This is a genomic window from Nocardioides sp. NPDC127503 (genome assembly GCF_040302165.1).
GTDB lineage: Bacteria > Actinomycetota > Actinomycetes > Propionibacteriales > Nocardioidaceae > Nocardioides.
On the sequence record NZ_JBEORH010000012.1, the window covers coordinates 1 to 112,630 of the forward strand.

At 69.5% G+C, this 112,630-nt stretch carries 105 protein-coding genes and 1 tRNA gene (1 of these 106 cut by a window edge); 51 read left to right on the top strand and 55 right to left on the bottom strand.

The window, feature by feature from the left end:
- Positions 1-167: 167 nt before the first annotated feature.
- From ABTW65_RS24180 to ABTW65_RS24200, 5 genes are all read right to left on the bottom strand, one after another.
- Entirely contained in the window at positions 168-1,157 is a 990-nt protein-coding gene (locus ABTW65_RS24180; RefSeq protein ID WP_350664896.1) for an ABC transporter substrate-binding protein, read from the bottom strand.
- 36 nt (positions 1,158-1,193) lie between these two features.
- Positions 1,194-2,051 carry an ABC transporter permease gene (locus ABTW65_RS24185; protein WP_350664898.1) on the bottom strand — a complete coding sequence of 286 codons (858 nt, stop codon included), beginning with the start codon at positions 2,049-2,051 and terminating at the stop codon, positions 1,194-1,196.
- Complete coding sequence (locus tag ABTW65_RS24190) at positions 2,048-2,821, bottom strand: ABC transporter ATP-binding protein (protein ID WP_350665246.1); 774 nt, start codon at positions 2,819-2,821, stop codon at positions 2,048-2,050. Before ABTW65_RS24190 ends, ABTW65_RS24185 begins: the two co-directional genes overlap by 4 nt.
- A 195-nt stretch (positions 2,822-3,016) precedes the next feature.
- Complete coding sequence (locus ABTW65_RS24195; RefSeq protein ID WP_350664900.1) at positions 3,017-3,505, bottom strand: DUF456 domain-containing protein; 489 nt, start codon at positions 3,503-3,505, stop codon at positions 3,017-3,019.
- Positions 3,506-3,593: 88 nt separating this feature from the next.
- The gene (locus tag ABTW65_RS24200) at positions 3,594-3,800 is read right to left on the bottom strand and encodes a DUF7455 domain-containing protein (protein WP_040756289.1); all 207 of its coding nucleotides are present in this window, start codon (positions 3,798-3,800) and stop codon (positions 3,594-3,596) included.
- Positions 3,801-4,191: 391 nt separating this feature from the next.
- On the opposite strand from ABTW65_RS24200, the gene ABTW65_RS24205 reads away from it, so the two are divergent.
- Together ABTW65_RS24205 and ABTW65_RS24210 are read left to right on the top strand one after the other, a co-directional pair.
- The gene (locus ABTW65_RS24205; RefSeq protein ID WP_502890667.1) at positions 4,192-6,255 is read left to right on the top strand and encodes a DNA gyrase/topoisomerase IV subunit B; all 2,064 of its coding nucleotides are present in this window, start codon (positions 4,192-4,194) and stop codon (positions 6,253-6,255) included.
- A 4-nt stretch (positions 6,256-6,259) separates the two neighbouring features.
- Positions 6,260-6,682: a hypothetical protein gene (locus ABTW65_RS24210; protein ID WP_350664902.1), complete on the top strand. Its 423-nt coding sequence runs from the start codon at positions 6,260-6,262 to the stop codon at positions 6,680-6,682.
- Positions 6,683-6,735: 53 nt separating this feature from the next.
- On the opposite strand, the gene ABTW65_RS24215 is transcribed toward ABTW65_RS24210, so the two are convergent.
- Together ABTW65_RS24215 and ABTW65_RS24220 are read right to left on the bottom strand one after the other, a co-directional pair.
- Positions 6,736-7,377, bottom strand: a complete 642-nt coding sequence (locus ABTW65_RS24215) for a response regulator (protein ID WP_350664904.1) — start codon at positions 7,375-7,377, stop codon at positions 6,736-6,738.
- Entirely contained in the window at positions 7,365-9,329 is a 1,965-nt protein-coding gene (locus ABTW65_RS24220; protein WP_350664906.1) for a sensor histidine kinase, read from the bottom strand. The genes ABTW65_RS24215 and ABTW65_RS24220 overlap by 13 nt, the downstream gene beginning before the upstream one ends.
- Before the next feature lie 135 nt (positions 9,330-9,464).
- Here ABTW65_RS24220 and ABTW65_RS24225 point away from each other — a divergent pair, with 135 nt between their 5' ends.
- The gene (locus tag ABTW65_RS24225; protein ID WP_350664908.1) at positions 9,465-10,670 is read left to right on the top strand and encodes a hypothetical protein; all 1,206 of its coding nucleotides are present in this window, start codon (positions 9,465-9,467) and stop codon (positions 10,668-10,670) included.
- Positions 10,667-11,329 (top strand): hypothetical protein, encoded by a 663-nt coding sequence (locus tag ABTW65_RS24230; RefSeq protein WP_350664910.1) that lies wholly within the window; start codon positions 10,667-10,669, stop codon positions 11,327-11,329. Before ABTW65_RS24225 ends, ABTW65_RS24230 begins: the two co-directional genes overlap by 4 nt.
- Positions 11,330-11,349: 20 nt before the next feature.
- On the opposite strand, the gene ABTW65_RS24235 is transcribed toward ABTW65_RS24230, so the two are convergent.
- Entirely contained in the window at positions 11,350-12,246 is an 897-nt protein-coding gene (locus ABTW65_RS24235) for an RNA polymerase sigma-70 factor (protein ID WP_350664912.1), read from the bottom strand.
- Between the two features lie 82 nt (positions 12,247-12,328).
- On the opposite strand from ABTW65_RS24235, the gene ABTW65_RS24240 reads away from it, so the two are divergent.
- Both ABTW65_RS24240 and ABTW65_RS24245 read left to right on the top strand, forming a co-directional pair.
- On the top strand, positions 12,329-13,276 hold the full coding sequence (locus ABTW65_RS24240) for an NAD-dependent epimerase/dehydratase family protein (protein WP_350664914.1): 948 nt from the start codon (positions 12,329-12,331) through the stop codon (positions 13,274-13,276).
- Between the two features lie 25 nt (positions 13,277-13,301).
- On the top strand, positions 13,302-13,754 hold the full coding sequence (locus ABTW65_RS24245) for a PaaI family thioesterase (RefSeq protein WP_350665251.1): 453 nt from the start codon (positions 13,302-13,304) through the stop codon (positions 13,752-13,754).
- 52 nt (positions 13,755-13,806) lie between these two features.
- Here ABTW65_RS24245 and tuf read toward each other — a convergent pair whose 3' ends face one another.
- The 5 genes from tuf to ABTW65_RS24270 form a co-directional block, all read right to left on the bottom strand.
- The gene (gene tuf / locus ABTW65_RS24250; protein WP_350664916.1) at positions 13,807-14,994 is read right to left on the bottom strand and encodes an elongation factor Tu; all 1,188 of its coding nucleotides are present in this window, start codon (positions 14,992-14,994) and stop codon (positions 13,807-13,809) included.
- A 281-nt stretch (positions 14,995-15,275) separates the two neighbouring features.
- Positions 15,276-17,537: an FdhF/YdeP family oxidoreductase gene (locus ABTW65_RS24255; protein WP_350664918.1), complete on the bottom strand. Its 2,262-nt coding sequence runs from the start codon at positions 17,535-17,537 to the stop codon at positions 15,276-15,278.
- A gap of 10 nt (positions 17,538-17,547) precedes the next feature.
- Positions 17,548-20,157, bottom strand: coding sequence for an ABC transporter permease (locus tag ABTW65_RS24260; protein ID WP_350664920.1), 2,610 nt, complete (start codon positions 20,155-20,157; stop codon positions 17,548-17,550).
- Between the two features lie 241 nt (positions 20,158-20,398).
- Complete coding sequence (locus ABTW65_RS24265; protein ID WP_350664923.1) at positions 20,399-21,184, bottom strand: ABC transporter ATP-binding protein; 786 nt, start codon at positions 21,182-21,184, stop codon at positions 20,399-20,401.
- 82 nt (positions 21,185-21,266) lie between these two features.
- Positions 21,267-21,761 (bottom strand): beta-class carbonic anhydrase, encoded by a 495-nt coding sequence (locus ABTW65_RS24270; RefSeq protein WP_350664925.1) that lies wholly within the window; start codon positions 21,759-21,761, stop codon positions 21,267-21,269.
- Positions 21,762-21,822: 61 nt separating this feature from the next.
- Here ABTW65_RS24270 and ABTW65_RS24275 point away from each other — a divergent pair, with 61 nt between their 5' ends.
- Positions 21,823-23,844: a M3 family metallopeptidase gene (locus ABTW65_RS24275; RefSeq protein ID WP_350664926.1), complete on the top strand. Its 2,022-nt coding sequence runs from the start codon at positions 21,823-21,825 to the stop codon at positions 23,842-23,844.
- A gap of 117 nt (positions 23,845-23,961) precedes the next feature.
- Positions 23,962-24,564, top strand: coding sequence for a dihydrofolate reductase family protein (locus ABTW65_RS24280; RefSeq protein WP_350664928.1), 603 nt, complete (start codon positions 23,962-23,964; stop codon positions 24,562-24,564).
- 3 nt (positions 24,565-24,567) lie between these two features.
- Here the strand turns inward: ABTW65_RS24280 and ABTW65_RS24285 are convergent, their stop codons facing one another.
- On the bottom strand, positions 24,568-24,765 hold the full coding sequence (locus tag ABTW65_RS24285) for a hypothetical protein (protein ID WP_141804014.1): 198 nt from the start codon (positions 24,763-24,765) through the stop codon (positions 24,568-24,570).
- A gap of 66 nt (positions 24,766-24,831) precedes the next feature.
- Positions 24,832-25,404: a hemerythrin domain-containing protein gene (locus ABTW65_RS24290; protein WP_350664930.1), complete on the bottom strand. Its 573-nt coding sequence runs from the start codon at positions 25,402-25,404 to the stop codon at positions 24,832-24,834.
- A 106-nt stretch (positions 25,405-25,510) separates the two neighbouring features.
- Here ABTW65_RS24290 and ABTW65_RS24295 point away from each other — a divergent pair, with 106 nt between their 5' ends.
- The 4 genes from ABTW65_RS24295 to ABTW65_RS24310 all read left to right on the top strand — a co-directional run bounded on the left by ABTW65_RS24295 (position 25,511) and on the right by ABTW65_RS24310 (position 27,404).
- Positions 25,511-26,182 carry a helix-turn-helix transcriptional regulator gene (locus tag ABTW65_RS24295; protein WP_350664933.1) on the top strand — a complete coding sequence of 224 codons (672 nt, stop codon included), beginning with the start codon at positions 25,511-25,513 and terminating at the stop codon, positions 26,180-26,182.
- Between the two features lie 188 nt (positions 26,183-26,370).
- A complete protein-coding gene (locus ABTW65_RS24300; RefSeq protein WP_350664935.1) occupies positions 26,371-26,901 on the top strand; it encodes a sigma-70 family RNA polymerase sigma factor in 531 nt (176 codons plus the stop codon).
- Between the two features lie 28 nt (positions 26,902-26,929).
- Positions 26,930-27,076 (top strand): hypothetical protein, encoded by a 147-nt coding sequence (locus ABTW65_RS24305; RefSeq protein ID WP_350664937.1) that lies wholly within the window; start codon positions 26,930-26,932, stop codon positions 27,074-27,076.
- 1 nt (position 27,077) lies between these two features.
- Positions 27,078-27,404, top strand: a complete 327-nt coding sequence (locus ABTW65_RS24310; protein WP_350664939.1) for a plasmid stabilization protein — start codon at positions 27,078-27,080, stop codon at positions 27,402-27,404.
- Between the two features lie 717 nt (positions 27,405-28,121).
- Here the strand turns inward: ABTW65_RS24310 and ABTW65_RS24315 are convergent.
- Genes ABTW65_RS24315 through ABTW65_RS24325 form a run of 3 tightly spaced genes read right to left on the bottom strand, consistent with a single transcriptional unit; the run spans position 28,122 to position 29,462 of the window.
- Positions 28,122-28,388 (bottom strand): hypothetical protein, encoded by a 267-nt coding sequence (locus ABTW65_RS24315; protein WP_350664941.1) that lies wholly within the window; start codon positions 28,386-28,388, stop codon positions 28,122-28,124.
- On the bottom strand, positions 28,385-28,609 hold the full coding sequence (locus ABTW65_RS24320; protein ID WP_350664943.1) for a hypothetical protein: 225 nt from the start codon (positions 28,607-28,609) through the stop codon (positions 28,385-28,387). Before ABTW65_RS24320 ends, ABTW65_RS24315 begins: the two co-directional genes overlap by 4 nt.
- 58 nt (positions 28,610-28,667) lie before the next feature.
- Complete coding sequence (locus ABTW65_RS24325; RefSeq protein ID WP_350664945.1) at positions 28,668-29,462, bottom strand: sigma-70 family RNA polymerase sigma factor; 795 nt, start codon at positions 29,460-29,462, stop codon at positions 28,668-28,670.
- Between the two features lie 179 nt (positions 29,463-29,641).
- On the opposite strand from ABTW65_RS24325, the gene ABTW65_RS24330 reads away from it, so the two are divergent.
- Positions 29,642-30,412: an SDR family oxidoreductase gene (locus ABTW65_RS24330; RefSeq protein WP_350664948.1), complete on the top strand. Its 771-nt coding sequence runs from the start codon at positions 29,642-29,644 to the stop codon at positions 30,410-30,412.
- A complete protein-coding gene (locus ABTW65_RS24335) occupies positions 30,409-31,401 on the top strand; it encodes a UDP-glucuronic acid decarboxylase family protein (protein ID WP_350664950.1) in 993 nt (330 codons plus the stop codon). Before ABTW65_RS24330 ends, ABTW65_RS24335 begins: the two co-directional genes overlap by 4 nt.
- On the opposite strand, the gene ABTW65_RS24340 is transcribed toward ABTW65_RS24335, so the two are convergent.
- From ABTW65_RS24340 to ABTW65_RS24370, 7 genes are read right to left on the bottom strand one after another with little or no spacing between them, the layout of a single operon-like run.
- Positions 31,331-32,278 (bottom strand): glycosyltransferase family 9 protein, encoded by a 948-nt coding sequence (locus ABTW65_RS24340; protein WP_350664952.1) that lies wholly within the window; start codon positions 32,276-32,278, stop codon positions 31,331-31,333. The two genes, ABTW65_RS24335 and ABTW65_RS24340, sit on opposite strands and share 71 nt — an antisense overlap.
- The gene (gene rfaE2, locus ABTW65_RS24345; protein WP_350664954.1) at positions 32,278-33,597 is read right to left on the bottom strand and encodes a D-glycero-beta-D-manno-heptose 1-phosphate adenylyltransferase; all 1,320 of its coding nucleotides are present in this window, start codon (positions 33,595-33,597) and stop codon (positions 32,278-32,280) included. Before rfaE2 ends, ABTW65_RS24340 begins: the two co-directional genes overlap by 1 nt.
- Positions 33,594-34,211 carry a D-sedoheptulose-7-phosphate isomerase gene (locus tag ABTW65_RS24350; RefSeq protein ID WP_350664956.1) on the bottom strand — a complete coding sequence of 206 codons (618 nt, stop codon included), beginning with the start codon at positions 34,209-34,211 and terminating at the stop codon, positions 33,594-33,596. The genes rfaE2 and ABTW65_RS24350 overlap by 4 nt, the downstream gene beginning before the upstream one ends.
- Complete coding sequence (locus tag ABTW65_RS24355; RefSeq protein WP_350664958.1) at positions 34,208-35,449, bottom strand: glycosyltransferase; 1,242 nt, start codon at positions 35,447-35,449, stop codon at positions 34,208-34,210. Before ABTW65_RS24355 ends, ABTW65_RS24350 begins: the two co-directional genes overlap by 4 nt.
- Positions 35,449-36,474 carry a glycosyltransferase family 9 protein gene (locus ABTW65_RS24360; protein WP_350664960.1) on the bottom strand — a complete coding sequence of 342 codons (1,026 nt, stop codon included), beginning with the start codon at positions 36,472-36,474 and terminating at the stop codon, positions 35,449-35,451. Before ABTW65_RS24360 ends, ABTW65_RS24355 begins: the two co-directional genes overlap by 1 nt.
- Positions 36,471-37,970 (bottom strand): HAD-IIIA family hydrolase, encoded by a 1,500-nt coding sequence (locus tag ABTW65_RS24365; protein WP_350664963.1) that lies wholly within the window; start codon positions 37,968-37,970, stop codon positions 36,471-36,473. The genes ABTW65_RS24360 and ABTW65_RS24365 overlap by 4 nt, the downstream gene beginning before the upstream one ends.
- A complete protein-coding gene (locus ABTW65_RS24370) occupies positions 37,967-39,631 on the bottom strand; it encodes a carbamoyltransferase family protein (RefSeq protein ID WP_350664965.1) in 1,665 nt (554 codons plus the stop codon). The genes ABTW65_RS24365 and ABTW65_RS24370 overlap by 4 nt, the downstream gene beginning before the upstream one ends.
- 136 nt (positions 39,632-39,767) lie before the next feature.
- On the opposite strand from ABTW65_RS24370, the gene ABTW65_RS24375 reads away from it, so the two are divergent.
- The 6 genes from ABTW65_RS24375 (at position 39,768) to ABTW65_RS24400 (ending at position 44,871) form a co-directional block, all read left to right on the top strand.
- On the top strand, positions 39,768-40,730 hold the full coding sequence (locus tag ABTW65_RS24375; RefSeq protein ID WP_350664967.1) for a glycosyltransferase: 963 nt from the start codon (positions 39,768-39,770) through the stop codon (positions 40,728-40,730).
- Between the two features lie 79 nt (positions 40,731-40,809).
- Complete coding sequence (locus tag ABTW65_RS24380) at positions 40,810-42,819, top strand: catalase (protein ID WP_350664968.1); 2,010 nt, start codon at positions 40,810-40,812, stop codon at positions 42,817-42,819.
- Between the two features lie 90 nt (positions 42,820-42,909).
- Positions 42,910-43,152, top strand: coding sequence for a hypothetical protein (locus ABTW65_RS24385; protein WP_350664970.1), 243 nt, complete (start codon positions 42,910-42,912; stop codon positions 43,150-43,152).
- Positions 43,153-43,191: 39 nt separating this feature from the next.
- A complete protein-coding gene (locus ABTW65_RS24390; RefSeq protein WP_328531433.1) occupies positions 43,192-43,335 on the top strand; it encodes a GPGG-motif small membrane protein in 144 nt (47 codons plus the stop codon).
- Between the two features lie 84 nt (positions 43,336-43,419).
- A complete protein-coding gene (locus ABTW65_RS24395; RefSeq protein WP_350664972.1) occupies positions 43,420-43,668 on the top strand; it encodes a metallothionein in 249 nt (82 codons plus the stop codon).
- Between the two features lie 15 nt (positions 43,669-43,683).
- Positions 43,684-44,871, top strand: coding sequence for a cytochrome P450 (locus ABTW65_RS24400; RefSeq protein WP_350664974.1), 1,188 nt, complete (start codon positions 43,684-43,686; stop codon positions 44,869-44,871).
- 22 nt (positions 44,872-44,893) lie between these two features.
- On the opposite strand, the gene ABTW65_RS24405 is transcribed toward ABTW65_RS24400, so the two are convergent.
- The 6 genes from ABTW65_RS24405 to ABTW65_RS24430 all read right to left on the bottom strand — a co-directional run bounded on the left by ABTW65_RS24405 (position 44,894) and on the right by ABTW65_RS24430 (position 52,085).
- Complete coding sequence (locus tag ABTW65_RS24405; protein ID WP_350664976.1) at positions 44,894-46,612, bottom strand: MFS transporter; 1,719 nt, start codon at positions 46,610-46,612, stop codon at positions 44,894-44,896.
- Positions 46,609-47,316, bottom strand: coding sequence for an LppX_LprAFG lipoprotein (locus tag ABTW65_RS24410; RefSeq protein WP_350664979.1), 708 nt, complete (start codon positions 47,314-47,316; stop codon positions 46,609-46,611). The genes ABTW65_RS24405 and ABTW65_RS24410 overlap by 4 nt, the downstream gene beginning before the upstream one ends.
- Positions 47,317-47,372: 56 nt before the next feature.
- Positions 47,373-48,431, bottom strand: coding sequence for an FUSC family protein (locus ABTW65_RS24415; RefSeq protein WP_350664981.1), 1,059 nt, complete (start codon positions 48,429-48,431; stop codon positions 47,373-47,375).
- Between the two features lie 196 nt (positions 48,432-48,627).
- Complete coding sequence (locus ABTW65_RS24420) at positions 48,628-49,827, bottom strand: MBL fold metallo-hydrolase (RefSeq protein ID WP_350664984.1); 1,200 nt, start codon at positions 49,825-49,827, stop codon at positions 48,628-48,630.
- An 18-nt stretch (positions 49,828-49,845) separates the two neighbouring features.
- Positions 49,846-51,036 (bottom strand): MFS transporter, encoded by a 1,191-nt coding sequence (locus tag ABTW65_RS24425; RefSeq protein WP_350664986.1) that lies wholly within the window; start codon positions 51,034-51,036, stop codon positions 49,846-49,848.
- Positions 51,037-51,158: 122 nt separating this feature from the next.
- Positions 51,159-52,085 (bottom strand): LysR family transcriptional regulator, encoded by a 927-nt coding sequence (locus ABTW65_RS24430; RefSeq protein ID WP_350664988.1) that lies wholly within the window; start codon positions 52,083-52,085, stop codon positions 51,159-51,161.
- 117 nt (positions 52,086-52,202) lie between these two features.
- Here ABTW65_RS24430 and ABTW65_RS24435 point away from each other — a divergent pair, with 117 nt between their 5' ends.
- The 5 genes from ABTW65_RS24435 to ABTW65_RS24455 are packed head-to-tail and all read left to right on the top strand — an operon-like array spanning position 52,203 to position 57,511.
- Positions 52,203-53,330: an FAD-dependent monooxygenase gene (locus ABTW65_RS24435; protein ID WP_350664990.1), complete on the top strand. Its 1,128-nt coding sequence runs from the start codon at positions 52,203-52,205 to the stop codon at positions 53,328-53,330.
- Positions 53,331-53,356: 26 nt separating this feature from the next.
- On the top strand, positions 53,357-54,334 hold the full coding sequence (locus tag ABTW65_RS24440) for a VOC family protein (RefSeq protein WP_350664993.1): 978 nt from the start codon (positions 53,357-53,359) through the stop codon (positions 54,332-54,334).
- A gap of 25 nt (positions 54,335-54,359) precedes the next feature.
- Complete coding sequence (locus ABTW65_RS24445) at positions 54,360-55,331, top strand: fumarylacetoacetate hydrolase family protein (RefSeq protein WP_350664995.1); 972 nt, start codon at positions 54,360-54,362, stop codon at positions 55,329-55,331.
- A 24-nt stretch (positions 55,332-55,355) separates the two neighbouring features.
- Positions 55,356-56,528, top strand: coding sequence for an alpha/beta hydrolase family protein (locus ABTW65_RS24450; protein ID WP_350664997.1), 1,173 nt, complete (start codon positions 55,356-55,358; stop codon positions 56,526-56,528).
- Entirely contained in the window at positions 56,525-57,511 is a 987-nt protein-coding gene (locus tag ABTW65_RS24455) for a cyclase family protein (RefSeq protein ID WP_350664999.1), read from the top strand. Before ABTW65_RS24450 ends, ABTW65_RS24455 begins: the two co-directional genes overlap by 4 nt.
- 105 nt (positions 57,512-57,616) lie before the next feature.
- Here ABTW65_RS24455 and ABTW65_RS24460 read toward each other — a convergent pair whose 3' ends face one another.
- Positions 57,617-60,097 carry a DNA gyrase/topoisomerase IV subunit A gene (locus tag ABTW65_RS24460; RefSeq protein ID WP_350665001.1) on the bottom strand — a complete coding sequence of 827 codons (2,481 nt, stop codon included), beginning with the start codon at positions 60,095-60,097 and terminating at the stop codon, positions 57,617-57,619.
- Positions 60,098-60,274: 177 nt separating this feature from the next.
- On the opposite strand from ABTW65_RS24460, the gene ABTW65_RS24465 reads away from it, so the two are divergent.
- Together ABTW65_RS24465 and ABTW65_RS24470 are read left to right on the top strand one after the other, a co-directional pair.
- Positions 60,275-60,502, top strand: a complete 228-nt coding sequence (locus ABTW65_RS24465; protein ID WP_160024211.1) for a type II toxin-antitoxin system VapB family antitoxin — start codon at positions 60,275-60,277, stop codon at positions 60,500-60,502.
- 49 nt (positions 60,503-60,551) lie between these two features.
- Positions 60,552-63,254 (top strand): bifunctional acetate--CoA ligase family protein/GNAT family N-acetyltransferase, encoded by a 2,703-nt coding sequence (locus ABTW65_RS24470; protein WP_350665005.1) that lies wholly within the window; start codon positions 60,552-60,554, stop codon positions 63,252-63,254.
- Between the two features lie 24 nt (positions 63,255-63,278).
- Here ABTW65_RS24470 and ABTW65_RS24475 read toward each other — a convergent pair whose 3' ends face one another.
- Genes ABTW65_RS24475 through ABTW65_RS24485 form a run of 3 tightly spaced genes read right to left on the bottom strand, consistent with a single transcriptional unit; the run spans position 63,279 to position 67,765 of the window.
- Complete coding sequence (locus ABTW65_RS24475) at positions 63,279-63,746, bottom strand: DUF4913 domain-containing protein (protein WP_350665007.1); 468 nt, start codon at positions 63,744-63,746, stop codon at positions 63,279-63,281.
- 13 nt (positions 63,747-63,759) lie between these two features.
- Entirely contained in the window at positions 63,760-67,386 is a 3,627-nt protein-coding gene (locus tag ABTW65_RS24480; protein ID WP_350665009.1) for a trypsin-like serine protease, read from the bottom strand.
- 7 nt (positions 67,387-67,393) lie between these two features.
- Positions 67,394-67,765 carry a trypco2 family protein gene (locus tag ABTW65_RS24485; RefSeq protein WP_350665011.1) on the bottom strand — a complete coding sequence of 124 codons (372 nt, stop codon included), beginning with the start codon at positions 67,763-67,765 and terminating at the stop codon, positions 67,394-67,396.
- Between the two features lie 135 nt (positions 67,766-67,900).
- On the opposite strand from ABTW65_RS24485, the gene ABTW65_RS24490 reads away from it, so the two are divergent.
- From ABTW65_RS24490 to ABTW65_RS24500, 3 genes are read left to right on the top strand one after another with little or no spacing between them, the layout of a single operon-like run.
- On the top strand, positions 67,901-68,485 hold the full coding sequence (locus ABTW65_RS24490; RefSeq protein WP_141804060.1) for a DUF5998 family protein: 585 nt from the start codon (positions 67,901-67,903) through the stop codon (positions 68,483-68,485).
- A gap of 7 nt (positions 68,486-68,492) precedes the next feature.
- Complete coding sequence (locus ABTW65_RS24495; RefSeq protein WP_350665013.1) at positions 68,493-69,647, top strand: alkaline phosphatase family protein; 1,155 nt, start codon at positions 68,493-68,495, stop codon at positions 69,645-69,647.
- Positions 69,648-69,665: 18 nt separating this feature from the next.
- Complete coding sequence (locus tag ABTW65_RS24500) at positions 69,666-70,310, top strand: thymidine kinase (protein WP_350665016.1); 645 nt, start codon at positions 69,666-69,668, stop codon at positions 70,308-70,310.
- On the opposite strand, the gene ABTW65_RS24505 is transcribed toward ABTW65_RS24500, so the two are convergent.
- Positions 70,307-71,989 (bottom strand): alkaline phosphatase D family protein, encoded by a 1,683-nt coding sequence (locus ABTW65_RS24505; protein ID WP_350665018.1) that lies wholly within the window; start codon positions 71,987-71,989, stop codon positions 70,307-70,309. The genes ABTW65_RS24500 and ABTW65_RS24505 overlap by 4 nt on opposite strands.
- A gap of 158 nt (positions 71,990-72,147) precedes the next feature.
- Positions 72,148-73,476, bottom strand: coding sequence for a septation protein SepH (gene sepH / locus ABTW65_RS24510; RefSeq protein ID WP_350665020.1), 1,329 nt, complete (start codon positions 73,474-73,476; stop codon positions 72,148-72,150).
- On the opposite strand from sepH, the gene ABTW65_RS24515 reads away from it, so the two are divergent.
- Positions 73,379-74,008, top strand: coding sequence for a trimeric intracellular cation channel family protein (locus ABTW65_RS24515; RefSeq protein WP_350665022.1), 630 nt, complete (start codon positions 73,379-73,381; stop codon positions 74,006-74,008). The genes sepH and ABTW65_RS24515 overlap by 98 nt on opposite strands.
- A gap of 3 nt (positions 74,009-74,011) precedes the next feature.
- On the opposite strand, the gene ABTW65_RS24520 is transcribed toward ABTW65_RS24515, so the two are convergent.
- Both ABTW65_RS24520 and ABTW65_RS24525 read right to left on the bottom strand, forming a co-directional pair.
- Positions 74,012-74,554 (bottom strand): hypothetical protein, encoded by a 543-nt coding sequence (locus ABTW65_RS24520; protein WP_350665024.1) that lies wholly within the window; start codon positions 74,552-74,554, stop codon positions 74,012-74,014.
- Positions 74,551-76,317, bottom strand: a complete 1,767-nt coding sequence (locus tag ABTW65_RS24525; RefSeq protein WP_350665026.1) for a CehA/McbA family metallohydrolase domain-containing protein — start codon at positions 76,315-76,317, stop codon at positions 74,551-74,553. The genes ABTW65_RS24520 and ABTW65_RS24525 overlap by 4 nt, the downstream gene beginning before the upstream one ends.
- Before the next feature lie 223 nt (positions 76,318-76,540).
- On the opposite strand from ABTW65_RS24525, the gene ABTW65_RS24530 reads away from it, so the two are divergent.
- A complete protein-coding gene (locus ABTW65_RS24530) occupies positions 76,541-77,194 on the top strand; it encodes a DUF3159 domain-containing protein (RefSeq protein WP_350665028.1) in 654 nt (217 codons plus the stop codon).
- Here the strand turns inward: ABTW65_RS24530 and ABTW65_RS24535 are convergent.
- Positions 77,176-78,045 carry a LysR family transcriptional regulator gene (locus ABTW65_RS24535; protein ID WP_350665029.1) on the bottom strand — a complete coding sequence of 290 codons (870 nt, stop codon included), beginning with the start codon at positions 78,043-78,045 and terminating at the stop codon, positions 77,176-77,178. The two genes, ABTW65_RS24530 and ABTW65_RS24535, sit on opposite strands and share 19 nt — an antisense overlap.
- A 99-nt stretch (positions 78,046-78,144) precedes the next feature.
- Here ABTW65_RS24535 and ABTW65_RS24540 point away from each other — a divergent pair, with 99 nt between their 5' ends.
- Positions 78,145-78,498, top strand: a complete 354-nt coding sequence (locus tag ABTW65_RS24540; protein ID WP_350665032.1) for a nuclear transport factor 2 family protein — start codon at positions 78,145-78,147, stop codon at positions 78,496-78,498.
- Here ABTW65_RS24540 and ABTW65_RS24545 read toward each other — a convergent pair.
- On the bottom strand, positions 78,495-79,304 hold the full coding sequence (locus tag ABTW65_RS24545) for an alpha/beta fold hydrolase (RefSeq protein WP_350665034.1): 810 nt from the start codon (positions 79,302-79,304) through the stop codon (positions 78,495-78,497). The two genes, ABTW65_RS24540 and ABTW65_RS24545, sit on opposite strands and share 4 nt — an antisense overlap.
- Positions 79,305-79,415: 111 nt before the next feature.
- Here ABTW65_RS24545 and ABTW65_RS24550 point away from each other — a divergent pair.
- Together ABTW65_RS24550 and ABTW65_RS24555 are read left to right on the top strand one after the other, a co-directional pair.
- A tRNA-Val gene (locus ABTW65_RS24550) sits at positions 79,416-79,490 on the top strand.
- 112 nt (positions 79,491-79,602) lie between these two features.
- Positions 79,603-80,208 (top strand): dihydrofolate reductase family protein, encoded by a 606-nt coding sequence (locus tag ABTW65_RS24555; RefSeq protein WP_350665036.1) that lies wholly within the window; start codon positions 79,603-79,605, stop codon positions 80,206-80,208.
- Between the two features lie 20 nt (positions 80,209-80,228).
- On the opposite strand, the gene kilB is transcribed toward ABTW65_RS24555, so the two are convergent.
- Together kilB and ABTW65_RS24565 are read right to left on the bottom strand one after the other, a co-directional pair.
- Positions 80,229-80,681 carry a plasmid transfer protein KilB gene (gene kilB / locus ABTW65_RS24560; RefSeq protein ID WP_350665038.1) on the bottom strand — a complete coding sequence of 151 codons (453 nt, stop codon included), beginning with the start codon at positions 80,679-80,681 and terminating at the stop codon, positions 80,229-80,231.
- Between the two features lie 24 nt (positions 80,682-80,705).
- Entirely contained in the window at positions 80,706-81,878 is a 1,173-nt protein-coding gene (locus ABTW65_RS24565; RefSeq protein WP_350665040.1) for a PucR family transcriptional regulator, read from the bottom strand.
- A 218-nt stretch (positions 81,879-82,096) separates the two neighbouring features.
- Between ABTW65_RS24565 and putP the strand changes: the two genes are divergently transcribed.
- Together putP and ABTW65_RS24575 are read left to right on the top strand one after the other, a co-directional pair.
- Complete coding sequence (gene putP / locus ABTW65_RS24570) at positions 82,097-83,605, top strand: sodium/proline symporter PutP (RefSeq protein WP_350665042.1); 1,509 nt, start codon at positions 82,097-82,099, stop codon at positions 83,603-83,605.
- A gap of 216 nt (positions 83,606-83,821) precedes the next feature.
- Positions 83,822-84,025 (top strand): cold-shock protein, encoded by a 204-nt coding sequence (locus ABTW65_RS24575; protein WP_141804077.1) that lies wholly within the window; start codon positions 83,822-83,824, stop codon positions 84,023-84,025.
- Positions 84,026-84,086: 61 nt separating this feature from the next.
- Here ABTW65_RS24575 and ABTW65_RS24580 read toward each other — a convergent pair whose 3' ends face one another.
- Positions 84,087-84,635, bottom strand: coding sequence for a YciI family protein (locus ABTW65_RS24580; protein ID WP_350665045.1), 549 nt, complete (start codon positions 84,633-84,635; stop codon positions 84,087-84,089).
- 81 nt (positions 84,636-84,716) lie between these two features.
- Between ABTW65_RS24580 and ABTW65_RS24585 the strand changes: the two genes are divergently transcribed.
- Positions 84,717-85,145: a DUF309 domain-containing protein gene (locus ABTW65_RS24585; protein WP_350665047.1), complete on the top strand. Its 429-nt coding sequence runs from the start codon at positions 84,717-84,719 to the stop codon at positions 85,143-85,145.
- Between the two features lie 15 nt (positions 85,146-85,160).
- Here ABTW65_RS24585 and ABTW65_RS24590 read toward each other — a convergent pair whose 3' ends face one another.
- The 4 genes from ABTW65_RS24590 to ABTW65_RS24605 are packed head-to-tail and all read right to left on the bottom strand — an operon-like array spanning position 85,161 to position 90,037.
- Entirely contained in the window at positions 85,161-86,039 is an 879-nt protein-coding gene (locus tag ABTW65_RS24590; RefSeq protein ID WP_350665050.1) for an alpha/beta hydrolase fold domain-containing protein, read from the bottom strand.
- A gap of 8 nt (positions 86,040-86,047) precedes the next feature.
- Positions 86,048-87,463 carry an amidase gene (locus ABTW65_RS24595; RefSeq protein WP_350665052.1) on the bottom strand — a complete coding sequence of 472 codons (1,416 nt, stop codon included), beginning with the start codon at positions 87,461-87,463 and terminating at the stop codon, positions 86,048-86,050.
- Positions 87,460-88,752, bottom strand: coding sequence for an amidohydrolase (locus tag ABTW65_RS24600; protein ID WP_350665053.1), 1,293 nt, complete (start codon positions 88,750-88,752; stop codon positions 87,460-87,462). Before ABTW65_RS24600 ends, ABTW65_RS24595 begins: the two co-directional genes overlap by 4 nt.
- Positions 88,742-90,037 carry an MFS transporter gene (locus tag ABTW65_RS24605; protein ID WP_350665055.1) on the bottom strand — a complete coding sequence of 432 codons (1,296 nt, stop codon included), beginning with the start codon at positions 90,035-90,037 and terminating at the stop codon, positions 88,742-88,744. The genes ABTW65_RS24600 and ABTW65_RS24605 overlap by 11 nt, the downstream gene beginning before the upstream one ends.
- 150 nt (positions 90,038-90,187) lie before the next feature.
- On the opposite strand from ABTW65_RS24605, the gene ABTW65_RS24610 reads away from it, so the two are divergent.
- Positions 90,188-91,237 carry an Lrp/AsnC family transcriptional regulator gene (locus tag ABTW65_RS24610; protein WP_350665057.1) on the top strand — a complete coding sequence of 350 codons (1,050 nt, stop codon included), beginning with the start codon at positions 90,188-90,190 and terminating at the stop codon, positions 91,235-91,237.
- An 11-nt stretch (positions 91,238-91,248) separates the two neighbouring features.
- On the opposite strand, the gene ABTW65_RS24615 is transcribed toward ABTW65_RS24610, so the two are convergent.
- A complete protein-coding gene (locus ABTW65_RS24615) occupies positions 91,249-92,838 on the bottom strand; it encodes a PucR family transcriptional regulator (RefSeq protein WP_350665060.1) in 1,590 nt (529 codons plus the stop codon).
- Positions 92,839-92,954: 116 nt separating this feature from the next.
- Here ABTW65_RS24615 and ABTW65_RS24620 point away from each other — a divergent pair, with 116 nt between their 5' ends.
- From ABTW65_RS24620 to ABTW65_RS24640, 5 genes are all read left to right on the top strand, one after another.
- Positions 92,955-94,472, top strand: a complete 1,518-nt coding sequence (locus ABTW65_RS24620; protein ID WP_350665062.1) for a CoA-acylating methylmalonate-semialdehyde dehydrogenase — start codon at positions 92,955-92,957, stop codon at positions 94,470-94,472.
- Complete coding sequence (locus ABTW65_RS24625) at positions 94,465-95,853, top strand: aspartate aminotransferase family protein (protein ID WP_350665064.1); 1,389 nt, start codon at positions 94,465-94,467, stop codon at positions 95,851-95,853. Before ABTW65_RS24620 ends, ABTW65_RS24625 begins: the two co-directional genes overlap by 8 nt.
- Positions 95,854-95,926: 73 nt before the next feature.
- Positions 95,927-97,291 carry an NAD(P)-binding protein gene (locus ABTW65_RS24630; protein WP_350665066.1) on the top strand — a complete coding sequence of 455 codons (1,365 nt, stop codon included), beginning with the start codon at positions 95,927-95,929 and terminating at the stop codon, positions 97,289-97,291.
- Positions 97,292-97,387: 96 nt separating this feature from the next.
- The gene (locus ABTW65_RS24635) at positions 97,388-98,023 is read left to right on the top strand and encodes a hypothetical protein (protein WP_350665068.1); all 636 of its coding nucleotides are present in this window, start codon (positions 97,388-97,390) and stop codon (positions 98,021-98,023) included.
- A gap of 3 nt (positions 98,024-98,026) precedes the next feature.
- Entirely contained in the window at positions 98,027-98,872 is an 846-nt protein-coding gene (locus ABTW65_RS24640) for a hypothetical protein (protein WP_350665070.1), read from the top strand.
- Positions 98,873-98,909: 37 nt separating this feature from the next.
- Here ABTW65_RS24640 and ABTW65_RS24645 read toward each other — a convergent pair whose 3' ends face one another.
- Together ABTW65_RS24645 and ABTW65_RS24650 are read right to left on the bottom strand one after the other, a co-directional pair.
- Entirely contained in the window at positions 98,910-99,878 is a 969-nt protein-coding gene (locus tag ABTW65_RS24645; RefSeq protein ID WP_350665072.1) for a hypothetical protein, read from the bottom strand.
- A 53-nt stretch (positions 99,879-99,931) separates the two neighbouring features.
- Complete coding sequence (locus ABTW65_RS24650; protein WP_350665075.1) at positions 99,932-100,381, bottom strand: hypothetical protein; 450 nt, start codon at positions 100,379-100,381, stop codon at positions 99,932-99,934.
- A gap of 158 nt (positions 100,382-100,539) precedes the next feature.
- On the opposite strand from ABTW65_RS24650, the gene ABTW65_RS24655 reads away from it, so the two are divergent.
- Complete coding sequence (locus ABTW65_RS24655; RefSeq protein WP_350665077.1) at positions 100,540-101,130, top strand: hypothetical protein; 591 nt, start codon at positions 100,540-100,542, stop codon at positions 101,128-101,130.
- Positions 101,127-102,650 carry an FAD-dependent monooxygenase gene (locus ABTW65_RS24660; RefSeq protein WP_350665079.1) on the top strand — a complete coding sequence of 508 codons (1,524 nt, stop codon included), beginning with the start codon at positions 101,127-101,129 and terminating at the stop codon, positions 102,648-102,650. The genes ABTW65_RS24655 and ABTW65_RS24660 overlap by 4 nt, the downstream gene beginning before the upstream one ends.
- Before the next feature lie 25 nt (positions 102,651-102,675).
- On the opposite strand, the gene ABTW65_RS24665 is transcribed toward ABTW65_RS24660, so the two are convergent.
- Complete coding sequence (locus ABTW65_RS24665) at positions 102,676-103,005, bottom strand: hypothetical protein (RefSeq protein WP_350665080.1); 330 nt, start codon at positions 103,003-103,005, stop codon at positions 102,676-102,678.
- 204 nt (positions 103,006-103,209) lie between these two features.
- Here ABTW65_RS24665 and ABTW65_RS24670 point away from each other — a divergent pair, with 204 nt between their 5' ends.
- Positions 103,210-103,719: a GNAT family N-acetyltransferase gene (locus tag ABTW65_RS24670; RefSeq protein ID WP_350665082.1), complete on the top strand. Its 510-nt coding sequence runs from the start codon at positions 103,210-103,212 to the stop codon at positions 103,717-103,719.
- 81 nt (positions 103,720-103,800) lie between these two features.
- On the opposite strand, the gene ABTW65_RS24675 is transcribed toward ABTW65_RS24670, so the two are convergent.
- Positions 103,801-104,451, bottom strand: coding sequence for a GNAT family N-acetyltransferase (locus tag ABTW65_RS24675; protein ID WP_350665085.1), 651 nt, complete (start codon positions 104,449-104,451; stop codon positions 103,801-103,803).
- A gap of 115 nt (positions 104,452-104,566) precedes the next feature.
- Positions 104,567-106,690: an MMPL family transporter gene (locus ABTW65_RS24680; RefSeq protein WP_350665087.1), complete on the bottom strand. Its 2,124-nt coding sequence runs from the start codon at positions 106,688-106,690 to the stop codon at positions 104,567-104,569.
- A gap of 132 nt (positions 106,691-106,822) precedes the next feature.
- Between ABTW65_RS24680 and ABTW65_RS24685 the strand changes: the two genes are divergently transcribed.
- From ABTW65_RS24685 to ABTW65_RS24700, 4 genes are all read left to right on the top strand, one after another.
- On the top strand, positions 106,823-107,959 hold the full coding sequence (locus ABTW65_RS24685; protein WP_350665089.1) for a sensor histidine kinase: 1,137 nt from the start codon (positions 106,823-106,825) through the stop codon (positions 107,957-107,959).
- Positions 107,956-108,624, top strand: a complete 669-nt coding sequence (locus ABTW65_RS24690) for a response regulator (protein ID WP_350665091.1) — start codon at positions 107,956-107,958, stop codon at positions 108,622-108,624. The genes ABTW65_RS24685 and ABTW65_RS24690 overlap by 4 nt, the downstream gene beginning before the upstream one ends.
- Before the next feature lie 124 nt (positions 108,625-108,748).
- Entirely contained in the window at positions 108,749-111,604 is a 2,856-nt protein-coding gene (locus tag ABTW65_RS24695) for a metallophosphoesterase (protein ID WP_350665093.1), read from the top strand.
- A 115-nt stretch (positions 111,605-111,719) separates the two neighbouring features.
- Positions 111,720-112,055 carry a RidA family protein gene (locus ABTW65_RS24700; protein ID WP_350665096.1) on the top strand — a complete coding sequence of 112 codons (336 nt, stop codon included), beginning with the start codon at positions 111,720-111,722 and terminating at the stop codon, positions 112,053-112,055.
- A 22-nt stretch (positions 112,056-112,077) separates the two neighbouring features.
- Here the strand turns inward: ABTW65_RS24700 and ABTW65_RS24705 are convergent, their stop codons facing one another.
- Positions 112,078-112,630, bottom strand: partial view of a caspase family protein gene (locus ABTW65_RS24705; RefSeq protein ID WP_350665097.1) — the 3' end only. Its footprint extends 1,367 nt past the window's final position; only the last 553 of its 1,920 coding nucleotides appear in the window; its start codon lies beyond the right edge, outside the window — the gene reads right to left on this strand; the stop codon is at positions 112,078-112,080.

Here is a 112,630-nt window from a genome sequence, read left to right on the forward strand (position 1 = left end):
TTTCTGAAAATCGTAATTGCTAAGAGGTAAATAATGAATATATAAACAATAGTAATAGAGCTCATTATTGATAAGTTGAAAATAAAACTTGCTGAAGAAAGACATCAATTTATGATTCAATATCTCAAACAATTTATGTCAGAGTGGAATTTTAATAAAGAGTAAATTCAAATACCGTTGAACTCGTTGTCGACGTAGATGTCCTCTGAGGCCGGGGCCTTCTTGATCATCTCGACCGACTCCATGAAGTCGGCGAACTCGCCGAAGCCGGTGGGGGTCAGGGACCAGGTGACGTCGGGATCGGTGATCTGGGTCTTGACCTCGGCGGCGGTGAGCTCGCCATCGGATTCGGCGGAGAGGAGCTCGGCGGCTTGGGCCGGGTCGTCGGTGAGGAGGGTGTTGGATTCTTTCAGGGCGGCGTAGAAGGCCTTCGTGAAGTCGGGGTTGGCGTCGAGGAAGTCGGGCTTGGCGTAGATCGCGTTGAAGGTGGTGCGACCGAAGAGGTCGTAGCTCTTCAGGATCGGGTGGGCGCCGGCCTCGGCCTCCTGCGCGACGAACGGCGGGGCGGTGAGGTGGCCGGCGATCTGGCCGGAGACGAGTGCCTGGAGGCCATCGGGGTGGCCCATGCCGACGATGTTCTTGTCGAGCGCATGCGGGTCGCCGAGCTGCTCGCCGGCGGCCTTCCGCAGCGGCAGCGACTGGATCGAGTCGGGCGCAGGCATCGCGATCTTGGCGTCCTTCGGCAGGTCCTTCAGTGACTTGATCGCGGGGTCGGTGACCATGAGCTGGAGATTCATCTGGTTCATCGCGGCGACTGTCTTCCAGCCGACGCCGGCATCGACGCCGACCAGGAACGGCGAGGCACCCATCGAGGCGACCTGGACGTCGCCGGCGATGACCGCGTCGCGCAGCGCCCCACCGGAGTCGAGCTCCTGCCACTTGATCTCGGTGTCGGGCAGCGCCTTCTCCAGCGTCTTCTGCTCCTTGATGAGCAGCAGGGTCGCGTACCCCAGGCCCGGCTGGTAGCCGATCGTGATCGTCTCGGCCGGGCCGTCGTCCGCTCCGGCGCCACAGGCGGCGAGTACGCCGGTGAGCAGGGTGGCGGCGAAGACGGCGGCCAGGCTGCGTACGCCTCGACGGGAACCTCGATGGGACATGGTGGAGCTCCTTGACGTGGGGTTGGCGGAGAGTGGTCAGGCGGTCTTCATGCCCCAGCGCACGACGGTGCGGCGCTCGAGCCAGCTGAAGACGAGGTCGAAGAGGATCCCGATCAGCGCGATGGTGACCAGACCGGCGAAGGCGTCGGCGATGTGCAGGTAGGTCTTGGCGTTGTTGATGAAGTACCCCAGCCCGCCGCCCTCACCGGCGACGCCGAAGACCAGCTCGGCGGCGATGATGGTGCGCCAGCCGAAGGCCCAGGCGCTCTTCAGGCCGGAGACGGTGTGGGGGAGAGCGGCGGGGACGAGGACGTACCAGACCAGGCGTACGCCGCGGAGCCCGATGTTGCGCCCGACCGCAACCACGGTGGGGTTGGCGGTGCGGAAGCCCTGGCTGACGTTGATCGCGATCGGCCAGATCACCGCGTTGGCGATCACCACGATCAGGGCCGTGGTGTTGATGCCGAACCACAGCATCGCCAGCGGCAGGATCGCAACCGCCGGGAGCGGATTGAGCATCGAGGTGAGCAGGACCAGAAGGTCCTCGCCGATCGTCGTCCAGGTGGCGAGCGTGGTCAGCACCACGGCGGCCACGATCCCGATGGCAAGCGCCTGGCCGAGGATGCGCAGGGTGAGCAAGGTCGAGTCGACCAGCGCTCCGCTGCGTACGCCCTCGACCATCGCCTGCGCGACGTCGATCGGCCCGACGAGCACGAGCGGGCTGACTTGGCCGAACCGGACACCGAGATCCCAGGCGAGCAGCAGGATGAGGAGCAGGAGGCCGCGACGTACGGCGGTGGGGATGTGGCCCCAGCGGGGCAGTCTCCTGGGCAGGTCACCGGGGAGGTCGGCAGCCGTCTGGGAAGCGGAGGGCGGGCGAGCGGTCTGGGTCATGCCGCCTCGCTCTGGTCGGGCCTGGCGGACCCGTCGCCTGCGAGTAGGGCGCGCAGGCGGGTCTGGGCGGCGACGAAGGCCGGATCTGTGGGGTCGTCGAGACCGCGTACGTCGAGGGTGTCCACGACGTGTGACGGTGGCGTCGAGAGGACGACGACCTGGTCGCCGACGTAGACCGCCTCGGCGATGCTGTGGGTGACGAAGAGGACGGTGATACCGGTCTCGGCGGCGACCTGCTTGAGCTCGCGCTGGAGCCGGTCACGGGTCTGGGCGTCGAGGGCGCCGAACGGCTCGTCCATGAGGAGTACGTCGGGTTCGAGCGCCAGCGCGCGGGCGATCGCGACCCGCTGCTTCATCCCGCCCGAGAGTTGGTGGGGATAGCGCGCCCCGGCCTGGTCGAGCCCCATCGTGGTCAGCCAGCGGTCGGCCCGCTCCCGGGCCTGATCGCGGGTGCGTCCGTTGGCGCGCAACGGGAATTCCAGGTTGCCCCGCACGGTGCGCCAGGGGAAGAGTTGGTCGAACTCCTGGAAGACGACCGCCCGGTCGGGCCCCGGCGTCGTGACCGAGGTGCGGCCGGAGACGGTGATCGTGCCCGACCAGGGGCGAAGGAACCCGGCCGCGGCCTTCAGGATGGTCGACTTCCCGCAGCCTGACGGACCGAGCAGCATCGTCGTCGATCCACGCGGGACGGAGAACGAGACCCCGCCGACGGCGGGGTGCGGCTCGCCGTCGACGAGATAGCCGAGGCGTACGTCGCTGACCTCGAGCATGGACACGGAGGGCCTCCAGGGATGTCGTCGTCAGAGTCAACTTAGAAAACTAAGTAACTCGACTATAGCGACCTGGAGAGGTGCTGACCGCAGCGGCCCAGGGGTCGGACTTCTCAGGTGTTTCCTGCACTTCTCGGGCATTGCAACACCTGAGAAGTGCAGGGATACCCGGTTAACCGGGTATCCCGCCCGCGGCTACGGCGTGATGACGAGCCCGACCACCCAGGTGATGGTGGCGAGGGTGGAAGCGGTGGCGTCGATCAGGATGAACAGGCCCATCGCCTTCAGCGCGGTCCAGGTGGAGGCCCAGGCGACGCGCGCGTCGCCGCCGTGGCGACGGAGCTCGGCGAGGAAGACGCCGAGGGGGAAGCCGACGAAGAGACCGACGACGGGGATCACGAAGAAGCCGATGATGGCCAGGATCGCGCCGACGATCTGGGTGGACAGCGGCATGCCGGAGTTCTTGAGGTGCTTGCCGGGGATGGCGTACTTGGTGATCAGTCCGATGGCGATGAAGGCGGCCGAGATGCCGAAGATCACCCAGCCGGTGGACTCGCCCAGCCAGATGGCCCAGCCGAGGATCGCGGCGGCGACCAGCAGCGCACCGCCGGGGAGGACAGGGACGATGATGCCGGCGATGCCGAAGGCGATGACCAGCGCGACGAGAACTTCGACGAGACTCACGGAGCGAACCCTAGCCCCGTGGCGCCGCACAAGACGCCGAAGGCCCGGACCGTCGTGGTCCGGGCCTTCGGGGAGTCGGTGGGTGGGGTCAGTTCTTCTCGGTGAGCTTGTGCGTCTCGTCGGTGATCGAGCTTGCGATCTCCTTGAGCTTCTCACCGTGCTCGCGGGCGTGGTGGGCGCAGAACAGCAGTTCGCCGCCGGAGTGGAGCTCCGCGCGTACGTAGGCCTGCGCTCCGCACCGGTCGCAACGGTCCTCGGACGTGAGCGGCGAGCTGGTGGCAACGGCAGTGGTCACATCGGCCTCATTTCTGAATCATGATTGCGCCGGGATAACGTACGTGAGTCTTGGAAGATTCCCTAGATCGCTAGCGTTTCCTCGCGGACTCTTACCTCCGTCGCACCTCTAATCCTTGCAGTTGTCGCTCCGGGTTGGGGATCCGGGTCGGACCTACCCCGCGGGACATCGCTGTCCGTGACAGACATTCTTACCTGTCGACCGACCATTTCGTGCATCGAAACCCGCAAGTTCCACGTAACGGACCGATCACGACGTACGTGTGCCGCCCGATGGCGCGTGAGTCGGTTGCCGCGTGCCTGCGTGAGACCCGGGCGTGTCGCACGGTAGATTTCGTCTGAAGAACACCCCCACGCAGTACCCCGGGAACAACGCAGTTACGCAGGAGCCGATCATCTCTGACAACACCTACAACGCCGCGCACCTCCTCGTCCTCGAGGGCTTGGAGGCGGTGCGCAAGCGTCCCGGTATGTACATCGGCTCGACCGATACCCGCGGCCTCATGCACTGCCTGTGGGAGATCATCGACAACGGCGTCGACGAGGCGCTGGCAGGTGTCGCTGGTCACGTCGAGGTGACCATGCACCCCGACGGCTCGGTGGAGGTCTACGACGACGGCCGCGGCATCCCGACCGACAAGGAGCCCCGCACCGGGCTTCCGGGCGTCGAGGTGGTCGCGACCAAGCTGCACGCGGGCGGCAAGTTCGGCGGCGGCTCCTACAACGCGACCGGCGGTCTGCATGGTGTCGGCCTCTCGGTCGTCAACGCGCTCTCGAGCCGCATGGACATCGACGTGGACCGCTCGCCGGCCCAGCAGGGGATGTCGTTCCGCCGTGGTGTGCCCGGTGTGTTCGACGGCGATGGCCCGTCGGCCGCCTTCACGCCGCAGAGTGGCCTGACCCGCAAGGGCAAGCGGGTCGCCAAGGGCAAGACCGGCACCAGGGTCAGGTTCTGGCCGGACCGGCAGATCTTCACCAAGGACGCTCGCTTCGAGCTCGAGGGGCTGCTCGGCCGCGCCCGGCAGACGAGCTTCATCGTTCCCGGGCTCGAGCTGGTCATCCGCGACCTGTCCGGCGAGGACCCGGTCGAGGAGAAGTTCCGCCACGACGGCGGCATCGCCGAGTTCGTCGACTTCCTGGCCAAGGACGAGCCGGTCAGCGGCGTACTCCGCCTGCAGGGTTCGGACACCTTCACCGAGACCGTGCCGATGCTCGACGACGCCGGCCACATGACACCGCAGGACGTCGAGCGCGAGCTCGGCGTCGACATCGCGGTGCGATGGGGCAGCGGCTACGACACCGAGATCCGCTCCTTCGTCAACGTGATCGCCACCCCGAAGGGCGGCACCCACGTCAGCGGCTTCGAGAACGCGCTGACCAAGACGTTCAACGACGCCATGCGCGCCGCCAAGGTGCTCAAGGTCAACGACAAGGACATCGTCAAGGAGGACATCCTCGAGGGGCTGACCTCGGTGGTGACGGTGCGCCTGGCCGAGCCGCAGTTCGAGGGCCAGACCAAGGAGATCCTCGGCACCCCGGCCGCTCGCAGCGTGGTGCGCAAGGTCGTCGCCGCGGAGATGAAGACGTTCCTCACCGAGTCGCGCGGGGCGCAGAAGCAGCAGGCCAAGCTGGTGATGGAGAAGGTGTACTCCGCCTCCAAGACCCGGCTCTCGCTGCGCCAGCAGAAGGAGAACCAGCGGCGCAAGAACGCGCTGGAGTCCTCCGCGCTGCCCTCCAAGCTCGCCGACTGCCGCACCACCGACGACCGGGCCGAGCTGTTCATCGTCGAGGGTGACTCCGCGCTCGGCACCGCCAAGGTGGCCCGCAACTCCGAGTTCCAGGCGCTGCTGCCGATCCGCGGCAAGATCCTCAACGTCCAGAAGGCCTCGGTCGGCGACATGCTGAAGAACACCGAGTGCTCCTCGATCATCCAGGTGGTCGGGACGGGCACGGGCCGCGGCTTCGACTTGGACGCGGCGCGCTACGGCAAGATCATCTTCATGGCCGACGCCGACTCCGACGGCGCCCACATCCGTACGCTGCTGGCGACCCTGTTCTTCAAGTACATGCCCGAGCTCATCGCCGCCGGCAAGGTCTACACCGCCGTCCCGCCGCTGCACCGGATCGAGATCTCCAACCCCAAGAAGGGGATGGAGAAGTACATCTACACCTACTCCGACCCGGAGCTGCAGCGGAAGCTCGCCGAGCTGAAGAAGAAGAACGTCAGCTGGAAGGACCCGGTGCAGCGCTACAAGGGTCTGGGTGAGATGGACGCCGACCAGCTGGCCGAGACCACCATGGACCCGCGCCACCGGACGCTTCGCCGGCTGACGCTGGACGACGCCGACGAGGCCGCGGCGGTCTTCGACCTGCTGATGGGCTCCGACGTCGCTCCGCGCAAGGAGTTCATCGTCGCCGGGGGCGGTCAGCTCTCCGAGACCGACCTCGACTTCTAGGGCCGTGACCTCAGCGATGGACCAGAAGGCAGCCCGGACAGCGGCGACCAAGGCGTTCAAGACGGGCGGCATGCCGCTGCGCAAGGGCCATCACCGGCTCGGTGACCCCATGAGCGACGACATCGTCTGGTACGTCGACCTGCGCGCCCAGGGCGCCGGGCCGACCGCGCCGCTGCGCTTCGAGATCGGCTGCTGGGTCGCCGCCCTCGGCCACCCGGAGCCCGAGGGTGGCCCGGTCGACTGCCCGCTGCTGCTCGACCGGCCGGTCGCGGCCACCACGCCCGCCGAGATCGGCGAGGAGGTCGGCGACCTGCTGACCCTCGTCGGCGATCTCGACTCAGTCACCGCGCTGCGCGACGCACTGGCGGAGGGAACGCTGGGGCGGCCGTTGGTCGACCAGTCGCTGCGTACATTCTTGGATGGGTAGAGCTGGATGGGTAGAGCCTGGATGGGTAGAGCCGCGACGGTTGGCGCTTCGCTTCACTCGTGAACCGCGCGGAGATGGGTGAGCACCGCCAGGACGCGGCGATGGCCCTCCTCGCTCTCGGGGATCTCCAGCTTGAGCAGCAGGTGGCGTACGTGCGCTTCGACCGTGCGCTCGCTCAGCACCAGCCGCTGGGCGATGCCGATGTTGGTGAGTCCCTCAGCCATCAGTTCGAGGACTCGCTTCTCCCGTTCCGAGAGCCGCCCCAACGGGCCTGTCACCGGAGCGATGAGGGCGGCGACGACCGTTGGGTCGAGTGCCGATCCTCCGCCCGCGACGCGCGCCGCGGTGTCGAGGAACTCCTCGACCTCGAGGACCCGGTCCTTCAGCAGATAGCCGAACCCCGGTAGGCCGACCAGGTCGACGGCATGCGTGGTCTCGATGTGCTGCGACAGCAGCAGTACCCCGATGCCGGGATGACGAGACTTGATGTCGCGGGCGCCGCGGGCGCCCTCGTCGGTGTACGTCGGCGGCATCCGGATGTCGAGCACCACCAGGTCCGGACGTTCCCGCTCGACGATCTCGGCCACAACGGCCGCGTCGCCGAGCGTGGCCACCACCTCGTGCCCGCCGTCGGCGAAGAGCCGGGCGAGCCCTTCGCGCAGCAGGGCCTGGTCCTCGACGATCACGACACGCATGGCAGCTCCGCAACAAGCGTCGTGCCACGACCTCGAGCGCTGTCGACCCGCAGGTTGCCCCCGCGCGCGGCGACCCGATCCGACAACCCGGTCAACCCCGAACCGGGGCTGACCGTGGCACCACCCAGTCCGTCGTCGATGACGCTGACGACGAGGGTGGAGTCGCATCTCGCGACCTGCAGCAGGATCCGGTCCGCGTGCGCATGCTTGATGGCGTTGGTGAGACCCTCGCAGGCGACGAAGTACGCCGCTGCCTCGATGTCAAGCGGGTAGCGCTCACTGGGCGCCGTCACCTCGACGCGGACCGGTGCCCGGTTGGCCAGGTCGTGAAGCGCCGGCCCGAGCCCGGCGTCAAGCAGTGGCGGGCGTACGCCGTGGGCCAGCTCGCGCAGCTCGCCGATGGCGGCGGTCACCTCCGTGATCGCGCCGTCCAGGGTGTGCCGCACGTCGCCGTTCGCGCCGCCGAGCTGGTACTGGGCATGGCGCAGGGTCAGACCGATGGAGACCAGGCGCTGCTGTGCGCCATCGTGCAGGTCACGCTCGAGGCGGCGGCGTTCCTCGTCGGCCACGGTGGCCAGTCGGACGCGCGAGGCCTCGACCTCGTCGAGGCGGCGGCGCAGCTCGACCCGCATCCGAGCCATCTCGATGGCCAGGCCCGCGGCGCTGACGACGGCCGGCAGCAGGCCGGGGTCGGTGGTGGCGCGCGGGTGCCATGCGATGTGGCCGAGGGTGATGCCGCCACGCCGGACCGCGTACGACTCTCGATCGTAGGCCGGCTCGGGTTCCGCCCTGCCGAGAGTGTTCACCGGCGTCTCGTCCGCCTGCAGCACGAAGGTCAGCTGCAGACCCGGGTCACCCGTCGCTGCCCTGAGGACATCGACGACCTGCTCCGGCTCGGCCCGGTCGGCCCGCAGCTCCTCGAGGAACAACGCGACTGTGCGCAGCGCCTCCTGGCGCGCCGGCCGGAACCGATCGTCGACCCTGGACTGCACTCTGCGATGCAGCAGCTTGAACGTCGCGGCGGCGGCGAGGGTGGCACCGGCGGTCGACCACGGCGAGCCGCGTCCTGCGAACGCCCCGATCAGGACCACCGTACCCGCGTACACGGCGGCGAGCAGGACGGTGAGTGCGGCGTAGGTGAAGGTGCGGCTGATGACCAGGTCCACGTCGTACAGCCGGTAGCGGAGCACCGCGACACCGATCGCGACCACCCAGAGGGTCAACGTGATGGCGGGAATCACGCGCACGATCGGGAAGAGGTTCCACAAGGCGCCCGACATCGGCAGGCTCGACGCCAAGAGGACGCTCGCGAGTACGAACCACTTCATCTGCTGACGCTCGACGCCCGAGGAGGCTCGAAAGCGAAGCACCACAGCCACCAGCGCTGCTATCAGTGAGACGGCGACGAGACCGAACCCGACGATGTAGAGAGCACCGACGGGTAGCCCGTCGACGGCGTAGGGGCTCCGGCCGCTGACGAAGTTCCGCCCGAGGTCAGGGGAGAGGGCCCAGCCGGGCGTGCCCAGCAGCACCCCGACTCCACACAGCCACACCACGATCGACCATCCGCGTCCGGGAAGGTGGCCGGTGGGAAACAGGAGCAGGAGCAGCACCAGCACCGGCGCCTGCGGCAGCCAGCTGGAGAGGGCGATCCACTCGGCGAACGGCCCTCCGGGCCAGCCCTCGATGGCGGAGCGCAGCCCCCAGCCCTGCGCGAGCTCGCCGGTCACCGAGTTGGCCACACCCAGACCACACAGCAACCAGCCGATGGCGTGACGCGGGTGCCGGGTCAGGATCAGCGCCCCGGTCGCCGTCAGCGTGCAGGAGAACACGGCGTAGAGCAGGGTGTCGTACGCCGGCTCGAGCCCCCAGGAGAGTCCCACGGCGCATGCTTCGGCCACCAGCGTCGTCGCCAGGAGGAGGCCGGGAAGCGAGCGGATCGCGAGTCCCACGGTCCGATCCTCCTCTTGGCCGCTCGGGTGGCGCAAACGTGCCAGCACTGCATGGCGATCGAGTACTGGCACTGACGCGGAGCCACCGCCGGCGTCCATACAGTCGAGAGATCTTCGACGACCAGAGGGGCAGCCATGCGAACCGTCCGACGCACGCCGTACGTACTCGTCGGTGGACTCTGCGGGCTGGCCTGGGCGGCCGGTTTCCGCGGCTGGATGGCGCAGCTGGTGGGGTCCGATTCGTCCTACTCCTGGCTGACCGTCGTGCTGGTCCTCCTACCCGGGACGGCGATCGGGCTGCTGCTGGGGTGGGCCGCCTACTTGCGCCGCATCGAGCGGCGGGGGTCGCGCTGGCTGGTGTGGTCACCCGTCCTGTTCGCCTCTGCCCTGCTCGACCCTGAGATCGCTCGCGCACTGGTCACCAACGGTGAGGGCAGCGGGGCACTGATCGTCGTGGCCACCGCACTCGCCGGCGGGTTCGCGCTGTCGCGAACCGGGTGGTCGGTGGCCCGGGTCTCCTGCGCGGTGGTCGCCGGGGCCGGCCTGCTGATGCTCTTCGGTATGGGCGGCATGGCTGGTCCCCTCAGCTCCGCCCGAGGCGCCTGGGTCGCCCTGTACGGATGGTCGTTCGTGCTCCTGTTCTGTCTGGCATCCGCGCTGCCGTATCCGGCGGTGCGCGCTCCTCGTGGCGGCCGCTCGTTCGCCGCCCTCGGCGCGCTGTGCGGGATCGCCTGGGTCTGCGCGCTGCGAGGCTTCATGGCTGAGGTCGCCGGCGCAGAGTCCGGGGTCCACTGGGTGGGCACGTGGGGGTTCATCCTGCTGCCGGGCCTGCTCATCGGCGCCCTGCTCGGCTGGGCCGAGCACCTGCGCCGCACCGGGGGCCGGCCCAGGTGGCGACTGCTCGTGCTCTCGCCGTTCCTGTTCGCCGCGATCCTGGTCAGGGGCCTGATCGAGGACCCGACCACGATGTTCGAGGGCGGAATCGCTGCCGGCACGATCGCGATCCCAGTGCTCTGCATCATCGGTGGACATGCTCTGTCCGGCAATGCGCCGCTGTGGTCCCGGCTACCGGCCGGCCTCGTAGGCGTCGCCACCCTCATGGCATGGCCGCTCACCAGCACTGCCGTCGGCGGCCCGAACTTCGCTCTCGACACACCCCAAGGGCTGTGGGCCACTGCGTTGTACGACGCGTTGCTGGTCACCTTCGCGCTTGCCGCCTCCGTCCCGCAGCGCGCCGTTCTCGGCTCCACCATGACTCGGACCCAGGAGGCCGGCATGGTCGGCCCGCAGGTCTACTCCGGATCGCAGTCATCCGCATCCCAGGAAGGAATGCCGCTATGAACAAGCCGAACACCTATGAGACGGTCCGCGTCTCACCTCCGTCCCCAACCACAGCACCACTCCGGAGCGCCCGCGGAGCCGGGCTTCTCTGCGCCACCTCCGCGGTGCTGCTCGTGATCGGCTGCGCTGTCACCCAGTGGCAGTTCGCAGTCACCACAGTGCCGGACGACACCTGGCGGTTCCCGTGGTCACCGACCGCGTTCATCGTCACCACCCTCATCTGGGCCACGACGCAGGCCGCGGTCGTCCCCGCTCTGCTGGTCTGGCAACGCAGCGGCAGTGCGGGGTCGGGCTTCGCCGCTCGCTGGGGACTGCGGCTCCTGGTCGTGGGTTCCGTCATCGGCGTGGTCGCCCACCTCGCGTCGCTGCCGTTCGTAGATGCGAAGTTCGAGGACATCGCCGCCTTGGGTGCGGTGTTCGGGATCGGTGCCCTGCTCGCTACGGTCGGCTTCCTCATGGCGGGCGTCGGCACGGTGCGTACGCACCGCTGGACCGGCGTGTTCCGCTGGACGCCGCTCGGCATCGGGATCGTCGGCGTCGCGCTGATGTTCCTTCAGTTCACGCCACTGCTCCCGACCGGCGTCGGGCTCTACTACCTCGGGTTCGTCCCGCTCGGCCTTGCCGTCGCCGGCTACGCACGTACAGAGACCAGAGCCTGAGCATCACGACAGCTCGACGGTCAGCGCTCGGCCAGCAGGGCGAAGAGGTCGCCGACCTCGCCCAGGTGGCCGAGCTTGTCGGGGTTGAGGACGTTGTGCATGCGTACGATCCGGCCGCCGTCGACGTCGAGGGCGATGACGCCGAGCAGGGCGCCGTCGGCGCCGCGGGTGAGCATCGCCGGCTGACCGTTGGCATGGGATAGCTCCAGACGTACGCCGAAGCGCTCGCCCTGACGCATGAGCCCGAGCAGGAAGCGGGCGACGGCGACGGCACCGAGCATCGGCTTCTGGATTGCGGGAGCGCGGCCACCGCCGTCGGCGACGAACACGACATCGTCGGCGAGCAGCCGCTCCAGACCGGCGATGTCGCTCGCGGAGAGCGCGGCGACGAACTGCGAGGCGAGCTGGTCGCGGCGCTCGCGGGACGGGTCGAACCGCGGCGTACCGTCGGCGATCCGCTTGCGGGCGCGGGTGAAGATCTGGCGGCAGTTGGTCGCGCTCTTGTCGACGACGGGGGCGATGTCCTCGTAGTCGTAGCCCAGCACCTCACGCAGTACGAACACCGCGCGCTCGACCGGCGTGAGCGACTCCAGCAGGACCAGGAACGCGGTGCTGACCGTCTCGTCGAGCTCGAGGCGGTGGCTCGGGTCCTCGTCGGAGACCAGGATCGGCTCGGGCAGCCACGGGCCGACGTACTGCTCGCGGCGGTGGCGGGCCGAGCGCAGGGTGTCGATGGCGATCCGGGTGGTGACTGTGGTGGCGTACGCATCGAGGTTGTCGACGTCCTCGCTGCTGCGGTGCATCCGCAGGAACGCCTCCTGCACGATGTCCTCCGCCTCGGCGACGCTGCCGAGCATCCGGTAGGCGATCGAGAACATCAGCGGGCGGAGCCCGTCATGAGCGCTTGCGAGGTCCACGACTGCAGGACCTTACGCCAGCTGTCACAGGAGCGCAGGTCGTTTCGTCGGTGGGGTCGACAACGACGAAAGGAACAGAACGATGCGTATCTTCATCGCAGGCGGAACCGGTGCGGTCGGAGTCCGGATGGTGCCGCTCCTGGTGGCCGCCGGACACGAGGTGTACGGCTCGACCCGGCACGAGGCGGGGCGCGAGGCCCTGGCCGCCATGGGCGCGACCGGGATCGTGATGGACCCGCTGGACGCGCAGAGCGTCCACGACGCCGTCGCCAAGGCCGAGCCCGAGGTCGTCGTCCACCAGCTCACCGCGCTGGGCAGCCTCAGCGGCAACCTGAAGAAGTTCGACCAGGACTTCGCGATGACCAGCCGGCTGCGTACCGAAGGCACCGACCACCTGCTGGCGGCGGCCCGGGCGGCGGGGGTGCGGCGGTTCATCGCGCAGAGCTTCGGCGGCGGTTGGTCGAACGAGCGTAACGGCGGCTGGGTCAAGGACGAGAGCGCCCCGCTCATCACCGACCCCGGCAAGGAGGCGCGCGGCACCCTGGCGGCGATCCGTCACCTGGAGCACGCCGTGACCTCCGCGACCGATCTCGAGGGCGTGGTGCTCCGCTACGGCAACTTCTACGGCCCCGGCAACGCCACCTCTCGCGAGGGCGTGCTCGGTGAGATGCTGCGCAAGGGCAAGATGCCGGTGGTCGGCGGCGGCACCGGGGTGTGGTCGTTCGTCCACATCGACGACGTCGCCTCCGCGACCGTCGCGGCCCTCGACCGGGGTGCGCCTGGCATCTACAACATCGTCGACGACGAGCCGGCTCCGGTGAACCAGTGGATCCCACTCCTCGCCGAGGAGGTCGGCGGCAGGAACCCGATGCGCCTGCCGGCCTGGCTCGCCCGGCCGCTGATCGGCGAGTTCGGGGTCGCGCTGATGACCTCCGTGCGCGGCTCCTCGAACGCCAAGGCGAAGCGGGAACTCGGCTGGACGCCGTCGTACGCCACCTGGCGCGAGGGCTTCCGGACCGGGATCGGCTGATCGTGGTTATGGTGGCGCGGTGAAGATGATCGCGTTGCAGGACGAGTGGTGGCCGACGATGACCTGCTTCGGGTGCGGGCCGGCCAACGCCCAGGGGCTCCAGCTGAAGAGCTATCCGCAGCTGGACGGGAGCGTGACCGCGACCTTCCAGCCGTGGCCGCAGCATGACAACGGCGGTGGGTTCCTCAACGGCGGCATCATCGCGACCGTGCTCGACTGCCACAGCGCCGCCGCAGTGCACCAGGAGGCCTTCCTCAACGGCTGGATGCCCGCCGAGGGGGAGTCGCTGGCCTACGTCACGGCCGGGATCGACGTACGCTACCGGCGGCCGGCTCCGCTCAGGGAGCCGGTCACGCTCGTCGCCTCCACCAAGGACGCCAGCGAGGACCAGATCACCTCGGTGGTGCGGCTGGAGTGGGACGGGAAGGTCCGCGCCGAGGGCGAGGCGCTGTGGAAGCGCTGGCGCCCGCGCGACTGAGAAAAGGGGAACGGCCCCCACCAGGTGAGGGCCGTTCCGTATCTCTGTCGAGCTAGTCGAGCAGCTCGGTCACGGTGCCTGCGGCGACGGTGTGACCGCCTTCGCGGACTGCGAAGCCGAGTCCGACGTTCATCGCGATCGGCTTCTCCAGCTCCACTCCGAGCTCGATCGTGTCGCCGGGCATGACCAGGGCGATCTCACCCAGGTCGATCCCGCCGGGCACGTCCGTGGTCCGGAAGTAGAACTGCGGCCGGTAGTCCGCGGCGAACGGCGTGTGCCGGCCACCCTCGGCGGTGGACAACGCGTGCAGGTTCGCCCGGAACTTCCGGTGCGGCCGTACGCTGCCGGGCAGCGCCACCACCTGGCCGCGACGGACCTCGTCGCGCTTGACGCCACGCAGCAGCACCGCCGCGTTGTCGCCCGCGTCCGCGGACTCCAGCGACTTGCCGAACGTCTCGAGCCCGATCGCGGTGCTGGTGATCGTCGCGCCGAGACCCACGACCTCGACCGCGTCGCCGACCTTCAGCGACCCGCGCTCGACGGCACCGGTGACCACCGTGCCGCGGCCGGTGATGGTGACGACGTTCTCGATCGGCATCAGGAACGGCTCGCCGAGCTCGCGCTCCGGCACCGGCACGTAGCCGTCGATCGCGTCCAGCAGGTCACCGATCGCGGCGGTCCACTGAGGGTCGCCCTCCAGCGCCTTCAGCCCGGACACCCGGACGACAGGTACGTCGTCGCCGGGGAACCCGTACTCCGAGAGGAGGTCACGTACCTCCAGCTCGACCAGGTCGAGCAGCTCGGGGTCGTCGACGGTGTCGGCCTTGTTGAGCGCGACCACCAGGTACGGCACGCCGACCCGGCGTGCGAGCAGCACGTGCTCGCGCGTCTGCGGCATGGCGCCGTCCTGCGCGGAGACGACCAGGATCGCGGCGTCCACCTGGGCGGCGCCGGTGATCATGTTCTTCACGTAGTCGGCGTGCCCGGGCATGTCGACGTGCGCGTAGTGCCGGGTCGCGGTCTCGTACTCGACGTGCGAGATGTTGATCGTGATCCCGCGCTGCAGCTCCTCCGGAGCCCGGTCGATGCCGTCGAAGGCGATGAAGCGGTTCACGCTCGGGTCGCGCTCCGCGAGCACCTTGGTGATCGCGGCGGTCAGGGTTGTCTTGCCGTGGTCGACGTGACCCATCGTCCCGATGTTGAGGTGCGGCTTGGTCCGCACGAACTGGCCCTTGGCCATGAGAGTTCCTTCGTGTGTCAGAAGATTTCGGGGTGAGCCAGGACCCTCCGGCAAGCCCTCACAGCGCTGTCACCGCGATGAGGGGGCCGGTGCGGGCCACCCTCCTCCGCGGGTCCTGCAGAGCAGGAGGAGGGTCAGCTTCGCGCGCCGGTGCAATCGACTGACGGTGCCCACGTGGGAGCGCCCGTCAGGCTCTTGCCTGACAGGTAGTGCTCGGAAACCACGCGGAACATGCTGATCACGTTAGATGCCAACACAGACACCAGCAATGTAATTCCCGGCTAGCGCGCCTCCAGGCGGACGACGACCGACTTCGACGTCGGGGTGCGGCTGCCGTCGGCGTAGGAGTCGAGCGGGATGAGGACGTTCGTCTCCGGGAAGTACGCCGCGGCGGAGCCGCGAGGGGTGGCGTAGGCGACGACGCGGAACCCCTCGGCGCGGCGCTCGCCGTCGGTCCAGACCGAGACGATGTCGACGGTGTCGCCGTCGGCGATGCCCTGCTCGAGGAGGTCCTCGGGGTTGACGAAGACGACGTGGCGTCCGCCCTTGATGCCGCGGTAGCGGTCGTTGTAGCCGTAGACCGTGGTGTTGAACTGGTCGTGGGAGCGCAGCGTCTGCAGCAGCAGGTGGCCTGGGGGAGCCGAGATGGCGGTCAGCGGGTTGGCGGTGACCAGTGCCCGGCCGGTCGCGGTGTTGAACGTACGCGAGTCGCGCGGGCCGTTGGGCAGGGCGAAGCCCCCGGGCGCCTTCAGCCGGGTCTCGAAGTCCTCGAACCCCGGGATCACCGCGGAGATGTGCCAGCGGATCCGGGAGTAGTCCGCGCCCATCGTGGCCCAGTCGACGCCGTCCGAGCCGAAGAGCGCCTCGCCGATGGCGCAGACGATGCCGACCTCGCTGCGCAGCTCCTTCGAGCCCGGGAGTAACCGACCGTGGGAGGCATGGACCATGCCCATCGAGTCCTCGACGGTGACGTACTGCTCGCGGCCGCCGGTCTCGTCGCGCTCGGTGCGGCCCAGGCAGGGGAGGATCAGGCCCTCGCGGCCGTGGTGGAGGTGGCTGCGGTTGAGCTTGGTCGAGATCTGGACGGTGAGGCCGACGTTGGCCAGCGCGGCCGTGGTGACGGCGGTGTCGGGGGTCGCGGCCGCGAAGTTGCCGCCCAGGGCGAGGAAGACGTCGACGGCGCCGTCGCGCATCGCCTCGATGGCGGCGACCACGTCGAAGCCGTCCTCACGCGGCGGCTTGATGCCGAACTCGTCGCCGACCGCGTCCAGGAACGACGCCGGCGGCTTCTCCCAGATGCCCATGGTGCGGTCGCCCTGCACGTTGGAGTGGCCACGGACCGGGCAGGCGCCCGCACCGGGCTTGCCGATGTTGCCGCGCAGCAGCAGGAACGAGGCGATCTCGCGGATCGTGGCGACCGAGTTCTTGTGCTGGGTCAGGCCCATCGCCCAGCACACGATGACGCGCTCGCGGGACTCGACCAGGTCGGTCAGGGACTCGATCTCCTCCCGGGAGATGCCGCTGAGCCGGGTGATCTCGTCCCACTCCATCGCCGCCCACGCCTGAGCCGCGACCTCGAAGCCGTCGGTGTGCTCCTCGATGAAGGGGTGCGCGATGGCGTCGCGCTCGACGAGCAGCTTGTTGATCCCGGCGAACAGAGCCAGGTCGCCGTTGACCTGCACGGGGACGTGGACGTCGGCGAGCTGGGTGCCGACGCCGGTGACGCCGCGTACGGTCTGGGGGTTGCGGAACCGCCCCATCCCGGCCTCGCGCAGCGGGTTGATCGAGACGACCTTGGCGCCGTTCTCCTTGGCGGACTCGAGCGCGGTCAGCATCCGTGGGTGGTTGGTGCCGGGGTTCTGGCCGACCACGAAGATCAGGTCGGAGTGTTCGGCGAGGTCGTCGTAGGTGACCGTGCCCTTGCCGATGCCGATGACCTCGCCGAGCGCGGTGCCGCTGGACTCGTGGCACATGTTGGAGCAGTCGGGAAGGTTGTTGGTGCCGAGCTGGCGGGCGAGCAGCTGGTAGACGAACGCGGCCTCGTTCGACGCGCGGCCGGAGGTGTAGAAGACCGAACGGTCGGGGTCGGCCGCGCGCATCCGATCGGCGATCAGCGAGATCGCGTCGGACCAGGTGATGGGGGAGTAGTGGGTCTCGCCGGGGGCGACGTACATCGGCTCGGTCAGCCGGCCCTGCGACTCCAGCCAGTGGTCGTCGCGCTCGTTGAGCGAGGCGACCGAGTTGGCCGCGAAGAAGTCGCGGTCGACGCGCTTGCGGGTGGCCTCCCACGCCACCGCCTTGGCGCCGTTCTCGCAGAACTCCGCCGCCTTGCGGTGGTCGGGGTCCGGCCAGGCGCACGAGGGGCAGTCGAAGCCGCCGACCTGGTTGACCTTGAGCAGCGTCTGCAGGCTGCGCTTGGGGCCCATCTCGCGCAGTGCGTACTCCATCGAGTGGGCCACTCCGGGGAGTCCGACCGCGGCCGTCTCCGGCTCGGTGACTCGGAGGGTGGGTTCGGGCAGGTCTACGGAGTGCTCGGTGCTCACCCGAGGCACACTACTCCGAGGCGATCGCCTTGAGGACGTCTTCCCTCCCCGCGCGGATGGCCGGGAGGAGCGCGGCCAGTACGCCGACGACCACGGCGATCGCCATGAAGACGGCCAGCTGGTCCAGCGGCACCCACAGGCTGGTGAGGTCTTCACGCAGCGCGTCGCGCAACAGCACCCCGAAGAGCACCCCGAGGGCGAGCCCGAGGACCGCGCCGAGGACAGCGATCGTCACCGACTCCAGGGTGATCATCCGGCGCAGCTGGCTGCGGGAGAGACCGATGGCGCGCAGCAGCCCGATCTCGCGGGTGCGCTCGATGACGCTGAGACCGAGGGTGTTGACGATGCCGATCACGGCGATCACGATCGCCAGCGCGAGCAGGCCATAGATCATGTAGAGCAGCTGGTTGACCTGCCCCTTGATCGACTCGGCGAACTCCTCCTTGTCCTGCACCGCGACCACCGGCCGGTCCGCGACGAGCTTGTCGAGACGGTCATGGACGACGGCCGGGTCGGCGCCGCGGGCGAGCATGATGCTCAGCGAGGCGTCCTCGCGCGGCACCTTGGCCGCGACGAGGTCCTCGATGCGCACTGTGATGTCGCCGGTGACCTGGGTCTGGGCGATGATCCCGCTGATCTGCGGGTGCTGCTGGCGGCCGCTGACGAAGGTGAGGTCGATGCGGTCGCCGAGCTGCCACTTGTGCTCCTTCGCAGCCTCGTCGGTGACCAGCACCTGGCCGGGCTTCACGTCCTCGCTGCCCTCGAGCACGTCGAGGTCGTAGACCTGCGGCAGGTGCTCGTCGACGCCGAAGAGGAACTCGACGTCGTTCTTCTTCGGGTTCTGGAGGTCCACCTTGCCGACGACGGCCTGGGCGATCTGCGAACGGGATACGGTGGCGACGCCCTCCACCTTCTCCATCTCGTCGCCGATCGAGGTCGGGAACGGGGTGAAGGTCGGGCTCTGCACGACCAGGTCGGGCTTGAACTGCTCCTCGACCACGTCGGAGATCGAGGCGTTCATCGAGGCGGCGAGCACGCCGATCAGCGAGACCAGAGCCAGGCCGATCATCAGCGCCGACGCGGTGGCGCCGGTGCGTCGGGGGTCGCGCATCGCGTTCTGGCCGGCCAGCTTGCCGGTCATCCCGAAGACGAACCCCGAGACCGTACGCAGCGCCGCCAGCACCGGGCGGCCCAGGAACGCGCTGATCCAGGCGACCGAGAGGATCGAGACCCCGGCTCCGACGCCCACCCACAGCGCCGGGCTCGTCGGCACCTCGAAGCCGCCGGGAAGAGTGATCTCCGGGACCCCGATCCGTGGCACCGCCGCGATCGCGAGGCCGGCGACCAGCAGGACGAGGCCCACCGACGTACGCAGGATGGTGGATCTGGCCGGAGGCTGGGTGTCCTCGCGCATCGCCGCGACCGGCGGGACCTTTCCGGCCCGGCGGGAGGGGAGCAGGGCCGCGGCGAGCGTGACGCAGACGCCCACGACGTAGGAGATCCAGATGGTGCGCGGGGTGAGGACGAGGACGTCGGAGGCGATCTCCAGCCCGGCCTGACGGAAGACGGCGGCCAGGCCGTGGGCGAGCCCCCAGCCGGCGAGTACGCCGATGGTGGCCGCGATCAGCGACATCACCAGCGCCTCGAAGAGCACCGAGGTGGTGACCTGGCGGCGCGAGGCCCCCAATGCGCGCAGCAGCGCCAGCTGGCGGGAGCGCTGCGCGATCAGGATCGAGAAGGTGTTGACGATGATGAAGGCGCCGACGATGACCGCGATCACCGCGAAGACGATCAGGAAGACCGAGATCACGTCGAGGAACTCACCGATCGCGTCCTCGGACTCCTCGACCATCTTGTCGCCGGTGACGGCCTCGAACCCCTTCGGGACCACCGTCTCTGCGGCCGCGACGAGCTCCTTCTGGGAGACGCCGGGGGCGGCGGTCAACGAGATCCCGGAGTAGACGTCCTTGCCGTCGGTGAACAGGTTCTGGGCGCCCGTCGTGCTGAAGATGAGCAGCTGCGCGCCGGCGGTGCCACCGCCGTTGAAAGAGGCGGTGCCGGTGAGGGTGACCTTGCGGCGAGTCTCGCCCTGCGGGGCGATCAGAGTGACGGCGTCGCCCACGTGGTAGCCGGCCTTCTCCGCGGTCGCCTCGTCGAGGACGAGCTCCTTGTCCCCGGTCGGCCAGCTTCCGCGGATGAGCTCGAGCGACGGCTCGCCGAGCAGGTTGGGGGTCCCGGTGTGGTTGAAGGCCAGGGTCGGCGCACCGGAGCTGCTGACCAGCTTGTCGTCGGTGTCAAGCACATAGAGACCCGCGCCCTGGATGACGCCGTCGGCGCGGGCGACCTCCGGCAGCGTACGCAGCTTCTCGATGGCCTCCGGCCCCAGCGTGGCCGCGCCGCCGCTGCCGGGGCGGCTGGATTCGGCCGAGCTGGCGCTGTTGGTGGGGCGTACCTGGCCGTCCGGTGTGGAACCGTTGATGATCCCGGAGAAGGTGCGGTCGAGCCCGTGCGAGAAGGTGAGTACGCCGGCCAGGAACGCCACGCCCAGGACGATCGCGAGCGTCGACATGAGCAGGCGCACCTTGTGCGCGGCGAGGTTGCGCAGCGTCAGCCGGAGCATGCCGCCACCTCCCCGCTTCGCGGGGTCACTCCCTCTCTCGGCACGAACGGACGAGCAAGCTCCGCGCTGCGCGCGGTTACTCCCTCGCTCGGCGCGAACGGACGAGCAAGCTCGCCGCTCGACCTCGCTCCGGTCGTCTCGCCGCTCGACCTCGCTCCGGTCGTCGCCGTTGCGCAAGCGCCAGAGTGCGGACGTGGCGGCGTGCCGATTGATTGGTTCACTCGCTGACGCTCGTTCACCCTCAGGCGCCTTCGCCGATCGGAGCCAGGCCCATCGCCCGCGCCTGCAGGTCGGCCATGTGGGCCAGGATCTCCTCGCGGCTCGGCTTGGCCAGCTCGTCGACGATCCGGCCGTCGGCCAGGAAGATCACCCGGTCGCAGTAGGAGGCGGCGACCGGGTCGTGGGAGACCATGACGATGGTCTGGCCCAGGTCGTCGACGCTGTGGCGCAGGAAGTCGAGCACCTGGGCGGCCGAGGTGGAGTCGAGGTTGCCGGTCGGCTCGTCGGCGAAGACGATGTCGGGCTTGGAGACCAGCGCCCGGGCACAGGCGACCCGTTGCTGCTGTCCACCGGAGAGCTCGCTCGGCTTGTGCGAGAGCCGGGGCCGCAGGTCGACCGTGTCGATGACCTGGTCGAACCACCCCGGGTCCGGCTTCTTCCGGGCCAGGGAGAGCGGCAGCAGGATGTTCTCCTGCGCGGTCAGCGTCGGCACCAGGTTGAACGCCTGGAAGACGAACCCGATCTTGTCGCGCCGCAGCGAGGTGAGGCGGCGGTCTCGCATCTTGCCGAGCTTGCGACCGCCGACGACCACCTCGCCGGTCGTGGGCTTGTCGAGCGCGGCCAGGCAGTGCATCAGCGTCGACTTGCCCGAGCCCGAGGGACCCATGATCGCGGTGAACTGTCCCGCGTAGAGGTCCAGGCTCACGCCGTCGAGCGCGCGGACCTCTGCGGCGCCCTTGCCGTAGGTCTTGTGCAGGTCGATCGCCTGGGCGGCGATCTCTCGCTGTGCCGGGTCTGTGAGGCTCACGCCCCAACTCTTGCCTACTGGTGGTTGGAGCGCATGCCAATTCAGGGGTAGATCTCGACCCCGCGTTCTTGGGGGCGGAGGTTCAGATCTTCTGGTTGAGCAACCCCGTGTCGACGTCGTAGATGAACCCGCCGACCTTGACGTCCTCGGGGACGAACGGGTGCGAGCGGACCTTGGCGACGTCCTCGGCGAGCGCACGGACTTGGTCGTCGACGACGTGCAGGTGGAGCCAGGAGGCGTCCTGGCCGGCGGACTCGGCGAGCTTGGCACGCAGCTCGGCCTCGGTGTTGGAGGCGACCGCACAGCGGGTGTGGGGCACGATGAGGATGCGCTTGACGTTGAGGAGGTGCACGCCGAGCACCAGCGCCTCCATCGCCTGCGGGGTCACCCGGCCACCAGGGTTGCGGAAGATCTTGGCGTCCCCGAGGCTCAGGCCCAGCATGGCCAGCGGCTCGATGCGGGAGTCCATGCAGGTCACGATCGCTACTCCGGCGTGGGCGACGCCGTCGAAGCCGCCGGTGTCGAACGTCTCGGCGTAGGTCTGGTTCGCGGCAAGCAGGTCATCGAAATCGGCCATGACGTCAAGGTAGCCGATATCCGCGGGCCGTCCTCGCGCTGTTTCAGATAGCGTGCGCGATGTGATCGACGCCCTACTCGAGCCCAGTGACCTGCCCCACCGTCTGCCCCGTTTCGCGGACATCGCGATCGAGGACTACGGCCCGGCGATCGAGCAGGGGATGGCTGAGCAGCTGGCTGCGCTCGCCGCGATCACGTCTTCCGCCGACGAGCCGACGTTCGAGAACACCCTGGTTGCCCTGGAGCGGTCCGGCGAGCGGCTGGACCGGGTCCTGCGGATCTTCTTCTCGTTGCTCTCCGCGGACTCCGACGACGATCTGGACGAGCTCCATGCTGCGTACGCTCCGCGGCTGGCGGCCCACCACGACGCGCTGCTCCTCGACGACGCGCTCTTCGCCCGGGTGAACGCGGTCTATGAGAAGCGGGCCGAGCTGGAGGGTGAGGACCGCTATCTGGTCGAGCGCTACCACCGCGACTTCGTGCTCGCCGGCGCTGCGCTGGGGCCAGCGGAGAAGGCACGGCTGCGGGAGCTCAACCAGGAGATCTCCGGCCTGGAGGCGGCCTTCGGGCAGGCGGCGCAGGCCGACTCCAACGACCTCGCCGTTGTCGTCGACACCGTCGAGGAGCTCGCCGGGCTGACGCCGGGGGAGATCTCCGCGGCCGCGGCGGCCGCCGAGGGCAGGGGACTGGCGGGCAAGTTCCTGATCACGCTGACCCTCTTCACCGCCCACCCCTACCTGTCGGTGCTCGAGAACCGCGAGCTCCGGCAGCGGCTGTTCGAGGCACAGCTCGCCCGCGGCTCGCGCGGCAACGCCAACGACACCCGCGCCATCGCGCTCGACGCGCTGCGGCTGCGGGCCGAGAAGGCCCAGCTGCTCGGCTTCGACAGCTACGCCGGTCTGGTGACCGCCGACAACACGGCCGGCACACCGAAGGCCGTCCGCGACATGCTGGAGCGGCTGGCCGCGCCGGCGGCCCGCAACGCGCGGGCCGAGCAGGCCGCCCTCGAGGCGTCGGCAGGCGGACCGATCGAGACCTGGGACTGGCCCTTCTACGCGGAGAAGGTCCGGGTCTCGGAGCACGACGTCGACCTGGCCGTCCTGCGGCCGTGGTTCGAGGCCGACCGGGTGCTGCGCGACGGCGTCTTCTTCGCCGCCGGCCGGCTCTACGGACTGACCTTCGAGGAGCGGCCCGACCTGCAGGGTTACCACCCCGAGGTACGCGTCTTCGAGGTCTCCCGCGACAGCGAGCCGATCGGGCTGTTCCTGCTCGACCTCTACACCCGGGACTCGAAGAAGGGCGGTGCGTGGATGAACTCCTACGTCACCGCCAACACGCTGCTGGGTGAGCCGTCGGCGGTCGTGACCAACAACCTCAACGTGCCCAAGCCGGCGCCGGGGGAGCCGACGCTGCTCACCTTCGACCAGGTCAACACGCTCTTCCACGAGTTCGGCCACGCGCTCCACGGGCTGCTGGCGCGGGCGACCTACCCGCGGTTCGCGGCGACGTCGGTCTACCGCGACTTCGTCGAGTACCCGTCCCAGGTCAACGAGATGTGGATGCTCTGGCCCGACGTGCTCGCCAACTACGCCGTGCACCACGAGACCGGCGAGCCGATCCCGGCCGACGTGCTCGGCAAGCTCGAGGCGTCCGCCACGTTCAACGAGGGGTTCGCGACCTCCGAATACCTGGCGGCCGCGCTCATCGACCTTGCCTGGCACGAGCTCGGTCCGGCCGAGGTGCCTACCTCGCCGGAGGCAGTGGAGGAGTTCGAGGCGGCCGCGCTCTCGGCGGTCGGGCTGGACAACCCGGCGGTGCGTTCGCGCTACTACACGGCGTACTTCAAGCACATCTTCGGCGGCTACGCCTCGGCCTACTACTCCTACATCTGGTCCGAGGTCCTCGATGCCGACACGGTCGCGTGGTTCAAGGAGAACGGCGGTCTGACCAGGGAGAACGGCGAGGCGTACGTCCGTTATGTGATCGGCATCGGCGGCACTCGGGACCCGCTGGAGTCCTATGCGGAGTGGCGCGGTCGGCCGGCCCCGATCGCCCCGCTGCTGGAGCGTCGCGGGCTCGCCTGAGGCGTTCGGACCACCGTCGAGCGGCGCCGTTCATCAACCAAATGGTTGACAAACGGCGCCGCTTCGGGCTTTCCTAATAGTCAACCAATCGGTTGACTATCGGAAGTGGTGGGGACGATGACGGTGATCATGCAGGCGGTCGTGTCGGTCGACGGGTTCATCGGCTACGAGGACGACATGCCGGGGCACCTTTTCGACTGGTACAACAACGGCGACGTCGAGGTGCTCGGCGGTGCCGGACGGATCTCGAAGGCGTCGTGGGACTACGTACGCGACTTCTGGGAGAGGTCGACGACGATGGTGATCGGACGCCATCTCTTCGACATGACCAACGGCTGGGAGGGCAAGCCGCCGACCGGCGACCATGTGGTGGTCGTCAGCCACCGGCCCAAGCCGGAGGGGTGGCACCCCGAGGCCAGCTACCACTTCGAGACCTCGGTCGAGGCGGGCGTCGCCAAGGCGAAGGAGCTGGCCGGCGGCACCCCGATCGGCCTGTGCGCCGGCGAGGTGGCGGGTCAGGCGCTCGCTGCCGGTCTGGTGGACGAGATCCAGCTCGATGTCGCACCGTTGCTCATCGGCAGGGGGAAGCCGTTCTTCGGGACGTACGCATCTTCGGTGCTGCTCAGTGGTCCCGAGGTGGTCCAGGGCGACCGGGTGACGCATCTGCGATACCGCGTCGAGGGCCCGGCCGACCCTGGCCACACTGCCTGGAAGGCTTGAGGATCAGCGGTCCCGCGGATCCGCGGGACCTGCCCAGCTGGACTGCGGGTCGCTGGCGGGGAAGGTCTCTTCCTCGGTCTCGTCCTGGCGGTCGCGCTCCTCGCCTTCCTCCTCGACCCGCTCCGGGGTGGGGAAGGGGATCGGGGACTCGGTGCTCTCGTCAGCGCCGGTCACGGGATCCTGGGTTTCCTTCTCGACCATGTTCTCTGCTCCCATCTGAAGACTTCGATGCTGTCGTCGATGCCGTTCAGCATCCACTGTGCCACGTCACGATCGGAGCGCGTCCTTGACGCGGTCGACGATGGAGTGGAACGGCATCGTGGCCACCTGCTTGGGCACCGATCCGGCGGAGCTGGGGTGGGGGTGGGTCGGCGCGATGAGCTCGGTCGCGGTCAGCCGCTTGCCCATCATGTGCCGAGACGTCTCGTCGATGGTGGTGAGCAGCAGCGGGAACTCGACTCGCTCCTCCTCCTCGGCGTGCTGCTCGACCGCGATCTGGAAGATCGGGAAGGTCTCGTCGAACTCGGGGCTGTCGACACCGACCTCCTCGAGCCGGGCCAGCATCTCGGTGGCCTCCTTCTCGTCGGCGTTGAGAGCCTTGGCGAGCGTCTCGCCGCCGTGGGTCGAGGTGACCGTGTGGACGACGATCTGCTCGGCGGTCTCGTGCACCGCGAGCAGGACCCGGAGGTCGTCGAACGCCTGGCGCTTGGCCGGGCCCTCGGAGTTCCCCACCGTCGCGCAGAGCTGCCGGATGCCGGCGTGCTGCTGCAGCAGGATCCTGACCACGTCGCCCTCGGGTAGCTCAGAGGCCTTCTTGAGGTCTTCGGTGACGTGCGACATGGGCTGCTCCTGTCTCGAGTTCTTTGGACATCGTCCCTGGTACCCACGGCGTGTTCTGCCCATACACCTGTCCAATTGACCACCGATCTGAGAAGGTTCAGGAGTGATGAGGTCGGGGGTAGTGCGGGTCGCGGTGGTCAGCCCGCAAGAGGTTGTCATGCGTGGGCTCGTCAGCATGCTCACGGACTTTCCCGACCGCGTGGTCGTGACCGCTCTTCCGTCGGTACGCAGCCGGGCTCCGGGCGTCGACGTGATCCTCTACGACACCTTCGGTCTCTACCTGACCGACGGCGCCGATCTCCAGCACCTGCTGCATGAGACCGACGCCAAGGTGCTGGTCTTCAGCCGCGACATGCGCCCCGATCTGAGGGCCCAGGCGTACTCGCTGGGAGCCCATGCCTGGGTGTCGATGAGCGTGCACGCCGGTGACCTCGTACGCAGCATCGAGCTCGCCGCCGCCGGCGAGCCGATCGGCGAGCACCAGGACCGGATGGGCACGATCGCGGGGCTCAGCACTCGTGAGGTCGAGGTGCTCGCCCTGATCACCCAGGGGCTGTCCAACAAGGAGATCGCCGCCAAGCTCGTGGTGAGCGTGAACACGCTCAAGAGCCACATCCGTCAGGCCTACCGGAAGATCAATGTCGCCACCCGCAGTCAGGCGGTGAGCTGGGCGATCACCCATGGCTTCGCGCCGCCTGACGAGAATTCTCTGGAGTCGAGTGCATCGGTGGGGGCACGGATGGTTACCGATAGCGTATCGACAGAGCAGTCTGGGTGACTTCCGCCTGCCACGGTACGGGGGTGGACACCACGATTGCACTGTCGGTGCCGCGGTCTCGGCAACGGACCCGGGACCGCGGTTCTAACCCTCAGGGGTGAGTGTGCTGTGGGGGTTGAACTCACCCCTGGGGGCCATTTCTCCCCTGAGCCGGTGCCTTTCGCTGGACTGCGCGAAAGACTCGGATCATGGATACGACACAGGAAGCATCGCCGCTGCCTCCGCTTCAGCAGGAGGATCTTGTCGTACGTCACCTCCCGGTGGCACGCTCACTTGCCGCCCGTTACTCGGGCCGCGGTGTCGAGGCCGACGACCTACGCCAGGCCGCGCACATGGGGCTGGTGAAGGCCGCTCGCCGCTACGACCCCGCCCAGGGTGAGTTCCTCAGCTACGCCGTGCCGATGGCCAAGGGCGAGATGCGTCGCTGCTTCCGGGACCTGGTCCGCTGCGTACCGCCTCAGCGGGTGGACGACGGGGTGGACTCGCTCGTCGAGCAGTTCGGCGAGGCCGACCCCGGCTTCGACCGCGCCGAGGCGCGAGTCCTGGTGGGGGAGGCGATCGGTGACCTCCGCGAGACGGATCTGCTGATTCTGCGGCTGCGCTTCGTCGACGGCCTGAGCCAGGCCGAGATCGGCGAGCAGATCGGTGCCACGCAGGCGCAGGTCTCCCGCGCCCTGGCCCGGATCATCCGACGGATGCGGGTCGCCGTCGCCGCGTAATCGATGCATGTGGGGGGTACCGGAAAATATGACTACCCAAGCCGTCATCTTCACCGTGATCGGGGTGATCGTGATCCTCGCCGGCATCGCCGCCTGGCTCTACGACGCCCACCGAAACAAGCGCGTCGCCGATGACGAGGAGCGCTTCGATCAGCCGAAAAGGAGGAGGAGCTGAGATGCCGCAGCGTGCCTGGAGCAAGAAGCGAGAACGACAGTACGAGCACATCAAGGAAGGTCTGCTCGACCGCGGTGAGAACGAGGACACCGCCGAGGAGATCGCGGCTCGTACGGTGAACAAGGAGCGCGCCCGCGGTGGCGAATCCCGCGAGCGCAGCCGCACCTCGACCAAGGACATCTCCTCAGGCCGCCGCGGTGGCTTGCGCAGCCACCGCGGCCCCGGCGGGCGCACCAAGGCTCAGTTGTACGAGGAGGCCAAGGACAAGAACGTCAAGGGGCGTTCGAAGATGAGCAAGGCTGAGCTCGAGAAGGCTGTCGGGCGCTAGTTCTGTTTTACGGGGGACCGTGGGCCGCCGACCCGTTTTCGAGAAAGGTTTGGCTCGCTATCGGGGCGGCGGCCCGGGTGTGGCGCGGGGAGATTGTTGCGCGTTTGGTTGGGGTCTATGGGGTGTGAGGGTGGCCCTTCGGGCCACCTAGGTGGGGATGAGGTTCAAGCGGCTGGGCGAGGCCTATGCCTCGCCCAGCAAACATCAGTTGGTCGGCAAGGGTGCTCCACTGCCGCCGTGGGAGGACTCTTTAGACTCCACGCTCGCCGGTTCCCTGCCGGCAGGGACATTTCCCCACTGCGGTGAAGGTTCCCCACGCTCCGGAGGGTGGGGAAGCTCCGCGTACGTGGGGAACTCTTCGGATGAGCGGGGAACTCATGATCCGGCTGGCAGTGAATCCGATCCGGTCAAAGGCGCCGGCTCGCTTGTGAACGGTTCACAAGGTCGCGCCCACTGACGTAGGCGCCGACGAGGCGCTGCGCCGCTCGGACGCGGCCGGCCACTGATCCCGAGCCCGTACCCAACCAAAGGAATCGGCACCAAACCCCGCCGCCGACCCGATATACAGCCAAAATTCTCGACGGAGCCCGGTGTCAGGGATCGCCGAAGGCGACCGGCGAAGCCGGCGGCCGAAGGCCGTCCTTGACTCCGGGCTCCGTCGAGAAGACCATCCGTAACGGGTCGGCGGCCCACACCCCGAAAGAGCCCCCAGAACGGCTACGGATGCGGCCGAGAAACGTAAGCCGTCGAAGTCCGCTCGAAGACACCGTCAGCGTTGTCCGGAGGCTGGGCGGGAGCTCGGTGATACCCAGGCCGCCCGATCGGGAAGCTCTCGGACATGATGCCGATCCGCTCGCGGGCCAAGCCCATGGTGATGCCGGCTCCGTCACGCAGCTTCTCGTACGTGGCGGCGGGGTAGCGGCCGACGACGTAGCCGGCTACCCCACCAAGAGCGAAGGTGAAGAGGTTGCGTTTCGTCCTCACTTCTTCTTACCTCCCTTGAACTTTCGCAGCAGAGCGTCGGTGCCCTTCTTGCGGATGACGGTGGTGGCGACGGTGATCATGATCGGGGCCGCGAAGGCGGCGACAGCCGTGATCCGCTTGCCCCAGGACGACTCCTGCCACTTGCTCTTGGGCGTCGTGCCGTTCCACAGCGAGCGCTGAGCGTTCTTGGAGCGTTCGCCGGTGATCGTTGAGAACGTCATGCCAGATCTCCTTGTGTCGGGGTCGGCTTTCGTGTCCCGTACCCGTGGTGGGTGCGGGTCATGCAGCGATTCCTACTCCTTCGAGCTGCTCGCGCAGCTCGTCGATGATCCGGGTCAGGATCCGGGAGACCTGGGTCTGGGTGACGCCGATGGCCTCGCCGATCTCGGCCTGACTACGGTCCTCGATGAAGCGCAGCCTCACCACGAGCTGGTCACGCGGGCACAGCGCGTGGATCGCCTGCTCCAGCGCGAGACGGGTCTCGCAGTCGGCCAGTCCACCGTCGATGCCGGGCAGCATGTCGCCGATGGTCGCCTCGGCCGAGGACTGCGCCTCGCCGGGGCGAAGCGGAGCATCCAGGGATGAGGGGGTGAAGCAGCCGCGGGCGTCGAGGGCCTCGCGTACCTTCTGCTCCGGCACGTGGGCGATCTCGGCCAGCTCGGAGGTGGGCAGGTTGCCACGCTCCGACCCGATACGCAGCAGCGTGCTCTGCAGCTCCTGGATGGGGCGCGGCGGCCGCACGGTCCAGCCGTGGTCACGGAACCAGCGCTTCACCTCACCGCGGATCGTGGGTACCGCGTAGGTGAGGAAGTCGTCGGCGCGGTCGGGGTGGAAGCTCTTGGCGGCACGGACCAGGGCGATGTACGCCACCTGCTCCAGGTCGGCGCGGGGGATGCCGCGACCGGTGTAGCGGTGCGCGATCGAGCGAGCCACCGCGGCGTTGAGCAGGATCACCTCCTCGAGGATCTGGTCCTGCTCCTCTCCTTCCGCGGTGTGTGCCTTCGCCAGCAGCTCTGAGGTCAGACGCTGTCGCTCGGCCCGGGGTAGGTCTGTCTCGAAAGTCGTCGTCGTCATGTGTAGGTAGTGCCCGTCTCGGCCGCTTCCCAACGGCTTCGCCGCAAGGTTCACCCCCGCGGGTGTGCGTCTTCGACGGCGCAACCACCCCTTCGGGTGGTATGCGGGACGGCCGGGCTGCGACAAGTGGCTTCGGGTACCGGTGCAGGTGGACGGACACACGCGCTGGAAGGAACACCATGAACGAAATGTTCGGCACGAACGGTCTCGACGGCAGGGTCGCGCTGGTGACCGGTGCCGGAAGCGGGCTGGGACGGGCCACGAGTCGGGTGCTCAGCGTCTCCGGAGCGTACGTCGTCGCCAGCGACAAGGATCCCAAGGCCGCCAAGGAGACCGTCGAGCTGATCCGGGGTGAGCCGCGGCGCGGGGAGACGGAGGCGGTCGACCTCGATGTCACCTCACCCTCGGCCGTCGACGACACGGTCGCCGACCTCTCCGAACGGTTCGGGGCCCGCTTCGACCTGCTGATCAACAACGCCGGCACCGATCGCGGCTCGGACCTGGTCGACATCGACGACGAGCAGTGGGACGGGGTCTTCGGCGTCAACGTGGACGGTCCGATGCGCCTCTCGCGTGCCTTCGTACGTCACCGGCTGGCGCTCGAGGACGGGCCTGCCCAGCCGGTCGCCGACATCGTCAACATCGCCTCGATCAGTGCGCTGACGGTGGGATCGGGTGCTGCGGCGTACAACTCATCGAAGGCGGCGCTGCTCAAGCTCACCGAGGTCATGCAGACCGAGGCCCGCGAGCGCGAGTGGCCGGTCCGGGTCAGCGCGATCAACCCCGCGGCGATGGCCACCCCGATGATGGACCAGTGGGGGCTGCCGCCGGAGCGGATGATGGACCCGACGATCGTGGCGGACCTGATCCGGTTCGCGGTCTCGCTTCCCGAGGAGGCGTGCCTGCAGAGCGCCGTGGTGACGCTTCGGAACGAGGCGTATCCGCGATGAACGACTGGGAAGAGTCATTGAGCGGTGCCCGGGTGGTGGTCACGGGCGGGGCCGGGTTCGTCGGCTCGTGGGTGAGCGAGCGACTCCTGGATGCCGGGGCGCAGGTGTGGATCGTCGACAACCTGCTCACCGGCTCGGCCGACAAGATCGAGCATCTCTTCGGCCGTCCCGGGTTCGCGATCACCCTCGCCGACGCCAGCCAATCGATCCCCGACCCCGGTGGCGTCGACCTGGTGATGCACCTGGCCTGCCCGGCCTCGCCGAAGCACTACCAACGGCTGCCTCTCGAGACGCTAAGAGTGGCGAGCGAGGGCACGGTCAACGCACTCGAGCTGGCAGCCCGCCACAACGCCAAGTTCGTGCTCACCTCCACCTCCGAGGTCTACGGGGAGCCCGAGGAGCATCCCCAGCGCGAGGAGTACTGGGGCCACGTCAACCCGATCGGCGTACGCAGCGTCTACGACGAGGGCAAGCGGTTCGCCGAGGCGACCACGATGGCCTATGCCCGCGAGCGGGGTGTCGACGTCGCGGTGGCGCGCGTATTCAACACCTACGGACCGCGGATGAGTCTCGACGACGGCCGGGTCGTGCCGGCCTTCCTCAACCAGGCCCTGAGCGGAGCGCCGCTGACGGTCGCCGGCGACGGCTCGCAGACCCGGTCGCTGTGCTGGGTCGAGGACACCGTCGAGGGCCTGCTGCGGCTCGCCTGCGCCGATGTGGCGGGACCGGTCAACATCGGCAACGACCACGAGGTCACGATGCTCGAGCTGGCCCGGATGGTCATCGACCTGACCGGATCCGAGTCGCGGATCCATCATGTGGCGCTGCCGGCGGACGACCCGCACGTACGCCGCCCCGATCTGACCCGTGCCCGGCTGCTGCTCGGCTGGGAGCCGGAGATGTCGCTCGAGGAAGGGCTCAAACGTACGGCGCGGTGGATGGAGGAGACGCGCTCGACTGTCGCAACAGCCGCAGAGCCGGTGCGGTGACCTCGCTGATGCTCAGTCGCAGGAGGGCGGGGTCGGGATCGGAGCCGTGCGGGTCTCCAGGAACGGTGCCGCGCCAGAGCGCGATGTGAGGACCGGGCGGCGGACCCCAGAGGGCGGGCGGGGTGGGGCCGAACAGGGTCACCGACGGCGTCGCGAACGCCGGGGCCAGATGAGCGACGCCGGTGTCGCCGCTGATCAGCAGGTGCGCACCGGCGACCAGGGCCGCGAGCCCGATCAGGTCGGTCGTGCCGGCCAGGTTCGCGTCGGGCGCGAGACCGGCCCGGAGACGTACGTCCTCGGCCAGGTCGCGTTCGCCCGATGACCCGGTGATGAGGACCGGGACGCCGGCGATCGCCAGGTGTGTGGCCAGCTCGGCGAAGCGGTCGGGCGGCCAGCGGCGGCTACCGGAGGCGGCGCCGGGATGGATGAGGATCGCCGGCTCGCGCGGTGCCCGGTCCGGGGGCTGCGCGAGCCGTACGTCGTCGGGATCGCCCTCGGCGCCCAGGGTCTCGGCGAGAAGCCGGCACCAGCGCTCCCGTTCGTGCTCGGTCTGGTCCCAGGCGGGTCCGCCGGGCTCGCCGAAGCCGATCAGACGCCCGGGACCGAGGACGCGGAGCAGGTCGCGGGAGGCGGGACCGTTGCCGTGCAGGTCGATGGCGAGGTCCGGGGGAGGGCCCGTCCAGGCGACCGGCTCGAGCTCCTCGGTCGGGATGACCTCGTCGACGACGTCGGCGAGCTCGATCAGCCGGGTCTGGGCCGCGGGTGCCGCGAGCACGATGCGGTGTCGCGGCAGCGCGCGGCGGAGCGTACGCAGCGCCGGCACCCCGGCGAGCAGGTCGCCGAGCCCCAGCGCGCGATAGACGAGCGCCGTCGTCATCAGCCCGAGGTGGCCCGCGCGGTCTCGATCAGCGAGGTGGTGGAGTGGCCGCCGTGGAAGGGCACCACGACCGTCCGTCCGCCCCAGGTCGCCAGCAGATCGCTCTCGGGGAGGTCGTCCTGGGCGTAGTCACCGCCCTTGACCCAGATGTCGGGACGGATCCGGCAGAGCACGTGCATCGGGGTGTCCTCGTCGAAGACGACCACGTCGTCGACGCAGTCGAGTGCGGCCAGCAGCCGGGCGCGGTCCCGTTCGGGGACGACCGGGCGGTCCTCGCCCTTGAGGCGGCGGACGGAGTCGTCGGAGTTGAGGCACACGATCAGGCGGTCGCCGAGACGCCGGGCCGCCTGGAGGGTGGCGACGTGCCCGGCGTGGAGGAGGTCGAAGCACCCGCCGGTGGCGACGATCGTTCGTGCTCTGGTTCGCCGTTCGACGGGCGTGAACGCGGCGGCCCCGCCCGAGCCCACGAAGTCGCCGGCGGCCTCGACGGCGGTCTTGATGGCCGCCTCGGTCGCTGTAGTGCCGGTGAGGCTCGCCGTCACGGTGGCGGCGAAGCGGTCGCCGGCGCCACAGGTGTCGTGCGGTCCGACGGTGGGAGCGGGGATCGCCAGCGGCGCAGCCTGGCCCTCGGCCAAGACAGCACCGTCCGAGCCCAGGGTGACGCAGACGGCCTGGGCCTGCCAGGCGTCCACCAGAGCAGCCGCATGCTCGCTCGCATCCGTGCCCGCGGCCTGGCCGGCGAAGGCGGCGGCCTCGGCGCGGTTGGGAGTGGCGAGACGTACGCCGGGGATCGGCGCCTCCCCGCGCGGATGCGGGTCCCAGACGATGGGGGTCGACGTCGCCTTGGCCACGCCGGTCAGGGCGCGGCGCAGGTTGTCGACGCTCGTGAGTCCCTGGCCGTAGTCGGAGACGAGGACCGCGTCGGCCGCGCTGATCGCGTCGAGCGCATCGGGCGGGACGGGCTCGATCGACCCGCAGGCGCCCTCGTCCAGCCGCGCAACGGGCTTCTGGTCGGCGATGATCCGACGCTTGACCGGGGTGCTGCCGTCCTGGGGGACGGCGAGGACGGTGACGCCCGCGTCCCGGCACAGCTCGTGGATCCGCGAGCCCGCCGCATCGGCCGCGAGCGCGGTCACCAGCACCACGTCGTGGCCGTCGGCCGCGGCCAGGGCGGCTGCCAGCGCGGCCCCGCCGGGGCGCAGCCGCTCCTTCGGATCGTCGATCACCGGCGCGTTCGCCTCGGGCAGGCGGCGGCGTACGTCTCCGGTGACGTCCACATCGAGCAGGGCGTCGCCGACGACGACCATCCTGAGGCTCATCGGAGAACCTCCAGATCCTCGACCGAAGCGTGTGCCGGCTCGCCGACGCCGAGCTCGCGGTCGAGGGCGGCGCACATGATGTGCAGTGCGACCAGGTGCATCTCCTGCACGGTTGCGGTGAAGCGGGCCTCGACGGAGCAGTGCTCGTCGGAGAGATCGGCCAGCGGGTTCGGAACCGGGCCGGTCATCGACCAGACCCGCAGTCCCGCGCGACGCCCACGGCGGGCGGCGGCGAGCAGGTTGCCGCTGCGACCGCTGGTGGACATCAGCATGAGTACGTCGCCGGGCCGGCCGTGCGCTTCGACCTGGCGGGCGAAGAGCTCCTCGGGCGGGTAGTCGTTGCCGATGGCGGTCAGGCTGGACGTCTCCGCGGAGAGGCAGATCGCCGAGAACGGAGCGCGGTCCTCTCGGTAGCGACCGACCAGCTCGGCGGTCAGGTGCTGGGCCTGGGCGGCGCTGCCCCCGTTGCCCGCGGCGAGGAGTCGGTTGCCCGACTCGAGGATGTGTGCGAGGCGTACGCCCCATTCGTCGGCGATGTCGACGCAGCCGTCGAACCGACGCAGAGTCTGGCTCAGCTCGGCGAGGTGTTCGTGGGCGCATGGGGTCGTTGTCATCGGACTGCCTCCTTCGCAAGGATGGATCGCATGGATCGGGTGGATCGGGCAGGTCGGGTGACCCGCTCGTAGAGGTCCTCGGTGGCAGCCAGGACATGGCGCCAGTCGTACCGCTCGACCGCACGCCGCCGGCCGGCATCGCCGTAGCGCCGTCGGCGCTCGGGGTCGCGCAGCAGGGCGGCCAGGACGCGGGCCAGCTCGACGGGGTCCCTCGGCTTCACCAGGTCGCCGGTGACGCCCGGCACCACGGTGTCGAGGAGTCCGCCGACGGCGGTGCCGACCACCGGGCGGCCGCAGGCCATCGCCTCGACCGGGACGATTCCGAAGGGCTCGTACCAGGGCACGGTGACCACGGCGTCGCTGCTGCGGATCAGGCCGGGCACGTCGTCGCGGTCGACGCTGCCGAGGAAGGTCGTGCGGCCGGCGACGTGGTGGTGCTCGGCGATCTGCCGCAGTCGCAACGCCTCCGGGTCGAAGTCGAGGTCCTTGCGCGACGGGCCGCCGGCGATGATCAGCTCGACGTCGAGACCCTCGTCGTGGACGAGGCGGGCGAAAGCCTCGATCGCGTTGCCGAACCCCTTGCGGGGCACCATCCGGCCGAGCACGAGCAGCCGCAGCCGGTCGGCGAGCCGGCCGGGGCCGGGACGGAACAGGTCGGTGTCGACGCCGCACGGGATGATCGTCGCGCGGCCGTCGGGGAGACCCAGCCGGCGGAGCTCGCGGACCTCGTCGGTGCAGGTGGCGATGACGGTGTCTGCCTCGACGCACAGCCGGCGCTCGTGCCCGATCCGCTCGGGCGGGCTGGTGTCGGCGTCGCCCTGCTGGCGGCGCTTGACCGAGCCGAGGGCGTGGAAGGACTGCACCAGTGGTACGCCCTGCTCCCGGACGCCGGGGAGCGAGGCCAGCCCGCTCATCCAGAAGTGTGTGTGGACCAGGTCGGGTGGCTCGATGAGCCATGCCTCCTGGAGCCGCCTGGCCATCTCCGGGATGTAGGGGAGGAGGTCGTCCTTGGCGACCTCGGCCGGCGGTCCGGCCGGGACGTGCTCGACCACGTAGCCGTCGGTCCGGACGCGTGCCGGCGTGGCGAGGTCGTCGCGCCTGGTGTAGACGGTGACCTCGTGGCCGTTCTCCGCCAGTCCGGTGGCCAGCGCCGCGACGTGGACGTTCTGTCCGCCGGCGTCCTCACGGCCGAGAGCGGCGAGCGGATTGGCATGTTCAGAGACGAGTGCGACACGCATCAGTGGCTCCTTTCCGCGGTTTCGATGGGACGTACGCCGAGGGTGCCGAGCGCGGTGATGACCTCGTCCGGCGCGACGCCGGTCAGGCACGGGTGCCCGGGCACCGGGCACTCACGGGCCCGGGTGTCGCGGCAAGGAGCATGCTGGTCGCCGAGGAGCACCCGGTCGACGCCGTAGGGTGCCCAGCGCTCGGCGCTGATCGTCGGTGCGTAGAGCGAGACCACGGGAGTGCCGACGGCAGCGGCCAGATGGGCAGGTCCGGTGTTGCCGACCACCACCGCCTTGGCCCGCTCGAGAACGCCGGCGAGCTCGCCGAGTCCGAGAGCCCCGCCGAGGTCGGTGCAGCCGCCGTCCCCGGCGACGTACGCAGTCAGCGGGCGCTCCTCGGCGTCACCGGTCACGGCGACGCCGAGCCCGAGCAGCCGCAGCTGCTCGCCCAGTTGGCGGAAGTGCTGCGCCGGCCAGGCACGGGCGGGTGCCGAGGTGCCGGGATGCAGGACGACGTACGGAGCCGGAAGGTCCGCGGGAGCCTGACGGGCACGGACGGCCAGCTGGCCGTCGTCGCCGTCGGGGAGCCGGCCGCCGCAGGCGGTGGCGACGGCGAGAGCCCGTTCGGGCTCGGGGATGTCCTCGTCGACCCGCACCCGGTGATCGAGCAGCGAGCCGGGGTAGTCGGTGCTCACCGCGCCCACGCGGTCGATCCCGGCCATCCTCAGCACGAGCGCGGTGGGCAGCGGTGACTGATGGAAGCTGGTGAGGATCGCCGCCCGGTCGAACAGGCCGGCCTCGAGCCGTTTGCGGAGCAGGTCGACCTCGTCGGCATCGACCGGAGGTGGGTCGGCGACGATCCACGGCGCCTCCCAGCACAGCACCTCGTCGACCCCCGGCAGCAGCTCGGCGGCCTCGCGGCCGCGCTGGCCGCACAGCATCGTCACGTGGTCGCTGGTCGCCGCCATCGCGCGCACCGCGGGACCGGCGAGGAGCACGTCGCCCATCGAGTCGAGGCGTACGACGAGGGACCTCACCACACTCCTCCCAGCATCTGGTCGACGGCCTGGACGAGGCCGGCGCAGGTGCGCGGGGCGGCGTCGACCTCCTCGCGACGGGTCTGGAGCGTCGGGATCAGGATGCCGCTCACGCCGGCGTGCTTCGCGGCGTCGACGTCGCTGCCGATGTCGCCGACCATGACCGCGCGGTCGGGATGCACGCCGGTGCTGGCGAGTGCCTGTTTGATCAGGTCAGGACCGGGTTTGCGGCATTCGCAGCGGTCGTCGGGGGAGTGCGGGCAGCGGAGCACCGCCTCGAACGGGCCGAGCAGCTCGATGACCCGGTCATCGACGGCGTCGGCCTGCTGTTCGCTGATGACGCCGCGGCCGATGGCGGACTGGTTGGTCACGATCATCAGCCGGACGCCCTCCGCCCGCAGCCGGTCGAGGGCCTCGCGGACACCGGGCAGCGGGCGTACCAGAGCGGGGTCGCCGTTGTAGGGGACGTCCTCGATCAGGGTGCCGTCACGGTCGAGCAGGACCAGTTCCGGGATGCCTCGCCACGGCGGGGCATCGTGGTGGCGCCCGATGCCGCGAAGCAGGTGCCAGGTCGCGGCCGCGGGGATCGCGGCGCTGGTCAGCAGCATCCGCCGGATCTCGTCGGCGGTTCGCGGGCCTGAGGCGATGCGGTGACGCGCGAGCTCGACGGTGCCGGCGAGCCAGCCCAAGGCCCCGGCGGTGGCGAGCCGTCGCCGTCCGGAGAGCAGGGAAGCGACGGCGAGAGCTCCGGACGCGGTGGTGGCCAGGTGGGCCTTCCGGCGCCCCTCGGAAGCCTTCGCGCGCTCGTGCCAGCCCGGCCCGTGGATGGCCCGCATCAGGATGTCGTCGGCGTTGCCCGCCTGCGCCCGCAGGCTCGCCCAGTCGTCGGAGGGCCGCACGGGATGGGTCACGTGTCGGCTGCCGGTGACGATCCGGCCGCGGTCGGCGCCGAGGCGCAGGGCCAGGTCGGCGTCCTCGCGGAAGGCCCGCCGGAAGCGCTCGTCGAACCCGCCCACCGCGGCGATCCGGTCGCGCCGGTAGCTCATGTCGGCGGTGATCCACGCCGAGGTCTCCAGGCTCGCGGTGCCGCGCTCCCAGTCGGTGGGGCGACGATCGTCGGGGAGCGGGACGGTGAGGCGTCCCTGGCTCCCGAAGATCTCCTGCTCGGGGTAGTCCTCGAGCAGGCGCAGGTCGGCGATGAGGTCGCGATACCAGGACACGTCCGGCACCACGTCGTCGTCGAGGAAGGAGACCCAGGGCGTACGGGTGTGCCGCCAGCCGATGTTGCGGGCACGGGCCGGGCCGCCGCCTCCGGTGCGGACGACCTCGACGTCGATCGGAAGGTCGCCGACGGCCAGATCGTCCCCGTCGGGACGGTCGTCGACGACGATCACCGGGTGGTGCAGCGGGACGGTCTGGCTCGCCAGCGCGTCCAGCAGCACCCACAGGCTCGGCCGGCCCAGGGTCGGGATGACGATGGTGGTCTCGATGGTCATGAGAACGTCCTTGCGCGTCGTACGACGAACGGTCCGATGGCGAGCAGGTCGATCGGGGCCGACCCGAAGCACTCCAGGGCGTCTCGCGGCGAGTCGACCATCGGCCGGCCGGCGGTGTTGAGGCTGGTGTTGATCACGACGGGCAGTCCGGTCCGGGCCTCGAACTCCTTCAGCATCCGCGCGACCAGCGGCTCGCTCTCGGGATCCACGGTCTGGACCCGGGCGGTGCCGTCGACGTGGGTGACCGCCGGGATCACCGTGTGCCACTCGGCGGCGACGTCGTGGACGAAGAGCATGTACGGCGAGGGCAGCGGCCCGCGCTCGAAGATGTCCGCGGCCCGCTCGGCGAGCACCATCGGCGCCACCGGCCGGAACTGCTCGCGGCCCTTGACGTCGTTGATCCGCTCGAGGTTTTCCTGACGCCCGGGATGGGCGAGCAGCGAACGATGCCCGAGCGCGCGCGGACCGAACTCGCTGCGCCCCTGGAACCAGGCGACGATCCCGTTGCCGGCCAGTGTCTCGGCGACGGTCGCGGCCAGGTCGTCGGGCCGCTCGTAGGCCACCCGGGCCGTACGCAGCGCCGCCTCGATCTCCTCCTCCGGCCACTCGCGGCCGAGGGCCGCGCCCGGCATGGGCTCGAGGTCCTCGCCGTTGTCGGCAGCGACCTGCAGGGCGGCGCCGAGCGCCGTGCCGGCGTCCCCGGCGGCCGGCTGGACCCAGATGTTCTCGTAGCCGCTGCGCTCGACCAGCGCGGTGTTGGCGACGCAGTTGAGCGCCACCCCACCGGCGAGCGTGAGGTGGTTCCCATGGGTTCGTCCGCGCAGCCACCGGGCCAGCTCGACGAGGACCTCCTCGAAGCGCAGCTGCACGCTCGCGGCCAGATCGGCATGGTCGGAGGTCAGCTGCTCGCCGGGCCTCAGCCGTGGCGCGAGGGCGGACCAGTCGATGGGCTCGGTGATGAACCCGCCGTCACCGGTGAGCCGGATCCGCTCGGTCAGCTCGTACATCCGGTGCCCGCTGGCCGCGTACGGCTTGCCGTAGGAGGCGAGCGCCATCACCTTGTACTCGTCGTTGGCGCGCAGGAACCCCAGATGCTCGGTGAGCTCCTCGAAGACGAGCCCGAGCGAGTGCGGAAGCGCCTGGGTGCGCAGGGTCGTCAGCGACCCGTGCTCGTCGTAGCGGCCGGCGAGGTGGCTGTGGCACTCGCCGCGGCCGTCGAGCACGAGCACGTCGGAGCCGTCGGCGACGTACGGCGAGGCCAGTGCCGCGGAGGCGGCGTGGGCGACGTGGTGCGGCACGAAGCGGATGGCCGCCCGGTCCAGCCCGGGCAGGATGTTGGTCAGGAAGTCAGGCGCATGGGAGGCGTACGCCTGGCGGAGGCTGTCCCAGGGATCGTGCAGCCCCATGTCGTCCGCAGGCCGGGCCAGGGAGCAGTCGTAGGAGTACGCCACCGCGTCCAGGTCCCCGGGCTCGAGTCCCGCCTCCTCCAGACACCATCGGATCGCGTGGTCGGGGAGCTCCCACGCGGCGAACGGCACCGGCCGGTGACCGTGCTTGCGGCGCGAGAAGCGCTCCTCCTCGGTCGCCGCGACCGTCACGCCGTCGACGACGAGTGCTGCGCTGGGGTCATGGAAGAGGGCATTGACGCCAAGGACCTTCATCTGTGCTGCCTTCCGGACCTGAGAGGGATGCGAAGTGCTTTTCGGGTACCCGGGGCGAAGCGCTTTGAACCGCTTCTCCGCGGAACTTGTCCTGGTTCTCCGCATCACCGAAGGTGCTCCCGGGCACCGACAGGGAATGAGAATCCTGATCTGGCACGTGCACGGCTCCTGGACGACGGCGTTCGTGCACGGTCGCCACGACTACCTCCTCCCGACCACGCCCGACCGCGGCCCGGACGGCCTCGGCCGCGCCCGCACCTGGGACTGGCCGTCGGCTGCCCGCGAGGTGAGCTACGAGGCCCTCGTGGACGAGGAGGTCGACCTCGTCGTCCTGCAGCGTCCGCACGAGGTCGAGCTGGCCGAGCGGTGGCTCGGCGGACGGCGTCCTGGCCGCGACCTGCCCGCCGTCTACCTGGAGCACAACACCCCCGCCGGTGCGGTTCCCGACACCCGCCACCCGATGGCGGGCGGCCGTATCCCGATCGTGCACGTGACCGGCTTCAACGACCTCGTCTGGGACTGCGACGGCACCCCGACCACCGTGATCGAGCACGGCATCGTCGACCCCGGCCGCCGCTACACCGGAGACATCGAGCGCGCCGGGGTGGTCGTCAACGATCCCGTACGCCGAGGCCGCTCGGTCGGCGCCGACCTGATCCCGGCGCTGGCCGAGGGCGTCGGCGCCGACGTCTTCGGCATGCGCGTCGAGCGCCTGCCGGCGTGCGAGGGGCTGCGGACGTACGAGGACCTGTCGCAGCAGGATCTGCACGACCACCTCCCGCGACGTCGCGTCTACGTCCACCTCAACCGCTGGACCTCGCTGGGGCTCTCCCTGCTCGAGGCGATGCACCTCGGCATGCCGGTCGTCGCCCTGGCCACGACCGAGACGCCGCTCGCGGTGCCGCACGAGGCCGGCTTCGTCACCACCCGCCGTGACGAGATCGTCCCGGCCGTACGCCACCTGATGAAGGATCCCGACGTCGCCGAGGAGGCCGGGCTGATCGGGCGCCGGTACGCGAGAAAGCGCTATGGACTGGAGCGGTTCCTCGACGAGTGGGACGACGTGCTCCGGTGGGTCGCGACAGACGCCGTGAGGTGAGCCGGGCACGGTCCGGGCATCGTGAGCCGTCGGCGCGGGTACGGGAGGTAAAGGCTCTGTCCCCGACCGAAGGACCGCTATGACCGACACGCCGAGCCCCGGCGCCCCTGAGCAGACCGAGTGGCTGACCACCTCGGGCGGTGTGCGCCTACGTGAGACCGACAAGTCCCTGAAGGCGGGCGAGCGCGGCCCGACCTTGCTCCAGGACCACCATCTGCGCGAGAAGATCACCCACTTCGACCACGAGCGGATCCCCGAACGCGTCGTCCACGCCCGCGGAGCCGGTGCGCACGGCACCTTCACGGCGTACGGCACCGCCGAGTCCGTCACCAGCACCGGCTTCCTCGCCGAGGGCCGGGAGACGCCGGTCTTCGTGCGGTTCTCCACGGTGCTGGGGTCACGCGGCAGCGCGGACACGGTGCGAGACACCCGTGGCTTCGCGACCAAGTTCTACACCGAGGAGGGCACCTTCGACCTCGTCGGCAACAACATCCCGGTCTTCTTCATCCAGGACGGCATCAAGTTCCCCGACATCATCCATGCCGGCAAGCCGCACCCAGACCGCGAGATCCCGCAGGCGCAGTCCGCGCACGACACCTTCTGGGACTTCGTCTCCCTGCACACCGAGGCGCAGCATCACACGCTGTGGAACATGTCCGACCGTGGCATCTCCCGCTCCTACCGGATGATGGAGGGCTTCGGCGTCCACACCTTCCGGCTCGTCAACGCCGCGGGGGAGACGAGCCTGGTCAAGTTCCACTGGAAGCCCAAGCTCGGCGTGCACGGCCTGCTCTGGGAGGAGGCCCAGATGCTCGGCGGCTTCGACCCGGACTTCCACCGCCGGGACCTCGCCGACGCGATCGAGGCCGGCGCCTACCCCGAGTGGGAGCTGGGGATCCAGGTCTTCCCGGACACCCCCGAGCAGACGTACGAAGGGATCGACCTGCTCGACCCGACCAAGCTGGTTCCCGAGGAGATTGCGCCGGTCCAGCGGATCGGCCGCCTGGTCCTGGACCGGAACCCGTCCAACTTCTTCGCCGAGACCGAGCAGGTCGCGTTCCACGTCGGCAACCTGGTGCCCGGCATCGACGTCACCGACGACGCGCTGCTGCAGGCGCGGCTCTTCTCCTACGTCGACACCCAGCTGACCCGGCTCGGCGGGCCGAACTTCAACCAGATCCCGGTCAACCAGCCGCACGCGCCGGTCAACGACATGCTGCGCGACGGGCTCCACCAGCACGAGGGGCACCGTGGGGTGGCGCCCTACCACCCCAACTCGCTCGACGGCGGCTGCCCGTTCATGGCCGGCGACCCGCAGGGAGCCTTCCTGGACAACCCGGTGACGGTGCCCGAGACGACCAAGCAGCGCACGCAGCCGGCCTCGTTCGACGACCACTTCAGCCAGGCGCGGCTCTTCTGGCTGTCGATGACACCGGTCGAGAAGCAGCACATCGTCGCGGCGTACGCATTCGAGCTGGGCAAGGTGCACGAGCAGGCCATCCGGGAGCGACAGCTCCAGTGTCTGGCCGAGATCGCGCCGGACCTGTGCGGCGGGGTGGCCACGGCACTCGGTCTGCCGGCGCCCTCGCCGGAGAGCGAGCTCGCCGACCCGGCGCCGAGCCCGGCCCTGTCGATGCTCGGCGGCTCCTACCCGCCGGACGGCCGGGTCGTCGGGATCGTCGTCGGCCCGGACAGCGCGGCCGACGAGGTCGACGGGCTGCGTTCGGCGCTCGCCGGCTCGAAGATGACGCCGCTGCTCATCGCGCCGACGGCCGCACCGCTCGGCGGCGACCTGGCGGTGCAGCGTACGTTCTCCACCGCTCGCTCCGTCGAGTTCGACGCGCTAGTGGTCGCCGACGGCGCCGCTGCGGTCGCCTCGGACGCGCACGTGCTCCTGCTCGTCGAGGAGATCTTCCGTCACGGCAAGGCGCTGCTGGCCTGGGGCGACGGGGTCGAGGTCATCTCGACTGCGGGGATCGCGGTGCCGGCGCCGGGCGTGAGGGCCGAGGAGTCCGCCTCGGTGGCCGCCGCCGAGCTTCCCGACCTGCTCGCCGCGCACCGCTCGTGGGAGCGGTTCGCACTCGCTTGAGGGTTTGCCGAATCGCAGAGGTTTGCAGGCGCGCGAGCGTGGGTACCGGGAGGGCTGTACGAACGAGAGAACTCATGAGGAGTGATCCGCATGACCACGAAGAGCGCTGAGACCGGAGTCGTCACGGGTACCCCTGACAAGGACTACAACCTCATCTGGTTCGCCGAGGCATGCCTGAACAACGCGCTGCGTCTGGACACCTACATCGAGGACGCGCGCCGCTCGAAGGACACCGATCTGGAGGACCTGTTCGTCCGCGCGCAGGCCAACTCCGTGCAGGGTGCCGAGGAGGCGAAGGCCCTGCTCCGTAGCCGCTTGGACGACAAGGTCTGAGCAATCCCCCGCAACAACTACACACCGAGGTGAGATCGAATGGCATTAATTCTCTGGCTGATCGCGGCAGTCCTGGTCATCGGCGGCATCCTGGCGCTGGTACGCGGCCAAATCCTATGGGGAGCAGTCCTCATCGTGGTCGGCCTGTTGGTCGGCCCCGGTGGGGTGAGCATCTTCACCTAGACACCATGCGGCCCGGGCCTTCGAGGCCCGGGCCGTGTGGCGTCCGGCGTGAAGTCCGGTACGAAGCGATGGAGAGGATCGACCATGGGTAAGTGCGTCACGTGCGGCAACGACTACGACGAGAGCTTCGAGGTGACGACGGCCTCGGGTGAGCATCATGTCTTCGACTCGATCGAGTGTGCTGTGGCGGTGATCGCGCCCGTGTGCGTCAACTGCGGCACCCGCATCCTCGGACACGGGGTGCAGAACGAGCAGCACATGTTCTGCTGCGCCCACTGTGCCCACTCGGTCGGCGTGACAGGCGTGAGCGACCGGGTCACCAGCGGCTCCTGACGGGCGGCGACCCGGATGACCCGCGATCTCGCAGCGGACCTGCTCCGGCACGGCTACCACGCGATCCCCGACGCTCGGCGGCGGGCCGGCGATCCGCCGGTCTGTCCCGTCAAGCTCCTCGGGGACGATGCCGTCGTCGTGAGCGGTCCTGCGTCCGTACGCCGTTTCTACGACCCTCAGCTCATCCGGCGCTCCGGTGCGGTGCCCGCGCCGTTGGCCGCCCTGCTCTTCGGCCGTGGCGCCGTGCACGGCCTCGACGGTGCCGAGCACCAGCACCGCAAGGGCCAGTTCCTGGGCCTGCTCGACGACGCCGCGGCCTCGAACCTCGAGGATCTGGTACGCCACCACCTCGATTCGTCCCTCCGGGAACGTCACGGGGAGACGGTGAGCGTGTTCAGCCTGCTGTCCGAGGCCTACGCTCGCGCGGTCCTCGCCTGGGCCGGCATCACGGTGCGCAACCCCGACAAGGTCGGGCGGCGACTGGCCGGGATCGTCGACGGGTTCGGCATCTCCGGGCCCTCCTACGCGACGGCCTGGGCGGCCCGGCTGTGGGCCAACCGCTGGGCCCGGGGACTGATCCGGGAGGCCCGGTCGGCCACGACCCCGCCCACGACGCCCGTGGAGACCATCGCCACCTGGCGGGACCCGCACGGCGACCTGCTTCCGGTCCCGGTCGCGGCGGTGGAGCTGCTCAACGTACTTCGGCCCGCCGTCGCCGTGGCCTACCTCGGCACCTTCGCCGTCCAGGCCCTCGACGACGAGCCGTTGCTGCGCCCGAAGCTCGCCGAGGATCCTGAGCGACGCCACGCCTTCACCCAGGAGGTACGCCGCGTCTTCCCGTTCGTCCCGGCGCTCGCCGGGATCGCGCGGCAGCACGGTGACTGGGACGGCCAGATCGTCCCGCAGGGGCAGCGGGTCGTCCTCGACGTCCCCGGGACCAACCTGGACCCGGGTTCGTGGTCCACGCCGCACGCGTTCTCGGCCGAGCGGTTCCTCGGCCGAGACGTCGACGAGTTCGAGCTGGTGCCGCAGGGCGGGGGAGACCCGGCCGAGGGGCACCGTTGTCCCGGCGAGCCGTCGACGATCGCGATGATCTCCGCGACCGTCGAGATCTTCGCAGCCGCCCCCTGGGAGGTGGTGGAGCGCGGGAGCACCTATCCGCGCATCCCCGCCCGCGAGCGGCTGCGGGTCCGGATCGGGTAGATCAGCGGCGCGTAGCGAATCCCTACAGGGCGGTGACGGTCTCGCTGGGGGAGAGCGCCCGCGTGGGCGCGCCTCGCAACAGCACCACGGAGAGCACGGCGGCGATCCCGGCGCAGACCGCGGCGCCGGCGAATACGGTGTGCTCTTGGGCGATGGCGGCGCCGATGAGCAGGTCCTGGTAGTCCTCGCACATGCCGCCGCCGGTGCACACCGATGACAGCGACGGCAGGTCGGCCTGGGCGGCGTAATAGCTGCGCAGGCCGATCGTGGTCAGCGCCGAGATGCCGACCAGCATGCCGACCATGCGGGCCACCACGGTGAAGGAGGTGGTCAGGCCGTGCATCGACTGCGCGGTCGTGGCCAGGATCGCCGCGTTGACCGGCGCCAGGGCGAGGCCGAAGCCGAGTCCGCCGGCGACGAGCACGACGGTCGCCGCCAGCGAGCGCAGCGCGTCGGCGTCCCAGCGGGCCATCAGCACGAACGCCACCGCGGCCAGCAGCATCCCGCCACCCGCGATCACGCCCGCCGGCAGCCGCCGGGTCAGGAAGCCGCCTGCGATGGCACCCACCGGCAGCGCGACGAGGAACTCGAGCAGCACCAGGGCCGCCTTCAGTTGGCTGTCGCCGTAGATAGTTGTGCGGGCGAAGAGCGGCACGTCGATCAGCGCGGCCACCAGTGCCGCGCCGACGAAGAACGAGATCAGCACCGAGCCCCACGCCGGGGTCCGGGCGAACGCGCCGCGCGGCACGATCGGGTCCTGTGCCCGGCGCAGGTGGAAGACGAAGCCGAGCAGCGCCAGCCCGCCGGCGACCAGGTACCAGGTGCCCTGCTCGGAGAAGACCGCCACCTCGGGGTCCGCCGTCGCGAAGGCCAGGATCACCCCGGCCAGGGCGAACGAGAGCAGCAGCGCCCCGAGGAGGTCGACCTCGGCGGTGATCCGGGCGAGCACGCGGCGTACGCCCGGCCGCAGGCCGCACTTCACCAGGAAGCCAAGCGTGGCGACGATCGTGACCAGCCCCAGCGGAGTCAGCCAGCGGGTGGACCCGGCCGCGGGCACGTAGAGGGCGCCCCAGGTCAGGTCCTGGACCAGAGCGGTCGGCTCGATCGCCAGCAGCACGAACGCGACGCCGGCGACCAGCAACAGCAGCAGTGCGATCAGGTCCGGTCGTCGTGGGCGATCACGGACGGCGCCCGAGCGCCCCGTCTGCCTGATGGCGACCGCCAGGACGACGCCGACGACGAGGTTGAGCCCGAAGATCGCCCGCCAGTCAGCGACGGCGAGCACGGCCGCTCCGATGAGCGGCCCGAGCACGGAGCCGAGCTCCTGGACCGCCGAGACCAGTCCGAGCGGAACCCCACGGCGCTCAGCGGGGTAGAGCGCCGCGACCAGCGCGAGGGTCGCAGGCACGAGCGCGCCACCGCCCAGCCCCTGGAAGAACCGACCGACCACCATCGCGGCCAGGTCCCACGACAGCGCCGTCAGGAACGAGCCGAACGCGAAGACGACCAGCCCGCCGACGAGCACCGGCAGGTGCCCGAGGAGGTCGGCCAGGCGCCCGATCAGCGGTAGCACCGCGACGTACCCGAGCAGGAAGCCCGAGATGAGCGGAGCGGCCCGCTGCAGCTCCTCGATCGAGAGCCCGACGCCCGCCATCATGTCCGGCAGCGCCAGCACGACGACGTAGGTGTCCGCGGCGGCGAACGCCACCGCGACGGCCGCCAGCCACAGGACTACCTTCACGGCTTGGCGATCTCCTTCTCGACGCCGTACTCGGTCACATCGATCGTGTAGGAGTACGCCGCCTCGCCCTCACCGCTGAAGTGGCCCTTGATGGTGGCCTCGGTGAGCTCGTCGGAGTCGTTGATGATGTAGGTGACGTCGAAGTCGCCTGTCGCGCCGGCGAGGATCTTCTGGACCGCCGTGTCCGGGAGGGTGCCGGTGTAGGTCGAGAGGATCTCGTCGTTGTCGGCGCCGCCGCGTACGGACTTGCCGATCTTCACGTCCTGGGTCGCGCCGAGCAGCGAGGAGATGCCGGTCTCCGGCGCGATCAGGGCGGCCGGGTCCGGCACGCCGTAGTCGGCCGGGTCGAGCTCCTGGAACGCCGTCGTGAACGGCAGCTTCGCGTAGACGACGCCGTCGACCGAGACCACCTCGACCTTCGCCTCCGTGCCCATCACCGGCACGGTCAGGGTGCCCTCGAAGGCGGGCTCGCGGGTCAGCGTCCCGGTCGCCGCCTTCAGCGTTGTGATGCCCTCGGGCAGGTCGTCGGAGGCGATCGAGAAGTTGATCCCGCTCGTCTCGTCGAGGTGCTTCTGCGCCGCTGCGAGCACCTGCTGCGGCGTACGTCCCTTGGTCGGCTCGTCGTCGCCGCACGAAGTCATCACGAGAAGCGCGGCCAGAAGGGCGACGAGAGCGAAGGCGAGGCGTGGCAGGCTCATGGGCATGCGGCTCAGAATGCCACGCCCCGCAACTCCCGTGGTGTCCAGGTGGCCTCCGGTGGTCAGATGGCCGGTCCTCGATCCGCGCCCTGGCAGGTGGCAGGTGAGGCGCTGTCCGGACGCGGAGTCTCCATGCACCGCCGGATGGTCGTGACGACGCTGCCCGCGGTGAAGAGCTCGTCCTCCGTGGATTCGCCCGCCCGGACGTCGTGGATCCGGTCGACGAGTGCGGCCAGGGCGTCTTGTGTGTCCGCCTTGACCCCTGGGTCCACGGTGCGCCCGTCGCCCGATCGCACCAGGTCCGCGAGAGCGATCAGTGCAACCGCAGTGTGAGGCCTCAGCTCCGGGCCCAGCCCGACGTGATCGTTTCCCGCCCGTTCCTCCTCTTCCAGGAGCTGGGTGAGCTCCTCGACCAGGAAGCACACCCGCTCGAGGGTTGCTGCCTGCTCGAGCTGTAGGTCCAGGCGGTATCGGTGGTGTTCTAGCCGCCTGTTGGCGCGGGATGCGTCGAGGACGAGCTGTCTGGCGGCTCGCATGCGCTGCACCGCCGGCTCCAGCTCTGCCCGGCACTCACTCCACTGGGTCTGTGTCGGCGGCCCGTCGCCTTGCAGAGCATGTGCCAACAGTCGGAGCTGGAAGACCACCTCGGCCCGGACGTCATGTATCGCCCGCTCCGTGGGCGCGAGAGGCAGCTGCGGGAAGAGCACCGTCATCACGACTCCGATAGCGGCCCCGATCAGGGTGAGTCCGCCGAAGGCACTGACGAACGCCACCGGATCGTCCGTGCCGATGATCAGTACGAACAAGGCTGCCGTCGGGACCCAGTGGCCCTTGTCATCGAGCCAACCCGAGCTCCCCGCGATCGTTCCCACCGCGATCACCAGAGCCACGGTCGCGGGGCTGGGCGTGAGGACGGCCCCGATGGCCAGCGCGATCGCCGAGCCCAGCCAGATGCTGATGATGCTCTGGACGGACTTGCGCACCGAGCCCATCACGGTCGTGGACATGGCGACCACGGCGCCCAAGGGCGCGTAGTACGGGAACTCGCCCGCCGGCCCGGGGAAGACCGCACCGACCCAGAAGGCGATGGCTCCGGCGCCCGCCGTCGTCAGGGCTGGCACCCACGGAAGCTGGCGGACTCGCGCGCGGAAGCGAGCCGATCGCCCCGTGTCGGGCATCACCTGACGATGCCGCGGTCAGGGCGGACGGTCCGCCCGACGACCGTGACGACGACTGATGTGACGGCAGTTCTCATGACCGGCTCCCTCCTGGCAACGGAGTGACCCGGTACCCGGGGGAAGCCGGTTCATAACCTCCTCAGCTGTTCCAGCGTGCGCGGCCGACAGGGATCACCATCAGGTCCTCGCCGACGACGAGGTCTCCCGAGAAGCCTCGCTGGGCCTTGCGCCAGCGGGCCGAGGGGTTGTTGCCGGGCACCAGATGGGAGAGGGCGAGGGTGCCGACGCCGGCGGGTTCGGCGACGTCGCGGCCGACCTGCTCGATGGTGGTGTGTGACTCGAGCAGGTGCTTGCGGACCGGGTCTGCGGTCTCGGGCGGCAGGGAGGCGGTGAGCCGCTCGACGAACTCGGGGTCGATCACCTCGTGGACCAGGACGTCCGCGCCGTGCGCGAGGTCGATGAGGTTCTGGCTCACGCAGGTGTCGCCGGAGACCACGACCGAACCGTCCGGGGTGTCGAAGCGGTAGCCGTACGCCGGAGCGGTGGGCCGGTGGTCGACCAGTGTTGCCGTCACGGTGACCTCGCCGTCCTTCCAGACCTGGATCGGGGCGTCGAGCCGCGGCGGGACGCCTTCAGGATCGATCGCCCACACGGCCGAGTGGTCGATGTCGTGGACCTCGAAGAGCGTGTCCGGGTCGGGGAAGTTGCTGTCCCGTAGCCGGTCGTTGAAGTCCTGGGCGAACGCGTTGCGCAGATGACCGGTCATCGAGGAGATGCCGGGCATCGGCTCGTCCGGGTTGACCAGGGCGGGCGCCGGCCGGGTGGGTGGGAAGACCCGGGTGAGGGTGTCCCGGGGAGCCGGGCCGAACACCTGGACCGGTCCGCCGGAGCGCCCGACAATGTTCATCGACCCGATCGCGTACGTCGTGGGCCAGTCGACCGTGTGGTCGCTGTGCAGGTGGGTGAAGAAGATGCCGCGCATCCAGGAGAGCGCGGAACCCAGGCCGGTGTCCGGAGCCAGGCCGCTCTGCTGCAGGCGGCCGAAGGCACCGACCCCGAGGTCGACGACGTACACCTTGTCCTCGAAGGCGATCGCGGTCGACACCCCGTGCCGGCCGCCGTCGAGCACGGCCGGACCGCCCGATGTGCCGAGCAGTACGACGCGGGTCCGCGCCTTCGATCGGCGCCCGGTCGAGGCCGCAGGTGCGGCGGCCGCCGCCGGCGTACCCATGGTTGTCGCGGTCACCGCGCCGACGGCTCCGAGGCCGACCATCGACAGCAGCCGGCGCCGGTCGGTCGAGGGGATCGAGGCGACGGCCTCGTTGAGGACATGACACATGTGGATCTACTCCCGGGATCAGGCGGTGAGGGCGACGTCGCGAGTGAGGACGCGACGGGTGAGGAGGGCGAGGAGGAGGGCGACGGCGCCGACGAGGACGACGGCGGCACCGAGGCCGCCGAGGGCACCGGTGAAGGCGACGATCAGGAGTGGGCAGACGAACTCGCCGAGGAACAGGGCGGCGGTCCACAGGCCGGTGCCGCGACCGCGCTGCTCGAAGGTGAGGCCGGACACGGCCCAGACGAGCAGGGTGGGCAGCATCAGGCCGGTGCCGGCCGAGGCGATGACCGCACCGAGCACGATGACCGGCACCAGCGAGGTGGCACCGAGCACGACCAGGCCGGTTCCGGCCAGCCCGAAGGCGATCGGCAGCAGCGTGGCGGTGCCGCGGCCGGAGACCCGGCCGAAGGCGTACGCACCACCGGCTGTGGCGAGGGAGGCGAGCGCCGCGAACGCGCCGATGGCGGGGACGGCGGTGATCCCAGCCGCGTCGAGCACGTAGGGGAGCTCCACGATCGGGGTGTAGAAGACGATGCCGCCGACGACGGTGACCGCGCACGGGAGCGCGAGAGCGCGGGTGGGCAGCGGCGGGAGCGGGGCGTGCTCCTCGGTGGAGGTGGATTCGCCGGCGGGCTGCCAGATGAGCGCCGCGGCGAGGACGAGGAAGACCAGGCTGGAGGCGTAGAGCCAGAACGGGTTGCGCCAGTCCTGGGCACCCAGCGCCCCGCCGAGGGCGAAGAACACCGTGGCCGACAGCGACGCGAACACGGTCTGCATGCCCAGCCAGCGGTCGCGCTCGGTGCCGCTGAAGTAGTCGGAGATCAGCGTCGTGCAGCAGGTCATGATCGCCGCTTCGGCGACGCCGACCCCCGCCCGGCTGAGGACGATCGCGCCCAGCCCGTCCAGCCACAGCGGCGCGGTGCCGAAGACGGCGTAGACCGCCAGGCCGGTGAGCAGCAGCCGCTTGCGCCCGAACCTGTCCACGATGCTGCCCGCGAACGGCGCCAGCAGCGCGATCATCAGCGCCGGGACGGTGAGCGACAGCGGCACCAGCGCGGTCGCGGCGCCGCTGTGGCCGAAATGGTCCTGCATCCGGGGTAGTACGGGGGCGAGCAGCACCGCGCCGAGGATCGGCAGGCAGCTCATGAACATCAGCAGGATGCCCTGCGGGCGTCCGGCTCGCCGGACGGGCGTGATGGTGTCGGACATGGGGTCTCCATGGATCAGGCCGAGATGGTGTGACAGCAGTCACAGCATCGTGGGAGATCCAGGAGGTATTGCGGAAGCCAAACCTGCTTCTGCCGGGTATCAGCCTCGTCGATACCTGAAGGTCACTCCGACTGCTCCAGTCGCGCGGCGGCGAGCGTCATCATCCGGCGCAGCCAGCCGTGCGCCGGATCTGCGCGATGGGCGGGGTGCCACCAGAACGCCTCCTTCAGCGGGACCACGTCCCAGGGGCAGTCGAGGATGCGTACGCTGGCGGCACCCGCCAGCCGGGTGGCGAGCTGGCGCTGCAGCAGCGCGACGCGCGGGGTCCCGGCGACCAGGAACGGCACCGGGAGGAAGCTCTCGGTCACCACGTGGACGTCCGGCTCGACCCCGATCATGCTGAGCTGGCGTACGGCCGGGGTGAAGGCGGTCGGGGCGTGATGGGTGACCACCCAGGGCATCTCGGCGAGTTGCTCCATGGTGATCGCCTCGCCGACGACCTCGTTGTCGGCGGACACGACCAGCACCCAGCCGTCGGTGTGGAGCTCGACCGCGGGCTGGTCCTGGAGGAAGCCGTGGGGGAGGACCATACCGTCCACGTGCCGCAGCGACTCCGGCGCTTGGTCGACGTCGCCGTGGGTCTGCAGCTGGAACCGGAGGCGTACGCCGGGGGCCTCGCGGGCCAGCTCGGTCGCGAGGTGATCGCCGAGCACGGTCGTCGAGTAGTCGGAGGCGACCACGGTGAACTCGCGGGTCGAGGTCGCCGGGTCGAAGCCCGGCTCGGCCTCGAAGACTCGGCGTACGCCGACCAGGGCTGTCGTGGTGGTCCCGCGCAGCTGGGTGGCCAGGGGAGTGAGGTCGTAGCGGTTGCCGGTGCGGACGAGGAGCTCGTCGCCGAAGTGACGCCTCAGGCGCCGCAGTGCCGCCGAGACCGCCGGCTGGCTCAGCCCGAGGCGCTCCGCCGCACGGGTCACGTTGCGCTCCTCGAGCAGCGCGTCCAGGGAGAGCAGCAGGTTGAGATCGAGATTGCGGAGCGGATCGGTCGCCATGGTCCGACTATAAACGCGATGTATAGGCGGGATAGGAAATCTGCTCTTCCCGAATAGTTGCGCGCGGTTCAGAGTGGTGCTCGTCACTCCACCATCTCGCACATCCAGGGAGCTCTCATGCCCGCCATCAGCTCGGTTCTCGTCATCGGTGCCGGAACCGCCGGGACGGCGACCGCGATCCTGCTCGCCGAGCGGGGCGTCTCGGTCGACCTCGTCGAGGCCAAGCCGGACGTCTCCGCCCTCGGCTCCGGGATCACCCTCCAGGGCAACGCGCTGCGGGTGCTGCGCGACCTCGGCGTGTGGGAGCAGGTGAGGGCGGAGGGCTACGGGTACGACACCCTCGGGCTGCGCGCGCCCGACCCGGCCGGCACGCTGCTGGTCGAGCTCGAGGACCATCGCACCGGCGGCCCGGACCTGCCCGCGACGGTGGGGATGTACCGCCCCGCCCTGGCCCGGACCCTGCTCGAGCGAGCCAGGGCCGCCGGCGCCAAGGTGCGCTTCGGGGCCACCGCGACCGGGCTCTCCCAGGACGACGCCGGCGTCGACGTCACGTTCGCGGACGGGTCGCACGGGCGCTACGACGTCGTCGTCGGCGCCGACGGGGTGCGTTCGTGGACGCGCCGGGCGATCGGCATCGACGTCGAGCCCGAGCCGGTCGGGATGGGGATCTGGCGTGCCTTCACCGAGCGGCCCGCCTCGGTCACGCGCACCGACCTGATCCACGGCGGGCCGTCCTACATCGCCGGCTACTGCCCGACCTCGGAGGAGAGCCTCTACGCCTACATCGTCGAGCCCGCCCAGGACCGCAGCGGGCTCGGTCCCGAGGAGGGGCTGGCGGTGATGCGCGAGCTCGCGAGCGCCTATCACGGGCCCTGGGACGAGATCGTCGGATCGCTGACCGACCCCACGAGGGTCAACCACACCCACTTCGAGAGCCACGTCGTCGACGGCCCCTGGAACCGCGGCCGGGTCGTGATCATCGGCGACGCCGCCCACAGCTGCCCGCCGACCCTCGCCCAGGGCGCCGCCCAGGCGCTCGAGGACGCCGCCGTGCTCGCCGAGCTGCTGACCGGCCACGACGACCTGGCCACCGTCTGGCCCGCGCTCACCGAGCGCCGGCTGCCCCGTGCGCGGGCCGTCGTCGAGGCCTCGCTCCAGCTCTGCACCTGGCTGAAGGCGCACGAGCGCGGTGACGTACCCGGCCTGATGGCCCGCGTCGCCGCCCTCGTCACCCAGCCCGCCTGACCACCCCATCTCACGAGGAGAACACCGTGACCGAGCCCGCCATCGACCCAGTCATCGAGACCCCGCCCGCCGAGCGGCTGATCACCCACCTGCGCCACGTCGACCTGGCCGTACCCGACTACGAGCGGCAGCTGGAGTTCTACACGAACACCTGGAAGCTCAAGGCCGAGACGACCGACTCCGGGCTGGCGTTCCTCGCCGCGGAGGGCTCCCCGGAGCACTACTCCGTCCGCCTGCGCCGCGCCGACGACAAGCGCCTGGACCTGATCGCGTTCGGTGCGGCCAGCCCGGCCGACGTCGACGCGATGGCCGAGCGGCTCGGCCGCGCCGGGGTGAAGCTCGTCAGTGAGCCGGGCCCGGTCCTGACGCCGGGCGGCGGCTACGGCTTCCGCTTCTTCGACAACGACGGGCGTACGGTCGAGGTCTCGTGCGACGTGGCCGTGCGGCAGCACCGCAAGATCGAGGAGGGCGAGTCGGTCCCGGTCAAGCTCTCCCACGTCGTCATCAACTCGCCCAACCCCGAGCAGACCGTGGCGTTCTACCAGCGCCACCTCGGCTTCGCGCTCTCCGACACCCTGATGCACCCGCGGCTGGGCTCGATGATGTGGTTCCTGCGTACGAACCGCTTCCACCACAGCCTCGCGATCGCCCGCGGGCCGCACGTCGCGCTGCACCACGCCTCCTTCGAGATGCGCGGGCTGGACGAGTACATGCGCGGCACCGGGCGGCTGCTGCGGGCCGGCGTGGAGAAGATCTGGGGGCCGGGGCGGCACCTGGCCGGCAACAACACCTTCAGCTACTTCCTGGACCCGCACGGCAACACCGTCGAGTACACCACCGAGCTCGAGGAGCTTGCCGAGGACAACTGGCACCCGCATCTGTACGACTTCAGCGACCCGGACGTCTCCGACCAGTGGGGAACCGCCAACCCGATGGACGAGCTGGTCGCCGGCAAGTCCTTCAACGACCCGGACAAGGGCGTCTTCGTCGCCCCGCCGGTCTGAGCTGCGTTCGAATGAGGAGACTCCGATGAAGCTGGCGACCTTCCGCGATCCTGACCTCGACGTGCCGCGCGTCGGCCTGGTCACCGAGGCCGGATTGCACCCGTTCGCCGTCCGGCACTCGATGCGTACGCTCATCGCCGGCGGCCGCGACGTGCTCGACCGTGCCGCCGACCATGCCCGGGCAGCGGAGGCCATCGACCTCGCCGAGGTCGAGCTGCTGGCACCGCTGGAGCCGGCCTCGGTGCGCGACTTCGTCGCCTTCGAGGAGCACGTCGAGGGCGTACGCCGCTCGGTCGACGGCGTCAGCGGCGTCCCCGACGCCTGGTACGACGCCCCGGCCTTCTACTTCACCAACCCGCACGCGATCCTCGGGCCGGGCGCGGAGGTCCCGTTCCCGGCGGCCTGCGAGGCCCGCGACTTCGAGCTGGAGGTGGCCGCCGTCGTCGGGGCCGAGGGCCGGTCGGTCCCGCCGGAGGAGGCCGGGGCGTACGTCTTCGGCTACACGATCTTCAACGACTGGTCCGCCCGTGACCTGCAGGGCCGTGAGATGCAGGTCGGGCTCGGTCCGGCCAAGGGCAAGGACTTCGCGACCACGCTCGGGCCGTGGATCGTGACGGCCGACGAGCTGGAGCCCTACCGGGACGAGGACGGCTTCCTCGACCTGCTGTGCACGGTGTCGGTCAACGGTGTCGAGGTCGGCCGCGACCGCCTCTCGAACGTCGGCTGGACCTTCGAGACGATGATCGCGTACGCCTCCCGCGACTCCCGCGTCGTAGCTGGCGACGTCCTCGGCTCGGGCACCGTCGGCAACGGCGGGTGCCTGGCCGAGCTCTGGGGCCGTCATGGCTCGCAGGAGCCGAAGCCGCTGCAGCCCGGTGACGTCGTCACTCTCGAGGTCGAGGGGGTCGGCACCCTCACCAACACGGTCGCCGTCGCCCCGCCCGCCCCCGAGCTGCCGCCGGTGCGCCGCCGCGAGCCCGCCGCCCGGCTGCGCTGATATCCACCAAGAAGAGGACAAAAGATGTACGAGTACTTTCCCGGCAACTACGTGTGGAACCTGGGCGTGGTCGCCACGCTCAACTCCGGCGGCCTGATCGACGAGGTCGACCGTGCCTGCCGGCCGCTGAAGGAGCTCGCCGCGCAGGGCTCCGACGTCGGCACCGCCGAGTTCATGGCCGCCTGGCGCGGCGTCGCCGACCAGCTCGAGGAGCAGGCCGGCGAGGCCGAGAAGGCCGGCCACCGGCGTACGGCCGGGCAGAAGCTCTTCCGCGCCTCCGTCTACGTCTCCCAGGCCGAGCGGATGCAGAGCGCCAAGGACCCGGGTCGCAACGCCGAGTACCAGCGCAGCGTCGACCTGCTGGTCCGCTCTTTCGAGCTCCTCGACCAGCCGACCACCAAGGTCGCCATCCCGTACGTCGAGAACGGCCGCGAGACCACCCTGCCCGCCTACTTCCACCCGGCCGGTCGCGACGGTGAGGCGACGCCGGTCATGATCGTGTGGAACGGGCTGGACTCGACCAAGGAGATGATGGTCGGCGCCGGTGTCCACACCGAGCTCGCCGCCCGCGGCATCTCGACGCTGATGGTCGACTGCGGCGGCGCCGGCGAGGCGCTGCGTCTCGGCGGCCTCACCGCGCGCGTCGACACCGAGGCCTGGGCCGCGGCCTGCGTCGACTGGCTCGAGACGCGCTCGGATGTCCGTGCGGACCGGATCGGGCTCGTGGGCTGGTCGCTGGGCGGCTACTACGCGCCTCGCGCCGCGGCGTACGAGAAGAGGCTCGCGCTGTGCGTGGCCTGGGGCGCCAACCACGACTGGGGCGCCGTGCAGAAGCGACGCCTCGACCGTGAGGGCGAGAACCCGGTGCCGCACTACTGGGACCACGTGCTGTGGGTGTGGGGGCAGCCCGACATCGACACGTTCATCGACTTCGCCGAGGACGTGAACCTCGACGGCGTGGTCGAGGAGATCACCGTGCCGTTCCTCATCGCCCACGGTGAGAACGACCGCCAGATCCCGCTCTCGTACGCGCATCGTTCCTACGACCAGGCGGTCAACAGCCCCAAGCGCGAGCTGCGGATCTTCACGCCGGAGGAGGGCGCCACCGAGCACATCGGCCTGGATCACTTCCCGCACGTCATCGGCTTCATCGCCGACTGGGTCGCCGACACCTTCGCCGAGCTGGACGCGTCGTGACCTCCCTGGATCGGAGCGATCCCGAAGGCGAGATCGCGAAGACGGTCGCACGCGTCTCCAACTGGGGGCGCTGGGGCGAGGACGACGTCCGCGGGACGATGAACTTCCTCACCGACGCCAAGCGGCTCGAGGCTGCGGGGCTGGTTCAGACCGGCCGCTCCTACTCGCTCTCGCTGCCCTTCGACATGGATGGGCCGCAGAACGGTTGGCGGCGGCGTACGAACCCTGTGCACACCATGCTCGACACCGGCACCGACGCGGTCACCGGCATCCAGGGGTTCCCGCACGGGATCGGCGGCGCGGACGACGTCATCGCGATGCCGCTGCAGTGCTCGACCCAGTGGGACGGGCTCGGCCACATCTTCGACCACGGGCGCGCCTGGAACGGCCGCCCGGCCGAATCCGTGGTCACCTCGCTGGGCGACGGCGTCACCGGGATCGAGACGGTCGCCGACGTGGTCTGCGGTCGTGGGGTGCTGCTCGACGTCGGCCGCGCGGTCGGGACCGACGGAGAGCTCCCCGACGGCTTCGCCATCACCGAGGAGCACCTGGAGCAGACGATCGCCGCCCAGGGCGAGAGCGCGGCCGTGGGCCGCGGCGACATCGTCCTCGTACGCACCGGGCAGCTCTCCCGCGCCCGCCGGGGCGTCGCCGCAGGCGAGGGCTGGGGCGGCTACGCCGGGGGACCGGCCCCCGGCCTCTCCTTCACCAGCGCCGACTGGCTACACCGCACCGAGATCGCCGCCATCGCCACCGACACCTGGGGCTTCGAGGTGCGGCCCAACGAGTTCGACGACGCCTTCCAGCCCCTGCACCAGGTCGCGATCCCACACCTCGGTCTCTTCCTGGGCGAGATGTGGGACCTGGACGGCCTCGCCTCCGCGTGCGCGGAGGACGGCCGCTACGACTTCCTGCTCACCGCGGCACCGCTGCGGGTCACCGGAGCCGTCGGCGCGCCGGTGAACCCCATCGCGCTGCGCTGAGGGGGCCGACGCTCACCGAGGTACCTCGGTGAGCAGTCGCTTCCCTCGCGGAACTCCACGAGGGAAGCGAGCGTCTACCGAGTTACCTCGGTGAGCATCCAACCCCTACCCGGCAGCAACCGGGAACGTGTGAGCCACCGGCCCGGAGACTGCGTCGATGGGCTGCTCGAGCGGGATCCCGGAGCCGTCGCGGCGCGGGTCGATCTCGGGAAGGTCGATGGGCGCCCCGGAGGCCGCAGCGGCCATCGCGGGAGCGGCGCCGACCCAGGCGAAGACGATCGAGTCCTCGCCCTTGAGGTAGCGGTGCGCGCGTACGCCGCCGGTGGCTCGGCCCTTGGCCGGGTACTCGCTGAACGGCGTGGTCTTCACCGATCCGGTCTCGGTCCCGGGCAGGGCGCTCGACGAGCCGGCCACGGTCACGACCGCGGCACCTTCGGGGGCGTCGGAGGAGACGATGCCGAAGAAGACGACCTTGGACCCGTGGGCCATCCGGACGCCGGCCATCCCGCCCGCGCTGCGGCCCTGGGGGCGGACGACGTCCGCCGGGAAGTGGAGGAGCTGGGCGTCGGAGGTGACGAAGACCAGCGACTCGGTGCCGGTGCGCAGCTGGGCGGCGCCGACCACCTCGTCGCCGTCGGCGAGCTTGATGACCTCCCACTCGTCCTTGTTGAGCAGCACCTCGGGGTTGACCCGCTTGACGACACCGAGCTTGGTGCCGAGCGCGATGCCGGGCCCGTCGGTGGCCAGCGTCGTCAGCGCGAGCGCACGCTCGTCGGACTCCAGCGAGAGCAGCGCGGACAGCGGCAGGCCGCCGGAGAGGTTCGGGTCACCGTGGGTCGGCGGCATCGCCGGCAGGTCGAGCACCCCGAGACGTACGAGACGGCCGCGGGAGGTGAGCACGCCGATCTGACCGCGCGCGGTCGCCGGGACCACCGAGACGATCACGTCGTGGTTGGCGCGCCCCGAGCCCGTCGAGAACGGCTCGGCGTCGGAGGACCGGGCCAGCAGTCCGGTCGAGGAGAGCAGCGCGAAGCACGGGTCGTCGGCGACCTCGAGGCTCATCGCCTCGAGCGCCGGGGTGCCGGCGGAGGCGAGCAGCACGGTGCGTCGCGGCGTGCCGAACGTCTTGGAGACCTCGCCGAGCTCGTCGGAGACGACCTTCCGCAGCATCTCGTCGTCGCCGAGGATCGAGTCGAGGTACTCGATCGTCGAGCGCAGCTCGTCGCGCTCCTTCTCCAGCTCGATCTTGGAGAACTTCGTCAGCCGGCGCAGCGCCATGTCGAGGATGTACTCCGCCTGCGGCTGGCTCAGGTCGAAGACCGACATCAGCCGCTCCTTCGCCTCGCCGGCGTTGTCGGAGGCGCGGATCAGCTGGATGACCTCGTCGATGTCGAGGATCGCGATCAGCAGCCCGTCGACCAGGTGGAGCCGGTCGGCGGCCCGGTCGCGGCGGAACTGCGAACGGCGGCGTACGACGTCGTAGCGGTGTCCCAGGAAGACCTCGAGCAGCTCCTTGAGGCCGAGCGTGCGCGGCTGCCCGTCGACGAGCGCGACGTTGTTGATCCCGAAGGAATCCTCCAGCGGCGTCATCTTGTAGAGCTGCTCGAGGACGGCCTCGGGCACGAACCCGTTCTTGACCTCGATCACCAGCCGGGTGCCGTGCTCGCGGTCGGTGAGGTCCTTGAGATCGGCGATGCCCTGGATCTTCTTGGACTGCACCAAGACCTTGACGCGCTCGATGATCTTCTCGGTGCCGATGTTGAACGGCAGCTCGGTGATCACGATGCCCTTGCGGCGCCCGAACGGCTCGATCCGCGTGGTGGCGCGGATCTTGAAGGAGCCGCGGCCGGTCTCGTACGCATCCCGGATCCCGTCCAGGCCGACGATGGTGCCGCCGGTGGGGAGGTCGGGGCCGGGAATGAACTTCATCAGCGTGTCGAGCTCGGCGCCGGGGTGCTTGATCAGGTGGCGCGCGGCGGCGATGACCTCGATCAGGTTGTGCGGGGCCATGTTGGTCGCCATGCCCACCGCGATGCCGGTGGCGCCGTTGACCAGCAGGTTCGGGATCGCGGCGGGGAGCACGCTCGGCTCCATCTCCCGCGAGTCGTAGTTGGGCCGGAAGTCGACCGTGTCTTCCTTGATGTCATCGGTCATCGCCTGCGCGGCCGGGCCCATCCGGGCCTCGGTGTAACGCATCGCGGCAGCCGGGTCGTCACCGCCGGGGGAGCCGAAGTTGCCGTGCCCGTCGATCATCGGCAGCCGCATCGCCCACGGCTGCGCCATCCGGACCAGGGCGTCGTAGATCGCACCGTCGCCGTGCGGGTGCAGCTTGCCCATCACCTCACCGACGATGCGGGCACACTTCACGTGGCCACGGTCTGGACGTACGCCCATGTCGTTCATCGTGTAGAGGATCCGGCGCTGCACGGGCTTGAGACCGTCGCGGGCGTCGGGCAGTGCCCGGGAGTAGATGACGGAGTAGGAGTACTCCAGGAATGAGGACCGCATCTCGTCCCCGATGTCGGTGTCGAGGATGTGCTCCTCGAAGTCGTCGGGTACGTCCTGCTTGGTCTTGCCGCGTGCCATAAGGGGCATTGTCTCGAATCCCTGTGCGAGTGCGACATCGGGCTCGCCGACTGCGCCAACTTCCTGGATGAGATCCGAGCAAGGTTGGTCTTCCGTACGCCGCACAGCCGCGTACATTGGCTGTAGAGATCAATCCGTCCGGAGTCACCGGTTCAACGCACATGGAGGTGCTTGAAGATGGCTGTCACCCAGATCGAGCTCGACACCGAGCTGCTCGAGGAGATCCAGCGGATCTCCGGCGCGACCACGCCCCAGGAGGCGGTGGAGTTCGCCGTGCGCGAACTCGTCATCCGCAACCATGAGGGCGACGCTCCCAAGCACGCCCAGAAGCTGGCGCGGAACTGGGACTATGACGGCTGGCGGGTGCTCAACGAGCGCGACCGCGCGAACGTCGTACGTCACTGACACCGGCTGCTGCGCGCGAGACCCTGGCCCCTGACGCTAGATTTCTCTCGTGACCGCGCAGCAGACCCCGCCGTACCCCTCCCACTGGGAGGCGGACGTGCTGCTGCGCGACGGGCGGACAGCCCACATCCGGCCGATCCGGTCGGCGGACAAGGACCTGCTGGTCGACTTCTACGACCACCGGGTCAGCGACGAGTCGAAGTACTACCGCTTCTTCTCGCCGATGCCGCACCTGTCCGCACGCGATGTAGCGCGCTTCACCGAGGTCGACCACAAGGACCGGGTGGCGTTCATCCTGACCCTGCGGGGGCGGATGATCGCTGTCGGGCGCTACGACGTGGTCAAGCCCGGCGAGGCCGAGGTCGCCTTCCTTGTCGAGGACGACTACCAGGGCCGGGGGATCGCGCAGATCCTGCTCGAGCACCTCGCCCAGGCCGGGCGTGAGCGCGGGGTCACCAAGTTCACCGCCGACGTGCTCCCCGACAACGCGCGGATGATCCAGACCTTCCGCGACGCCGGCTACAAGGTGGCCAGCGTCTACGAGGACGGGGTCATCTCGCTGCAGTTCGGGATCGACGTCACCGACACCGCGGTCGGCCGGCTCGCCCTGCGCGAGCACGAGGCCGAGTCCGCCTCGATCCACCGCTTCTTCAACCCGCGCTCGGTCGCGGTCATCGGCGCCAGCCGGCGGCAGGAGACCGTCGGCCAGGCGCTGGTCCGCAACCTGGTGATCGGTGACTTCACCGGCCGGGTCTACATGGTCAACCCCAGCTCCACCGCGGTCAGCGGGATGCCGGCCTACAAGAGCGTCCAGGACATCCCCGACGACGTCGACGTGGCGATCGTCGCGGTGCCTGCCGACGCCGTCCAGGACGTCGTGCTCGACTGTGCCGCCAAGGGCGTACACGGGCTCGTGGTGATTTCCAGCGGCTTCGCCGAGACTGGCGAGGAGGGCCGCCAGCGGCAGCGGCGGCTGGTCAACCTGTCCCGCTCCTACGGGCTGCGGCTGATCGGGCCCAACGCGCTCGGCGTCATCAACACCGACCCGCAGGTCAAGATCAACGCCAGCCTCGCCCCGACGATGCCGCCGCGCGGCCGCGCGGGCTTCTTCTGTCAGTCCGGCGCGCTCGGCTCCGCGATCCTGGAGAAGGTCAACAACCGTGGTCTGGGCCTGTCGACCTTCGTCAGCGCCGGAAACCGCGCCGACGTCTCCGGCAACGACCTCCTGCAGTACTGGGAGGAGGACGTCTCGACCGAGGTCGTGATGATGTACCTCGAGTCGATCGGTAACCCGCGAAAGTTCTCCCGCATCGCCCGCCGCGTCTCCCTGCGCAAGCCGATCGTCGCGGTCCGCTCGGGCCGCACCACCCAGGGTGTGCCGATGGGTCACGCGGTCCGCAAGATCAGTGCCCCGCCGGCGGCCGTCGACGCGATGTTCCGCCAGGCCGGGATCATCCAGGTCGACACCCTCGACGAGATGTTCGACGTCGCCCAGCTCCTCGCCCACCAGCCGCTCCCGCGCGGCCGGCGGGTGGCCATCGTCGGCAACTCCGACGCGCTGGGCCTGCTGGCCGCCGACGCCGCCGTCTCGGCGGGCCTGCAGGTCAACAAGCAGGTCCCGCTCCCGACCGAGCCGAGCGCCGAGGACTTCGAGGACGCGCTCGACGCGGCCATCGACGACCCCGAGGTCGATGCGGTGATCTCGGTCTACATCCCGCCGCTCAACGTTTCCGGCGAGGAGATCGCCAACGTGCTCGCCGCGGTGGGGGAGCAGTCCGACAAGCCGCTGGTCACCAGCTTCCTGGGCGCCGAGGGTGTCCCCGAGCTGCTCCGTGTCCCCGACGTCGCCGGCTCGACCGCCGGTCGCGGCTCGGTGCCGTCCTACTCCTCGGTGGAGTCGGCCGTACGCGCCCTGGCCAAGGTCGTGGAGTACGCCGTGTGGCTGCGCTCCGCCGACGGCGAGACTCCGTGGCTCAGCACCGACGAGTGCGACCCGCGCACGGCCCGCAAGATCGTCACCGACGTGCTCGCCGCGCGCCCGGCCGGGGGCGACCTGAGCCGCGAGGATCTGGGCATGGTCCTGGCCGCCTACGGGATCAAGCTGTGGAACACCCACAGCGTCAGCACCCTCGAGGAGGCGATCTCCGCCGCGGAGGACCTCGGCTGGGGTGTCGTCCTCAAGGCGACCGTCGAGAGCGTCCGGGAGCGGCCCGACCAGGCCCATGTCGTACGCAACATCGACGACGTCGACGAGATGACCGAGGCCTGGGAGCTGATCACCAGCCGGATCCCGCCCGAGACCGGCGGGTTCACCGTGCAGCGCACCGCGCCCCCGGGCGTCCCGGTCGCGATCCGGTCGATGGAGGACCCGCTGTTCGGTCCCGTGGTCTCCTTCGGCATCGCCGGCCCGATCACCGAGCTGGTGGCCGACAAGGCCTACCGGATCCCGCCGCTGTCCGAGCGTGACGCCGCCTCGATGGTGCGCGAGATCAAGGCCGCGCCGATGCTCTTCGGCTACCGCGGCGGCGACATGGTCGACGTCGACGAGATCGAGCGGCTCGTCCTCAGGGTCGCCCAGCTGCAGAACGACCTGCCCCAGATCTCCTCCCTCGACCTCTCCCTGGTCCTCGTCGGGCTCGAGGGATCCGCGGTCCTCACCGCCGGCGCCAGGGTCGACCTGGTCGCCGATCCGCGCTCGGACTGGTTCGTACGCCGCCTCAACCCGGCGGTGGGCGACACCCTCCCGGGGTGAGCCGGCGCCGAGCACGCCCGAGACTCAGTCGTCGGGGAGGCCCAGCGGCGTTCCTGAGAACCATTCGCCTCGGGCATCGGTGAACAGACCGGGCGGGGCATCCACGTGGGGCAGCGGAGCCAGAGTGTCGCCGTGTACCCAGTTCGTGCATCGGGCGAAGGGGCCGGCGACAGGATCCATCAGTACGCGCATGTTCGGGTCGACATGGTGCAGCCACCAGTTCGAGATGCCGGTCGCAGGGTCGAGCCGCAGGTTCTCCCACGCCCGCCAGATCGCGTCCAGGCGCGAGAGGGCCTCGGCATGGCGGTACCACTCCGGGCACCACACGAGCCCCGACTCCGGGGACCGCGCGAACAGATGGACCAACCTGTCTTTGACGAACTCCTCGACATTTCCGTAGTACAGGTCGGGCGACTTCTCCTTCTGTATCTCGTCCTCGATGATCTCGTCGAGCAACTTGTCCAGGCGGTCTTCGGATGGACCTTCGGGCATGTCATCAACTCCTCTAGGTGCTGTTCGTCGTGGCTGGATCATGAGCGCCGAACCGGGCCAGGACGTGGGCGTGCGAACGCGCCGTGCGGCTCAGGCTGCTGACGTAGGTCGCGGGACTCGCCTGTGCCAGCCTTCGATGAATCTCGAACGCCTTCGTCGAGTAGGTCAGGGCGCGCTGCGGCGGGCGGTAGGCGTAGCGGTTGCTCACAACCAGCATCCGAGCCAGCTTTCGCAGGATGACGACGCAGTCGTACGAGGTCTGACCGGCCAGCATCCGGAGATACAGCCGCTCGCCTCGGCGGGCGGCGCGGCGTGCCATATCCGGCATCCCGGCTAGGGCGAGGGACTCGGCGAGTCTCACGTGTGCATCGCACATCGACCACTCACTGGCTTGCGCACCGTCGAACCTCGAGCGCAGATGGATCTCGTGTCCGGACACAGCCGCCGCGGCACGGAATCGCCCTGTCTTCAACAGTGTTCGGCCGAGCGAGGCGCACGCGTCTGCGAGCGCGACTGTCTCCCTCACGTCGATCTCTGTCACGCGTCGACGGATCTGGCGCGCTTCCCGAAGGAGCGGAACGGCCAGTTCCGCGGTGGACGAGTAGCGGGAGTAGCTGGCCGCCAGCGCCTCGAGGCCGCTTGCGAGCCAGCGCGTCCAGTCGCTGTCATGCTCGGCGGCGTACCGGTAGCTCGGGAGAGCCTGACGTCGCATGATGCGCTCCGCTATCTCGCGGTCGAGGCGGGCATAGGCGTTCGCGGCGTCGTGGAGAGCAGCTGCATAGTGGCCGTGGAACGCCTGTGGGTTGCGGTCCGCGAGATCCTTGTAGACATATGCCGCCTCGGTGCTGACGAGGAGAGACTCCCGGTTCTCGTTCACCGCGCCGAGCCGGATGCCGAGGGTACTCAGCCCATCTGCCAGCTCGGGGAGCATCCGTTCAGACCTGCGGACCAGGTCGCGATGGATCGCGACCTCCTGTCGGGCCGCGATCAGCGCCTCGTCGTGCTGTCCGAGGGCAGCGTGGGCGTCACCGAGGTTGCGAAGGTTCTCTGTGAGCGAGTACGCGTACCTGGCGGAGTGCTCCTCCCTGAGGCGCTGGTAGGAGCTGACGGCGCTCTGCGCGCCGGCAAGCGCCTTCTCGCGCCACGTGCGGGCGGCTGTCGCGTCGCCGGCCTGTTCCTCGATGTCCCCGAGCGTGCTCATCACCCAGTAGATAGAGGGGTCGCTGGCATGGGCCTTCAGAAACCAGTCGCGCTGCTCAGTCAGCGATCCACGGCGGGCGGCGATCTGGCCCAGGTTGGTCATCATCCGGGGCGCGGTGGGATCGGCCTCGAACGCCTTCCGGTGCCAGTCGTCTGCCGTCTGCTGGTCGCCATCGGAGCGTGCGCAGGCACCCAGATTGTTCATCGGCATAGCCGCGGAGCCATCGGCGCGATGAGCCCGCTCGTACCACTCACGCTGCTTCTCGACACGGCCGTCCTTGAAGGCGAGGAACCCTAGTGCGTTCATCGCCGGTGCGTACGTCCGATCGAGGTCTTGAGCCTGGAGATAGAACTGTTCGGCAGCGTCGCGGTCGCCGTCGTCGAACTTCAGGTGGCCGAGCGTGAGAAGTGCCGCGGCGTCCCGACCCCGGGCGCTGCGTCCGATGTCTTCGGAGTGTTGGAAGTCGCGCTGTCGGTACGCCGCGCGCGCGAGCTGACCGAGCATCGCGGGAGGAGCGTCGTCAGCCCACTTGGCGAGCGCCAGCCACGCGTTGTCGGAGAGCTCAGCCGGGGGATCGTCGGGCCCGTCTCGCAACAGGAAGTGGGACACGACGTAGCCCTCGATCTCGCTCTCGTCGGCGAACGGGTCTACGGGGGCGACCGCTTGCATCGGGGTGGTGCCGCTGCCCCTGACGGGCCGGCATGCCCATTCGACCGCCTTGGTGAACCAGTCGGGGCTGGAGAGGATTTCCGCACGCTCGGAATCTGTCATGTACGTGCGCGCAACCGCCTTCAGCACCGGCCCTGGCACGGGCACGAGGTTGGGGTGCAGATAGCGCTGGATCTTCGCGCAGGCGCGCAGGACCGCTTGGCCCGGGTTGTTGGTGGCCAAGGTCAGCCGCTCACGGATCGCCGGAGCTCCGGCCAGGCTCTGCGCGAGAGAACGACCGTCTTCGGTGACAGCGGACGCGAGACGCGGATCGCGAGCTGCAAGGGAGGTGGCCCGGCCGAACTCCTCCTCGGAGAGCTCCAGACTGATGTCGATGGGCTCGAGGGGAACCCGGTCGGGAGGTGCCCACTTGAGCAGCAGGCGCGCGTCTTGGCCGCCGTAGTCGCGTCCGCCGCCGTCGCGACCGTCCGGAGAGGAGGACGAGGTGAGGTCCGCGTAGGTGTTGGGCCAGATCGTGCCGAGGATGACCACCGGGTTCTCGCGGTCGTCGAGCAGGTCCCGGAACACTTGATACGGCACCTTGTCCGAGCCGAGGAAGCCTGCGATCTCGTCCAGCCAGACCACCGTCCTACCCCGGTCGGTCCCTCGAGCCCACTCCCGGAACTCCGCCGAAGGGTGGTCGCCGACGGGAGCGAACAGCCTCCACGTGGGTAGCACCTGGCGGACGGCTTCGTAGAGGCATCGGGACTTGCCCGAGCCCGGCTCGCCGCGGAGGAGCACGATGCCGCCACCCGAGTCCGCGGAGGCCTGGATGGCGTGGCGGACCCGCTGGTCCTGGTCGCGTTCGACGTACAGCGGGAAGGCGGGAGACAAGTCCGGGTCAGCGCTGTCGGGCAGCTCCTCCGGGAGCCTGGTCGACTCCTTGATGCCGAGCTCCTCGCGTGGCAGCCCGTCCTCGACCAGATGCAGGGACCTCGGCGCGAGGAGCCTGGGCCGTTCGCCCTGTCTCGTCGGGCGGACGAGCTTGAGGTGTTCTTCCGAGGAGATGCCCAGGCGTTGGGCGATCTCCCGCGCGCGTTGCCCGGTGGAACGGGCGAGCCTGGAGATGGGAATGACCTTGACCGGGTTGTTTCCCCGGTGGGGGTGGTGCTCGACGACGTGGCCGAGCACGTCTCCGTCGTAGAACACCAGGGAGCCCGACAGGCCGCCCCACGGAGAACTGTCGGCCGGTCCCGGGACCCTGACGGCACCGATCTCGGCGTCACGCAGGATCAGGTGCTCCTGCGCATCGTTCGCGCCCTCCGCGAGCCTGATCGTGCCGGAGAGCGATGCGGTGGACAGCTCCTGCGTCGGGTCGAGCGCATAGCGGGGATAGCCGACCGCCTCGCAGTCTCGCAACGAGCCCGCGCCGCTCCGGTCGCATCTTGCGAACGTCGGCAGCTTCCAGCCGGCGTCATGCCAGGGAGGATCGGCGAGCGTGAGAAGCGCGATGTCCAGACCCCAGCCGGCCCCGTTCCGCTTTCTGCTCCCGATGATGTGCGAGACCGAGCTCTGTTCCCACGTGCCGTCCGGGCTCTTCCGCCGGACGGTGACGCGAGGGTCGGGCGTCTCATCGGGGTGGGCCGGGTCATCGACCGTGCAGTGCCACGCCGTCAGGACCTCGTTCGGAGAGACGAGATAGCCGGTGCCCCACTTCTCCCGGGTCTCGGAGACGTGGACGACGACGGCAACGACTCGATCGTTCGCAGGACCGGTCGGCTGGGTCGTCATCTGACGGCTATTCGTCTTCTTCGACCGTGTCGACGATGGGAATGGTGCGCTCGGTCCCGGGTGTGTGGTCGTCGCGGGACGGAGACGTCTCTCCGGAGATCACGATCCCACCTGCGGTCGTCTCCTTCGACGCAGCGGCACCCGAGAGCGGCTTCAGCGACAGCCTGATGGTCTGCGTACGCTCCGTGCCCACCGATCCACCGGCCTCGAGGATCTTCCAGCCGACCTTGCCGTTGGCGTCTTTGGTCATGGCGACACTGAGCTCCAGGTCGACCGTCCCCAGCTCGAACCGCAGCTCACCCTCGCGGCCGCTCGCTTGGGCGTCGGAAAGCTCCTGTCTCAACGTCTCGATCGCCTGACTGAGCCCGATCCCGTCCATGGCTTCCCTCCGCCGGTGTCTGGTGCGTTGCAAGGATTTACACCATCAGAACAGGAAAGTCGACGGCAATGCTCCAGGCGTACTCCGGCGCCGCCAGTAGCCCGTGCTACACGCGAGCGTGACAGACTGGCACCCATGAGCACCCGCACCGATGATCTCGACCGCGCCGACGACCTGCGCGCCGAGATCGACCGCACCGGCTACTACCCCGAGGTGGTGGCCGACTGCGTCGCCTCCGCAGTGGCGGGGGAGAAGGTGTCCTCCTTCTTCCTGCACCACGAGCCGACGTTCGACCGTGACGAGGTGCGCCGTCACCTCTCCGTGCTGGTGCTGACCCCGACTCGGCTGATCCTGGCCCACACCGACGAGCACGCCGGCGACGACCTGCTGCCCGAGCCCTACACCTCGACCTCGACCGAGGCCGTACGCATCGACTCGGTCAACTCCGTGGTCGTGACCCGGATGATCACCAACCCGACCAAGGGATCCAGCAAGCCTGCCGAGGTGGTCATGACCATCGGCTGGGGCGGCGTCAACCGCGTCGACCTCGAGCCCGCGGGCTGCTCCGACCCCAACTGCGACGCCGACCACGGTTACACCGGGGTGCTCACCCCCGACGACTTCTCGCTGCGCGTCTCGGCCGCCGCCGACGGTCACGACTCGGTCGACCGCCTGCTCTCCTTCGCGGAATCGCTCTCGGCTCGCACCCACAACCGGTGAGGGGCTGGTGACCGGGTTCGTCGCCCCCGCCTACGGGGAGCGCTCACTGGGTGATGTCCTGCCGGCGGTCGCCGCCGCCATGGGCATCCCGTTGGGCACCTCCGAGGCTGGACAGAATGGCCTCGGGCTCCGCTTCGGCCAATCCGGTCTCGAGCTGCCCTCGGCCGCTGCGTACGTCGTCTTCCTGGTCGACGGGATGGGGACCAACCTGCTGCGCCGCTATGCGCACGCCGCGCCGTTCCTGGCCTCGTTGAGCGAGGACCAGGAGGCCGGGACGGCCGGGGTGCCGTCGACGACGGCGACCAGCCTCACCTCGTTCGGCACCGGGCTGACGCCCGGCGGGCACGGGCTGGTCGGCTACACCTCCCGGATCCCCGGCACCGAGCACCTGCTCAACGCGCTGCAGTGGCGCAAGGACGTCGACCCGGTCGAGTGGCAGCCCAACCAGACCGTCTTCCAGCGGCTGGGCGAGGCCGGGGTGCCGGTCACGGTGATCAACAAGCGCGTCTTCGGTGGCTCGGGGCTGACCATCGCCGCCCACCGGGGCGCGGAGTTCGTCGGCGCCGACCGAGTCGGCGAGCGGATCGCCTCGGCGGTCGCGCTCTCGCGGGTGCCGGGTTCGCTGACCTACCTCTACGACGGCGACCTGGACTGGACCGGCCACAAGTACGGCGTCGCCTCCTCGCCCTGGCTGCAGCAGCTTTCGATGATCGACGCCGAGGCCGAGCAGCTCCGCGATGCCCTGGACCCGTCCGTACGTCTCCTGGTGCTCGCCGACCACGGCATGATCGACTCGCCGGCCAGCTCCCGCACCGACATCGACGACTTCCCCGAGCTCCGCCACGGGGTCGCCTTGGTCGGTGGCGAGGCCCGCTTCCGGCATCTCTACTGCTCGCGCGGCGCCGTCGACGACGTGGTCGCGACCTGGTCGGAGACGCTGGGCGACAAGGCCGACGTGATGACCCGGGAGACCGCGATCCGGCGTGGCTGGTTCGGGCCGGTCACCCCGTCGGTGCTGCCGCGGCTCGGCGACGTCATCGTCGCCTCCCACGGCGAGCACGCGGTCGTCTCGACGAGCCTGTTCCAGTACGAGACGACCTTGGTCGGGTTGCACGGATCACTGACCCCTGACGAGATGCTGATCCCCCTCCTCGTATCCTGAACCACTAGTGTTCTCCGAGTGGCTGAGCTGACCTTCTGGACCGGGACGATGGACGCGGGGAAGTCGACCCTCGCGCTGCAGACCAACCACAATCACGCGGCTCGCGGCAGAGTGGGGCTGATCTTCACCGCCCACGACCGCTCCGGCGAGGCGGTGGTCACCTCGCGGCTGGGTCTGACCCACGACGCGATCGAGGTCACCGACGACTTCGACTTCTGGCGCCACGCCGTCGATTCGCTGACCCACGGCGCCCGGATCGACTACATGATCTGTGACGAGGCGCAGTTCTACACGCCTCAGCAGATCGAGGCGCTCGCCAAGATCACCGACGAGCTGCAGATCGACGTCTTCTGCTTCGGCATCCTCACCGACTTCCGCACCCGGCTCTTCCCCGGCGCCGCTCGTCTGGTCGAGCTCGCCGACCGTACGGAGGTGCTGCAGGTCGAGGCGCTGTGCTGGTGCGGCAAGCGTGCCACCCACAACGCCCGCGTCGAGGACGGCGTCATGGTCACCGAGGGCGATCAGGTCGTCGTCGGCGACACCGACGAGGCACCCAGTGCGGTCTCCTACGAGGTCCTCTGCCGCCAGCATCACCGCCGCCGCCTGACCGCGGCCCGGGCCCAGTCGGTCTCCCTGGTGCCCGAGCCGCTGCCGTTCGGCTAGCGGTTGAGCGTCGGCATGGGCACGTCGGCGTACCTCGTTCCGACGGGGGTGCTCTTGGTGTCGAGCTGGACGCCGGGGCGGCCGTTCTCGACGACGTACGTCGCGCGGGTGGAGACCGGGGCGCCGGGGCGCTGGACGTACGGGACCACCCGGAAGTCGCTGGAGAACTCCTCGGGCGTGACCTTGACGCGTACGTAGCCGCGCTGGCTGTTGAAGAACTTCAGGTGGTCGTTGGCCCGCAGCAGGGTCTCGCCGCCGGTGGTCATGTCGGCGCCGTCGCCGCCGCTGGCGATGGAGGTGCCGACGAACTCGCTGGCGACGACGGCCGACTCGGGGTCGTCGTAGTCGGCCAGCAGGTTGCTGGCGTAGTTGTGGTGCCGGTCGCCGGTGATTACGACGAGGTTGTCGATCCCGCTGGTCCGAGCGCCCTCGAGGAGCCGGTTGCGGTTGGCGATGTAGCCGTCCCACGGGTCCATGTAGAGGGTCTTGGCCTCGGTCTCGTCGAGGTCGGTCTCGGCCATCGGCGCCTGGTTGGCGAGCACCTGCCAGCGGGCGGTCGACTGACGCCAGTTGCGCTGCAGCCACGCCTCCTGCTCGAAGCCCATCATCGAGCGCGACGGGTCGTAGATGTCGGGCGTCAGCTCCGGGCTCGCGGGATCGGAGCCGTCGGCGTACGCCTGGTCGTCGCGGTACTGCCGGGTGTCGAGCACGTTGAAGTCGACCAGGTCGCCGTAGCGCAGGCTCCGGTAGATCTGCATGTCCGGACCGTCCGGCAGCGAGCTGGCACGGAACGGCAGGTGCTCGTAGTAGGCCTGGAAGGCAGCCGTACGCCGCGGCATCCACAGCTCGCCCTGCGACTGGCTCCGCTCCTCGGGGGTCTCGTCGGCCCAGTTGTTCTCGACCTCGTGGTCGTCGGGTGCGACCACGAACGCGTGGGACTGGTGGGCGGCCATCAGGTCCGGGTCGGACTTGTAGAGGCCGTACTGCAGTCGGTAGCGCGCCAGGTCGAGCGTCTCGCCGCCGACGGCGGGGGAGACCGGGGTGTTGCGCCAGTTGTTCTCGGGAGTGACGCCGGACTCGTACATGTAGTCGCCCAGGTGGAAGACGACGTCGACGTCCTCGTCGGCCAGGTGCCGGTAGGCGGTGTAGAAGCCGTGGCTGTAGAGCGCGCAGGAGGCGAAGGCGAAGCTCATCTGCGAGAGCGAGGAGCCGTACGCAGGGGCGGTCCGGGTGTGGCCGGTCTGGCTGACCTCACCGGCGGCCAGGAAGCGGTACCAGTAGTCGCGGCCCGGGCGCAGGCCCCAGACCTCGGGGTGGACGGAGTGGCCGAAGTTCGGGGTGGCGGTGACGGTGCCGGACTTCACGACCTTGCGGAAGAGCGGGTCCTCCGCGACCTGCCAGCGGACCTTGACCGGCTCCTGCGGCATGCCGCCGAGACCGTCGGCGGCCAGCGGTTCGGGGGCGAGGCGGGTCCAGAGGACGACGGAGTTGGGGAGCGGGTCGCCGGAGGCGACGCCCATGGTGAACGGGTAGCCGGAGAGCGACGTGGCGCCCTTGACGGAGACCGCGTCTGCGGGGATCGAGCCGGTGCCGAGCAGCATGGCTGCGGAAGCGGCGAAGCCGGTCGTGGCGGTGCTGGAGAGGAGGGAGCGTCGGCTCAGCGAGTCGGGCAGGAGCATCGGGGGGCCTCCGAGAAAGGTGGAAGTGCTTGCCTCCACTCACTTCATCGGGGGCGCATGAACTGCGCCCGACCCGCTGCCGACTCTGTCGGGTCGGGTCGCCGACGTAACACGGACCGGCCGATGGCCGGTCCGTGAACGGGTTCACACCAGTCGGTTCACTCCGACTTGCCGCCGCCGAACATGATCTCGTCCCAGCTCGGGACCGAGGCGCGCTTGCGGCGTGCGGACGACTTCTTGGCCGGCTTCTGCTGAGCCTCTTCGGACTGCTCGGACTCGGCAGGAGCCTCGGCGGCCGCGGGCTCGACGACCGCCGGCTCGAGCTCGGGCTCGGCCGGGACCGGCGCCTGCTTGCCGGTCGGGCTCTCGTCTCCCAGGAACGCCTCGAGCGGGGTGTCGACATCGACCTGAGCCGTCTTGGCCGGCTTGGGCTCCTTGACCGGCTTGGGAGCCGGGGGAGGAGTGACCGGAGCCGGTGCGGCCGGCGCCGGGGCGGGCGCTGCCGGAGCCTGGGCGGCCGGGGCCTGCGCGGGCGGGGTCGAGCTCTGGGCGCGGCGACGGCGGGCGGCGAGCATGTCGTCGGTGATCGGCTCCGGCTCAGGCACTGCGGCCTCGAGCTTCTCGCCGGTCAGCCAGCGGGCGTCGTCGTTGTCGAGCTCGACGAAGTTGCCGGGAGCGTCGTAGGTGAGCTCGGCGATGCCGGAGCGCTCGGGGGTCTCGTACTCCCCGGTGAGCTTCCAGCGCCCGTCAGGGCGCCGGTAGGAGTCCCAGTTGACCGACTCGGGGTCCACGTACATCGTCTGGAAGTGGGCGCTGACCGCCTCGCCCAGGGTGCGGGCGGTGCTGGCGGCCTCACCGGGCCGACGGCGCACGGAAGCCTGCTGGGCGCGCTGTGCCATGTGCTCGCGCTCGGCGAGGACGGGACCGGCGAAGGCCAAGATCTTCTCGACCGTGGTGCCGGCGACAGCGGCGACCTCCTCGGCACTCTCGCCCGAACGAATACGGGTCTGAATGTCACGGGGCCGCAGGCTGCTGCTCGGGGTCTTGTTCACGGTTTGCTCCGATCGGCGGGTCGACACAGCCTCGAGTGCTGCACGGAGACGGTCGTCGATGTCGGCGGTGTATTCACGGTCCTCGTCATCGACGAGAAGCATGCGTAAACCATCGTCACTGACCGAGATGAGCCGCAGAAGGACGGGTCCAGCCTCATCCGGTGCCTGCTCTTCGAGCTGGCCCGGAGTCAGGGGCAATCCTTCGGCTGACATCCTCTTCTCAATTCTAGATACGGTTGTGACGACCCTACGCCACAGACCTGCATCGTATTGGGTGGCCGTGCGGCGTGGCCGTGGCATTTGGGGTTTTTGGGACCAACGAGGCGACCATTTGGCCGTGGAACAGACGCTGACCCTCCTCGTGCTCGACCTGGTCGGGTGCTTCGTCTTCGCGCTCTCCGGCGGCCTGATGGCGGTCCGCAAGGAGCTCGACATCTTCGGCGTGATCGTCCTCGCCTGCGTCACCGGCCTCGGTGGCGGCGTCCTGCGTGACATGGCCATCGGCGCGACGCCGGTCGCCGCGCTCTCCGACTGGCGCTATCTCGTGGTGCCGATGGCGGCCGGTCTGCTGACGTTCTACTTCCATCCTGCGCTCGGCCGGCTCGGGCCGATGATCAACGTCTTCGACGCCCTGGGCCTGGGGCTGTTCGTCATCGCCGGTGCCGTCAAGGCGCTCGACTTCGGGCTCTCCCCGCTCGCGGCCGCGATCATGGGGCTGGCCACCGGGGTGGGAGGCGGGGTGATCCGCGACGTGCTCGCCGGCCAGGTGCCGATCATCCTGCGCCGCAGCGTCTTCTACGCGATCCCGGCCTTCGCCGGTGCGGCGATCGTGGCCTTCGGCCTGTTCCTCACACTGCCGCAGTCGCTGGTGATGGCCGCCGCCTTCGTCGTCTGCGCCGGCTGGCGGCTGCTGGCGATGTGGCGCCACTGGGAGGCTCCGCTGCCGCGAGGCTCCGCGTCGGTCTGAACCTCAGTGGTCCGAGCAGCAGGGGATCTGGTGGCGCATCTCGAACGGCACCAGACCGGCGGCGGAACGCTGGACCAGGAGTACGCAGCGCCCCTCGCGCCACACCGGCCGCGCGAACCCGGTGAGATCGAGGGCGTCGCCCGGCTCGAGCTCGATGCCCGCCAGGCCCTCGACGGCGTCGACGACGCTGTCCGCCTCGACCGCGGCCACCGTGGTCACGGTCTCGATCCGGGTGCGACCCGGGTAGCGCGCCAGCCGCCCGGCACTGCGTGCGGCGGCCTCGTCGAGCGCGGGGGAGTCGGTGGTGACGTACGCCTGGGGGAGCTGGTCGGAGAGGAGCGCGGTCAGCTCCTCGACCGCCGGGCCGTCGGGCCAGTCCAGGACGGCGACGAAGCGGCCGGTCGGCTCGCGCACGACATGGGTGCTGATGACGTACGCATCCTCGGACTGCCCCGCGCCGAGCACCTCGTCCAGGCGATGGACGAGGTGCTCGGCGGCGGCGAGGTCCCGGGCGTCGGCATCGACGGCCAGGCGTCGGGTGGTCATCGCGTCGGGACGACCCAGACCGGGTTGGTGTAGAACCACAGGTCGACCCACGGGTCAGCGTCGCCGACGACGTCGATCGCGGGACCGGCCGGGTCGACGCTCGCGCCGAGGTAGCCGGGCTGGGACCGGTTGGCGTCGGTGCCGCGGACACGCACGTAGAACGCCTCCTCGACCCGACCGAGGTCGTAGCGCAGCTGGAAGGTGCCGGTGCGGCCCGAGGTGTCGGTCTGCTCGATCACCTTCGTGTCGGGCGCCTTCCAGGTGTCGCGGTCGGAGACGTACGTCGGGTCGACCGCGCCCCGGATCACGTCGACCCGGTTGAGGCTCGGGAGGAACTGCGACCAGTTCGGGACGTCCTGGGCGGCGATGGTGACGACCAGCGAGATCCGGCTGCCCTTCTTCGCCTTCAGGGTGCCGCCGAGGCTCTCCGAGCCACCGTCGGAGGAGACGACGCGTACGTCGACCGACTTCACCAGTGCGCCATGGTCCACCCAGACGCGGCCGTTGCGCAGGCCCTTCATGACCGCGCCGTAGCTGCGCTCGGAGGCGCCGACGTGGGTGCGGCTGTAGTAGCCCGGCCAGAAGTCACCGGCGGTGGTGTTGAGGGAGCCGGCGTAGACCGGGTCGCCGTAGCGGCCGTTGGCGTTGAAGTACGCCGAGTCCGACCCGTCGGGGCGGCGCGAGGTGGTGCCCCAGTTGACGTGGGAGTCGGAGTTGGCGCTGATCGACCACGGCTTGCCCTCGGCGAGCAGCGAGTCCCACAGGCCGCCGACGGTCGAGGTGAACCAGTCGAAGCCGCCCCACGAGCGGTAGGACTCGGCGGGGTAGCCGGGGAAGGAGTTCGGACCGGCGGAGTTGCCGTAGTAGCCGCGGGCGCTGCCGGGGCCGTAGCCGGCGGGCAGTCCTGCCGCCTGGTGGCCGGGTGCGCCCTCCCAGCCGATCGCGATCCGCGGGTCGGCGTCACGCCAGGCACGCACCTCGTGGGGGCTGTCGATGCCGTTGCGGGCGGGGTGGTTGGCCAGGAAGAGCGCGTCCGCGACGCGGCGCTTGTCGACCTGCTTGCCGAGCCACTGGATGCCGGCGACGGCGAGCGCCTCGTTCTCCGGGGAGTTGCCGCTGGCGCCCTTGACGGAGCCGTCGTAGTCGTTCTCGAACTGCTTGAGCACCGCGACCTCGTTGGCACCCGGGGCGACGAAGACGGTGCCGTGCTCGGCGGCCGGGATGTTCCACTCCAGGCCCTGGAAGATCAGGGTGTCCCTGAGCACCTTGCGCGCGGCCACGATGTCGGGGTTGACCAGGTCGACGCCGAGCTTGGCGTGGGTCGCGCCGCCGTGGTCGGTGATGACCAGCCAGTCCAGGCCGTACGCAGCGCCGTGCTGTGCCTGGTCGATGACCCGGTACATCGCGTCCGAACTGTGCTGAGTGTGGATGTGGTGGTCGCCGGCGAGCCAGTGCCGGATCGTGGCCCGGTTGCCGCTCTTCGTGGTGGCGGTGGTGGCTGTCTCGGCCATCGCCGGGGTCACGCCGGTCATGCCCGCCATCCCGGCGGTTACGGCACCGGCGATGCCGGCGGCGCGGAGCAGGTTTCGCCGGGTGACCTCGGCGGGACGCAGGTCGCTGTCGGACGCGTCCGAGGAGGCGGCGAGGGTGATCTCGTCGACCTCGTGGGAGTGAGTGTGGCCGTGATCGTGGTCGTGGCCGTGCGCGTGGGCCTGGTGGTGCCCGTCGGGCCCGTGCGAGTGGGGATGGTGCTCGTGTGACACGTTGAAACCTCCGCTTGGGATAAGGCGTCTCCCGCATGCCCGAGCAGCGGCGCTCAGAGCAAAGCGGCACCGGATGGCCGGGGTACGTCCGCCGGTTGCCCACCCGGTGAAATTTTGCCGAGGCGTCACCCCCGTCGGCCGAGGCGTCAGCCCCGTCGGCCGAGAGGTCGCTTACGCGGGCCGAGGCGTCACACGCCTTGCAAGTAAGGCTAGCCTTACTCCCGTGACGACCACCGACCGCCGCAACGAAGACGCCGAGACGCTCGCCGACCTCCTCGGAGGCGCGCGCGGGGCGATCGATGCAACCGTCCCGCCCGTCGCGTTCGCGGCCGGCTGGCTGGTCAGCGGAGAGCTGTGGATCGCGACCGTGGTGGCGCTCGCCGTGGCCTCGGTCGTGGCGATCTGGCAGTGGCGCAAGGGTCGAAAGCCGCGCGCGGTGCTCCTGGGTGTGGCCGGGGTCGCGGTCGCGGCGATGATCGCGCTGCGTACGGGCCGGGCGGAGGACTTCTTCGTGGTCCAGCTCGCCGCCAACGCGGCCAGTGCGCTGGTGTGGGCCGTCAGCATCGCATTCCGCTGGCCGCTGCTCGGCGTGGTCGTCGGCCTGGTGCTGCGCCAGCGCGGCGCCTGGCGGCGCGACCCCGTCCTGCTGCGCGGCTATGCGCTGGCGAGCTGGGTCTGGGTCTGTCAATACGTCATCCGGGTCGCCATCTTCGGCCCGCTGTGGTGGTCCGGCGAGGTGGTCGCGCTGGCGATCGCCCGGGTCGCGCTCAGCTGGCCGCTGGTCGCGCTGTGCCTGCTGGTGAGCTGGGTCGTCCTGCGGCGCTCGCTGCCCGAGGACCATCCCGGGCTGCGCCATCCTCAGGTCAGCGCGGCCTGAAGCAGGTCGTAGAGCCGCCGGGTGGCGCGCTGCTGGTCGCCGTCGCGGACAACGAGCGCGAGCCCGGCGCGCACCTCCGCGTCAACGATCGGCGTCGCGACCAGATCGGTCCCGGTCGCCATCGACTCGGCCAGCACGCAGACGCCCAGCCCGCGGGCGGTCAGCCCGAGCAGCGTCTCCGGGTTGGACCCGGACAGATCGACCCTCGGCTCCACGCCCGCCCGTGCGCACGACTGCTCCAGGGCCGTACGGATGCCCGTGCCCGGCGGGATGCAGAGCACCGTCTCCTCGTGGAGGTCGGCGAGCCTCGGCCGGGCACCGGCGAGGCGATGGCCGGCCGGCGTGATCACCGCGAGCCGCTCGTTGCTGACGGACTCGGTGGCGAGGCCGTCGATGACGGGTCCCGCGTGGGAGATCAGGCCCAGGTCGAGCTCGCCGGCCAGCGTACGTCGCTGAAGGCGGTCGGAGGTGTCCTCGACGAGCTCGACGGAGACGCCGGGATGCTCCCGGTGGAAGGTGGCGACGGCGTCGAGGAACCCGGGGATCGTGCAGCCGGCGATCATCCCGAGGCGCACCTGGCCGTGGATCAGGTCGCTCAGCTCGTCGGCGCTCTGCCGCACACCCTCGATCGCCCGGATCACGTCGCGGGCGCGGGGGAGGAGCGTCTCGCCCGCGTGGGTGAGACGTACGTTGCGGGGACCCCGGACGAGCAGGTCGTGGCCGAGCTCGCGCTCGAGCTTGGCCAACTGGGCGCTGATGCCCGACTGGCTGACGTGGAGGCGCTGCGCCGCGGCTGTGAACGAGCCGTGGTCGACGACGGCGACGAAGTAGCGGAGCTGTCCGATTTCCATCACCGTTGATGCTAGCAAGCAGCAGAACTATCTGTTTGAGTGTTCGCTGGAGTCGCGTCAGGCTGAGTGGTGGAAGCCGAACCGACCTGAGGAGATCCGATGACCGCATCCGCTGCCGAGCTCGCCGAGGCGTACTTCACCGCCTGGCAGGAGCGTGACTTCACCCGCCTGCGCGGGCTGCTGGCCGACGACGTGAGCTTCGCCGGCCCGCTCGCCACGATCGAGGGCGCCGACGAGTGCGTTGCCGGGCTCGAGGGCATGGCCCAGGTGCTCGACAAGATTGAGGTCAAGGAGCGGCTCGCCGACGGGCCGAGCGTGATCACCTGGTTCGACCTGCACACCACCGTCGCCGACCCCGCCCCGACCGCCAACTGGATGCGCGTCGAGGAAGGGCTGATCACCGAGATCCGGGTCGCCTTCGACCCGCGCGGCATCCTCGCCGCTCGAGGCTAGGCGACCTGCTCGTCGCGCCGCTGCGTCTGGGCGGTCTCGCGGATGACCTCGGCCACCAGGTCGGGGTCATCGTTCATCGGTACGTGACCGCAGCCCGCCAGCCACCGGTGGGTCGCGTGCGGGAGGCGCCGTGCGGCCACCTTCGCCTGGTAGGGGAGGAGCGTGAGGTCGCGCGAGGCCCAGGCGACCGTGGTCGGGACGTAGGTCTGCGTCGGCCCGGCGTAGCTGTAGCGGTAGACACCGCTGAAGAACGTCCTGATCCCTTCGCGCGAGGCGACCATGTTGGCCGTGTCGGCTGCCGCGACGGCCGGGTCGATCTGCCCCGGGCGGGCGAAGAAGCAGCCCATCGTGACCGTACGCGCCACCCGCGACTGCAGCAGCGTCCCCGCCACCGGCGCCAGCGGCCGCGCCACCGCCTGGATCCCGGCGAACAGGCCCCTGACGTAGAGGTAGTCGACGTGGTTCATCCAGAAACCGGCGGGGGAGAGCGCCGTCACCGACCGTGCGTGCCCGGCATCGGCCATCTCCAGCGCGAGCAACCCGCCGAGACTGTTGCCGGCGACGTGCGGCCGCTCGATCCCGAGCTCTTCTCGGAGCTCGTTCAGCTCGTGGGCCACCGCCTCCCGCACCGTACGCCCCGCCAGATCGAACGCCGGCGACTCACCGTGCCCCGGCAGATCGATCGTGATCACCTCGAACTCGTCGGCCAGCCGCTCCACCACCCCGCCCCACGCCTGCCTGCGGTGCGCGATTCCATGGATCAGGAGCAGCGGCTCCCCGCTACCGGTCCGTTCGTACGCGAGCATCCTCGCTCCTTCGGTTGCCTCTGGGTGTCATGCCGATGGCCGGGAGCCTACGTCCCGGCATGGCCCGAATGTGGGTCCGGCGAGCGGATGCGCTAATGTTTCACCCGCAACGCGTGATTGGCGCAGTGGTAGCGCACTTCGTTCACACCGAAGGGGTCACTGGTTCGAACCCAGTATCACGCACCACCCCGAAAAGGCCGTCTGACCTGCTGAGAAGCAGATCAGACGGCCTTTCAGATTTCGCGTTGCATCGGATCTGCATCGGACCGCCAGGGTCTCCAGTCGTAGCATCGAAGCCATGGCTTCGAGCATGCCGGCACCGAGCAGGTCGCGGCCCCGGGTGATCGCTCACCATGCGGTCTCGCTCGACGGGGCCACCACCGGGTTCTCGCCCGACCTGGGCACCTTCTACGGGCTCATCACCACGTGGCAGGAGGATGTCACGCTCGTCGGCGCAGACACGATCTTGGCCCAGGAGGAGGCCCTCGTCTCAGGCACACCTGGGCCAGGCCCAGACCCGGACGGGCCGCTCTTGGCGGTGGTGGACAGCCGCGGGCGAGTATCGGCATGGGAGGCCCTCCGCAGCGCTGGGCACTGGCGTGACGCGATCCGCCTCGAAGCCGATCGGCCCGGAGAGCGGGTCGACCTTCGTCGTACGCTCGAACGGTTTGCCGAGCAAGGTGTGGAGACGGTCAGGGTCGACAGTGGCGGTGTGCTGACGGGCGCACTCTTGGAGCAGGGTCTGATAGACGAGGTCAGCCTCCTCGTGCACCCCGTTACCGTGGGCGCGAAGTCGGCAACTCGGTGGTACGGCGCGAGCACCGCAACCCTCGTGTTCACCCTCGACCAGGTCGAAGCCGTCGCCGACGGCGTTGTCTGGCTGCGTTACCGGCGTTCTGGCTGAGCAGCCGCCCAGTAGACAGCTCAGCGCGCGAGGTCGGCGCGTGCTTGCTCCAGGACTCGGTCGAGTTCCACGTAGATCTCCTCGTGCCGCTCCCTGAGCTCGTCGAGACCAGGTGCGTCGTTGAGGTCGCCGATCGCCTGACGGAGGGCCTCGAATCCTTTGGGGATCTTCCCGCCCGCGCTGAGGATGCTCAGCTGGCCGATGGCTGCGCGGGCAGCTGAGTTGTTGCGGTACGCCTCCTGGCGCAACGACTCCCGATCCGCCGCGGGGAGGTCGGCGAGGCGAGCCTTGACGCGGCTGTAGGTGACGCGCTCGAACTCGTACAGGCTCGCAGCGCACTCGCCGTACACGCGGACCCTGGCGTCCAGCAGCTGGAGGTCGCGGGTGTTTCGGTGTTGCCAGTAGGCGCCCCACCAGGCTCCGAGGAGGGTGGCGAGGATGCCCATCCCGGCCACAACGACAGTCGTAGTCACGTCGGGAGACCGTAGGGCATTTGGTCAGGTTGCCTGGGTTCGGGTGTGCAGTACCGGCGCCAAGGTCAGGGCGAGGTGGAGCCGCAGCAGGTCGTCGCCTCGGGTCAGATCCAGTCCCGAGATCGATGCGATGCGTTCGAGTCGGTAGTACACGGTCTGGCGATGGACGTTCAGGGCGGCAGCGGTCTTCTGCACGTTGTTGCCATGTTGCAGATACGTCAGGGCGGTGCGGCGCAGTTCGGCGTCGCCCTGGTCCAGCAGTCGCCGCACCGGGGTGTCCAGTACAGCGTCGGCGAGGACGCTGTCGGGGCCGCAGCCCAGGAGGCGGTAGATGCCGAGATCGGCCCAAGCGGCCGCGGGCCGACGCTCGGGTACCGACTCGAGCACGCGAGCGGCGAGACGTGCCTGCCGCCAGCTGTCGCGGAACTGTGCCAAGTCGTCACGTGGTGCCCCGATGCCGGCCACCAGGTCGGTCTCGGCATCGGGATCGAGGCGCTCCAGATAGAGCTCACGGGCGCGCTGGGCCAGGTCGTAAGCGGGCGTGAGATCGTGGCCGGGCAGCGGCATCAGCAAAGTGGTGTGGTTCTCGCCGGTCCAGGCGATCACCGAGCGGGGCAGTGTCCACAGGTTCATCGGCACCGGGGCGGCGGTCTGGCGGACCAGGCGCAGCTCGATGGCGGTGACCGGGACACCGCGCCTGATGATTCGTCGGGCGGCGATCTCGTCGGCCGCCTGCTCGGCGGTGTCCACGTCACTGGAGAGCAGGTCGCGAAGCCGGAACCCGAGGTCCTCGCGGGTGCGCGCCTGCTGCGCCATCAAGGCGCCGGCCCGCTCGGCGATCACCATCGCCGCGGGCAGCGCGGCATCGTCGATCTCCCGGCTCTCGTCGATCGCCCACAGGTAGCCGTAGGTGACGTCGTTCCAGCGCACCGGCAGGCAGAGGCGTCCCAGGACACCGAGCTCGGGGGAGGAGGGGGTGCGGACCGGGGAGGTCGCGGTGGCGATCCCGAACCCCTCGAACCATCGGCGAACCTCGGTGGTGGACTTGCGTTCGAGGATCGAGCGTTGGCGTACGTCGTCGATCTGCGACTCGTGAGAGTTGAACGCGACCAGGTTGAAGTCGCGGTCCTCCAGCGTGACCGGGTGGTTCAGCAGCCGGGATACGTCGTCGACGACGTCTTGCAGTTCGGGGCGCACGTGCCCTCCAAGGGCCTTGAGCAAATGTCTACTGATTCAAGCGAACTGCGTAACGTTTGTCGAACGTGCCTCCGCGGCAGCAGCGCGTATGGAGGTCGGGAGGACCCGTCTCTCAGACATCTGTACAGAGAGTGGACCTCAGGTTTATGACAGGTGTCCGTCGCTGGTGAGGTGGCTCACGGTTTAAGTTCTCGAGAACCCCCGATCAAGGAGTCTTGATGTCAGACCTGACCTTCCAAATGCTGGCGCTGCTGGCCTATATGGTCGCGATGCTGGGCATCGGTGCCTGGGCATACCGGCGCACGTCGAACCTCGACGACTACATGCTGGGCGGGCGCGATCTCGGCCCGATGGTGAGTGCGTTGAGTGCGGGTGCCTCGGACATGTCGGGGTGGTTGCTCATGGGCCTGCCCGGTGCGATCTATGCGACCGGGCTGATGGAGGGCTGGATCGCTGTCGGTCTGACCGTCGGCGCCTGGCTCAACTGGAAGGTCGTGGCGCCGCGGCTGCGGACGTACACCGAGGTCTCGGGTGACTCGATCACCGTGCCCAGCTTCCTGGAGAACCGGCTCAAGGACACCTCGCGGCTGCTGCGGATGGCCTCCGGGGCCGTGATCCTGGTCTTCTTCACCTTCTACGTCTCCTCGGGCATGGTCGCCGGCGGCGTCTTCTTCGAGAGCTCCTTCGGCACCGACTTCCACACCGGCATGCTGGTGGTCGCTGCGGTCGTAGTGGCGTACACGCTCTTCGGTGGGTTCCTTGCGGTCTCCTACACCGACTTCGTGCAGGGCGCGATCATGCTGCTCGCGCTGATCCTGGTGCCTGTCGTGGGTGTCTTCGTGACCGGCGGGCCCGCCGAGACCCTGGACAGCATCCGCGCCGTCGACCCGTCGCGGCTGAGCATGCTCGAGGGCGCGACCGTGCTTGGTGTCATCTCCGCGGCTGCGTGGGGGCTGGGCTACTTCGGCCAGCCGCACATCATCGTCCGGTTCATGGCCCTGCGTACGGCGGGGGAGGCGGCCTCCGCGCGGCGGATCGGCATCGGCTGGATGTTGCTGAGCCTCTTCGGCGCCGTCGGCACCGCCCTGGTCGGCATCGCCTACTTCCAGCAGAACCCCGACGCCGAGCTCACCGACCCGGAGGCGATCTTCATCGTGCTGGGGCAGATCTTCTTCCACCCCCTGGTCGCGGGCATCATGCTCGCCGCCGTGCTCGCCGCGATCATGAGCACGATCTCCTCGCAGCTCCTGGTGACCTCCTCGGCGCTGGTGGAGGACCTCTACAAGGCGGTCTTCAAGAACGACGCCTCCGACCGCCAGCTGGTCCTCTTCGGCCGGCTCGCCGTGCTCGGGATCGCCGTCATCGCTGCTGTCCTGGCGTGGCCCAAGAGCGGGACCGTGCTCGACCTGGTTGCGTACGCCTGGGCGGGCTTCGGCGCCTCCTTCGGCCCGATCATCCTGCTTGCGCTGTGGTGGCGGAAGCTCACCGCGGCCGGCGCGCTCGCCGGCCTGGTCGTCGGCGCCGTGACGGTCGTCGTGTGGGGCAACATCGACGCGCTCAGCTCGCAGATGTACGAGATCGTGCCGGGCTTCGCACTCAACGCGATCGTCGCGGTCGTGGTCAGCCTCGTGACGTACCGGGAGAACCCGGACATCGAGGCCGAGTTCGACGAGGCGATCCGGCTGCTGGACGCTGCTGGTTCGCGCGGGGAATCGGCCCGAGTCTGATCCGACAGGCCCGGGATCTCGTGGAAACGACGATCCCGGGTCTGATGGCGTACTGTTGATCTTGTTGAAGGGATGGCTCTGTAAGCCATCCTGGCCGCACACCACGTCGCGGCTTGTATCTTTTATCTGGTTTTCGGTTCGCTGGACATCAGCACAGATGGATGTCTTCAGCGGCTTGGGACACAGTGTCCCTTGCACCGAACAGAGGAAAAGATCATGGCTCAGGGCACCGTCAAGTGGTTCAACGCTGACAAGGGCTTCGGCTTCATCGCGCAGGACGGTGGCGGCGAGGACGTATTCGTTCACTTCTCCGCCATCCAGACCAGCGGTTACAAGTCGCTCGACGAGAACCAGAAGGTCGAGTTCGACGTCACCGCCGGCCCCAAGGGCCCGCAGGCTGAGAACGTCCGCGTCGCCTGATTTTCACTGAAGGGCCCCGACCGCAGCTGCGGTCGGGGCCCTTCGTGCATGTGGTGGCCTCTTACGCGGGGCGACCGCCGAAGTCCCACTGGTGGACCTCGATCGCCGCGAACTGGTCGGGGGAGAGAGTGCTGCTCCCCGCGACGCCCGCGGAGGTGGCCTCCAGCAGCACTGCCGCCCCGATCACCACGGCTCCGTCGTCGGACAGGAGCGGCCCGCAGGCGATCAGCTCGTCGCCGTCCGGGAGGCCGATGTCGTCCGCCGTCGGTTCGCAGAAGCCGAGGACGAGGTATCGGTCGTTGTCCGGCCGCCCGTCGCCGAAGTCCCACATGGTGCGACCGAGCGTGTTGCGCCACCGCCGCAGCAGTACGTCACGGTAGGCACCGGCCTGGTAGCCGGGCTCCTCGAAGGCGAACGCTCGAGCTGCGGCGGCATCCGGGAGGTCGAGGATGTGCACGCTCCCGGTCAGCGTCTCGTCGCTGGTGAAGGTCGGACCCCGGGCGATCATCGTCGCGCCGAACCGGTCCATGTAGGCCCAATGCTCCTCCACCATCTCGGTGCGCAGCGGCGTCGACCCCGGGCGGTCGCGGTGGTAGCAGAAGAACTCCATGGGCTGAGACTCACCGGCCCCGCCGTCCCGCGCAATCGGTTATCTCAGCGGGTCCGTAGGGTGGGAGCCGAGGAGGCCGACATGGTGAGCGATCGCGACCGGAACGAACAGGGGCGGGCCCAACAGGCCCGACCGCGTGACGCGCTCGGACGCCCGTTGCCGTACGACGCAGTCGGTGTCGAGCCCATCTCCGAGGAACCGCTTCCGCCGGCGGAGACTCTGGCGTACGCCCGCAGACTGCTCGATGACGGTCGCCCGTTCGCGGCTCACGAGGCTCTCGAGGTCCGGTGGAAGTCGTGCCCGGAGGAGGAGCGCGAGCTGTGGCAGGGCCTGGCCCAGCTGTGCGTCGGCCTGACCCACCACGAGCGCGGCAACACCGTCGGCGCCTCCCGGCTCATCGAGCGGGCGGCCGGTCGGCTCGAGAGGTACGAGCGGGGTGCTGGTCCGACGTACGGTCTCGACCTCGGAGCACTCGTCGCATGTGCCCGGGATCAGGTACACGGCGCCTGACTGACGCGCGAAGTGTCAGACCTCGAGTCTGCTGTCGGCGAGGGACTGCACGATCCGGGCGGATGCGGCCCGTCCTTCCCGTGTGGGCGTGAGCGGATACACGTGCACCCCGCCCGGGCACATGGTCAGGGTGATGGCGGCGTCGTCCGCGGCGCGGTCGCGTAGGAGCAGCACGTCGGGAAGCAGTATGTCGCGGGTGCCGATGTAGACGTCCATGGGTGCGAGACCGGCGACGGGGCCGTGCAGCGGGCTCAGCTGCGGAATGCGTGGGTCATCGCCGGTCGCCCAGGCCCGCCCGCACTCGCGCGCTCCAGGCACTGCGAGCCAGGGGTCCTTGCGGGCAACGCGCCTGATATCGGGGTTTTGGAGGGTGAGGTCCAGCCAGGGCGAGATGAGCACCAGCCGGCCGGGCTGTGGCAGCCCGGTGCCGATGAGTGTCTGAGCGAACCCCAGGGCAAGGCCTCCGCCGGCGGAGTCTCCGGCGATGGCGATGTCAGCGGGGAGCGTTGTCGACAGCGTGCTTCGGTAGACGGCGGTGAGAAGACGGTACGCGTCCTGGTATCCGTGCCGCGGGGCGAGCCCGTACACCGGCACTATCACCCGGGCACCGGCGTCGGCGATCTGCTCGATGAGTCTCCAGTGCTGCGGGAAGATCTCGTTGACGTAGGCGCCGCCGTGCAGATAGATCACCGTCCGACTGGGGTCCGGGCGCTGCGGTTCGACGGTCCAGCAGCCGAACCCCTCGTGCAGGGCAAAGCTCAGCACATGACGAGCCCGAAGTCGTTCCGGCGGTGCCGCCGTGGTCTTCTCTCTCGCCAGCATCCGACGGGCACCATCGGCGGTGGCGAAATGTCGTCTGCTCCTCGCTCGCAGGTAGAGGGCGACGAGCCTCATCGACGCACTCACAGCTGTGGGCGGTGCTCGTCGGTGTACGCCCACGGAAGCAGGGTCTCGACTGCCTTTCCGACGCGGAAGACCGTGGCGTCGTCGTAGGTGTGGCCGACGATCTGCACACCGGTCGGCATCCCGTTCGCGGCATGACCGCTGGGAACGGCGAGGACAGGACAGCGATTGGTGATGTTGAACGGAAGGGTGAGCGTGCCTTCGAGGCCGGAGACCGTGTGGCCGTCGATGTCGATCCCGTCGATCAGCGTGTCGCCCGCGGGAAATCCGACGGCGGCCGTGGTCGGGCAGAGCAGGGCGTCGTACCCGGTCATCACGCGCGCGAGCTCACGCTGGACGGCGTACTCGGCCTTGGCCGCGTCGAACATCGCTGCGGACGCGCGGATCGCACGCGTCTGTTCGACGAAGTCACGGGCGTAGTCGCTCAGGTCCGACGTGTTCCCGCCGATCGCGTCGTGGACCATGGCGCCCATCATGTGACCGAAGTGCGGCAGCGCTGCGGCGGCAATGAGCTCGCGCGTCCAGGTGAAGTCGACCTCGACGATCTCCGCGCCGGCCTTGGCGAGCTCTTCCGCGACGCGACGCGTGTTCTCCTGGATCTCCTTCGCGACGACGAACCCGCCGAGATCAAGGTTGAGGGCGATGCGAAGGCCCTCCACTCCGGGGAAGCTGGACGGAAGGGTGACCTTCGGCCGAAGCGCAACGTGGTCACGCGGGTCGGGCCCGCTGATCACGTTCGTGAAGAGCACGACGTCGTCGACCGTACGTCCCATCGGACCGTCGCCGCGGTAGTAGTCGACGCTCATCGGGCCCGTTCCCGGGATCCGCCCGTAGGGTGCCTTGTAGCCGACGTTCCCGGTGAACGCCGCCGGAGCACGCGTGGATCCGCCGATGTCGGACGCGGTGGCGAGCGTCGTCATCCCCGCTGCGAGGGCCACCGCGGACCCACCGGATGAGCCGCCCGGGGAGAAGTCGGTGTTCCAGGGGTTGCGAGTCACTCCCCACCGATCGGAATGCGTGAAGGCGGCGATGGAGAATTCGGGCGTGGTCGTCCGTGCATGGATGATCGCGCCCGCGTCCAGAAGCCTGTCGATGAGGGGCGCGTTCTCGGTCGCGGTGTAGCCGGCCCAGGCGTTCGACGCCTCGACCACCTCCATGCCCGCGATCTGGTGCTTCTCCTTCGCGGCGACGGTGACGCCCTCCAACGCTCGCGCCGTGCCGTCGCGGTAGCGACGCTCCGAGGCCTCTGCCTGCGCACGAGCGGCCCCTGCCATCGTCTCGGTGAAGGCGTTCAGCGAGCCGTCGACGAGAGCCGCCCGGGCCAGCTGCGCCTCGAGGACTTCGACGGGTGAGAGTGCGCCCGTGCGGAATCGCTCGATGCATTCGGTGGCGGAGAGGTAGATGAGATCGTTCATCGTGTTCCTTGATCTATGGGAGCGGAAGTGGGCTGTTGAAGCCAGTGCAGGGCGGCCGCGCTCATGGCCTGGATGCCGGCGGTAAGCGCCCATTCCAGATCTGGCAGGTATTCGGGGGAGTGGTTCATCGGTACGTGCTGGGGGAAGCGCGCCTCGGCCAAGAGCGTGGCGAGCTCCACCGGGCTGTACCTGTCGGGTGCCGTGCCGCCCCAGTGCCAGAAGACGCTGGGGCAGCCGAGCGCTTCGCCGAGCGCGCCGAAGTCCTCACTACCGGTCATCGGCTGGGTGACCAGGTGCGCGTCGAGCCCGGATTCGCCGATCGCGTCGATCGTGCGGTGTGTGGCAGCAGGGTCGTTCACGAGCAGAGGTGCGCCACTGATGCGGTCGATGCTCGGTCTCCGGGTCATCCCTGCCGCCGCCGCCTCGGCGTCGATCACGCGACGCATCGCCGCGATGAGGCGGTGTCGGGTCGAGGAACTGAAGCTCCTGAGGTTGACGGTGAGCTCGGCCTCGTCGGGGATGGCGTTCTCCGCATGACCCGCGTGGATCGACGACACGGTGAGGACGGCGGGCTCGTGCGCCGCGGTCTCTCGCGAGATCACGGCCTGGAGCCGCACGACGATCGCCGCTGCCGCCACGATCGGGTCGACGGCCGCCTCCGGGCTCGACGCGTGGCCACCCACGCCATGGATGCGGATGCGGAAGTTGTCGGATGCGGCGCCGTAGATGCCGGCGGCGGTCACGACGGCACCGGCCGGCACCGGCGACACGTGCTGCCCCAGCGCGACGACCGGTGTCCCGACGAGCTCGGGGAGCCCGTCGGCGATCATGGCGAGGGCGCCTTCGCCGGTCTCCTCGGCGGGCTGGAAGACGATGGCGACGGTGCCTGACCACTCCGCGGCACGCGCCAGCAGAACATCGACGGCGCCGATGAGAGCCGCCGCGTGCATGTCGTGGCCGCAGGCGTGCATGACCGGGACGGTCGCGCCGGTCCTGTCGATGCCGCTGGCGGTCGAGGCGTAGGGCGCGCCGGTCAGCTCTTTGACGGGGAGACCGTCGATGTCGGCGCGAAGGAGAACGGTGGGGCCTTCGCCGTTCCGGACCATGCCGACGACCCCGGTGCCTCCGATGCCTTCGGTGACGTCGATCTCCCGGTGGGTCAGCTCTGTCGCCAGGCGTGCGGCGGTGCGGGTCTCCTGGCCGCTGAGCTCGGGATGGCGGTGCAGCTCGCGATACAGGTCCACCACGGAGCCGGCCGGCACGGGCCAGGACAGAGGGTCAGGCACCATCGGGCGCCACCTTCTGCCGACGGGTGAAGGTGGCGAAGAACTCTTCCGGGCCGCGGGGCACGAGCAGCGCGGCGACGAGGCAGATCACGCAGCCGGCGATGAGGACACCGAAGGCCGCCTCCCAGCTCACGTTCTGCACGACGACGCCCATGATGGTGGGGGTGAGGATTCCGCCGACCTGGCTGCCGGTGCTGATCGTCGCGTACGCCGTCCCGACGACCGCGGTGGGCAGGCCGCGGACGGGACTCGCGAACACCGGCATGTAACACATCCCGCTGAAGAACGAGAGCAGCCCGATCAGCGTGATGAAGACGGGGACGGGAAGCTCCTGGGTCATCATCGCCAGCGTCACGATGCTTGCGAGCATCCCCGGGATGATGATCAGCCGGTGCCGACCACCCAGTCGGTCGACGAGGCGCCCTCCCAGCACGGAGGCGACACCGCCGGCGAGCACCGGGATCACCGCTGCGGTTGCGACCACGCCCAGAGGGATACCGCGGGCCTGGACGAGATAGCTGGGCACCCACGCGCTCATGCCCCACGCGACGACCCCGTAGCCGAAGAACATGGCCACGTGCCCCCAAAGCGCGGCGGAGCGGAACAGATCCTTGGCCGTGATCGCCGATGGCGCCTGCTCGTCCACCTCGACGGCGGTCGACGAATCGGTGCGCGGGTTCGGGAGGAAGAAGCCGATCGCCACGGCGACGAGCACACCGATCGCCCCGAGAATGAAGAACGCTCCCTGCCAGCCGATGGCGCTGATGAGCGCCGCTCCCGCGACAGCGGCGACGATCGTGCCGACAGCGTTCGAGCTGTACATCCAGCCGGTCGCGGTCATGCGCTGCTCGGAACTGGTCCGCTCGGCGACGGCCTTCACGGATGCTGCGGGATACACGCCTTCGCCGATGCCGAACAGTGCCCGGATGGCGAGCATCACCGCGAAGGACCCAGCGGTTCCCGTCGCCACGGTGAAGACAGACCAGGCGAGCACCCCGGTGACAGCGGTGCGCTTCGCGCCCACCTTGTCGACGAGAATGCCGCCGGGGATCTGCACGATCGCGTACGTGACGAAGAACGCCGAGATGAGCATGCCCTGCTGCGTCGGGGTGAGCGAGAGATCCTCGCCGATATAGGGCAGCGCGAGCGTGATCAGCTGCCTGTCGGCGTAGCTCATCACCCACCCGAGGAAGAAGAGGAGTACGGCGAGCTTGGCGTCGGGCCGCAGCCGTACCCGCGGCTTCTCCTGGGTCTGGCTGAGCGCCGGTTGTGACGAGGTCTTGCTCACAGATGCTCCCTGATGACATAAAGCACGGTGCTTGCACGCGCCGAGCCGGGCCCGCCTTGAGTCCGAAGATTTCCGGGATCGTAGGCAGGCCACCGGGATTCGGTTCGTAAAGGAACGTCAGCCATCCGGATATGGGCTAGATTCGCGTGTGTGGTGCAGGAATCGGTCATCGATGTCGTCGACAAACAGCTGGCGAATGCCCTGCAGATCTTTCCGCGGATCAGCTGGATGCAGCTGGGCAAGATCCTTGGCTATGACCCCACCACGCTCGCCCGCCGGTGGGCCAGGCTGCGGGACGCGGGGTTGGCCTGGACGGTCTGCTACCAGCAGCCTGTGCATCTCGACGTCGAGCTGCCGGCGATGGCGCTCGTCGAAGTCGATGTCCGTGCGGGTCAGCGGGAGCAGGTCGTCGCCGCTCTGACGCCGCTTCAGGAGGTCATCGAGATCGCCCGAACCTCCGGCTCTCGCGATCTGCTGCTCACCGTGGTGCATTCGAGTATCGCGTCCGCCGACGCATTCATCGCCGAGAGCGTTGCGAGCATCCCCGGGATCCGCGCGACGCGCACCCGCTTCGTGCAGGCCCTGTACAAGGACGGGGCGCGCTCACATCTCGACGTTCTCGCGCCTGACGTCATTAACGCCCTGCGGCGCGCGTCCGAGGGCTTCGCCGGTGAGCCCTCTGCTCCCACACCGCTCCTCGTCAGCGTCATGCAGAGCCTGCTGTCGGACGCGCGACGACCGGCGCCCGAGATCGCCTCCGAGCTCGGGCTCTCCACGACCAGCGTCACCCGCGCGATCCACCGTCTGTACGGTTCCCCGTGGTTCACGGCGAAGACGGACTTCGCCCATCAAGCCCTCGGCTACACCACGGCCGCATCCCTCTGGTACCGCGTACCGTCGGCCGACCTGAGCACCGTTGGAGCCAGCATCGCGGATGTCCCGGGAGTGCGGTTGTCCGCCGCCATCCTCGACAGGATGAACCTCGCGATCACCGTGTGGCTTCATCACGCGCAGGAGCTCGAGTCGCTGCTGACGCGCATCGAGCACGCCCACCCACGTATCGAGCTCTGCGAGACCTGGCTCATCCCCTCCGTCGCGAAGCGCTCGGGCGCCGTGCTCACCCGAGAGGGACGGTTCTCCCACCAGATCTCCACATCCCACGCCCTGGCTCCCGTCGGAGCGCTACCCCGCGGGCGCTGACCGCGCTCTACTCAGGTCAGGAGCTCCCGATACAGCAGGGCGACGTGGAGCGACACGCGGATGTCCGGATCGTCGAGGTCGGTGCCGGTCACCCGTGCGGCCTTGGCGAGGCGGTCGTAGAAGACAGGGCGGGAGATGTGCAGGCTGGCTGCCGCCTCCGACTTGCCCGAGCTGGTGACCAGCGCCCGGACCGCGCCGAGCAGATCGGTCCCGTATCGATCGTCGTGGGCGTCGAGCGCACGGAGCTCGCGATCGGCATAGAGCGCGAGCCGGTCGTCTCCTGCGAGCAAGGTGAGCAGGCCGCGGAGGTGGGCGTCCTCAAGGCGATGTGGCCGAGTGGAGATCGTCGTGAGCTGGTCTGGTTTGAGCGCGTCCATGACCTGTTGTGACTCGCGCAGGGTGCGGTCGATGAGGTTGCTGTCCTCCACGGGACGGGCGGCAGCGACCGTTGCGGCGTGCTTGGCTGTGACCGCCTCGGCGAGCTCGTCGGCAATGTGGTCGGCATCCGCCGCCAGGGGGAGCGAGAGCAGGATGCGTACGTCCTGGCCGATGATCCCGACGAGCCCGGGGAGCTCTCGTGCGCTGAGGGTGTGGGTGATGGCGGCGACGATCTCGTCTGCGCGGACCGTGCCGCCGGCGCGGTCCGCCGGGCGTGCGACCGGGCGTACGGTCTCCGCGATGAACTGGCGCCTGCGGATCGGGAGGCCAGCCAGCTCGCAGCGACGCAGCAGGTCGGGGTCGCTCGGGTCGTTGAGGAGGGCCACCAGCAGCTCGTGATGGGTACGTCGCACGAGGCTGTCCCGATGGCCGTCGTTCAGCCGATGCATGGCCAGCGCCGCAGCGGCCCTCTCGGCGGTCGCGACCAGCCCGGGGGAGGGGCGCTGGTCCGACTGCACGATGAGCCGGCCCCAGCCACGATCGCGCCGGCCCACCCGGGTGACCAGCCAGCGGTTCGTCTCGTCCCAAGCGGACCTCCCCTCGAGCGGGACGCGGCGGGAGCGGGTGGTCCAGTCGTGCAGGAAGGCGTCGATGTCGTCGGGGCCGGAGCGGTAGTCGAGCACCCGCTGCTGATCGTCCTCCAGCACCACGGCGGCCGCGCACAGCCGCTGGGCGGCCTGCAGGATCTCGGGCTGACCGGCCTCGGTCATGCTCAGCTCGGTGAACGTGTCGTGGACGCGCTGAGCCTCGCGAAGGTCGGCCAGCTGCTCGTCGACGATGCGCTCACCGACGGCTTGGGCAACGGCGGCGAAGCGGACCTCGTGCCCGAGCGCGATCAAGGGGAGACCGAGCTCGTCGCATCGAGCCGTCAGCGCCGAAGGAATCTCGGACCAGCGTCGACCCAGCTCGATGAAGAGCCCTGCCGCATCGCTCTCGGCCAGGGAGTCGGCGAACGCCGACAGCCCGGCCGCGTCACCGGGCAGAGCGATGCCTGTGCTCAGTAGCAGGTCACCTCCGCGCAACAGGGCGCCGATCTCGGCCAGCTCGGCGGAGTGCACCCAGCGGACCTCGCGGTCGAGACCATCTCGCCCCGCCACGACTTCTGGTGCTGCCGTACGGATGACCGGCATGTCCAGTACGCGGGAGACCGTCACCAGACCCACTTACGCCCCTCCCTGACAGATTGTTGTGATCGCCCGGCAGATCCTACGGAACGTCGGGACAAGACGGATGCATCAGCCCACAGGATCGAGGCACCTGGACACAGCAAGGAGACTTCATGACCAAGCAGATCCCCCATTGGGTCGACGGCGCCGAGTTCGTCGGCACCTCGGAGCAGTGGGCCGATGTCACCAACCCCGCCAGCGGCGATGTCAGTGGCCGAGTCGCCCTGGCCAGCGCCCGCGACGCGCGCTACGTCATCGACTCCGCCGCGGCTGCCAGCAAGGCGTGGGCGCACACCTCGCTGGCCCGACGTACGCAGGTGATCTTCGCCTTCCGTGAGCTTCTCAACGGGCGAAAGGAGGAGCTGGCTGAGATCATCACCGCCGAGCACGGGAAGGTGCACTCCGACGCTCTGGGCGAGATCTCCCGCGGTCAGGAGGTCGTGGAGTTCGCCTGCGGGATCTCCCATCTGCTCAAGGGCGGCCACTCCGAGTCGGCCTCCACCGGAGTCGACGTGCACTCCAAGCGCGACCCCCTCGGCGTGGTGGCGGTGATCAGCCCGTTCAACTTCCCGGCCATGGTGCCGATGTGGTTCTTCCCGATCGCGCTGGCTGCCGGCAACGCCGTGGTGCTCAAGCCCAGCGAGAAGGATCCCTCGGCGGCGATCTGGATGGCCAGGCTCTGGAAGGAGGCCGGGCTTCCCGACGGTGTCTTCAACGTCGTGCAGGGCGACAAGGTCGCCGTGGACGCCCTGCTCCAGAGCGACGACATCGACGCGGTGAGCTTCGTCGGCTCCACGCCGATCGCCCAGTACGTGTACGAGGAGGCGAGCAAGACAGGAAAGCGCGTCCAGGCCCTTGGTGGTGCCAAGAACCACATGGTCGTGCTGCCGGACGCCGACCTCGACCTCGCCGCGGACGCGGCGGTCAACGCAGGCTTCGGCAGCGCCGGCGAGCGCTGCATGGCGATCAGTGTCTTGGTAGCGGTCGAGCCTGTCGCGGACGACCTGGTGGCCAGGATCGCCGAGCGGACCCGCACGCTGCGTATCGGCGACGGGGCCAAGAAGACCGGTGCCGTCGAGGCCGACATGGGACCGCTGGTCACCAAGGCGCACCGCGACCGGGTGGCCTCCTTCATCGACTCCGGAGAGCAGGCCGGAGCGAAGGTCATCGTCGACGGCCGCGATGTCGAGGCGCACGGAGCTGCCGAGGGCTTCTGGCTCGGCCCGACGCTGTTCGACCACGTCACCCCGGAGATGGAGATCTACCGGGAGGAGATCTTCGGCCCCGTCCTCTCCGTCGTGCGCGCCGGTTCCTACGACGAGGCCGTCGAGCTGATCAACGCCAACGAGTACGGCAACGGCACCGCGATCTTCACCAACGACGGTGGCGCCGCTCGCCGCTTCGAGGCCGACGTCCAGGTCGGCATGATCGGGATCAACGTGCCGATCCCGGTGCCGGTGGCGTACTACTCCTTCGGTGGCTGGAAGCGCTCGCTGTTCGGAGACACCCACGCCCACGGCACCGAGGGCGTCCACTTCTTCACCCGAGGCAAGGTCGTCACCTCCCGTTGGATCAACCCGGCCGCCCGGCCCGTCGGCGGCCTCGAGCTGGGGTTCCCGCAGAATGACTGAGACCATCTCCGCGCCTGCGAACGCGCGCACGAGCATGCAGGCACTGACCGAGGACGCCAGCCGCGCGTACGAGCTGGACCGGCAGCACGTCTTCCACTCCTGGTCCGCCCAGGAGCTGATCGACCCGACCGTGATCACCCGCGGAGAAGGCCCGTACGTCTGGGACGGCGAGGGTCGCAAGCTGCTCGACTTCACCTCCCAGCTGGTCTTCACCAACCTCGGCCACCAGCACCCGCGGATCGTCGAGGCGATCCGGGAGCAGGCCGCAGCCCTTTGCACCGTCGCGCCGCAGTACGCCAACGGGACCCGGTCCGAGGCGGCTCGGCTGATCGCCTCGCACACGCCTGGCGACCTGGACAGGATCTTCTTCACCAACGGGGGAGCGGACGCCAACGAGCACGCGATCCGGATGGCGCGGCTGCACACCGGCAAGCACAAGGTGCTCTCCACCTACCGCTCCTACCACGGCGGCACCCAGCTCGCGATCAACGTCACCGGCGACCCCCGTCGCTGGCCAAACGACAACGGCTCGACCGGCACCGTGCACTTCTTCGGGCCCTTCCTCTACCGCAGCCCGTTCCACTCCACCACCGAGGAGGAGGAGTGTCAGCGCGCCCTCGAGCACCTCGAGCAGGTCATCGCCCTCGAAGGGGCCTCGACCATCGCGGCGATCATCCTCGAGTCGATCCCGGGCACCGCCGGCATCATGGTCCCGCCGCCCGGCTACCTCAGAGGGGTACGCGAGCTGTGTGATGCCAACGGCATCATGCTCATCGCCGACGAGGTGATGTCCGGGTTCGGGCGCAGCGGAAAGTGGTTCGCCATCGAGCACGCCGACGTCGTACCCGACCTCCTGACCTTCGCCAAGGGCGTGAACTCCGGGTACGTCCCGCTCGGAGGCGTCGCCATCAGCGAGGCGATCTACCAGTCGTTCGCGCAGCGGCCCTATCCCGGTGGCCTGACCTACTCGGGTCATCCCCTCGCCTGCGCCGCCGCGGTGGCGACGATCGAGGTGATGGAGGACGAGGGGATCGTCGATCATGCCGCCACGCTGGGTGACGAGGTCTTCGGGCCCGAGCTGCGTGCCCTGGCCGAGAGTCACGAGTGGATCGGCGAGGTACGAGGCGTGGGCGCCTTCTGGGCCATCGAGCTCGTGTCCGACCGAGCCACCAGGGCGCCACTCGCGCCGTACGGCGGCTCCAGCCCCGAGATGGGTGCCGTCGTCTCGGCCGCGAACGCGAAGGGCGTCCTGCCGTTCGTGAACTTCAACCGCATCCACACAGTGCCTCCGCTCAACACCTCGGCTGAGGACGTACGCAAGGGGATCCGGCTGATCGGCGAGGCTCTGGGGGAGGCGCGGGCTTCGGTCACCTCGAGCTGAGCTGTACCCCGTCTGCGGCATAGACCCGACTGCCTATTGACCGGGCGGCTCCTTGCCGTGCTTTGGTGGAGGCATGAGCCGCACGGTCGATGTCGACTATCTGGTGGTGGGTGCCGGCGCCATGGGGATGGCGTTCACAGACGCTCTGATCGAGCACGCCGACGTGCGGGTGGCGATGGTCGACCGCCGCCACGGCGTCGGCGGGCACTGGCTGGAGGCGTACCCGTTCGTACGCCTGCATCAGTCCTCCGCCTTCTACGGTGTCCCCTCGACGCTGCTCGGCGGCGGGCAGCTGCAGCAGCGCGGACCCGAGAAGGGGCTTCAGGAGCGGGCCACCCAGGCGGAGATCTGCGCCTACTACGCCCGGATCCTCGACGGGATGGTGGATTCCGGCAAGGTCGAGTTCTTTCCGAACAGCGAGTACGTCGGCGACGGTGCCGTCGTCTCGCGCATCTCGGGGGAGCGCTTCGAGATGCCCGGGGCGCGGATCGTCGACGCCCGCTACCTCGCCCCCAGCATCCCCGCCGAGAAGCCGCCGCCGTTCGGGGTCGGCGAGGGTGCTCGGGTGCTGCCGGTCAACGATCTCGCCCGACTCGAGGAGACGCCGAGCCAGTACGTCGTCGTCGGATCCGGCAAGACCGCGACCGACGCGTGCATCTGGCTGCTGTCGCGTGGCGTCGATCCCGATGCGATCTGCTGGGTGCGGCCGCGGGACCCGTGGATGTTCAATCGGGCCGTCGTCCAGCCCGATCCCTCGATCTTCCTCGGCATGGCCGCCGACACGATGCAGATCGCCGAGAGGTCGAAGTCGCTCGAGGAGCTGTTCCTCGGGCTGGAGGACGCCGACATCATGCTCCGCATCGACCGATCGGTCATGCCGACGATGGCCAAGGCGCCGACGCTGGCGACGTGGGAGCTCGAGCAGCTGCGTACTCTCGAGAACGTCGTACGCCGCGGCCACATCCAACACGTCGACCGCGGCAGCCTCACCTTCGCCGACGGATCCCTGGCCATCGCCGACGACGCCCTGGTCGTGCACTGCGCGGCGGACGGCCTGAAGTATCCGCCGCTGCTCCCGGTCTGGCGCCCCGAGGCGATCACGTTGCAGCCGATCCGCGCCGGATTCCCCTGCTTCGGTGCTGCCGTCACCGGGTACGTCGAGGCAACCCGCGACACCGACACGGAGAAGAACCGGCTCTGCCCGCCGAGTCCGTTCCCCGACTCGATGGCGACCTGGGCGAAGATGAATGTCTTGGGCACTCAGGCGGCGATGTCGTTCTCGTCCGAGCCGGACATCAAGGCGTGGTCGGACGGCGTCGCGCTCAACCCGGCCCGGGTCCCGCCCGGGTATCCCGCGTCGGCCGCCCTCGACGACGCACGGGAACGACTGGCGCGGCACACCAAGCCTGCTCTCGCCCAGCTGGCTCAGCTGATCTGAGCGCATGATGACCGGCCCGGATGTCCGCCAGGTGCTACCGCCCACGGGTATCAGCGGCGAGCGGCCGTACCTCCTTGATCTCAGGAGGTGTTCATCATGGTGTTGAACGGTTCGCTCCTCGCTGTCATCCCTTGTGCGCTCCTGCTCTTTGCCGCCTGCGGCTCGTCCGACGGAGAGTCGGAAGTCGGCGTCGCGGAGGCGACCTCGGATGAGACCGGACAGGAAGATCCCGACCCCGACGACCCAACCGATCCCGACGAGCCGGTGGTGAACGTGCCGACGCTTCCGATCGGCGGCGGGTCGTACCCTCTCGACGGCACACCCGGCGTGGTCTGCGCCGACGTCAGCTGGCTCTGGCCGAGCGGCGACGACCCGTCGGTTCCTGAGGGCGTCTCGATCGTCGTCACCGGCTACGAAGTAGACCCGGAGGTCTTCGAGCCGGCCGACGCGGCGTGCGACGGTGCGTCCTGCCTGGACGGATTTGTCTTCAGCGCCGACTCGACCAGCTGCCAGGTGGCGATGCTCTCACTGGTTCCCTGGACCGATGAGCAGGAGGGCGAGGACGCCGTGCTTCGGCTCAGCGGCGAGATGACCTGCTCCGCCGAGCCGTGCGAACTCGAGGACGTCGAGGGTGGCGATACCGAGGCGTTCCTCAACGCGCCGGAGGTCGACACGGAGTCGGAGGAGTCGGAGGAGTCGGAGGAGACCACGGACCCGACCGAATCCGGCTGAGCCATGACCGACACGCCGCCGACGGGGATCGACCGCTGGGTGAGCCTGGCGACGAGCTTCGTCGCGCCGGTGACCCTGATCAGCGGCGTCTTGTTCTACTTCGGGTACGTCGCCGCCCGCGCCCAGTACGACTACTTCGGCCTCGACGTCGACGTGATCGGCCTCAGCACCCGCGCCTACGTCATGCGCAGCCCGCAGCCGCTGCTGACCCCGATGCTGATCCTGGTGCTGGGTGGCGTCGCGGTGGTCGCCTTCCACCATTGGGTTCGGCGACATGCCGTGGAGGGTTGGTTTCGTCCGCTGGTCACCATCGTCCTCAGCGTCGGGCTGGTCCTCATGACGGTCGGAACGCTGCTGCTGGCGGGTTTCACTCTCGTCGGTGGCTGGGCCTACTACTCCCTGGTGACGCCGGTCCTGCTCGGTGGTGGCGCGGCACTCGTGGCGTACGCCCTGCGGCTGCGCGGCGGCCGCCTCGAACCGCGCATCGTGCTGCTCTGGGTGGGCGTGGCCGCGTGCGTGATCTGGGCGACGGCCACCACCGCGCAGTGGACCGGCCGTGGCCTGGCGATGGAGCAGGCCCGCAACCTGCGCAGCCTGCCCAGCGTCGTCCTCGACACCCGCGAGCGGCTGCACGTCCCGGCCACCGCAGGAGTCGAGGAGGTCGTACGACCTGATGCCGGTGAGGACGACTACCGCTTCCGCTACTGGCGCCTGCGGCTGCTGATCCAAGGAGACGATCGGATGTTCCTCGTGCCCGATACCTGGAGCGCCGGCGGCACCACCATCCTGGTCCGGCTCGACGACGACGTACGGGTCCAATTCCAGTTCCGGAACTCCCCACCGGACTAGCGCTGACGTGGAGAAGAACCAGCTTTGTCCCAGACGGTCAGCTCGTGGGCGTCAGCCTGGACTGCAGGCTGACCCAGGTGGCATCGATGCTGACGTAGGGGTTCGGTCGGGTTCGTCCGGTGGGTCCCCAGTCGGCGAAGGTGCCGTCGCTGGCGATGACGTCCACTGTGCGGGCGGTGCGGATCTCGGCCGGATAGCCACCGTCAGGGAGTCGTTTGCTCTCCAGCAGCGCCAGTGCGTCAATGCAGCGGGGGTCGCGGATGTGTCCCGTTTCGGCCATCACGGTCAGGGTGGAGAGGACGTCGTAGAACCGGATCGGCCACTGGATGCGCAGCGGGTCGCGTCCCCAGTCGGGGTGGATGGGGGCGCCGTCGTGGCGTCGCCACAGCAGGCGGCGCTCGAGCAGGAACTCCGCAGCTCGATCCACGGTGTCCGCCAGCTGCGCCTGGTGTGTGGTCAGGTCGGACCGGTGGTGGCGGGCCAGGCCACGCAGCGGGAGCAGGGTCTCCTGGACCGAGGAGGTGCGGGCGCTGGGGTTCTTGTCGCAGTTCCAGCCGCCGTCGGGCCACTGCCATTCCACCAGTCGGGCGGCGAGGACCTCGGTCCGCTCGTCGGCCAGACCCAGCTCGTGCAGGTACCACAGGGTCAGGCCCTCCTGGGAGGCGCAGCGCCTGACGCGGTCGCCCTGACCCGGCAGCACCGCGGTCGAGGGCGGGCGCAGGTGGCGGGGAGCGAGCAGCCAGTCGAAGACCTGGTCGACCAGCGGGCTCAGCCCGGTGTCGCCGGGCGGGTAGCCGAGCTCGGCCAGCCCGGCGAGCGTCCAGTGCGGACCCTGCCACTTGCGGTAGGCGCCGGTCTCGTTGCCCTTGCGGAGGGTGCCGTCGGGGTGGCGGTGAGCCAGCATCCGCCTGACGTTGTCGCTCCCGGCCACCAGCCTGCGGCGCTGCTGTTGGGCGGGGTCGTCGTCATCGACCCGGGCGAGCAGCCGGTGCGCGCGCCACGCCACCGACGGCTCCGGACAGGACAGCAACCCGAGAGTCCAGGGATCGATCCCGCCCATCACCGCCGTTGGCCCTGCTGCCCCGATGCGATGCGGACCAGGGTGACAACCTGGACGATCGCACCGATCGCGGTGCCGAAGACGCCGAGGGCCAGCGCGATGTAGATGAGCCACTCCCAGCCGACCCATTGCCCGTCGAGATCGAAAGGGAAGACTTGCCAGATCCGTGTCACGGACACGAATCCGACCAACACGTTGACCAGCTCGCCGGTGGCCTTCACCGCCGGCCGATCGTCGGCGACGTACACGAGGTTGACCAGTACGCCAGTTGCGATCGAGGCGTAGACGAACGGCAGCACCTCGGTGGTCTCCGCGGTGAGGAACGGCACGACCTCCCATCCGGGCCACACTGCGATGAGCCAGGCCAGGGTCAGGTTGACCAGGACGGCAACGACGTACCCGAAGCGGCGCACCTGTGTTCGTGGCCGGCGGGTTGTGGTGATCGTCATGGCGACCTCCTTCCTCACTCATCGTCGCGCCGCACCCGGCCACGAGGGGAGGGTCCTTTGAACCTGCCGGGCAGGACCTGGGCGCCTGGTCTGCCACGACGTCGACGCGTTGCCTTGGAAGCACCACGTCGTCGCCCTTCGGACGAGAGGATCCGCAGATGCACACGGACAGGCTCAACTCGAACCCCGTCGGCTCCCGATCAGGACCGCTGCCGCCCTCGGTGGCGTGGCGTGCGGTGGCACGCTGTGTCGTCGAGTCGGCGCGGATGCTGGCCACCGGGACCGTGCGCTGGCCGCGCGGCAACGTGGGGCGGCGACTCCGGTTCGCCGACGGGACCAGCGGTGAGGTGTACCGAGAGACAGTGGTCGCAGCGCCACCTGTCGAGCCGTGCCTTCTGGTCGTGTGCTTCCGGCTCCGCCTGGTCCGCGGTCGCGGACACGTACTGTTCCGGTGGGAGAGCTGGCTGAACACCCCGTTGTTCGTGGGGTTCCCCGGATTCGTCTCCAAGCTCTGGCTCGCCGACGACGAGCACGGCCGCTACCGCGGGGTCTACGAGTGGGACGGTGCAGACCTCGCCGATCACTATGCCCGGTCGCTGTGGCGGGTGCTCGCGCTGGTGAGCGAGCCGGGATCGATCGACTTCCGCATCGTGCCCGGGGTGCGACGCGACGAGGCGCTCGCGGATCCGGGTCTGCTCGACGCCGACCCCTCGGCCCCCGAGTGGTGGTGCCCGGCCGGTACGTCATGAGCGCACCCGACGTGCTCGTCGTCGGGGCCGGGCCCACCGGTCTCGCACTTGCGCTGCAGGCTCACGAGCACGGCGCCACGGTGCGTGTGGTCGATCGCCGGAGCGAGGCGCTCCGACCCTCGCGAGCGATGATGGTGCACTCCAGGACCCTTGAGTCGTTGCGTCCGCTCGGGGTGACGGCAGCCCTGCTCGACCGTGCCGACCGGAACCCGCGCGCGCAGCTGCACCTCGGGAGCCGGGTCGTGGACGTCGCGCTGGGGGAGGCGGCCATGCGGCGCACGCCGTACCCGCACCTGACGATGGTGCGGCAGGCAGACGTGGAGGAGATCCTGCAGGACGCTCTGCGCCGACGAGGAGTCGAGGTGGAGTGGGGAGTGGAGCTCGACGCGTTGGAGGTGGCCGACGAGCGCCCGCGTGCGACGCTGAGAACGACGCATGGCCACGAGCTGGTCACGCCTCGCTACGTCGTCGGCTGTGACGGCCCCGCGAGCAGGGTGCGGAACACCGCGGGAATCGCCTGGAAGGGCGGCCCGTACCGCCAGGAGATCGTGCTCGCCGACCTCGAGCTCGAGGCCGACCTCACGCCGGACGTACTCCATGTGGTCGCCGGGCGCGCGGGCCTGCTCTTCCTGTTCGCGCTCGGCGAGGGAGCGACCTGGCGCCTGCTCGGCACCCGCCCGGCCGGCGATGGGGACCAGCCCTACGGCCAGCCAGGCGACGCGGTGCCCGCCGCCGAGGTGCAGGCACTCATCGATGATGCCGGGCTGGAGGCACAGGTCCGGGAGATGCCGTGGTCGGCGAAGGTGCGACTTCAGCATCGTGTCGCCGGCGAGTTCCGGCACGGGCCCCTCTTCCTCGCCGGGGACGCCGCCCATACGCACTCACCGGCCGCCGCCCAGGGCATGAACACCGGCATCATCGACGCCGTCAACCTCGGCTGGAAGCTCGCGTACGCCGACCGCGCGGGCCCCGCGCTGTTGGACTCCTACGACCGCGAACGTCGGCCCGCAGCGCGGCAGGCGCTCGCCCTCACCCATACGGTCTTCTTCGCCGAGGCATCCACCCACCCGTTGCCGCAGTTCCTGCGGGGGAGGGTGATGCCTCTGCTGGCACCCCTGCTTCCCGTGATGGTGCGACAACCGCACGCCATGGCTGCCGTCATCACCCTTCTCTCGCAGCCGTGGGTGCGTTACCCGGGCAGTGCTCTGTCGGTGGCGGACGGCCTCCTGGCCCGAGGACCGCGCCCCGGCGACCGGTTGCCGGATAGCGTCGTCATGTGCGCCGGTCGGCAGACGCGGCTGCACGACCTCACGGCCTCGCCCGGCGTACACCTGTTCCTGGCGCGCGAAGCCGAGTGCGCCGAGCTCGACCGCCTCGGTCCTCGCGTCACCGCCCACCGCATCGACAGCTGGCCCGGCACGGGCGTCACCGCCGTACGTCCGGACGGTCACGTCGGCTATCGATCGGCGCGTGGCGCGCACGCTCTCACCGACTGGCTGGAGCTCCTCGGAGCGACGTGAGATCTGAGCCTGTACCTACGAGCGGTCAGTGGCCTCTGCACGCCTCGCCGGGAGACGGCACGAACTCCTTGAGTCCGGCTCGGGCGAACATGCCGTAGCTCTGCGTCCCGTGGAAGCGGTCGACGCCGCCCGGGCTCTGGTTGCCTCGTACGGCCAGCCCGTCGTCGTCGAAGCCCTCCGGGTTGCCCTCGATGGCGTCTGCGGTGTCCTGGCCCGAGTACACGCACTCCGACGAGGCGCGGTCCGGCGCGGGGATCTCGCCGCCGTTGCCGTTCACCTCTCCAGCGCTCGCGGCGCCGGCTCCCGCCAGCACGAGTCCTGCCGCCATGGCACAGCTTCCGATCCAAACCTTCATGATCTCTGTTCCTTCCGTCTTCGATGGCCCTGACCTGTCCTGCCGTGCCACCGAGCTGTGGTTGGCGGTCCGCTCAACCAGACGAATGGCCGGAAGGCCGAGATGTCGTTCTAGGGCTAGCACCTTCATCATCTGTCCGGTCTCGGCGTGTTGCTATACGCCAATCTGGGGGCTTCCCATATGAGGCCGGTAGCGTCAGGGCGCATGAGTAGTGCGTCGGTCCCCAGCGAGGCGCTGCGGGTCGTGACGTGCGAGACCGACGAGTCGCTCGCCGCGGCCAGCGTCCTGTTCAACCAGTACCGCCACCACTACGGCGAGCCGCCGGACGCGGACGGACGCACCATCGGCTGGCTCACCGACATGGTCCAGTCGAAGATGCTCACGATCTACACGGCCTTCGTGGACCCGTCGGTGGACGCATCCCCGGTCGGCCTGGCGACCAGCCACGCCGTCCCTGCCTCTCTCACCATGGGACAGTTCTGGCAGCTGCGTGACCTGTACGTCCTCCCCGGGGCCCGCCGCAGGGGAGTGGCAGCCGCGCTGATGAGCGCCGTCCGTGAGGCGGCGCTCTCAGCACGCGCTACACGCCTGTCCCTCGTGACCGAACCCGACAACCAAGCCGCGCTCGGCCTCTATCGAAGCCTCGGATTCAGGCCCGTCGAAGATCTGGCATCGCTCAGCCTCGACCTAGCTCCCTATGAGGTGGGGGAGTAGGGCGCTTGTCGACGGGACGTCCGCGAGCTGATTTCGCGGCCGCCTCTGCCATCTCGCGCTGCGGAGCGGATCCACGGGTGGTCATGCAGTCGGCGGCGGAGACCAGACCATGGTCTGCTGATGAACTGACCGCCCCTGGTACCTGACCCCTGGAACCAGGGGTGTCGAACCGTGCGAGACAAATCCGCACTTCTCGAAGAACCGCGTTGCACGGGTGTTCTCGACCAGTGTCTGTAGGTAGCAGCCCGGGCTCTGTGCGTGCACGAGCCAGTCCTGCCAAGCGCGCATCAGGTCCATGGCGACGCCGGTGCCACGCGCTTCTGGAGCGAGGTTGATGTGTAGGTGGGCGGGCCAGCGTGGATCCATGGCTTCGCCGGAAGCGGACTCGATACCTCGCAGTTTCGCCGCGCCCATATCAATGAGGCTACGGACGAAGAACGGCATCGACCGCGGCCTGAGCATCACCTTGTGGCGGGTGATCGCTTGGGTCAACAGCTCGTCCTCGTCAGGGAGCAGCGCACTGTCACGGCAGCCGGTGAGGTAGCCGACGAGGTCGCCGTCGACCTCGGCGAGGAAAAGGGTCTCGGGGCAGTGCTCGATGTAGGGGTCGAGGTAGACCATCTGCTCGGAGGGTAGGTGTCTCCACAGCTCGCCGCTGGGGGAGTCGGCGCCCGCTCTGGTGAAGAGATCGACGAGCGCGTCGTGGTCAGCGGGCGTGTAGGTCCTGATCATGCGGCTCCTATTGCGGGGGATATCCGGGACGCACCAAGACCCGTGCCAAGAGGCTAACCGACCCGCCGGCTCGTGCCGGCCAAACGCGTCATGGTGAATGATGCCGTACGCCGGATCAGACCGTGGGTCGGGAAACAACCGACTCTTCCTCGACCGGCTCCTCCGACGCAGAGTCCAGCTCCGGCAGCAGCCGATCCAGCCACTTCGGCAGCCACCAGTTCGCGTTGCCCAGAAGCTTCATGGTCGCGGGGACCAGCATCAGCCGTACGACGGTCGCGTCGAGGAAGATGGCCGTGGCCAGGCCCACTCCCATCATCTTCACCACCGGGTCGCTGCCGAGGACGAAACCCGAGAAGACCGCGACCATGATCAGTGCGGCTGCGGTGATGGTGCGGCCGGTGCCGGCGATCCCGGTGATGACCGCGCGGGTGTTGTCGCCGTGACGGCGGTATTCCTCGCGCACCCGCGACAGCAGGAACACCTCGTAGTCCATGGAGAGCCCGAACAGGATCGCGAACATGAACAGCGGGATGAACGACACGATCGGCACCGTCGACTCCACGCCGATCAGGCTGGCTGCCCAGCCCCACTGGAAGACCATGACGAGGACGCCGTACGCCGCACCGACGCTCAGAAGGTTCAGCACGACCGCCTTCAGCGGCACGAGCACCGACCGGAACAGCAGCGTGAGCAGGAGGAACGACAGCAGCAGTACGGCCGCCACGAAGCGTGGCATCCGCTCCTGCACCCGGTCGCCTAGGTCGGCGAAGGTGGCGGTCTGACCGCCGACATGGGCGGTCGCCGAGCTGTCGTCGAGCACCGTCGGGAAGACCTCACCGCGCAGCCTCGTGACGGTCTCCTGGGTGGCAACGTCCTGGGGCGAGGTCGTCGGCTGAGCCACCAGCGTCGCCACGCCCGCGGCGAGATCGATGGTCGGTTCGGCGACAGCGGTGATGCCCGGGTCGGCGGCGATCGCCTCGGCCAGCGGCGCCACGACGGACTTGTCCTGCGAGATGTCGACCGCGATCACCAGCGGCCCGTTGGCGCCAGGCCCGAAACCGTCGGCGATCAGGTCGTACGCGCGGCGTTCGGTTCTCGACTCGGGCTTGGTCCCGTCATCCGGGAAGCCCAGGTTGAGCGCGAGAACGGGTGCGGCCAGGGCGATCATGAAGACCGCTCCGCCGACGAGGTACGCCGTCGCGTTGCGGGTCACATGAGCGCCCCACTGGTACCAGCCGGTGCTCGGCCGGTGCGCTCCATCCCGACGCCGGCGTCCGTTGATCCGATGCCCAGCCAGTCCGAGAAGTGCCGGCAGCAGGGTGACCGAAGCGAGCACCATCACGAGCACCATCGCGGAGATGGCGACCCCACCACCGGTCACGAACGGGATCCCCGCGACGAGCAGCCCGAGGATCGCCACGACGACAGTGCCGCCGGCGAAGATCACGGCCTGTCCTGCTGTTGCCAGGGCTCGGCCCACCGATTCGGGAACCGGCATCCCCGCAGCCAGGTTCTCGCGGTGCCGAGTGACCAGGAACAGCGCGTAGTCGATACCGACGCCGAGCCCGACCATGGCCGCGAGCTCCGGCGCCCACGCCGGGATGTCGACCAGATACGTCACCAGCTTCATCGAGGTGATGCCGATGACCAGACCGAACAGCGCCATCCCGATCGGCAGCCCCATCGCGACGAAGGAGCCGAAGGCGATCAGCAGGACGATCATCGCGACGATGATCCCGGCCACCTCGCCGAGCCCGGTGGGTGCTTCCTCGAACGCGAAGAACAGGTCGCCGCCGGTCTCCAGCGTCAGCGACGACTCCTCACGCAGGTCGGCGACGGCGTCCTTGAGGTTGTCCAGGTCGGAGGCCTCGAGGTGCTCGATCGCCGGGTACTGCACCCGTACGAGCGCGATGTCACCGTCCGGCGAGACGCTGCTCGTCGTGCCCAGCACGCCCGGGAGCTCCGCGAGTGCCGCCTCCACGGGCGCCACCTGCGTCGTCGCGTCTGGTGCTTCGAGCACGACATGGGCGCTGATCCCGCCTTCGTCGGCCTGGGCCTCGGAGAGCAGCTCGGCGGCTTGGTAGGAGTCGAGGCCGGGGGCCTCGAAGCTCTCCTCGAGCTCGCGCCCGAAGGCGGCGGAGGAGGCGATGACGACGAGCGCGAGAACGACCCAGGCGCCGATGGCGGTCCAGGGACGGGTCGCGGCTGACCGGCCTAGCCGGTAGAGGAAATTGGACATGCCTCCACCGTGGCCCGGCGACGAACGATCCACATCGGGCCAAGGAGCAGTGGGCTCCTCGGCCGAAAGTACGAGGAGAAGCTCGTGCTTGTGCCCCGTACGTCGAGGCCGTCCGCTCGCTAGGGTCGAGAGGTGGTGACCGCCTTCGTCCGCTCAGTCCTGGCTGAGCCCCGTGCCCCAGACCCGCCAGCGCGGATGTGGTGGGACTGGGCCTTGGTCGGCGCCCTGCTGGTCACGGCTGTGGGCGAGGCGATCTTTCGCCCCGACGTACCGTGGCGCCCTTTGGCCGCCGTGGTCACGCTCCTGGTGATCCCGGTCCTGCTCTGGCGGCGTACTCATCCACTCCTGGCGACCGTGGTCGGATTCGGCGGCGGTGCGATGGTGCTGCAGATCCCGACGATCCTCGGCGGCGTCGGAGAGGTGGGGCTCAACACTATGGCTTGCGTCCTGCTGTTGCCTTACTCGTTGTACCGCTGGGCATCAGGACGCGAGGCTCTGATCGGTACGGCGATCGTCGCCGTGCCGGTGACTCTGGGACTCGCCGCGACTGAGAACTTCGGAGACCTGATCGGCGGCGCCACCGTGGTGGTCGCGTCGTTCGCACTCGGGGCCGCGATGCGCTACCGCGCGGTGGCGCGCCAGCGCGAGGTCCAGCAGGTCCGTACGCTCGAGCGCGGCGACCTCGCCCGCGAGCTGCACGACACCGTCGCGCACCACGTCTCCGCCATCGCGATCCAGGCCCAGGCGGGGCGAGCGGTGGCGGCCACCGACCCGGCCGCGGCCCTCCAGGCGCTGGCCGTGATCGAGGCCGAGGCGTCGCGTACGTTGTCCGAGATGCGCACGATGGTCCGAGTGCTCCGCGACGGCGACGAAGCGGCAGATTACGCACCGCAGCGGGGCATCGGCGATCTGGACGAGCTGACCCGGATGAGCCCCCTGGTGCGGGTGCAGTGCGTGGGCGATCTCGCCGACCTGCCGCAGCCGGTCGAGGTGTCGGTCTACCGGATCTGTCAGGAGTCGGTGACCAACGCGATCCGGCACGCCCTCTACCCCACGAGGGTCAGCGTGGAGGTCCGGGGCGAGGCCGGCGTCGTCGAGGTGCGTGTGCACGACGACGGAGAAGCGGCCCGCCTCTCGAACAACGTGGGCTATGGCCTGCTCGGGATGGCGGAGCGGGCCAAGCTCCTCGGCGGCGTGTGCCAGGCCGGGCCGGACCCGGCCGGTGGCTGGACCGTCGAGGCGACCCTGCCGCGCGAGGTGTCGCGGTGACCAGCCAGGGGACCATTCGAGTGGTGGTCGCCGACGACCAGCTCCTCGTGCGTACCGGTCTCACCATGATCCTCAACGCACAGCCCGGGATCGAGGTCGTCGGCGAGGCGACGGACGGTCACGAGGCGGTGGCCGTGGCACGCGAGCTGCGTCCCGACGTCTGCCTCTTCGACATCCGGATGCCCGGCATCGACGGCGTCGAAGCCACCCGCCGGCTCGCCGGCCCCGGTGTTGAGGACCCCCTCGCCATCGTGGTCATCACGACCTTCGATCTCGACGAGTACGTCCACGGAGCCCTCAAGGCCGGCGCCCGAGGCTTCCTCCTCAAGGACGCCGGTCCCGAGCTGCTGGTCCAGGCGATCCACGCAGCCGCGAACGGCGACGCGCTCATCTCGCCCAACATCACTCGCCGCCTCCTCACCACGCTGGCCGGCCTGGAGCGAGCCACCCCGCCGGCTCAGCCGATCGAGCCGCTCACCGAGCGCGAGGAGGAGGTCCTCCTCACCGTCGCGCGCGGCCGCACCAATGCGGAGATCGCCGAGGAGCTGAAGATCACCCTGAGCACGGTGAAGACCCATGTCGCCGCGCTGATGAACAAGCTCGGCGCCCGCAACCGCGTCGAGGTCGCAATGTGGGCGTACGAGACGAAGCGCGTGAGGGAATAGAGTCAGTACCGCGTCTTGGGTAGCTGGCTTGCGCTACCGTCGCGCCGTGCCGGGATCTGTTTAGACCTGTTGCATACGGTCGCGCGGTTCAAGCCGACCGGTCCGTCCTGCAAAGGGGATGTCCATGACTCTGGGCGATGACTCCGAGACCGGGCGCGAGGACTGGGCGCGCACGCGGGACTACTTGCAGAACGACCCGACCAAGTGGAACAGCCTCTCCTGGATCGCCGCGCGCACCCTCATCGACTCGGTCAACGACGTCTTGGGACGCGGTACGCAGGGGCTCGTCGAGAACCTGCGTGCGCACTGGACGAAGAAGGACAAGCCCCTGACGATCCCCGCCACCGGGGTCTCGAGATTCCTCGTCATCGGCGACACTGGCGAGCAGGACCCGTCCCAGTACGTGGTCGCGCCCGCTTTGGCGCGAGCCGCGGAACAAGCCGGCTTCGTGCTCGTCCTGAGCGACGTGATCTACCCGTCCGGGAACGTCAACGACTACGTGGACGGCTTCTACAAGCCGTACCGATCGAACCGGGTGGAGGGCCTCAAGGCGCCCGCTGACGTACGGGACGACTTCGCGCTTCCTGAGGACGTCCCGGTCTACGCGATGCCGGGCAACCACGATTGGTACGACGGCCTCTACGGCTTCGCCCACCAGTTCCTCTACCCGGCGGACGCGCCGCCGACCTGGCCCAGCGAACTCCTGGCTCCGTCATTCGACGAGCCGCTCGGGCGATGGCAGCTGATCCGGGACCGCTTCGGCCGCATCATGTGGCGCACACCCAGCGAACCGGCCGGCATAGCCGTGCCGGCGCGGTGGGGCGAATCAGATGACCAGCCGGCACCAGAAGCCCAGTTGCAGCCGGCGCCGTACTTCGTCATCGAGACCGAGCACGTGGACCTGGTGTGCATCGACACCGGCATCGACGGGACCATCGACGGACCGCAGTTCGACTGGCTGAGCTCGCTGAGCGGTGAGAAGCCGAAGATCCTGATGACGGGCAAGCCGCTGCTCGTCAACGGTGAGCGCCGGAAGGGTCAGGTGTCTGGGCGACCTGGCGAGACCGTCTACGACGTCGTGACCGATGAGAAGCACCGCTACGTCGCGACGGTGGGCGGTGACACCCACAACTTCCAGCTGTACGACCCGACGAGGAAGGACAGCTCGCGCGACGGTCTGTGGCACATCGTCAGTGGCGGTGGCGGTGCGTACACCCACGCGACCCATCCCATCCGGACGGCCACCTCGGATGCACGAGCCGAGCTGCGATTCTGTCCGACCAAGCTCTTCCCACGATCGGCCGAGTCCCTGGCGTACTTCGCCCAGCAGCTGGTGCCCAGCATCTGGCGGCTGTTGCTGACCGTCGTGCTGTTCGGCGGGGGAGTGGTCTTGGGCCGGTGGCTCGCCGAGACAGGGTGGAGCCGTGAGCTCCAGCTCTGGGATCAGCCCGTGCGAGTCGGTCCCGGGGGTGCGGCCATCGCCGCGATGATCGTGCTGATGCTGCTGCACCAGTTGCCGCAACGTCCCGGACGCAGTCGCTTCGTACCCCGCCTGCTCCTGCGTCTCGAAGCGCTGGTCGCGGGGGTGCTGGCGACGCTGTTCCTGCACCACTACCTGCCTGATGCGGCAGGCGCGCTGCTGGTGCTGTTCGGGGCGAGCACCCTGTGGATCTGCCTCAACGCCTGGTGCGTGCGCTGGTCGAGGTGGTGGAGCCCCGTCGAGCGGGTGCCCGGTTGGCATCACGTCGCGTTCGCGTGCGTGCTGGCGGCTCTCGTGATCCTGGCTCTGTTGCCGATGGGCTTGGACGCGGGAGGCTCGGACGACGGACGTACGGTGTCCTGGGTCCTCGTCGTCGCGGTCGACCTCTACGCCGTCCTGGCGATCATCGGGTGGCGGAAACGGATCGTCACCACCGTGAACGGCGCGAGGGCCGCGCGCTGGCTCGAGCGCTCGGTCGTGTGGGCCCTGCTCGCCCAGGCGGCCGTCGTCTCGGGCGAGATGTTGCGCGTGATGAGCGGCGAGGGCCTGACCGTGCTGTTCCTCAGCGGCCCGCTCGGACTCGTGCCGTTGGCGGTGATCGCGGTGGTGGTGCTCGCGGCCGTTCTGGCCCCGGACTTCCTCACCCGCCGCCTGCACGAGGACCCCGTACGCCGGGCGCGGGCCTGGCACACCTGGCGGCGTTGGCTGGCTCAGCCCCTCGTGTTCCTCGCGGCGCCGGTGACGCTGGTGCTCTGGTGGTGGGTAGCCGACGCCGTCGACTCAGAGTGGATGCGGGCCGCTTTCGCCCTGCCGGCGCTCATCACGGTCGCCGCGATCGGCATGCTGGTCGTCGACTGGATGCGACGCGAGCATGCGCGCCTCTACATGCCGCTGTTGGTCGTCGCGGTCCTCGCCATCGGGGTGCTCCTGCTGGGGGCGGCGGTTCCGGGCCTGCTCGACGTACCGGGCTTCGAGGCGCCCGGCCGGCTCGCGAACGAGCTCCGTACGTGGTGGCCGGCGGTGGCGGTCGGCGCGGCCCTCTTCACTGCCGTCGCGGTCGGTGCGTCGGTCCTCCTCGCCCACATGGTGTTCCTCGGCGCCTACTCGCTGATCGCGGACCCCAAGGCGTGGGTGAGTCCCCGCTACCGCCAGGGCGGCCCGACGCACTACGACTTCATCAGCGAGGCGGCCGCGACGGCCATCATCGACGCTGAGCAGGAGGGCGGCCAAGGTGGATCGGTCGAGGGCGTCGATCGGCAGACCAGACGGCGGGCGCAGATCGCCTTCCCCGGCCTGAACCCGCCGTTCGGGCCGATCCAGAAGTTCGTCTCCGAGATCTACTCGCTGGACGAGCCGCCGTTCTTCAAGCACTTCCTCGAGTTCGAGACCTCACCCACCGAGGTCGTGGTGAAGATCCACCGTGTCCGTGGCGACCAGCCGGTTGAGATCGAAGAGGTGGCGAGGATCAGTCTCCCGGTCGCGGCCGTCGCACTTGACTGATCGCTCCCAGCCGCGAGCCCGAAAACGAATGCACAAACGGATCCAACCTCGTCTTCAGTCAGGAGAAGCAACATGCCGCGCCAGGTCATCGCCACCGAGAAGGCGCCTAAATCGTTTGTTCAGCCAAGCAGTCAAGGCCGGACCGTTCGTGTTCGTCTCCGGCACCGTCGGCATCGACCCGAGCAGCGGCCGCCTCGCCGGTGGGACGATCCAGGAGCAAACGCGACAGGCATTGACCAACTGCCAAGCGATCCTTGAAGCCGGTGGCGCCAGTCTTGACGACGTCGTGGAAGTCGGGATCCTGCTCACCAACCCTGCAGACTTCGACGGCCTCAACGAGGAGTGGGCGCGTTGGTTCCCGTCCGATCCGCCCACGCGCTACGGAGTGAAGCTCGGCGTGGACGTCCCAGGGCTTCTCGTATCGATCCGCATGACGGCTTACACCGCCTGACCGAGCCGACCAACGCGAACCCTCAGGTTGTGCCGGGCCCCGCGCCGCCCCGTATCAGCGACTGATGCATCTGCCATGCAGCGAAGGCGACCAGCAGGCCCCCGGCAATGCCGACCCACCCGGCGGAACGCACCTCGCCTTCCTCGCCGATCGCCACCCAGGCCGCTATGACGACCCCGACGTAGTGGACTGCGGTGAGGGCACCGGCAGAGATCAGGACGGCGGTGGCGAACCGACGCCGGGAGGAAAGAGACAGCATGCCGAAGGCCAGGCAACCGACCACTGCCGCCGGCTCGAAGATGAACTCGGCGCTTGCGCCTTCCTCGACCTCGGTCCAGTACGAGCTGAAGCCGTCGTAGGGGATGAACAGCGCGAGGGTGGCCAGTCCAGCGCCGGCCATGGCCGATACAAGCCAGACGGGCTCGACCGGACCAAGGTCGCGATCCCTCGGCGACACGCTCAAACACGCTCGGCCTGCCACGACAGCCCCCACTCCGCCGCACACGACAAGAACACCCAGAACAACACCGATGGCGCCGACGTCCTCGAGGGAGAACTTCACCAGTCCGATGCCG

Bases quoted from the DNA above. Each gene is read 5' to 3' on its own strand.
- ABTW65_RS24185 (WP_350664898.1), bottom strand. From the start codon at position 2,051: ATGACCCAGACCGCTCGCCCGCCCTCCGCTTCCCAGACGGCTGCCGAC.
- ABTW65_RS24180 (WP_350664896.1), bottom strand. From the start codon at position 1,157: ATGTCCCATCGAGGTTCCCGTCGAGGCGTACGCAGCCTGGCCGCCGTC.
- ABTW65_RS24230 (WP_350664910.1), top strand. From the start codon at position 10,667: ATGAACAAGCCGAACACCTATGAGACGGTCCGCGTCTCACCTCCGTCC.
- ABTW65_RS24225 (WP_350664908.1), top strand. From the start codon at position 9,465: ATGCGAACCGTCCGACGCACGCCGTACGTACTCGTCGGTGGACTCTGC.
- ABTW65_RS24375 (WP_350664967.1), top strand. From the start codon at position 39,768: ATGAGAATCCTGATCTGGCACGTGCACGGCTCCTGGACGACGGCGTTC.
- ABTW65_RS24480 (WP_350665009.1), bottom strand. From the start codon at position 67,386: ATGACGACCCAGCCGACCGGTCCTGCGAACGATCGAGTCGTTGCCGTC.
- ABTW65_RS24450 (WP_350664997.1), top strand. From the start codon at position 55,356: ATGTACGAGTACTTTCCCGGCAACTACGTGTGGAACCTGGGCGTGGTC.
- ABTW65_RS24395 (WP_350664972.1), top strand. From the start codon at position 43,420: ATGGGTAAGTGCGTCACGTGCGGCAACGACTACGACGAGAGCTTCGAG.
- ABTW65_RS24485 (WP_350665011.1), bottom strand. From the start codon at position 67,765: ATGGACGGGATCGGGCTCAGTCAGGCGATCGAGACGTTGAGACAGGAG.
- ABTW65_RS24390 (WP_328531433.1), top strand. From the start codon at position 43,192: ATGGCATTAATTCTCTGGCTGATCGCGGCAGTCCTGGTCATCGGCGGC.
- ABTW65_RS24380 (WP_350664968.1), top strand. From the start codon at position 40,810: ATGACCGACACGCCGAGCCCCGGCGCCCCTGAGCAGACCGAGTGGCTG.
- ABTW65_RS24245 (WP_350665251.1), top strand. From the start codon at position 13,302: ATGATCGCGTTGCAGGACGAGTGGTGGCCGACGATGACCTGCTTCGGG.
- ABTW65_RS24650 (WP_350665075.1), bottom strand. From the start codon at position 100,381: ATGACGATCACCACAACCCGCCGGCCACGAACACAGGTGCGCCGCTTC.
- ABTW65_RS24430 (WP_350664988.1), bottom strand. From the start codon at position 52,085: ATGGCGACCGATCCGCTCCGCAATCTCGATCTCAACCTGCTGCTCTCC.
- ABTW65_RS24675 (WP_350665085.1), bottom strand. From the start codon at position 104,451: ATGATCAGGACCTACACGCCCGCTGACCACGACGCGCTCGTCGATCTC.
- ABTW65_RS24320 (WP_350664943.1), bottom strand. From the start codon at position 28,609: ATGACGTTCTCAACGATCACCGGCGAACGCTCCAAGAACGCTCAGCGC.
- ABTW65_RS24285 (WP_141804014.1), bottom strand. From the start codon at position 24,765: ATGGTCGAGAAGGAAACCCAGGATCCCGTGACCGGCGCTGACGAGAGC.
- sepH (WP_350665020.1), bottom strand. From the start codon at position 73,476: ATGTCGAGCTCCTTGCGGACCGCCATCAGGCCGCCGGAGAGCGCGAAG.
- ABTW65_RS24585 (WP_350665047.1), top strand. From the start codon at position 84,717: ATGGTGAGCGATCGCGACCGGAACGAACAGGGGCGGGCCCAACAGGCC.
- ABTW65_RS24660 (WP_350665079.1), top strand. From the start codon at position 101,127: ATGAGCGCACCCGACGTGCTCGTCGTCGGGGCCGGGCCCACCGGTCTC.
- ABTW65_RS24280 (WP_350664928.1), top strand. From the start codon at position 23,962: ATGACGGTGATCATGCAGGCGGTCGTGTCGGTCGACGGGTTCATCGGC.
- ABTW65_RS24540 (WP_350665032.1), top strand. From the start codon at position 78,145: ATGACCGCATCCGCTGCCGAGCTCGCCGAGGCGTACTTCACCGCCTGG.
- ABTW65_RS24300 (WP_350664935.1), top strand. From the start codon at position 26,371: ATGGATACGACACAGGAAGCATCGCCGCTGCCTCCGCTTCAGCAGGAG.
- ABTW65_RS24435 (WP_350664990.1), top strand. From the start codon at position 52,203: ATGCCCGCCATCAGCTCGGTTCTCGTCATCGGTGCCGGAACCGCCGGG.
- ABTW65_RS24310 (WP_350664939.1), top strand. From the start codon at position 27,078: ATGCCGCAGCGTGCCTGGAGCAAGAAGCGAGAACGACAGTACGAGCAC.
- ABTW65_RS24465 (WP_160024211.1), top strand. From the start codon at position 60,275: ATGGCTGTCACCCAGATCGAGCTCGACACCGAGCTGCTCGAGGAGATC.
- ABTW65_RS24330 (WP_350664948.1), top strand. From the start codon at position 29,642: ATGAACGAAATGTTCGGCACGAACGGTCTCGACGGCAGGGTCGCGCTG.
- ABTW65_RS24695 (WP_350665093.1), top strand. From the start codon at position 108,749: ATGACTCTGGGCGATGACTCCGAGACCGGGCGCGAGGACTGGGCGCGC.
- ABTW65_RS24475 (WP_350665007.1), bottom strand. From the start codon at position 63,746: ATGCCCGAAGGTCCATCCGAAGACCGCCTGGACAAGTTGCTCGACGAG.
- ABTW65_RS24385 (WP_350664970.1), top strand. From the start codon at position 42,910: ATGACCACGAAGAGCGCTGAGACCGGAGTCGTCACGGGTACCCCTGAC.
- ABTW65_RS24240 (WP_350664914.1), top strand. From the start codon at position 12,329: ATGCGTATCTTCATCGCAGGCGGAACCGGTGCGGTCGGAGTCCGGATG.
- ABTW65_RS24270 (WP_350664925.1), bottom strand. From the start codon at position 21,761: ATGGCCGATTTCGATGACCTGCTTGCCGCGAACCAGACCTACGCCGAG.
- ABTW65_RS24595 (WP_350665052.1), bottom strand. From the start codon at position 87,463: ATGAACGATCTCATCTACCTCTCCGCCACCGAATGCATCGAGCGATTC.
- ABTW65_RS24505 (WP_350665018.1), bottom strand. From the start codon at position 71,989: ATGCTCCTGCCCGACTCGCTGAGCCGACGCTCCCTCCTCTCCAGCACC.
- putP (WP_350665042.1), top strand. From the start codon at position 82,097: ATGTCAGACCTGACCTTCCAAATGCTGGCGCTGCTGGCCTATATGGTC.
- ABTW65_RS24520 (WP_350665024.1), bottom strand. From the start codon at position 74,554: ATGACCACCCGACGCCTGGCCGTCGATGCCGACGCCCGGGACCTCGCC.
- ABTW65_RS24460 (WP_350665001.1), bottom strand. From the start codon at position 60,097: ATGGCACGCGGCAAGACCAAGCAGGACGTACCCGACGACTTCGAGGAG.
- ABTW65_RS24305 (WP_350664937.1), top strand. From the start codon at position 26,930: ATGACTACCCAAGCCGTCATCTTCACCGTGATCGGGGTGATCGTGATC.
- ABTW65_RS24575 (WP_141804077.1), top strand. From the start codon at position 83,822: ATGGCTCAGGGCACCGTCAAGTGGTTCAACGCTGACAAGGGCTTCGGC.
- ABTW65_RS24410 (WP_350664979.1), bottom strand. From the start codon at position 47,316: ATGCCCATGAGCCTGCCACGCCTCGCCTTCGCTCTCGTCGCCCTTCTG.
- ABTW65_RS24640 (WP_350665070.1), top strand. From the start codon at position 98,027: ATGACCGACACGCCGCCGACGGGGATCGACCGCTGGGTGAGCCTGGCG.
- ABTW65_RS24680 (WP_350665087.1), bottom strand. From the start codon at position 106,690: ATGTCCAATTTCCTCTACCGGCTAGGCCGGTCAGCCGCGACCCGTCCC.
- ABTW65_RS24420 (WP_350664984.1), bottom strand. From the start codon at position 49,827: ATGTGTCATGTCCTCAACGAGGCCGTCGCCTCGATCCCCTCGACCGAC.
- ABTW65_RS24665 (WP_350665080.1), bottom strand. From the start codon at position 103,005: ATGAAGGTTTGGATCGGAAGCTGTGCCATGGCGGCAGGACTCGTGCTG.
- ABTW65_RS24340 (WP_350664952.1), bottom strand. From the start codon at position 32,278: ATGACGACGGCGCTCGTCTATCGCGCGCTGGGGCTCGGCGACCTGCTC.
- ABTW65_RS24370 (WP_350664965.1), bottom strand. From the start codon at position 39,631: ATGAAGGTCCTTGGCGTCAATGCCCTCTTCCATGACCCCAGCGCAGCA.
- ABTW65_RS24490 (WP_141804060.1), top strand. From the start codon at position 67,901: ATGAGCACCCGCACCGATGATCTCGACCGCGCCGACGACCTGCGCGCC.
- ABTW65_RS24555 (WP_350665036.1), top strand. From the start codon at position 79,603: ATGGCTTCGAGCATGCCGGCACCGAGCAGGTCGCGGCCCCGGGTGATC.
- ABTW65_RS24260 (WP_350664920.1), bottom strand. From the start codon at position 20,157: ATGCTCCGGCTGACGCTGCGCAACCTCGCCGCGCACAAGGTGCGCCTG.
- ABTW65_RS24620 (WP_350665062.1), top strand. From the start codon at position 92,955: ATGACCAAGCAGATCCCCCATTGGGTCGACGGCGCCGAGTTCGTCGGC.
- ABTW65_RS24325 (WP_350664945.1), bottom strand. From the start codon at position 29,462: ATGACGACGACGACTTTCGAGACAGACCTACCCCGGGCCGAGCGACAG.
- ABTW65_RS24445 (WP_350664995.1), top strand. From the start codon at position 54,360: ATGAAGCTGGCGACCTTCCGCGATCCTGACCTCGACGTGCCGCGCGTC.
- ABTW65_RS24400 (WP_350664974.1), top strand. From the start codon at position 43,684: ATGACCCGCGATCTCGCAGCGGACCTGCTCCGGCACGGCTACCACGCG.
- ABTW65_RS24580 (WP_350665045.1), bottom strand. From the start codon at position 84,635: ATGGAGTTCTTCTGCTACCACCGCGACCGCCCGGGGTCGACGCCGCTG.
- ABTW65_RS24290 (WP_350664930.1), bottom strand. From the start codon at position 25,404: ATGTCGCACGTCACCGAAGACCTCAAGAAGGCCTCTGAGCTACCCGAG.
- ABTW65_RS24535 (WP_350665029.1), bottom strand. From the start codon at position 78,045: ATGGAAATCGGACAGCTCCGCTACTTCGTCGCCGTCGTCGACCACGGC.
- ABTW65_RS24355 (WP_350664958.1), bottom strand. From the start codon at position 35,449: ATGCGTGTCGCACTCGTCTCTGAACATGCCAATCCGCTCGCCGCTCTC.
- ABTW65_RS24655 (WP_350665077.1), top strand. From the start codon at position 100,540: ATGCACACGGACAGGCTCAACTCGAACCCCGTCGGCTCCCGATCAGGA.
- ABTW65_RS24545 (WP_350665034.1), bottom strand. From the start codon at position 79,304: ATGCTCGCGTACGAACGGACCGGTAGCGGGGAGCCGCTGCTCCTGATC.
- ABTW65_RS24215 (WP_350664904.1), bottom strand. From the start codon at position 7,377: ATGCGTGTCGTGATCGTCGAGGACCAGGCCCTGCTGCGCGAAGGGCTC.
- ABTW65_RS24190 (WP_350665246.1), bottom strand. From the start codon at position 2,821: ATGCTCGAGGTCAGCGACGTACGCCTCGGCTATCTCGTCGACGGCGAG.
- rfaE2 (WP_350664954.1), bottom strand. From the start codon at position 33,597: ATGAGCCTCAGGATGGTCGTCGTCGGCGACGCCCTGCTCGATGTGGAC.
- ABTW65_RS24295 (WP_350664933.1), top strand. From the start codon at position 25,511: ATGAGGTCGGGGGTAGTGCGGGTCGCGGTGGTCAGCCCGCAAGAGGTT.
- ABTW65_RS24670 (WP_350665082.1), top strand. From the start codon at position 103,210: ATGAGTAGTGCGTCGGTCCCCAGCGAGGCGCTGCGGGTCGTGACGTGC.
- ABTW65_RS24350 (WP_350664956.1), bottom strand. From the start codon at position 34,211: ATGACAACGACCCCATGCGCCCACGAACACCTCGCCGAGCTGAGCCAG.
- ABTW65_RS24635 (WP_350665068.1), top strand. From the start codon at position 97,388: ATGGTGTTGAACGGTTCGCTCCTCGCTGTCATCCCTTGTGCGCTCCTG.
- tuf (WP_350664916.1), bottom strand. From the start codon at position 14,994: ATGGCCAAGGGCCAGTTCGTGCGGACCAAGCCGCACCTCAACATCGGG.
- ABTW65_RS24600 (WP_350665053.1), bottom strand. From the start codon at position 88,752: ATGGTGCCTGACCCTCTGTCCTGGCCCGTGCCGGCCGGCTCCGTGGTG.
- ABTW65_RS24630 (WP_350665066.1), top strand. From the start codon at position 95,927: ATGAGCCGCACGGTCGATGTCGACTATCTGGTGGTGGGTGCCGGCGCC.
- ABTW65_RS24590 (WP_350665050.1), bottom strand. From the start codon at position 86,039: ATGAGGCTCGTCGCCCTCTACCTGCGAGCGAGGAGCAGACGACATTTC.
- ABTW65_RS24365 (WP_350664963.1), bottom strand. From the start codon at position 37,970: ATGACCATCGAGACCACCATCGTCATCCCGACCCTGGGCCGGCCGAGC.
- ABTW65_RS24425 (WP_350664986.1), bottom strand. From the start codon at position 51,036: ATGTCCGACACCATCACGCCCGTCCGGCGAGCCGGACGCCCGCAGGGC.
- ABTW65_RS24625 (WP_350665064.1), top strand. From the start codon at position 94,465: ATGACTGAGACCATCTCCGCGCCTGCGAACGCGCGCACGAGCATGCAG.
- ABTW65_RS24335 (WP_350664950.1), top strand. From the start codon at position 30,409: ATGAACGACTGGGAAGAGTCATTGAGCGGTGCCCGGGTGGTGGTCACG.